Genomic DNA, 115,343 nt, shown 5'->3' on the forward strand with positions numbered 1-115,343 from the left:
TAATCCATCCTTGTGAATTGCTCATTCTCGATGAGCCCACGAACCATATCGATAACGATTCCGTCGTGTGGCTGGAGCAGTATTTGCAGAAACGCCGTGGCGCATTACTGATGATTACGCATGATCGCTACTTCCTGGATCGTGTGGCCAATGTCATGCTGGAACTTGATCACGGGCGTTTATTCCGATATGAGGCGAATTATACGCGGTTTCTGGAGCTGAAGGCTGAACGGGAAGAACGGGAGTCGGCTTCAGACCAAAAGCGGAAAAATCTGCTACGAACCGAACTTGCGTGGATTCGCCGCGGAGCTAAAGCGCGGACAACGAAACAAAAAGCGAGAATTGATCGTTTTGAACAGCTCAAGGAGCAACAGGGTGTTCAACGTTCGGGTTCCCTAGAAGTGTCTGTTGGTTCTACACGTCTGGGGAAAAAGATAATGGAGATTGAACATCTCTCCAAATCTGTCGATAGCCGCAAGTTGATCGACGATCTCAGCTATATTGCTGTACCTGGCGATCGCGTAGGTATTGTAGGCCCGAATGGTAGTGGTAAGTCTACTTTATTACAGATGATTTCAGGCCGATTGCAACCGGATGCTGGAGAAGTTGTTCTAGGGCCAACCGTGAATCTGGGTTATTTCACTCAAGAGCATCAGGAGATGGATGAAACGCTGCGAGTTATCGAATACATCAAGGAAGTGGCTGAGAATATAAAAACAGCAGATGGTTCATTGATCACTGCTTCCCAGATGCTCGAGCGCTTTTTATTCAACCCCACCGCTCAATGGACACCGATTGCTAGGTTGTCTGGCGGAGAGAAACGTCGTTTGTATCTGCTTCGCATTTTGATGGCTGCTCCGAATGTACTGCTACTGGATGAGCCGACCAATGACTTGGATATTCAGACACTTGCTGTGCTTGAAGATTATCTGGATGATTTTCCGGGCGTTGTGTTCGTTGTATCCCATGATCGCTACTTCCTTGATCGTACAGTGGACAAAGTGATGGCATTTGAGGGGAATGGCTCGGTGCGTGTGCATGTGGGGGATTATAGTGAATATGCGGAATGGATGCTGAAAAATGCCTCTGGAAATCAAGAGAGCGGTGCGAGTGCAGCCAAGAAACAGGTCACTGAGAAAAGCTTTGAAGTTTCGACTCCCGCTACAACGCAGGCAAAACCTAAATTAAAATTCAGCTTCAAGGAACAGCGTGAATACGATCAAATTGACGAAAATATCGAAAAGGCTGAAGCAAACCTTGCCCGGATTAACAAGGAGATGGAAGAAGCCTTTAGCGATTCAGCGCGTCTGCAAGAGTTGATGGCAGAGCAGGCTGAGGCTGAGCGTCACTTGGATGAATTAATGGAACGCTGGACTGTGCTTAACGAGCTAGCGGAGCAGATTGAGCAAAACAAATCTTAACGGTTTTTGTAAGCAAACCATACCAATGCCTTTCTTCATAAGGCGGCGTAATGCCGCTTTGAAGGAGGGTATTTTTTGTTTAAATAATATTTATGCATTAGACGTCCAAGATAAAAGATGAAACGTTACCCTTGTTTATTGCGTTTTATTAGTAATGAATTCCATAGAAGGGAGAGAGCGTGAAATTGATCAATAATGTAATTAATGAACAACTCGCCATGCTTAAGGAAAAAGGAAGAATCTATGAAAAATGGACGAAACGACTTCATAAGCTTCAAGAGGAGGAGAAGCAGTGGGAAGCGAAGGTGGAACGTTGTACCTTAGCTCTTCAGAAGGAACAGAAGGACGTGGATCGGCTGAACGGCATGAGCTTGGCCTCATTTTTCTATGATCTGATCGGCAAGAAGACGGAACGTTTGGAGAAAGAAGAGCTTGAACTGCTGGAAAGCAAGTCAGCTTATGATACGGCATACCGAATGTTACAGGATGTACAAGAGCAACGGATTCAAGTTGAGCAAGAACTTCAAAGACAATCGCAATATAAGTTCTGGGAGAGTGACTATCAGGTTTTATGGGGGAAAAAAGAGCAAGGCTTGCTTAAGCAGGATGAAGAACTGCAACAATTGGCCGAAGATCAGGAACATCTGGCGAGCGAACTTCAGGAGCTTAACGAAGCTCTCAGAGAAGGAGATTATCTGGTATATGCACTTGAACGTGCAGAGAAAGCTTTAGAATCAGCAGGAAATTGGGGGATCTATGACATGATGGGGGGAGGTACTATCTCTACGCATATCAAGCGCAGCCGTATGGATGATGCACAAGTGGCTATAATGGATGCAGGCAAACGTCTGCGTCGTTTTCAGAAGGAATTAGAAGATGTGGAGATGGCAGTAAACGCCGATTTGAATTTGGGTGGTCTACTGTCCTTTGCGGACTATTTCTTTGATAACTTCTTTGTGGATTGGATGATTCAGGATAAAATTCGCAGCGCCGAAAAACAGGTGAAACATGGACTAAGCATGGTCCGACAGACAATACAGGTTTTACAGAGGGAAATTAAGGATCACGAAGCCCGGCTTCAAGTTCAGGAACGTCGATATCGCGAGTATGTGGAACAGGCCTAATCATGATCTTATCTATGTGGCTATATGGTTCCAATAATAAAGGACACAACTTTCACACGCTGTTGATGCGTTGAGAGAATGTGTCCTTTTTAATATTGAGCATGACTTCATTAATAAACTGATTGAACTGAATCAAAGCAATAAACAAAGCGAATGTGAATGAAGAAGTAAGAAGTAAGTTACCTTCATTCCATCCTTACTTCGTAGTAATATATGCAGCAAGTAGCTTGGCTGTATTGATAACCGCGCTTTTGTGCGTGCGTTCCATAGAGTGAGAAGCGTGAACGCCAGGGCCAATCAGGGCAGCGCGAATATTGTTTCCTCCGCGCAAGGCAGCACTGCCATCAGAGCCATAGTGGGGATAAATGTCTACCGCGTAGTCCATACCATTTTGTTTGGCCAGCTCAATAAGGCGGCTTGTCATATCGTAGTCATAAGGACCGGAAGAGTCTTTTGCACATATGGACACATCCGTTTCTTTACAGCTAAGATCATCACCCATGGCACCCATATCCACAGCGATCATTTCGCTGATATCTGCTGGGATATATGCAGCTCCGTGTCCAACCTCTTCATAGTTTGATATCAACAGGGAAACGTTATGTACGGGCTTCCAGCCTTCACGATGAGCGGATTCAAGGATGCCGAACAGGGCAGCTACACTGGCTTTATCATCCAGATGGCGAGATTTGATGTAACCGCTTGGTGTAATGACAGCCCGGGCATCAAAGGAGATAAAGTCCCCTACACTAATACCTAGCTTTAATACATCTTCCTTGGAGGTTACGACCTCATCAATTCGAACTTCCATGTGATTTTCCGAGCGTTCAAACGTACGGGCATCAGGGTATACGTGCACGGATGGATGCAGAGAAAGAATCGTTCCCGTATAGACCTTGCCGTCTCTTGTGTGAATGGAGCAATATTCGTTCTCGATGCTATGCATCGTAAAACCGCCAACAGAGGTCAGTTTTAACGTGCCATAAGAGGTGATGGACCGCACCATGGCACCAAGCGTGTCTACATGCGCACTTAAAGCAATGGTTCTGGAAGGCTCTTCACCGGGCAAGGTGAGCATAGCCCCGCCTTTGTTGTTCAGTTCACAGGAAATGTTCAGGGAACCCGCTTCCTTGCGAATCATCTCGATAATGTGGTGGGTGTATCCGCTAGGGCTGGGTGTATCCAGTAATTTTTTCAAAAATGACAGAACGTAAGATTCATCAATAGTAAAACTCATCGTTGTTTTCCTCCTTTGTCTTACAGGTACAGGACAAATAGAATACAGCCTGTCTGGGAGAATGTATGTCCATTCCAATCTACCAGCAGGCTGTTTCTGATTTCTACAACGTACCTGTATTGTTACCTTTTGGCTGAGTCTGGATTGAATCGTTGTGCAGCTGGTGATCGTGTTCAGGTTCAGCTGAGCGGGTGGAATCCATGTTATCGTACGAAACGGATGTAGTAGCGCTGGCAGCAGAAGCTTCCAATTCAGCTACGCGCAGATGCAGGCGTTTATTCTCCCGTTGCAGTCGATACTGACGGTAAATCCCGTAAGAACCTACAATAATACCTCCAATTAAAGTACAGCCTAAAATAAGCAAAATCAATGGAACCCGAACCGTATTGAATAGCAGGTTAACCTGAACAGAATCTACATTGATGACTGCGAAAATCCCTGTCAGCAGTGCAAAAACAAGACCTGCGATAAGTGCCCATTGCATTTTCATGATGTTGCCTCCTTGTTGTGAACCGATTGCGAACTAGAATGCATTACCCTTTTTCAAGCGTACTGCATCTCGCTTGATTATAAAATCCCTTGCCCTTCCGGGGCAAGGGATATGAATTACAGGGGATAGCAACCTTATTTGGTTAACTGTTCCATCTGCTCGATCAATTCTTTGAATACACTCATCGCTTCGCGAATAGGCTGCGGTGTTGACATATCCACACCCGCTTTTTTCAAGATGTTGATGGAGAAGTCGCTACCGCCACTCTTGAGGAACCCGAGATAACGATCGACTGCAGGCTGGCCTTCTTCCAGAATTTGCTTCGAGAAGCTGGTTGCAGCCGAGAAACCTGTAGCGTATTTATATACATAGAAGCTGTTATAGAAGTGGGGAATACGTGCCCATTCCATCTCGATATCTTTGTCAACGACCATATTTTTGCCATGGTACTGTACATTGAGATCATAATAAATTTCTGACAGTAGCTGTGGTGTAAGAGCTTCGCCTTGTTCTGCGCGTTCATGAATAATTTTCTCAAACTCAGCAAACATGGTCTGACGGAATACCGTAGTCCGGAACTGATCTGCATAATACGTAAGTAAATACAGTTTTTCCTTCGGATCTGTGGATTTATTCAACATGTAATCCATCAGCAGTGCCTCGTTAGTCGTTGATGCTACTTCTGCAAGGAAAATCGTATACTGTGCATCACGATAAGGAAGGGTTGTATCCGAATAATGGGAATGAAGCGCATGACCCATCTCATGTGCCAATGTGAACATGCTGTTCAGATTGTCCTTATGGTTGAGCAGTACATATGGGTGAGTGCCGTAAGCACCCCACGCGTATGCTCCTGAGCGTTTGTTCTCATTTTCGTACACATCAATCCAACGATTATCATACCCAGCCTGAAGAGCCTCTGCATACTCCTTGCCAAGCGGCGCCAGACCTTCCTTGACTGTCTTTTTAGCTTCGTCGTATGTGATGTCCATCTTGTATTCATCCACGAGTGGAGCGAATAGATCATACATATGCAGTTGATCCACACCAAGCAATTTTTTGCGGAGATCCATATAACGGTGCAAGAGTGGAAGACTTTCATGGATCGTATCTACCAGATTGTTATAAACATCCGTCGGGATGTTGTCACCATACAGGTTCATTTCCATTACTGAAGGATACTTACGCACGTTGGCATAAAACATATTTTTGGTTACGTTGGCATTCAGAGCTGCGGCAATCGTATTTTTCTGTTTGGCATAGGTTTCATATACTGCTTTGAAAGCACGTTCCCGAACTTCGCGGTTTGGATTCTCCAGAAACTGAATGTAGCTGCCATGTGTTAGTTCAACTTCTTTTCCATTCTCATCCTGAATACGTGGAAACTTGAGATCCGCATTGTTCAGCATGCTGAAAATGGTCTGCGGTGCTTGAGACAGATTGCCAACCTGAGCAAGCAGTGCTTCTTCCGCCTGGCTTAACACATGAGCCTTTTCCCGTTTCATCTCTTTCAAGGTAAAGGTATATGCGGAGAGCTTCTCATTCTTAATAAGGGCGTCAAGCTCTGAATCCGGTAAAGAAAGAATCTCAGGTGTGACAAAGGAAAGAGCTTCGCCTACCCGTACTCCGAGTTTCTGAGCTTTTTGCGACAGGCTTTGATATGTAGGGTTTGCTGTGTCTTCATCCTGATGCATGCGGGCGTATACGAAAAGTCGTTCAAGCTTGAGTCCGATTTCGTCTTCAAATTCAAAGCTGGCTTTTAGCACGTCAGGCTGATTCAATTTACCTTGAAATTCGGAGGCTTTTTTCATCATAGAAGATACTTCTTCATACTCCTGATCCCAAGCCTTCTGATCGGCATATAAATCTTCAAGTTTCCATGTATGCTCTGCTGGCACCTCGGAACGTTTCAATAGTTTACTCATGGGAATCCTCCTTTGATTATGTGCTGAAAATACGGGCATAGCCGCCTTCGTCTCCTGTGCTAGCGCAACAGGAGACGAAGGGATAAGACTAAGAGCCAGAAGAACAGATAACGATTTCTGATATTTCAACGGCCTTCCTCCTTACCATACGAATAATTCAGAAAAATGAATTCCCAATTACTTCGTATAGTATGACCTGAGCACAGCCGAAATATTTGAGAGCCTTGATCTGTTTACAGACACGTTGAGTGTTTGTATCAGGCTCCCATGTTATAGAGGTAATATACGATTAGAAAAAAGGCGAAGCAGACGAGCAACGTAGCGATTAGAGCCATTCCCCTTCTTAGACGATCCGGAACGGAATTACGTCCCAGGATCAGCGCAAGCCCGAGTGCGAAGGCAAGAATAATAAAGATAACAACATTGCCTGAATCAAGCTGCATCGATTAAACTCCCTTGAAGGCAGCCATTAACGCACGCCATTCCTCTTCGCGATTTTCAAAATCCTCTTTCGGGAAACGACGCTCAGCCCAATGCATTAATGCAGGACGGCTGAGGAATGTGTGGCATTCTTCGCCCCATTCTTCAGAAATTTCCCGGAGAACGAGATATTTGCCTTGTACTTCTACAGTCATCATATTCCACTTATCTGTTTTGTATATTTCGTGTTTTTTTATCATAGGTAGTCTCCAAACTAACGGTTTTGGTAAAATGATACCGTACCCTACGATGCAAAGCAAATTTTTTCATCAAATATGGAAAAGATAAATTGCAAAATGGAAGCCCATACAGTATAATGAGGTTATTCGCCATAGATGGCGATATTTTTAGGAGGTTGTTCATTTGAAAGGTACAGTTAAATGGTTTAACGCAGAAAAAGGCTATGGCTTTATTTCAGTTGAAGGCGGCGAGGACGTATTCGTACATTTCTCCGCAATCCAAGGCGACGGCTTTAAAACATTGGAAGAAGGTCAAGCGGTAGAATTCGAAATCACTGATGGAAACCGTGGTCCTCAAGCAGCTAACGTAACTAAATTGTAAGATTTTTCCGTCATACACGGACTTCTTATAAATGATCGATTATAGCTGAACATCACAAACACAAGCACAGTCCCCATTTGGAGACTGTGCTTTTTTTGGTTTTGCAACGATCATGTGGAACGATGTGTTGTTGTGCGTAACAATTGAAAGCCGAAACCAATCAAGGCGGCCAAAGCAAAACTCATCGCAGTAAGATAGAACGTCTGACGTCCTGTAAGCTCTAATAACAAGCCACCCAAGGTGCCGCTTAGAAGTCCAGAAGCGCTAGACCACACAATCGTAAATAAAGCCATGCCCGTTGCTCGAAAATCATCGGGAACAAGTCGGGTTATATAACGAACCGCGGTGACATAAAAAATACCGAAAGTAACGCTGTGCATCGTTTGAATAAGAACAACGGCTGCCGGTGTATGCGAGACAGACATGAATAGTAAGCGAATGGTATACATCAAGGCCGCTAAGGTGAGAAGTGGGAGTTCCTTATATTTGTTACCATATTTGCTCAGTAGCAAAAATATCGGGATTTCACTCACGGAAGAGATGAGCAGGGACCAGCCGATCAATCCTTCGCTGGCACCCAAATCTTTGAGAGTGATCGTCAGAAAGGCTTCGTTCATCCGATGGCCCATAGCCAGCAGAAACACACAGCCGAAAAATGCAAGAACATCTCGTCGTTTCAGGATGGCCCACAACCCGGATAAATCCATTCTGCTACTGCCACCAGAAGGCTGGTCCCGTAATTGAAAGCTGATCAGTAATGTTACAGCTGCAAGGCTGATGCAGATCCACATCGTCCATTCGGAACCAAAAGAGCCAAGGACATAACCGATGCTAAGGGCGAAAAAGGCATATCCTATGGAACCGAACACTCGAATAGACGTGAAATTTCGACCATATTTATTGGCCGTTGTAATAGCCATCGTATCCGACAGTGGGTAGACCGGATAATAGAAAAAGTAAAATAGAGTTACAAGCACAAACACTTCGCCAAAACTTGATGCATTGGCAAGCAGGATTCCAGTAATTAACTGGCCACCAAGCAATAGGATCATAACTTTCCGTACGGTCTTGTATTTGTCACTCGCCATGCTCCAGAACATATTGGAGAAAACAGAGATGAGCGGTCCGATGCCATACAGGTAACCGATCTCGGCAGGACTGAAGCCAAGGTGGCTGAAGTAAAGCTGGAAGTACGATACTACCAGTGCGGTAGAACCAAAGATGGTGAACATCAGAGCCCGAAGCCAGTTCTGATCTGGCCGGGCCGTATGACTTAATTTCATGATGAGAGACTCCATTCTTAAATCTGATTCAGGTTATTCGTTAATTTCAATAACTCGATAATTTGTTTCATAAAACGCATAATAGTGTTTCGAAGTGGATCAGCCTTTCAAGGATGAAGAGCCGCGAGATGGCGGTATGGACATCGTTGGTTCTTTTTGCGTGCGCCGGATAACAAGCCATACAATAACAAGTTCTGCAAGCAAACCAAGGGATTGGGCGGCTGCTCCGATCATGCCATTCCATGCGGGGAACAAGCTGACCAAAATAAGCAATACTATTATCGTGCAAATGGCATTGGCGCTTTGTGAGCGAAACATCGTTTTGGTCTGTCCACGAAGTAGAATCAAACCATTGCTGAAATCCAAAAAAGGAGAGATCAGCGGGAAGAGCACAAACGCGCGAAGTGTCCAGAGACTTTGTTCCAGCAGCTGACCCTGAACACTCATAATGTTTTCAAATACCCATGGTCCCAGAGGCGTATACGCAATGGACACAGTCATCGCGAACGGAATAAAACCTGTAACAAGCGCGAACTTCTTAACGAGTTTAGCATCAATCAGATAGAAGTTAAGCACGATCTGATGGATATAGGTAAAAAAGCTTAACATGAGCTGCATCAGACTGCTTGCTACGGCAAACGAAGAGATAGCCAGCGCGATTCCGGTTGTTTTACCGAGCACAATGTTAATGACAGGACCTATAAACAGGGCTACAAAACTGGATAAAAGCAGTGGTTTGTAAAAACGATACACATCTCCCTTGCTCTCAACGGGATGATCCTCAAGCTTGGCAGGCATTTTTCGCATAATGTTTCTGCCTTCCAAGAAGCTAACCAGGGCTTCAATCATCATTCCCGCAGCAAAGATGATAGCGCCTACACGACCACTGTTGATGGAGTCTGTATAGATGAAGTACAGGGATAACCCATACATACCTGCTAACCTGAATACCATGCCGATCGTGAGCCATTTGGTTCGATTGTTTGTGATGATGATGCCTTGATAGATATTACGGATGACAGAAAAGATACTGACATACATCAGGATCTCGTACACATCGATCACTTTGCCTAGCAGATCGGGGCTGACGCCAAACAGATACTTGAATACACCGGTACCAATGGGTGAGTACACAATAAGAAATCCGATTAGTAGCACACAGGCCAGAAATATTTTGGTCACAAACGTAAGAGCCTGAAAAGAGAGGCGGTCACGCACCAGCGCGGAACAGGTTTGGCGCAGCAAAGTGGAGGGACGCTCCGTAAGGGTCAGCAAACTTCCCGCAATGGCATAACTTGCAATAACGGTCTCTGGATGAGCAGAGCGTGCAAGCGTGCTGTTAATGATGACGTGTGATATCGTGACTAAAGAGGCGGAGATGCCAAGAGGCACAAAAAAAGAAAATAACCGTCTCCACGAAAGTGGTTCACCTGACGACATGTCAACGACTCCTTTGATGGATAGAAATATGGATAGTATATCATAAAGCTTTGGAAGGGGATGCGATTTTTTACGCGGTTTATGCGGTAGATCATTTGTACAATTAAGGGGATCATATTATAATAGGAATGGTTAAAATCGCTCTAATACGTATTCAACCAAAGTGGAGGCACATTTATTTTGAGCCAATCAAATCGAAAACGTCATCAGTACCCGCGAGGACCGCTGGCATTGATGAGAGGGGTGTACAAATACACCATTCCGGAAACGCGTAAGGCATTGAATGGATGGCGTGCTCAGGCAGAGACAATTCCCAATGAGGAATTACGTACACAAGCACTTGCCAGTCTAAGGGATAAGCAATTTCACTGTGAAGGTGGAACGGTCTATGCTTTAGCGGATATGTCCAATAGACATATTCTCATTCCGCTAATCGTTTCGTATCAAACCATAAGTGATTATTTGGACAATCTGTGTGACCGCAGCACCTCGATGGACCCGGATGATTTTCGTTTGCTCCATCAATCTATGCTTGATGCGGTAGATCCCGAGGCAACACCTGTCAATTATTATGCGCTCCGTGAGGATCAGGATGACGGTGGATACCTACGGAATCTGGTGACGACATGCCAGGAGCTCACTCGTCAGCTACCGGGATATGCGTCAGCCAAGCCCCAAATACAGGATCTGGCAGGCCTATACACGGACCTGCAGGTATATAAGCACATCAAACCGGAACTGAGAGAAACGGCTTTGCTCGAATGGTGGTCGGAGCATCGCCACCGCACACCTCAGTTTCGCTGGAACGAATTTGCCGCTGCTACGGGCTCTACTCTGGGTGTATTTATGCTGTTTCTCGCTGCAAGTGACGATCAGCTGACCGAAGAGCAGGCGGTATCGATCCACACTGCCTATTTCCCGCACGTATGTGCATTACACATCATGCTCGATTATTTAATCGATCAGGATGAGGATCGTGCTGGAGGGGATCTCAACTTCTGCAATTATTATGAGAATGTAGAGATGATGCTGGATCGAATTGCTTTTATTGTGGAGATGGCTCGCAGCGATGTGCAGAAGATTCCGGGAACTTCTTTTCACCGGATGATTATTGAAGGACTGATAGCCATTTACCTGTCTGATCCCAAAGTCAGCGAACAGCATGAAGTTCGCGTCGTGTCCAAACGCTTGATGAAGAACAGTCCAATTACACGTGTGTTTTTCTTCATTTTCAGTCGGTGGATACGAAAGCATATGTAAGTCAGGTGTATTGTTGCGGAGCCTGAAGTGAAACTAGAGGAGGAAGAAACATCATGACAGCAGTAAAGAAAATCGCAGTGCTAACGAGCGGTGGCGATTCACAGGGGATGAACGCGGCTGTTCGTGCGGTTGTTCGCAGCGGACTATTTCACGGATTGGAAGTGTTCGGTATTCAGCGCGGATACCAAGGGCTTTTGAACAATGACATTTTCCCGATGGATTTGCGTAGCGTGGGGGATATTATCCAGCGTGGGGGAACGGTTCTGCAATCAGCGCGTTGTAAAGAGTTTTATACCGCTGAAGGCCAGCAAAAAGGAGCAGATATTTTGCGTGCACGCGGTATTGATGGTCTCATTGTAATCGGCGGGGACGGTTCATATCATGGCGCGAACAAACTGAGCAAGCTAGGTATTAACACGATGGGCTTGCCAGGGACGATTGATAATGACATCTCATTTACAGATTACACGATCGGATTTGATACATCCGTAAGCGTCGTAGTGGATGCGGTAAACAAATTGCGTGACACGATGTCTTCCCATGAACGTTCTTCAATCGTTGAGGTTATGGGCCGTCACTGCGGTGATATTGCGCTTCATGCAGGTCTTGCTTCCGGAGCGGAGACGATCCTGGTACCGGAAGTACCTTTTGATATGGACGAAGTAGCGGAGCGTATGAAAGCTAACTTTGCACATGGCAAGCGTCACAGTATCATTATTGTGGCTGAGGGTGTAGGTAAAGGCGAAGACGTAGCTAAGGAACTAATGGAACGCTGCCCGACGTATGAGCCGCGTGTTACCGTTCTTGGACACATCCAGCGCGGTGGTACGCCAACGCCGTTTGACCGCAACCTCGCTAGCCGTCTTGGTGATTTCGCCGTTCGTAGCTTGATTGCGGGCGAGACGGATAAAGGCTGCGGACTTGTCAAAGGTGAGCTGGTTCTGACCGATATTGATAAAGTGGTAAACACTAAAAAAGCATTTGATATGGAAACGTATGAGCTTGCACAACGCTTGTCTCAATAATTCCTTTCAACAAAAAAGAGCACACTCCGTATGATTCGGAGCTGTGCTCTTTTTTATTTGATATGCTCTCCTTCTTCTACATAAAGAAATTATGCGAGGAGGAACACTGTTTGCTTATGGGCGAAGGGAAGCTTGCTTTTGGACCCGGAACAGTCTCCACAACAGCGCAGTGGCTCCCACTGCGAGCCCGGCAATGAGACCAATCCAATATCCAAATGCGCCAAGTGAAGTATAAGTTGCTGTGAAATAACCAACGGGCAGACCGATAATCCAATACGCGACAAAGGTAATGATCAACGCAGGATTGACATCCTTGTATCCTCGCAATGCCCCTTGTGTAGGGGTAGCAATGGCATCTGAAATTTGGAAGAAAATCGCATAGATCAGAAAATGCTGCGTTAATGTAATTACTTCCTGTTCATTCGAGTAAATTCTCGCAATCGGCTCTCCGAACACCAGCAAAATAATCGCTGTAATCAAGGAAAGGCCAATAGCTCCCCCGATCCCGAGCAGACTGTACTGTTTGGCGTCTTTCAGCCGGCCTGCACCATTCTCAAAGCCAACCAGAATAGTGAGTGCCATACAGATGCTCACAGGTAACATATAGAGCGTGGAAGCAAAGTTCAGTGCTGCCTGATGGGCGGCTATAGTAACCGTATCGAATCGGCTCATCAGCAAGGTAACTGCAGCGAAGATAGACGTTTCAAAAAAAGTTGCAAACCCGATCGGGACCCCAATGACGAGGAGTTCCTTCCATTTGCTAAGCGAGATCGGTGACCATTGACGGAAAATAGAATACTGGGCGAATGGCTCCATACGATGCGCGAAAAACAGGCTGATCAGAAAAATAAGCCAATATGTACATGCTGTGGCCACACCAGCACCAACACCGCCTAATTGAGGAAAACCCCATCGACCAAAAATGAGCAGATAGTTCAGCAAAATATTAACGGGCAGCGAAACGAGTGTGATGAGCATGGTAATACGTGTCTGTCCAAGCGCATCCATAAAACTGCGTAACACCGTATATCCGAACAGGGGCATAATGCCAAAAGCAAGCGCACACAGAAAATAAAATGCTACATTTGCAACATGCGGCTCCAAAGGCATCGCGTTTAATATGGAACTTAGAAGCAACACGCCTGCCCCTAACACGATAAGGCCTACAGCAATGCCCAAGTAAAGAGCCTGAATGACGCTCCGTCCTATCTGATCATGCTGCCTAGAGCCGAGCAGGTGAGAAACAACAGGGGTTATTCCCATCAATATCCCGCTAAGTCCGGTTTGGACGGGCATCCATAAGCTTGTACCTATAGCGACACCTGCGAGGTCAGCTGGTGAAAACTTACCGGACATGTTGGTATCAAAAAACGACATGGCCGAAAGCGCGATCTGAGTGGTAAAGATGGGCAAAAATATGATCAGGAACTGTTTGATTTTTTGTGGAAAACTCGATGTGTTCATATTCACTGAAGAGGCCTCACGATCTATATAGTTATCATGCTGATGTCACATCAGACAGCTATTAATTGTAGAGGATTTTTACGAATTTGAATAGTGCAACAGGAGAAAGAGTCTTGAGCATGAACATAGTGCCTTATCAAGACCAGGATATTAAAATATAAAAAAACCTCGCTCCCGTTATAAACGGGATGAGGCTTGGAATTATGGAGTTTGTGATCTGATCTGCGGTTAGATGAACTCAAACGAAGAAGATTTTATAAGTGCACGATATTATTTGTATTGCACGCCAGGCGTGTAACGGTTAGATGCATTCCATAACAGATATTCATCCACATTCATTTCTTTCATCGCTTTAATCTGATCTTCGACCTGTTTCTTGCCGTATTTGATATAATGTCCCCTACCCAGCCAGCTTGCCGTAAAGTCTTGAATCCATGGACGAATGATTGGTTTAAGTTCTTTGGTAGGGTCCAGCTTCTTATGCGTATCCTTCATGGAACCTTTAATTGTCGTGTAGGGGTCTTTGTCAGGGTCTTTCACGCCATACCAGCCGGTAGAATAATGACTTGGATAGACCATAGGCGAGATGACATCCACATTTTCTGATATTTTTACAAAATCCTGACCAATGCCTTCGGCTGCCGGTACAGAGGCTGCATATCCAAAAATATCTACCGAAACTCGAACACCAAGAGGAGCGAGCTCTTTACGTGCATATTGCACAAATTCAGCGACAACGTCAACGCGTGATTGTTTGGTTTGTGTGTACTTCAATTTATCTGCACGTGTTTCAAATCCCTCGGGAAAGCGAACGTAGTCAAACTGAATTTCTTTGAAACCGAGCTTTGCCGCTTCTTTGGCGATTTCAATATTATATTCCCATACCTCTTTGCTGTAAGGGTTCACGAAACTGTCTCCTTTACCGTTGGCCCACACCGAGCCGTCCTTATTCCGAAAGGATAGTTCGGGATTCTTCTTCGCTAGAATGGTGTCTTTGAAAACAACGACCCGTGCGATAGGATACACCTTATGTTTCTCTAATCGTTTCATCAAGGCATTGATATCTTGAATAAAAGCCTTTGCTTCACCCATGTTGTTCACTGCTTTGTTTTTCGTGGGATACGTGATATATCCGAGATCATCCTTGATATCAATGACCATAGCATTAAGCTCTGTCTGATCGGTCAGTTCGAGCAATTGTGCCATTCTTGCACCACCAGCGCTGTACGCGGTGACATATATTCCTTTAACAACAGGAGCATCAGGTTGCGGGTCGACTTTGGCAGGGGGATTGTCGGCATCAACGACGACTTGTTCTTTTTGTGATTGGATAATGGCAGAGTTAAAACTGTTGCTTAACGAGGATAGTTGACTATTGTTGCTATGACCCAGATCCGGAGCTACCGACGACGTTCCTCCGAAACTTCCCAAGGCCATTGCGAACAAGGCCCATAGTATGTTCATCCTTTTCCACTCCCTTTATGTACATTCCATACTTGAATTATACAGCAAAGCCTCCGTGCTTTTAACCATATTAATCCTTTTATGAAACATGTGGGGAAAATGAAAACCGCTCCCTGACTGAGGAATACCTCGTCAAGAAGCGGCGTAAACGATCTGAAAAAATTATTGAATATACACATCATTCTGATGCTCACAAATACTGTACTGAATGATTTCCATTGCATCTCCCTGTTCCAGGATGCCCAGCCCATCCCGGAGAACAATCAGTGAGTCGAGTTCATTCGGTTTTAAGAAAGGGAGCATTTCCGGGCACCATTTGTTGACAATTTCAAACAGTTTTACCGTTTCCATATCCACAATAATCACCCTTTCCTACTCGAAATCCAAAATGGTAAGTCATTCGGCGCGAATCGGGAAAGCATATGGCTTTGTGAAAAGTAAAGGTCGGAACCTGCTTACAACATATTTAAGAGCGGTGCACCATTATTATACCACAAACTTGCAACTTGTTAACGGGCAGATAACTAACTGCGGCGGAATGAACCCATCACGCCTACGGTTTCCACGATGTTAACAAATGCTTTTGGATCGGTTTCTTTGATAATGCGTTTGATCTCAACCAGTTCGTAACGGGTAGTCACAGTCATTAACATATCCTTTTCAATGTCAGTATATGCCCCTTGCGTTTTAATTTTTGTAACACCACGTGGACGGGTCAATAGTTTTTTCAGCATCGCTTCGGTTTCATTGGTGATGATATAGAGCGTAACCTTGACGTGACTTATATGGATTAGATCCAGCACTTTACCTGTAACATAAATCGAAACCATGGAGGCAAGAGCGATATTCCAGTTGTTGTTCAGGTAACCCGCAAGCAAAATGATCGCTCCGTTCATACCCGCCATAACAGTACCAATCGGGAAATCACGATTTCTAGTGAAAATGGAACCGACAATATCCAGACCTCCAGTAGAGCCACCGACTCTAAAGGAGACCCCTGTACCGATTCCTACCAGCACACCGCCAAATACACAGCTGAGAAGTGGATCGGTCGCTACAGCAGAAACAGGCAGCAGTCCAATAAACCAGGAAGTGGCCGCTACCGATACAATGCTCAATATAATGAAACGTCGTCCAAGAATAAACCAACCTGCAACGAGCAGAGGGATGTTAAGAACAAAATACATTATACTAAGATTCAAATTGGTAAAATAACCTAAAAGCATTGAAATACCGGATACTCCACCGCTCAGAAGCTGATGGGGAACCAAAAACCAGTTGAAGCCGCAAGCAATTGCTGCAGCACCCAAAATGATCACCAAAGAGTGCCAAATTATTTTGGGCAATTTAATCACCTCATTTTTATTTAAAACCAGATTGCTGGTAATCTTGAATAGTTTTATGATATAATGATTTGTGGATATTCTTGAGTAGGAAACTTTTCCCAAATCGAAAGCTAAAATTTGAAATGTTTCAAACACATGATTGTAGTTTTAGTCTTATCTTGGGGACCCATTCATGGAATTATGTTCGTTCATGAAAATAATTCGTCCCGTTGGGATACCCTATAAATATTAACGCTACTTAAGAATACAGACAACAAAGTGGATTGTCCACCATGTCCACCATATAAAAGGAGTATGAATAATTTTGACAAATTTAAATTTCACAGATTTCAATCTTGAACCACTGGTGCTGCAAGCCATCACTGAGCTCGGGTTTGAAGAAGCAACACCGATTCAATCCAAATCAATTCCTTTTGCGCTTGAAGGCAGAGATTTGATCGGTCAAGCTCAAACAGGTACGGGTAAAACCGCAGCATTCGGTATTCCGTTGATTAGCAAAATCTCCAAAACGGATGATAAAATCCGCGCCCTCATTATGGCACCTACACGTGAACTTGCGATCCAAGTCGCTGAAGAGATCGAAAAACTTACTCGCTTCAAAGGTCTACGCTCCCTGCCAATCTACGGCGGACAAGATATCGTACGCCAGATTCGTGCATTGAAAAGAAAACCACAGATTATCATCGGTACACCAGGACGTCTCCTTGACCACATCAACCGCAAAACAATCAAACTTGATGATGTACAAACTGTTGTATTGGACGAAGCAGATGAAATGCTCGACATGGGTTTCATGGAGGATATTCAATCTATCCTGAAACAAGTTCCAGACGACCGTCAAACGATGCTGTTCTCTGCAACAATGCCTCCTAACATTCAAAAATTGGCTCAACAATTCTTGACTAATCCAGAACACGTTTCTGTTATTCCTAAACAAGTCAGCGCTCCGTTGATTGATCAAGCTTATATTGAAGTGCCTGAGCGTCAAAAATTCGAAGCGCTTAGCCGTTTGCTGGACATGGAATCCCCAGAACTGGCAATCGTGTTCGGACGTACAAAGCGTCGTGTTGACGAATTGGCTGAAGCTTTGCAAAAACGTGGATATTCCGCGGACGGTTTGCATGGTGACTTGTCTCAAAACCAACGTGATACGGTAATGCGTAAGTTCCGTGATGGCAGCATCGATGTACTCGTTGCAACAGACGTAGCAGCGCGTGGTCTCGATGTATCTGGCGTAACACACGTTGTGAACTTCGACCTTCCGCAAGATCCAGAAAGTTATGTTCACCGTATTGGCCGTACAGGTCGTGCGGGTAAAGAGGGTGCGGCATGGTCCTTTGTAACTCCGCGTGAGATTGATCACTTGCACTTCATCGAGCGTGTGACACGTCACCGTATTCCGCGTAAACCGTTGCCTACGATGGCAGAAGCGGTTGAAGGAAAACAACGTGTAACGGCTGAACGTCTCCTGGAGATTGTACAATCCGGTGAATTGAACGAATACAAGGGTATTGCCATTCAAATGCTGGAGCAATATGATTCCGTACAATTGTTGTCCGCAGCTTTGAAACTTCTGACAGGCGACAAAAAAGATGCTCAGGTTGATCTGACTCCTGAAGATCCAATTCGTGCTAAACGTCGTAGACCAGATGTTCGTTCTGGCGGACGCAAGCCATCAGGTTACAGCGGTAACCGTAGCAGTGGTGGCGGTGGCGGTGGTTACAACCGTGATCGCAACAGCAGTGGTGGTGGGCGTGGCGGTTATAATCGTGATCGCAACAGCAGTGGTGGAAGCGGAAGCAGAGAAGGCGGCTACAACCGTGATCGCAAACCGCGTCCAAGTAACAATGAAGGACGCCGTCCGGCTAGAGACAACTCTTTCGAATAAATGTAACATTTAATGAGGATGGAGCAGGAAGCTGCTCCATCTTTTTTTACTTTGTAAAAGTTAATTAACTTTCCATTTATTAGAACGATCAGGCTTGCCTGAGGTGATCTTCTTTCGGGAAGTGCTGGCTTTTCCTATATATAATAAGGTATATTAATATTAGAATTTAGGTTAGACGCAAGGTGTGGAGGAGGAGAAATGTTTGGAATTTAAAGGAGCTATGGGCGGGCTTTACCGACTGACAGAATGGATTACAAGACTGGCTGCAAGCAATCTCTTGTGGGCGATCTGTTCATCACCGTTCTTGTTTTTCATGATCATGAAACTGCTCGTCATGCAGCAAAATCTCGCGAACGAATCATTACAAATGAACTGGGCTATTGCCATTGTGGCACCGCTTACACTGTTTCCGGCGACCTCAGCTTTGTTCACGGTTGTTCGTAAATGGAATATGGGAGATACGGATGTGCCGATCTTCCGTACATTTTTTACAGGTTACAAGGAAAACTACAAACAAAGCTTAATCGGGGGTATTTTCTACACATTGCTGTTTGCGATCATGTATCTGGACTATACCGTTTATATGACGCAGTTCCGTAACATGCAACTGGTTGGCATTATTATGCTTGTGCTGTTGCTACTATTGTTTGTGTCTCTGTTTAACTTCTTCTCAATGGTTGTACATTACCATATGTCGATTGGTCTCATTATCAAAAATGCAGTTCTCTTAACGCTGATTCGACCTTTCCGTGTGTTCTCCACATTATTGGGGAGTGGGTTGCTGTTCTATATCGGATTGCGTTATCCGGTGCTGTTTATCTTTTTCATTATGAGCATCGTGGCCTGGTTTGCGTTCTTTAACTTCTATGCAACCTACAACAAAATGCAGGAGCAGATGCAAAAGATTCAATTGCAGAAAGAGGAAGAAGAGGCTGCAGCTTTGGCTGAAAAATCGGGAGAACAGGACGAAGCACAGAGTTCTGAATCTGCTGACAATAAAGACTTTACACAGCAAAAATAAAACATGTCTGTCTGGCATTTACTTTTTACACAGTTAGGGATATAATAAGTGTACATCCTGCGATGTACGTTTCGGTTATTCGTTGTTTTGAACCAATGATGATGTCTTCGGGAGATTAATACAAAATGTTGCTGAAAAGCCCTGTCTATACGACATGGGGACTTCAAATGCATTTTTGCAGTCACCCACCTGCCAAGCAGGTTCATAAGACAATGTAGCCGGACGGCATAGGCGGGTTTCTAATTTTACTATGTACAGCACCCTGACTTTTCCTTTTCATAGAGGAAGCCAGGGTGTTTTTATGTTGATTTTTGGGTGGAACTGATGAATGCTTTAATTCGGGTTATTGTTGATCCTAGTATTTTTGTTAAATATGAGGCTTACCCTTTTGTTACTACTTGAACAATGTTACACTAGAATACATAATGGAACGGTTACACTCAAAGGAGGAAGGGTCTTGACCTTAAAGAGAACGCTCGTCGGTATCATCCGAAGTATGGAGGGGACCAGCGATCGAGCCAAGGATCCCAAATTAAAAACGCGCTATTACAATTTATCCAAAGAAAAAGCCTGGGAAGAGGTGTCTTCTACACTTAAAAAAATTCCGGGGTATAAAGTACTTCATGAAGTGCACTCGGTAGGCGAGATTATACTGGAGAAACGCACAACGTTTGGGCGTACGATGGATATTACAGTTTCCATTATTTCGGTAAGCCCTGTGCGAAGCGCAGTGGATATGTATTCTGCTTCCCGCGGTTCACTGGGAGATCTCGGTTCCAACTATCGTACGATTATGCACTTGTTCTCCGTACTTGATAAAAAACTTAGCAAGTATAAGGTGAATGAGTGAAATAAATGATGAAATAATAAAAAGCGAGAGAAGGATGACCTTCCTCGCTTTTATTCTGCAATTATGAAACTTGTTTTACAGCAAAGCTTTAACTGCAGCAATGGCTTGCTCGAAGTTAGGGGAGTCTGTCATTTCAGGCAGGTACTCCACATATGTAATTTTGTCTTCGGCATCCAGAACAAAGATAGAGCGCATATCAAGTTGGAATTCTTTGATCAGAACACCATAGTTTTCGCCGAAAGAGCGTGTTTTGTAGTCAGAAAGGGTAACCACGCGGTCTACACCAGCCGCACCGCACCAACGTTCCTGAGCGAATGGGAGGTCTACGCTGACGGTCAGAACTACAACGTTCTCACCCAGTTCAGCTGCCTCAACATTGAAGCGGCGAGTCTGCGCATCACATACGCCAGTGTCCAGAGAAGGAACAACGCTGATTAATTTAATCTTGCCTGCGAAGTCTTTCAGAGATGCATCTTCAATCAAGTTTTTGCTCACAGTGAAGTCAGGTGCTTGATCGCCCACTTTCAATTCAGGTCCGATCAATGTGATAGGGTTGCCTTTAAATGTGGCTGCGCCTTTACGTTCTTGTGTCATAAATAATGTTCCTCCTTATAAATTGGTGATCCGTGCCAAAATCCATTATAATCTTTTATGAAAGACATTGTCCAATCTGGGCATGTATCATTGTGATGGATTCAAGAGAAGGTCTGATATTAACAGGGTGGAGTGAAAGTGAAAATCTATGATATTTATCCGTTATGAAAATTGGAAAGATTATTTGAAATACTTCCCTTTGACGTCAATTCTTTTAATTGCGAATGTCGCTATGTTTATTGTGTTAACGCTTAATGGAGGGTCAACGAACAGTATGGTGCTGCTTAAATTTGGGGCACTGACGAATTATGAATTGTTTGCCCAGGATTGGTGGCGTTATGTGACTTCCATGTTTTTGCATGCAGGGTTCGGGCACCTTTTGTTTAACAGTTTTGCATTAATCGTATTTGCTCCGCCGATGGAACGTTTGCTTGGATCGTTGAGATACGGTGTCTTGTATCTTGGAGGAGGAATAGTAGGTAATATTCTTGCTGTTGCCTGGTACAATTCAGTTGGCGATATTACGATTTCGGTAGGGGCGTCTGGTGCAATTTATGCTGTTTATGGGGCATTTCTCTACGTGGCACTGTTCCAGCGAACCATAATGGATGAGACATCCCGCAAGACTTTGTATACGTTGTTACTGTTCGGGATTATTTTCTCCTTTGCAGTTTCAAACGTGAACTGGATGGCGCATTTAGGTGGTTTGCTCGGAGGATTCTTTATTTATGGTTTGATTATTCGTTTATGGAAACCTCGGATTTTCAGGAAATAGTTAGAACGTTCTCAAGATGGACTGTACGGTGAACGATATAGTAGGGTATAACAGATTGGAGCGATCAGGCAAGTGGAATTAAGACAGTTGCATTATTTTCTAAAAGTGGCTCAAAAGGAACATGTTACACAAGCGGCGGAAGAGTTGCACGTGGCACAGTCTGCGGTCAGCAGGCAGATTCATCAGCTTGAAGAGGAGCTTGGTGTAGATCTTTTTATGCAAAAAGGGCGGAATCTGCAGTTGACCGCGGTAGGACAGCTTTTTTGCAAACGGGTCGAAGGTATCTTGAAGGATCTCGACAAAGCTGTTGGTGAAGTGCATGAGTTTCTTGACCCAGAGCATGGGGAGATTCGGATCGGCTTCCCCCATAGTCTGGGGATTCATCTCATTCCTTCTGTAGTGGCGGCTTTTCGTCAGAAGTATCCGAATGTGAAATTCAGATTCAAGCAGGGGATGTACCCGACATTGATTCGGGATGTGTTGTCGGCGGAAGTCGATCTTGCTTTTATTTCACCATTTCCAGAAAAGCATGATCAGGTTGCTGGTGATATTGTGCTGACTGAGGAATTACATGCCATTTTACCGCCAAATCATCCGCTTGCGGGAGAAGAGACTATTGCACTGGAACAACTGAAAGATGAAAAGTTTGTCTTGTTTAGCAAAGGATACTCTTTGCGGCCAATCGTATGGCACGCCTGTCTGGAAGCCGGATTCACGCCGAAAATTGCCTTTGAAGGTGAGGAAACGGATACGATCCGTGGTTTGGTAGCGGCGGGTATGGGAGTCAGTCTGTTGCCGGAAATGGCATTATTCCAGACCAACCCCCTGCAGCCTGCGCATGTAGCGATCTCCCAGCCGAAAGTAACCAGAACGATTGGATTGATTCACCGTGCAGATGATAAGCTGCCGCTCGTTGCTCAGTCGTTTCGCTCGTTCTTGCTTCATTATTTTGGTTTACAACAACAAAACAATACCCCATCCGAATAACGGTGGGGTATTGTTTTTGTTTATTCAACTTTTCATGTAGGAGCTGAAACAATTAGTCCCGGCTGTTAAAGATCCCGATGTAACGAATCAGTTCAAGCAGAGAGATCAATGCAGCGGCAACATAAGTCAAAGCTGCGGCGTTTAACACTTTGGCTACGCCTTTTTCTTCTTCGTTACGGATATAACCTTCAGATACCATAATTTCACGTGCTCGATTGCTGGCATTGAATTCGACCGGCAATGTGATCAACTGAAATGCAACAGTAACAGAGAAGAAGATAATACCGATTCCGACCAGATTCATCGCGTTAAAGATAAAACCTGCAATCAACAGGAACGGTGCGAGTCCGGAAGCGAAGTTTACAATCGGAAAAATCCGGTGACGCAATGCGAGCATAGGGTAACTTTCCTTGTGTTGAATGGCATGACCTACTTCGTGACAGGCAACGGATAGTGCCGAGATGGACTTTTCGTAGTACACAGGTTCTGACAAACGTACAACCCGATTGATCGGATCGTAGTGGTCAGAGAGTGAGCCGCGAACCGGTTCAATCGGTACATCGTGCAGGCCGTTGGCGTCGAGCATATGACGGGCTGCGTCGTAACCGGTCATTCCGTTCTGGTTGGGTACTTCTGACCAACGTCTAAAGGTGCCTTTAACGCGAAATTGCGCCCATAACGAGAGCAAAAAGGCGATGATAATCAATACGAACATACCGTTATTAAAACTCATATCCATTCCTCCGCTTTCATAATAAGCTACATCATGGTGTTTTCAAGCAAGATTTTTAATGCCTCCATTGTACCGGCGCTTTTGGTGAGGAGTCCTGCCATCATCTTGCGTGCTTGTACAGGTTTCATCTCTCCAAGCAATGGTTTGAGTTCATTGACCTCTCGCTCAAGTTGCTGCACATGAAGTTCAAGTGTTGTCAGTTTGCTGGCTACTTGTTCTTCTGTACTGACCAGACGCCACTTTTCAAGAGATTGTTTAATCTCTTCGAGACTATACTTCTCTTGTTTCATCTGTACAATACGTTCAAGTCTGGTTAAGGTTTCATGACTATAAAGACGATAATTTTTTTGGGTGCGTTCTTCGGGAGAGATCAACCCGAGCTTTGTGTAATAGTCAATTGTCCGTTCGCTTACACCAGCCGTTTTGGCGAGTTCGCCAATCCGAAAAAGTTTCATATCCCCAATGATATTCACCTCGCTTGCAAGTTCAAATGTAGGGAAATGTGGTTTCCTCAAGCGCTTCAGATAGAACGCGCCTAATTTTTCTTACTAATAAGTATGATACATGATCATGAACCATACAGTCAAACGTTATGCTTTGATTGATAGCTTGCTTCATTTCTATATCTATGTACTCAAAGCGTATGAATATGTACTTAAGTGCAAGAAAAAGACGTAAGACTTTATTCCCATAAAATATTTTTGAAAATGATGAAAATACTCTTGTCAACTTTCCTTACTTCTGCTTATAATGACATTAAGAGTTTCACGATATGTTAATAAACATAACATAAGAGGGAGTGGGGTACATGAGAAAGAAATGGTTGGTTTCAATGTTAGCAATGCTTACTTTACTGGCTTTTCCAATGAGTGCATTTGCAGCAGCAGCGGAGGGCCCAAGTAATATTGAACTTCAAAGTGGTCTGAACTCGGCCTTTACGTTTCTGGCTGTAGTGCTGGTGTTCTTTATGCAAGGGGGATTTGCACTCCTTGAAGCGGGTTCGACACGAATGAAAAATGCAGGACACATTGCGGGTAAGACAATCCTGACATTGGGCATTTCAGTTATTGCATTCTGGGGACTTGGTTTTGGTCTCGGGTTTGGTAACGGTAACGGATTCTTTGGAACAACCGGTTTCTTCATGAGTGGAGACAACATGGCAGCTTCCTTTGAATCACTTGCTTTCTCCGATGTTCCACTAACGATTAAATTTGTATTCCACCTTGCATTTGCTGCTGTATCTCTGGCTATTGCCTGCGGTGGTATGGCAGAACGTGCAAAGATGAGTGTATATATCGTGTTTGGTACACTGTATACCATTATTATGTATCCAGTTGTTGCTCACTGGGTATGGGGCGGAGGCTGGCTCGCAGAGCTGGGCATGCAAGACTTCGCGGGTTCAACAGTAGTTCACCTGACGGGTGCAACAGCAGCATTGGTGGCTACCATCTTGCTGAAACCTCGTATCGGTAAATACAACAAAGACGGTAAACCTAACATCATTCCAGGTCACAACCAAGTATATTCCGTACTCGGGGTCATTATCCTCTGGATCGGTTGGTTCGGTTTCAACCCAGGTAGTACGTTGTCTGCAATGGGTGAAGGATTCTTCGGGTATGTGGCATTGACTACAAACGTAGCTGCTGCTGCTGGTGGAGTTGCCGCACTGTTGATCTCATGGGCAGTTCTTGGTAAATCAGATATCCCTAGTATGTTGAACGGTGTACTAGCAGCACTCGTAGCAATTACTGGAGCTTGTGCTTTCGTTGAACCTTGGGCAGCTCTGGTCATTGGTGCAATCGCAGGTATCATTACATTCTTCACGGCTCAATATTTTGATCGCAAAGGTATTGATGATCCAATCTATGCGTTCTCAGTACACGGTATTGCTGGTATGTGGGGAGCTATCTCCACGGGTTTGTTCGCAACACCAGAACTTGCTGAAAAGGTAGGCGTTGGCCAAGCGGGTCTGTTCTATGGAGGTGGATTCCACCAACTGGGTGTGCAGTTGCTAGGTCTTGCCGGTGCATTTGCCTTTGTACTTGTTATGTCCTTCATCATTCTCGGCGGTATGAAAGCTGTAATGGGTATCCGTGTTACGGAAGAAGAAGAGACAATGGGGCTTGATCTTAGTGAACACGGGACGTATGGATATCCTGAACAAATGAAACATGCAGAATCCAAATCAGGTGGTACGTTCAGCTCCTGAGGTAAATCCAGATTGAAATTGCTTCAAGGAGGCCGGATATGATGGAACCTATCTCAATAACAAACCCTTCCTGGTCTTATCAAGGGATCGATGGTGCAACTTCTGCATATGAACTGCGCCAGGCACGTGTTATTTTACAGAGAGAACTCCAGAAATCAATGTCCGCTTCCTTGTCGCTGGTTGAATGGTACGAGACGGTAAATGAACTGCATGACCGCATTGCACGGAAAGCAGTAGAGTTATGCATTCAGGGGATGGTAGAGGAGGGCTTCGGCCAACCTCCCGTCCCCTATGCCTTTATCGTATTTGGAAGCTCCGGCAGGGAAGAAGCGACATTATGGAGTGATCAGGATAATGGCATGATTATCAGCGATGCTCCGCATGCAACAAAAGAAGAATATTTCAAGGAACTGGGAAAACGTATTGCGGATCTATTGGAAGGTCTGGGTTATGCCAAATGCGAGGGTAAGGTGATGTGCTCGGAATCGCTCTGGCGAAAAACACTGGCGGATTGGAATAAGCAATTGTTCGAATGGAGTTCCGACTTAAACTGGGAGCCGGTGCGTAACCTGATCATCGCTTCCGATATGCGTTTTATTGCAGGGGAAGCTAGTCTGGCAGACGCTTGGCTCGCGAGCTTTTATGAACAGTTTCGCCGAGTTCCAGAGCTCTCTGATGCGGTGCTGCGTAATACGGTGAAACATAAGGCGACATTAAATATACTGGGTCGCGTCGTTACAGAGCGATTTGGTGAACATGCAGGCGGCTTTGATGTCAAATATGGCGTATATATTCCGCTGGTTAACAGTGCCAGATTTCTGGCTTTGCAGCATGGAATTCAGGAATCATCCACGTTAAAACGAATGGAGAGATTGAATTCGCTTGAGGCCATTCCTTTTCAGTTAACGGACACATGCCAGCGTGCGTTTAGGTCTGCTTTGAAGCTGCGTCGAAATACACCAGTTGTTATACGTGAGGATTTGCAGCAGAGCAGTGGTTTTTTGGATGAGAAACAGATGAAGCAGAAGCAAGTTCATTATGAACTGAGGGAGACACTGGGACTGGTTAAGCGAGTGCATCGTGCTTTGCAAAGACAGTTGCGTTTTGCAGAAAGGAGACGTCCATGAGAGAGCCGGCAAGGGGCAGTACAGGGTTTTGGAATTCGCTGCGTCAGGGAGGGGTTCCTTCCGCGATCGCTTCCATTATGGGAGCCCCTACGGCGCAACATATGGCGTTTATCCGTTCCATAATGAGGGAGCAACGCAGACCAGAAGTGTTGCATACACCTCTGGGGGAATTGGATGCTGTTGTGTTTGATCTGGAAACGACGGGTTTTTCCCCTCAACATGGAGATGAGATTTTATCCTTTGGTGCAGTGCGTCTTCGAGGTGGTGTTGTACTGGAAGAGGAACAGTTCTATACACTGGTTCAGTCAAAAACAGCGGTGCCGAAGCATATTACTGAACTCACCGGGATTACGCAACAGATGACCGAAAAGGCACCTACACTGCTTCAAGGATTGCATGATTTCATGTCCTTTGTGGGTGGGAATGTACTGGTGGCTCATGCGAGCGCGCATGACCGGGCTTTTCTCAATGCAGCGTTGTGGCGAACCTCCAAAGTTAGGCTGACCCATCGTTTAATTGATACGATGATGCTTGCTCGCTGGCTTGAACCGACGAGGACAGGATACGGGCTCGATGAATTGCTTGAAGCCAGGGGCATTCCGATCTATGGGCGGCACCATGCGCTTGAAGATGCTAAAATGACGGCGCAATTATGGTCTTGTTATCTTGAGGATATGCAACGCAAAAATATAGAGACCTTGGGTGACCTGTACACCCAATTAAGTCATGCGTAACGTTAATGGTATTAAGCTGTAGGGATGTAGCGGAAACGATGCCCCACTAGGTTCTTGTTCCTCATTCGATATAATCTGATAAGCGTTCAGGAGCATGGGTGATTCGAAGTCTTCTGGAGCTGAAACCGAAAGATCGGGTGCACCAATCAGATAGGTGTGTATCAATCCCGCAAAGTTCGGGAGGGCTTGAAGGTCCTCTTGCGAAGGAATGGGCAATGAACACGGGTGGGTGTGGAATACGCCAACGATCGTAACGTCGGAGAAAAGACATTGAATCCATTCCGATTGATCCAGCGAGAAGTGATGCAGCGGGTCAGGCGCTACGTTACGAATGGGCTGAAACCGACTGATTCGTATGCCGCCCGCTGCGGATTCACCCAGCACAACCCCGCAGGCTTCTTGCGGCAGTGAAAGATGCATGTGCCTGGACATTTCACGTTCCACCGAGCGAGGAAGGGTTAAGGTATTTTGCTGCCCGTGAAGTGCTGCCATTTGTATTCACCCCTCTCTCTTTTGGCTCCTGCTTGATGCAGGAGTCCTTTTTTATTTTATTTTGTTCAGTGCGGATTGTAAAATTTTAAGGGAAAAGGGTACAATATGAGAAAGGATTGATGTAATTCCATTGGATACACATTGAATGAACAAGAGGGTGACGAGTGATGAAACGTAACATATACATACTGCTTGGAGCTGTCCTGCTTGTTGGTATAGCCCTTGCTCAGAATACGGATAGTGGTATTGCCGCTGTTTTTAAACAGGAACAGCCTATGCCAACGGAGACGGGGCCGAAGGCAGGGTTGCTGGCACCGCCGTTTTCGCTGACTGGACTTGATGGCAAGACGTATAGCGTAGGCGGGGCGAAAGAGAAAGCAACCTTTGTCAGTTTCTGGGCGTCATGGTGTGACCCTTGTAAACAAGAAGCACCTGAACTGAACCATCTGGCTGAAAAATACCAAGATAAGCTGGATCTTTACGGTGTGAATGTTACTTCATACGATAAATTGAAGGATGCCAAAGCATTTGTGGACGAGTACAAGTTAAAATTCCCGATTCCTTTGGACGAAAAAGGAACCGTCTATGCCCAGTATAACGGCGTTGCATTTCCAACGAATGTTCTTATTGACTCCCGGGGAGTAATCCAAGAGATTGTTCTTGGTATTTTGCCGGAAAAAGAACTGGAGAAAAAAATTAAAAAGCTGATTTCAAACTAGGGCGTGTCTGAAAACGCTGAAGAAAGCAGATTTTGCCGAATTTTCGTTCCAAGCCAGGAAGTTTCCCGCAGGCGTGCCGGGGCACGTCAAGGGGAAGTGACGTAGCAGGGGGCGGGGGTGAAAGATGCACTTCAGTAGGTTTCAAGACACGCCCTAAAGAAAAGATTTTTTGTTTATCGTATTGCATTGAAAAAGCTTCTGCCACCATCGTTAATGGTTGCAGAAGCTTTGTTTATTTTCCGGGAAATATGAAGTCGGATTGTGTTTTAGTGGTTGATTTAGATTTTTAGTGATTGATTAGACCTGGCGTTGGAATCGAAAGGGATTCCGGTTCATCCAAGATGTTTTCCTGGAGTAGAGCATACCGGAAGCTGTGTACAAGGGCTTCCCAGCTGGCTTCGATGACGTTCTCGGACACACCGACCGTGTTCCACGTGTTCTCTGTATTTTTGGATTCGATCAATACACGAACCTTTGCAGCGGTCGCATCCTTTTCATCCAGTACACGAACTTTGTAGTCCGACAGGTGCATATGAGCAAGAGAAGGGAAGTACTGCACAAGTGCTTTCCGAAGTGCATTATCCAGTGCATTCACTGGGCCGTTTCCTTCTGCTGCGGTATAGACACTTGTTCCGGCAACATTCAGTTTGACAAAAGCTTCAGATACAACGGATTTACCAGCCGTTTTCTCCACTAGCATTTTGAACGATTCAAAGGTGAACAGTTCTTTCATATCTCCGTTCGCTTCACGAATCAACAATTCCAGTGATGCATCCGCGCCTTCGAATTGATAACCTTGATGCTCCAAGTCTTTGATTTTTTCAATGATTTGACGGGAGTTCGCACTGCTTGGATCAAACTCCAACCCCATTTCCTGTGCTTTGGACACGATGTTGCTCTGTCCAGCCAGTTCGGAGACCAGCACACGTTGCTTGTTGCCGACCAGTTCAGGAACGATATGCTCATAAGTCCGGGAATCCCGCAAGATGGCGGATACATGGATTCCGCCTTTATGAGCGAATGCAGCATTACCCACATAAGGTTGGTTAATAGGCATATTCACATTCGCAATCTCGCTGATATAACGGGCAACATTCGTGAGTTGTTTCATGGAATCCTCAGAGACACATTCGTAACCCAGTTTCAGCTGCAAGTTCGGGATAATGGAAGCGAGGTTAGCGTTACCGCAGCGCTCCCCATAACCGTTCATTGTACCTTGCACCTGACGAGCCCCGGCTTGTACAGCACTAAGCGTGTTTGCAACCGCTAGCTCACAGTCATTATGGGTGTGAATGCCAAGATGTGCTTGAGGCAACGTCCGGTGCAGGGTGGATACGATCTCGTGAACTTCGTGCGGCATCGTTCCTCCGTTGGTATCACACATGACGAGCCAGTCCGCCCCAGCTTCGTGGGCTTTGGTCATGACAGCTTGTGCATACTCTGGGTTGTGTTTGAATCCATCAAAGAAATGCTCGGCATCAAAGATTACTTCCAGGCCATTTTGTTTCAAATATGCGATGGAATCATAGATCATGGACAGATTTTCTTCAAGCGTGGTCTGCAAGGCGGTATGTACATGGAAGTCCCATGATTTTCCGACCAGCGTTGCTGCCTGTGCCCCGGATTCAATCATACGTTTCAAATTGGCGTCTTCGCTGGCGATGCTGCCTTTGCGGCGAGTGCTTCCGAATGCAACAACCTTAGCGTTCAGCTTCAATTCCTTGACTCTTTTGAAAAACTCAATGTCTTTGGTATTGCTACCGGGAATTCCGCCTTCAATATAGTGAGCACCCAGGTCATCCAGCTTTTTGGCAATCTTGAGTTTGTCATCTGCCGATAAGCTGACACCCTCTCCTTGTGTGCCGTCGCGTAAAGTCGTATCGAAGATGGAAATGGCCTTTGACATGAAGATCCTCCTTTAAGGTAAAGCGCTTTTTTATAAGTTTTGATGGTGTGGCTGAAAAACAGGCAAGAACGTTATTGGATAATTCCTTCGATGTAGCAACGCTACACTGTGTTAAACTAGTTTGATGGATTTGTCCCAAACTCGTGAATTTGTATAATTAATTATTATAGCATCATTATAGCCAAATGCTACATAGAATTCGCAGGTTAACGTAAACAATTGCGATTTAATGTGAAAAAGGGTCCGGGATATCGAAAGGCTACCTATGTTATAATTTTAACAACGAAAATAAAGCGAACTCCCGGCTGGGAGGAGAGAAAGGATGGGGGGCGTGAAGTCTTCAGACAACAATCCTCCAATGAATGTAAGCGAGTATTATCCAGCGGCTGGCAGAGTGATTCTGCATGTCGATATGAATGCTTTCTATTGCTCAGTACATGAAGCAGAGGAGCCGGGGTTATATAGAGGAAAAGCGACTGCTGTTGCTGGCAGCAGTGAGTTGCGTAAGGGTGTTATTGTCACTTGTTCTTATACAGCTCGAAGTAGAGGAATTTCAACCGGCATGGTTGTGCATCAGGCGATGAAAAAATGTCCTGATCTGATTGTCATTCGTCCAGATTTCCATCTGTATCGTCAATACTCCAGGGCGTTTATGCAGATTGCGTATAGTTATACACCTTTACTGGAAGCGACCTCAATTGATGAGTGTTATCTCGATATTACGGGTTCCAAACAATTCGGTACACCTATTGAAATCGCTGAACAGATTCAGCAGAGAATCATGGAGGAACTCGGCCTGCCCTGTTCCATTGGGATTGCGCCGAACAAGCTGCTTGCCAAAATGGCTTCGGATCTGAAAAAACCGAACGGCATATCGATTTTGCGGATGAGGGACGTGCCGCGCATTTTATGGCATAGACCGTGTAACGAGATGTTTGGTATTGGGAAAAAGACGGCCGAGAAACTGAAAAAGCTGGGCATCGATACGATCGGTCAGCTGGCTAAATCGGACGAAAAAATGCTGATAGACCTGTTTGGTGTGAATGGTACATGGCTCAAAAATTCGGCTAATGGCATTCACCACTCTCCTGTCGTTGCTGAGCGGGAAGCGAATAAATCGATTGGGCATACAACGACACTGCCAGCCGATGTTTCTGAGATAGGGGATATCCACCGGGTGTTTCTCAACATCAGCGATCAGGTAGCTCGAAGATTACGCAAACACGAAATGCTGAGTCAAGGTATTCAGATTACAATACGTACTCCTGACATGAAAACGATCACCAGATCACGTATGATGGATATACCTACAGAGGATGCGGCGGTCATCTATCGTGAGGCCTGCCAGCTTTTTGCAAAACACTGGGGAAATGGGAAGCCTGTACGAATGCTTGGTATCACGTTGCAGACATTGATTCCGCGAGAAGAGTCGGCTGTGCAGATGGATTTGTTCGAATATGAAGAAAAGCCAAAAAAGGAAAGTTTAATTCGGATTATGGATCAGCTTCGGGACAAATTTGGTGAGAATGCGGTGGTGACTGCAGGTATGCTGGGGGATGACCCTTCCGTATTGCTTCGTAACCATAAAGTAAGGGGAACGTCACTGCAAAAAGATAACTTGCAAAGTTTTGACTAAACAGGGATAATATAAAGTTGTGGTTGTTGCAAATTGATTTGTAATTATTCAAACTTTGGTTTAATATGTTTTTAGATAAAAACACGGTTCGTGGTGAATCTTAGGAGGAGAGATTGTATAATGAGTAAATATACTTGGGTTGAAAAAGACACATGTATCGCATGTGGCGCTTGTGGAGCAACGGCTCCAGATATCTATGATTATGATGATGAAGGTTTGGCTGAAGTTATTTTTGATGGTGATGCCAACCAAGGAGTTAAGGCGATCCCTGAAGATTTGTTCGACGATATGCAGGATGCATGCGATGGCTGCCCTACAGATTCCATTAAAGTAGCGGACGAGCCTTTTAATAAAGAAGGTTAAGTTTTTTATTTCATGTACATCAAAGCACATTTTTTGTCTTAGAGACAGAAGGTGTGCTTTTTTGTATGTGTTAAATTAAAATGGCTAGTACCAAGTACTGAAGTCCTATGCATATTTGGAGGCTGGATACCGATATATAACTCTATAAGCTAACCGCGGAATAGTGGAGGATTAGATGCAAAACACGGATCTAAGGTCATATGTCAAGAAACATCCAGATAATAAAATGGCTTGGTATTTGCTAGGCAAAGAGTACCTTGGCGAAGGGCAAGAAGGGAAGGCCAATTATTGTTTTCAACAAGCGGGCGAAGTGTATGAAGCTTTTGAACGGAGTAAAGCCCCTGCTGACATATGGATGGACTACCAGGAAAAGCTGGTAGAGATGTCTGAGCTCAAGGAGAAAAAGAAGCGCAGACGCAAAATGTGGCTGACACTGTTAATGCTGCTACTGTTAGCGGGTCTACCGCCTGCCGATGCTCCTGGTGCCCATGAAGGGGCGGCGGATGCCCTGTCTGCAGCCTTAGAATCAGAGGAAGATATACCTTCTGCAGAGCCTGCCAAAGATCAGCAAGGGGCGAGGTCAGCGGCCATAGCGCAGAGCAATGTGTTCACTGCGGCCGGATTTGGTAACGGAAATGATGGAGGAGAACCCCTTGCTGCTGTCTGGTCTGAATCAGGTGCCGGGGTTAAAACGACGGCTGTTCTTGGCATGCAGAGATCGGAGAAGTGGTCTGTCTGGAAGCGGGATATGCCCGTCAAATACATTATACAGACCAATCATAAAGGCAAACTCACGGCCCAGAGTTATGATGCAAAACAATGTAACTGTAAACCTCCTGAAGTATCCTCCAAAATCAAACGGATGGCTCTCGCATGGACAGCCAAACAGGAGACAGCCGCGGTCTTGTCAAGTGCAATCGTTGCATATCATAAACAACACAAAGCATGGCCAAAGAACGTTACAGCAATGGCTCAGCCGTTTCCTAACAATATATTGGGAGAAACTTCAGCTGAAATGAGTGAGATGTTTCCGCAGCTGTTAGCCATTCATCAAGCCAAGGCTCAAGAGGGGAGTTCTAACGGTGATGGTAAACCGCAGGCTTCTGAGTCGTCCAAGAAGGCAAAGGCTACGTTTGCTGATACGTTAGGGGGACAATCTTTTTTTGAGAAGCCGCTTGAGATTGTTATTGACAAGAGTAACCACAGGCTGGCACTCATCAGCGGGGATAAGATCGTGCGGATGTATGAAGTGGGTCTGGGTGGAGAACGGACGCCTGAGGGGTCGTATGTCATTACGGATAAGGTTGTTAATCCGAATGGTCGCTCCAATGGAGAGTTTGGAAGTCGAGGCATGCAGCTCTCGAATACGAATTATGCCATCCATGGGACTAATGAGCCTGAAAGTATCGGCCTTGACGAGTCCCTTGGATGTGTGAGAATGAGTAAAGCAGATGTAGAGGAGTTGTTCGCTCTTGCTCCGCAAGGAACTCCGGTACGTATTGGTCAGGATATCCTGCCAGAGCTTACGTCTGTGCCAAAAGCCGAACAACGTTATACGTACAACCTTGTTCCCCAGCAGAACAATCCAAATAAAACATATCACTGGCTAAATTGATCCTGCAGTTCTCTGATACAATCGTAAAGTTGCCGTTGATCTCAGAGATCTCTATATGTAAGTCCGGTTAGAGCATGCTGAATCAACTACATATTGGCAATAATAATCAGAGCACCAATGATAACGATCAAACCGCCAACACTGGCTGCTGTCCATATGATGGCTTTGCGATTAACCTCTTCTTTTTTTTGCTGCAATGCAGGTGGTTTACGTTTCTGAGCCATGGCTTTTTCCTCCTTATTAGGTATCCAACTGGTCTAGAGTAACCATGCTCTCATTGTAAAGAATTTGGCTCGCTATTTCCAGTAGGTGGGTTGATTTCTTCTGCATGGATCATCTGATTTGAAATTTGTTTGTCTATGCGTAAATGACTTTCTTTTTGAGGAAGAAACGGCTAGACTTGTGTGTAGAGTTTTTTACATATAAGAGACGGAGATTGGCCATTTGGCGTACCGAATCAGAACGGAGTGAGTGATTTGTTATACAAAAGTCTTGCTAAACCTTTATTGTTCAAAATGGACCCTGAACAGGCCCATCATCTGATTATTGGTGGCCTAAGTGGTGTAGGCAGTGTTCGTCCGGTTCCGTCCGGACTCCGTGTCATGTACGGCGTGCGTGAAACCCCGGATCTGGCAGTGGATATGTTCGGTTGTCATTTTCCTACACCGGTTGGTTTAGCCGCAGGTCTGGATAAAAATGGACAGGCTGTAACCGGCTTCTCTTCCATTGGATTCGGATTTATGGAAGTGGGAACAGTGACGCCGCTTGCACAGTCCGGCAATGATCAGCCCCGTCTATTCCGTTTACCCCCGGATGAAGCGCTGGTGAACCGGATGGGCTTTAACAATCTGGGTGCAGAAGCGATGGCAGGCGAGCTTGCGCGTCTTCAAGAACGCCGTATCCCTGTAGCGGTCAATATCGGTAAAAATAAAGCAACTCCAAACGAGGAAGCTCATCTGGATTATGCGAAATGTATACAGGCGTTATATACTTATGCAGATTTGTTTGTGGTTAATATCAGTTCACCAAATACACCGGATTTGCGTAATCTGCAACATGGGAATGAATTGAAAGAATTGCTCGCTGCGGTCATGGAAGAGATGAACCGCCAACAGGTTAAGGTTGGTGGAGCAGCCAAATCCGTGCTTGTCAAAATAGCGCCTGACGTGAATGAACAGGAACTAGAGTATATGGTCAGTACAATTGCGGCGAGTGGGGTGTCGGGTATTATTGCGACGAATACAACGATTAGCCGTGAAGGACTCTCACATCAGCATGCGAAGGAAACGGGAGGGCTTAGTGGTAAGCCGCTGCGTGAACGTTCAACAGAAATCATTCGTCAGGTATACAGACAGACGGAAGGCAAGCTTCCCATCATCGGTTCGGGTGGCATTTTTACCAGTGAGGATGCGTATGAGAAAATTAAAGCCGGGGCAAGTCTGGTGGAAATTTATACTGCATTAATCTATGAAGGGCCTGAAGTAAACCGCCAAATCCACGCTGGATTGCGCGAATTACTTCGTAAGGACGGATATCATCATATTTCAGAGGCGGTTGGTGCAGACCACCGTTAAGAAGCGATATACCCCCAGAATACGAATAATAGAAGCGTGGGAGAGTGTATATTGGATCGGGACTCTTCCCCCCGGCAAACATCATGTATAATGGATAAGAACAGGGGATGCTATAGAGACAGGAGGCTTTAACCATGGACGGTAGAGACTGGGGTACATTTTTACTTCCTTATGAACAAGCGGTAGAGGAATTGAAGGTCAAATTCAAAACGATGCGGGCCGAATTGAAGAAACGGGAAGAATATGCCCCGATTGAATTCGTTACGGGCCGTGTTAAAAAAATCTCCAGCATTCTGGAAAAATCAAGACGTCTGAATGTGGCACTGGACGATGTGGAGACTGGCATAGAGGATATTGCAGGTATTCGGATTATGTGTCAGTTCGTAGACGATATTCGGCGGGTGGCCGAATACATCAGAGCACGGAAAGACTTAACGGTATTGATTGAAAAAGACTATATAACCAACTTCAAAGAAAGCGGTTATCGCAGTTTTCATATGATTATTGAGTATCCTGTTCAAACAGCCTTGGGGCAGAAAAAAGTTCTCGCTGAAATTCAGATTCGGACGCTTGCCATGAATTTCTGGGCAACAATAGAACATTCTCTGAGCTATAAATACCGGGAAAGTCTGCCGGAAGATATGCGAGCTAGACTCAAGAAAACAGCAGAAGCAGCCTTCGTTCTCGATAATGAGATGTCAGCGATCCGTCTGCAGATTCTAGAGGCACAAAAGGCGTTCGAGGATGACTCCAATATCGTGTCAAGAACGCTCAGCATCATTCAACAGCTGTACTTCTATCATCTTGTTCATGAGGCGATTGAAGCCCAAAGGCGATTTAATGATTGTTGGGAACGGAATGATATGGAGGGACTCAAAGTACTTCTGGACGATGTGAAGGAACTTTTGAACAACGCCAGAAAGGGCGAAAACCCAGATGAGCAGCTATGAACCGCTCTACATTGATTATCTGATTTATTTTAATCGGGATCAGGATTATTTCGAATGTCATGAAGTGCTTGAGGAACTGTGGCTGGAACGGAACCGTGATCCGCTGTACAAAGGTTTGCTGCAAATCGCGGTGGGGCTGTATCATTACAGAAACCGTAATCTTCGCGGCGGACGAATGATGCTACAAAGTTCACTCGAATTGCTGGAATCGTATCCTGACATTATTCTCGGTATCCATCTGGGAGAATTGAAAGCGGACGTTCGCAGCATTGTAAACGAGTTACAAGATCATGATCCTGAAACACTTGAGTATCGTGATTTGTCTATCCTTATTGAGGATCAGGAACTTATTGAGCAGATGCAGAACAGGTCGCTGGAGTTGAAACCTAATGTTCCGCAACGGCGAAGTCCAACACGAGGACGAATTTACGAAGAGAAAATGAAGGCACTACAGCAGACGGAGTTACATGAGCACGACGAGAACGCTAATCATCATGCAAATAATTAGGACCATACATCCTATGTCTTGTATAACAAGACACCCCGACGATTCCGGTACAGGAATGATCGGGGTGTTTTTGGGTTATTGAAGTTAGTTTTACTTCGTGCTTATTAAATTTAGTTTTCCTTAGAGTTCATTGAAGTTAGCTTTTACTTGGAGTTGCGTTGCCTTTATACTTATCAAAAAATTGCTTGTAGTCGTCCAGTGTGTAACCGTTGTCGCTTCCATTTTCTTTCAAACCGCCAACCATGCGGTCTTTCTCAACGCCATCTTGGTAATAGACAAGTGTAGGTGTGAATTCAATGTTGTAATCTGTCCAGCCAGATTCGAACTCACGCAGGTTAAACTGTGGAAGCTTAATTCCTTCACTGTCTACCAGCGGCATCAATTGTGGTGTCGTTGCACGGCAGTGTGAGCAGTCGGAAGCAAAGAAATAAACAAAGAAGCTATCCTTGTTATCCATTCTGGCCTTCAGATCAGCCGGCAGAATGATCTGTTGATAGTTGGGATCATTGAGCAACTCCCGTGTAGCCGGATTAAGCTTGGAGGCTGCAATGCCATAAGCATTTTCTACAGCATCCATCTGTTTCTTGGATTGTTGGTTCACGAGAACTAGCGCAGCAATCATGACGACTAGTATGCCGAGGAAGATCAGGATTGTGGCGCTTTTCTTTTTCTTCTTGGAATTCATTGTTCATCCCCCATTATTCATATCGAGATAAAATTGCAACAAAAATATAGGCTGGGATAATATGCATAAACAACCGAATTTTTGCTGATAAAACAATCTATTAGCATTATACTACATTACACGTTGTAGTGGAATACACATGATAGGATAGGCAAGCAAAATCAGGATATGATAACATAGAGCAATATGTCATTTTAACAGGATAGGATGAGTGGAACTATGGCCGTACAGCTACCTTTGGACTTTGCCGAGCGAATGCAACGTTTGCTTGGCGATGAATTTGAATCTTTTATGAAATCGTATGAACAATCTCCGCATGCCGGACTTCGCGTAAATACGCTTAAAATATCGATGGAACAATTTAAAGAGATTGCCCCCTTTGACTTAAGACCTATTCCATGGTGCAAAACGGGTTTTTACGTGCCTCATGGGGTGAAGCCAGGCTTACATCCTTATTATCACGCGGGTCTCTATTATATTCAGGAACCGAGTGCAATGGCTCCCGTGGAGCAACTGAACGTACAACCTGGAGATCGCGTGCTCGATTTGTGTGCTGCTCCTGGGGGGAAATCAACCCAGATTGCTGCCAAGCTGCAAGGTAAGGGGGTGCTTGTCACGAATGACATTCATGCAGAGCGCACCAAAGCACTTGCCAAAAACGTGGAGCTGTACGGCGTAAGAAATGCCGTTGTGCTAAATGAGTCACCTGAGCGCATTGCAGATGCGTTTCCCCATTATTTTGATAAAGTGTTGATCGATGCACCGTGCTCAGGCGAAGGCATGTTCCGTAAGGATGAAGACATGGTGAAATCCTGGGAACATCATTCTGTGGAGAAGTGCGTGCTGATGCAGCGCGATATTCTCGAAACGGCGGCTCGGTTACTGGCTCCGGGAGGTACCATTGTATATTCGACCTGTACCTTTGCTCCAGAGGAAAACGAAGCGATGATCGCAGAGTTTTTGAACATGAATTGTGATTTTTCAGTAGTTCATATTGCTGATACCGCTGGATTTGCCCCTGGACGTCCGGATTGGGTGCGTGAGATGTTGCCAGAGCAGGCAACTAAGACCGAAGAAGTGCTGGACCAAACACGCGGTACAGCCCGATTGTGGCCTCACTTGTTAGAAGGAGAGGGACATTATGTTGCTGTGTTAAAACACTCTGATGAATCTAATCTAGAGTTAGATCAAGAATTACATGAAGAAAAACGTGGTGCTGGACAACGTGTTACTGAGTCCGGATTGTTGCATGAACCGAGTGAGGATCGTTCCTTTTTACGATCGGCTTCGCTTCCTATGACCAAAGCCGATCGTAAAAAGGAACGTTTGTTACGGGTTGAATCCAGAGAAAGCAACGACAAAAGCACACGAGGTGGTAAACACACTGCGAAACCCGGCAAGAAAGAGAAAGAGGCTGGTGGTCGCAAATCTGAGCGAGGGCAAGGACGAGGTGCTGATTCCAGCTCCGTTGATCCAGTAGCGGTCTACACTCAGTTTGTACATGAAAATTTGGAACTGTCGCTTGAAGGTGAAACAGTATGTTACGGGGATCGTGTATATCAGTCGGCGGTAGGTGCTGCCCGGTTGGAAGGGTTGAAAGTGATTCGCCCCGGATGGTTTATGGGCACGGTTAAAAATGGGAGATTCGTGCCGTCCCATCCCCTAGCGTGCGCTTTGCGTGCATCGGAGGCACATCGAAGTGTTCATCTGTCTTCTGAAGATGGAGAAGCAGTAAGGTACCTGAAAGGAGAAACGCTGAATGTAGAGCAAAGACGTCTTAACCTTCTGGAAGGAACAGCGGCTAAGGGTTATGTGCTCGTGTGCGTGGATGGATATGCGGCCGGTTGGGGCAAATGGTTAGATGGTGTGCTGAAGAATGAATACCCTGCAGGTTGGAGGTGGACATCGGTATGAGTGGGAAAGGCAAACAAACGCAGCGATTGGATAAAATTTTAAGCCATATGGGTGTAGGTACACGCAGCGAGCTTAAAAAAATGGTGAAACAGGGACGTATTCATGTGGATGGTAAAACAGTAAAGGACAGTGGTGTTCAGGTCGATCCGGCAATCAACATCATTGAAGCAGATGGTGAGCGGGTTGTCTACCGTGAAATGATCTATTTAATGCTTCATAAACCGCCGGGTGTTGTATCTGCGACGGAAGATGCTCGGGATAAAACGGTGCTCGATTTGCTGCGCAAGGAAGATCGTGTCTTTCAACCGTTCCCGGTAGGAAGGCTGGACAAAGATACGGAGGGACTTCTTATTTTGACAAATGATGGCCCTCTTGCCCATGATCTGTTATCCCCTCGAAAACATGTACCCAAAACATACGAAGCACGGGTGCTTGGGAAAGTGGATGAAGAGGATGTGCAGCGTTTCGCAGCTGGCGTTCAACTCGATGACGGGTATGAGACCATGCCGGCTGAGCTGACTGTACTGGGATATGAAGAAACAGAGGAAGGCATCGTATCGCTTATTTCGCTAATTATCCATGAAGGCAAGTTTCATCAGGTCAAACGCATGTTCCAGGCTGTGGATAAACGTGTCATCTACCTGAAACGTGTAGCCATGGGCGAACTGAAGCTGGCTTCCGATCTGGCGATCGGAAGTTACCGCGAGTTAACCGCCGAAGAGCTGATCTGTTTACGAAATAATAATGCAGCCAACTAAACACAGATGGGATGAGGAGCATATGACGTACAAATTGATTGCACTGGATGTTGACGGAACTTTATTGAATGATGATCATGAATTGACTGAATGGACACAAGAAACACTCATTCAGGCCTCGCGTCAAGGGGCAGAGATTGTGCTTTGTTCAGGCCGGGGCCCGGCCAACACGATTCCTTTTATGAAACAGATGGGGCTGGATGGTTATGTTATCACGCATAACGGTGCCGTTACTGCGCAAGTGGAAACGCGTGAAGTCATTCATCAGTTTGCTCTGGATACCCAGGGGTTGGAGCCTATTATGACATATTGCCGTGAAAATGGTGTACATTTCGACATCAATACCGCCTTTGGACTATATGTAGATCAACCCGAAGGTTTGGAATTGCAGGTAAGGCAGATGTATTATAATTTCCTGACTGAGCCGCTTAAGCTTCCTCGGTGGGCGGATATGACTGAACCTCTGGCGAAGTTTACAGCTTTTGGCCCTATCGAGCAGATGGATGCGGTCCAGCGCGAGTGGACGTCTTGGAATCTGCCATATTACATGACACGCAGCGGTGACTTTTTCATTGATCTGATGCATCCCGAAGCTTCCAAAGGAGCGGCGCTTAAAAGGCTGGCTGATTCCAAAGGCATTGTGCCATCCGAGATCATGGCGATTGGCAACTATTTTAATGATATTACAATGCTCACGTTCGCTGGCAAAGGGATTGCGATGGATAACTCTCCTGAAGAGGTGAAAGCTGCATCCGATGAAGTGACCTTGTCCAACAATGATGAAGGGGTTGCACACGCGATTCACAAGTATATTTTGTCGGTATAAATCTTTCGTTGCCTGTTTACTTGACCTGTGAAAATGGCTCCAATCGTCGTTCGAAAATGTACAGTGCCTCATAAACTACTGTCTCTAGGGGCATCCTAAGAGAATACGTTAGGAATGAGGAGGACTGGCAATGGTACAGATTGATTTAACGATGGATCTGCGAACAGCAAGTGGTGAAGTGCAGGATATTATGGTGGCTGGCAGATATACAGGCTCGCTTTTACTGATCTACAGAGAAGGAGAGCGACTGTCAGGCAGCCTTCAACTGGAACAGGAGTCTATAGAAGAGGCAGTAGAGCAGCTCATTATTGAAAAGGTACATGCTTATGTTCGTGTGCTTGCAGATGCGGTGGCGGCATCCTACTATGAAGTTTTGGTGAGCTGTGGCACGTTGCATTCTGTACTGCAACCAGCGGAACGAAGTGAGGAGGCGTTATGGCCTTCTGGCGGAACAGCGGCTGTGGAAGACGGACTGAATGATGAAGAGAGTCGTTATGGCGATGATTTGCCGGGCGAGGTGAATATCATTCCCGCATCTCGGGACGAGTCGTTTACATATGAAGACCACGAACATCTGCTGGAAATGGAGATGATCAGTGCTGGTCGTAACTTATCTAGCTATGTATTCAATGATGTTGAAGGGGAAGAGGTAGCAGAGGCTACGTTGAAACAGTATGGAGCCGATGCACAGGGGGAGATTCACTGGTACGAAGAACCTGATGAAACGGTACAGGAAGCTGCGGCAGAATTGCTTGTACGGGAATTGGATGAGGAGATTATCGATACGATTACCATTCGGATATGGCATCAGGGGAACGAATTGCAGACGCTTGAATGGGTACATCGTGATTTTTCCGAGGAGCTGGAGGAAGATGAAGATAACTCCTTTGATTCGACCGGAGATATGATTGAGCCGGAAGAGGCGGAAGAAGCATGTTATGTAATGCTCAGGAACAGGGATCGGGAGTTCAGAATCTATGATCTTTTCGTTCAGGAGCGCGGAGGTCTGCCAGTGGGAACAGCGACCATCGATACGGCACATTCCGATCTGACAGGTTATATGGATTATGATGTACCAGGCACGAGTGTGCAGCGTAAAACGTTGGTAGAAGTGCTAATGAGGGAGCTGAACAAAGAGATCGAATTCGACTCACTACATCTCACGATGCTCTACCGTAATCAGATTATTGATGAAGCCAGAATGGAGGGGTAAGAGGCGAAAGCCTTTTATCCTTTTTTTTGAGCATTTTTAATTAATTTTTGACGAAAAAAACTTTTCTCGGTATATTACGACTAGTTATGTGCAGTTGCGATAGTATCGAATGGGACCCACTTTTGGCTTTGGACATAGTCCAAACCAAGGGAAGCGAGCAGTCGAAACCGGAGCATATAAGTATGAACAATGGAGGGGCATGATGACACACACATTCACCATTCGCAGTCAGTTCATTAATGATGGCTTTCAAGCTGTTCAAGCACAGCCAGAGGACACGGAAGAGGTGCTTTCATTGCTTACAGAGACGGCATCCTGGTTGAAAAGTAAAGGATCTTCCCAATGGCATGCATTGCTGCAAGGGGAGGATTCTCATAATACACCTTCGGCCATTCGGCGAGGGGACGTCTTTGTTTTCAAAAAAGAAGCACAGATCGCTGGAATGGTCATTCTCATGCAGAAGCCAAGTCCATGGGATCTTAAGCTCTGGGGGGATCAGGCCCATGCAGAAGATGAGGCACTCTATCTGCATCGGCTCGCTATACGAAGAAAATATGCTCGAACAGGTCTGGGGAAATCCATATTGGAATGGTCAATCCGTGGCATACAATTCGAAAATAAGTCTCTCGTACGATTGGATTGCGGGGCTGACAATGTCACTTTAAACACCTTTTATGCAAGAAATGGATTTCACTATGCAGGGGCTCACGACGGATTCAGCATTTACGAAAAACCGGTTGAGATGTAGAGAATTCGTGGCGGCATTGTTAAGGATATCACGTGGAAGGAGCTGGAAGCTGTCAAGCTTGTCCGTCAAGTTTTCTGTAAATAGCTTATTCCTTTGATGAAGAGATAAAGAGATGAATGTAAAACATAAGCTTCTGCATGTTGTGTTGACTGAATATGTTGTATATACGACTCCATAATTTAGTTATCAAAATGGTAGAAGTTCAAGTTTTTCTATGTCATAATAGAAAGTGATGATATGCAATAAAGTGCATGAAAATACATTTCTCGTGTGAAGAACGGAGTTGGGGGCTCAATAGCCGCTTTACTGAACATATGTTCTAATATATCATAAATGAATGTGGAAAAAGAGAAATGAAGCTGGAGAGGGGGATAACGTTGAAATTGCTACAGGCTCTATTTTTTCCTCCGGAGCAGCCCGGAGGTGTATCCTCTATGATTCCATACATGCAGGAGAGGTTTGCAAGCCCAAGATGGGAGATGGACCTGTTCTCCTTGCCCAAACGTATTCGTAACAAAGGGAGAGAGGAAGTACAGTTTGATACGTTTGACTGGACCGTCTATCAGGATAGTCCTGTGGTACAAAAATATATTCAGACGTATCGTGATTATCTATGGTGGACCAAGCTCCGCATTCAGAAGCCCTATGATCTGATTCATGCGCATCATCCTATTGCAGGGCTTGCCATGAAGTCGGTGTTTCCTGAGGTTCCTCTCATTCAAACCATTCACTCCAGTTACGAGAGAGAGCTTATTCTGAATGGCCGTATAGAGCCGGATGGGTTGGAACACCAATTCCTGCAGGCCATCTATGGAGAGCTTGAGTATCGTGCAGAGCGTTTGCTAACGGTATCCGATTCATTCCGTCGATATTTGAGCCCGTATGTGAAAAATCCAGACCGCATCGGCATTATTCCGAATGGTTTTGATGAGAAGCGGTTCAAGCCGATTCCCCATGATAATGCGGTCCCGCAACTGGTAACGGTTTGCCGCCTTGTTCCCGCCAAAGGGCTAGATATTTTGTTTAAAGCTTGTGCGGAGTTAAAGGATAGGGGACATGATTATGTACTTCACATTATTGGAGACGGACCGATTCGTCCCGATCTGGAAGAGCTGGCACAGCGTCTGGGAATTTATAATGAAACGATTTTTTATGGATATACGCTGCATCCTGAAGAGTTTATGCCGTTTTTTGATGTGTTTGTACTGCCATCGCGTGCAGAAGCCTTCGGTTCGGTATTCGCTGAAGCGGCGCTTAGCTGTCTGGCGCTTGTAGGCACCGATGTGGGGGGGATTCCCGAACAGATTGAAGATGGAGTGAACGGACTGCTCGTACCGCCTGAAGATCCATCTGCGCTCGCTGATGCCTTGGAAAAGGTCATGCTGGACCCGGCATATCGCTATGAACTGGCTCGTTCCGCTTGTGAAAAAGCCAAAACATTTTACTCACTGGGAAGATCGGTGAATGATTTGAAAAAAATGTACTTGCAATTCCAGACGTAACACTGGGAAAGCATATATATGAAACAAGCCGCTGTATGACTACAGCGGCTTTTGTGTATATAACGGATTTTTACAACAGCCAATCCTCTGGAGTGCCTGCTAATTCCTGAACAGCATTCATGAACAATCCGGCATGGTAACCATCACAAACCGAATGATGAACCTGTAACGATAATGGCAAAAATATTGAATTCTCTTTATGGATGAATCCCCCTGCCGTAATGATGGGAAGAAGGTAACGACTATTATTGTTGATATTTAAGTTGAATCCAGTAAAAGATGTCCAAGGAATCATTGAAAGAGAAAACACATTTTCAGGTACGGGGGTCTTGGGAAACAACTTGCCTGAACGTTTATATTTTTCTACATCCGAAATGTAGGTGTCTTGAAACGTGTTGAAATCAACTGGAACATGAGTCCAAATGGCAGAGAACGACTCAGATGGTTGATCAAATATGGTATAAAGTGGTTCCACCGTATCCCAATAACCCAAATCTCCATCTTTATTGTAACCCGTTCTAAAAGAGGGATGTGAATTGATCACACGCGTGATCATAAAGATAAACGCAGGATAGAATCGATATTCTTTTTGTTTGATGAACTGATATAAAGCAGTTATATCCATTTCATTGGTTAGGCTGAATGAAGTATTTTGATTCATATAGTGATGAAATATGTCTGTTCTCTGCCAACTGTTAAAATCAATTTTATTAAAATTCATTAGATGTGCCTCCTAAATTTTATATGAAACGAATTTAGGAGGCTACATTGTCTGCTTTTTTCATCAGAACCCATCCTTAAATTTAGATTTACTTTAAATTGTACCACAACTTTATCTATCTAAAACGACTTCAACCTCGTATCTACGAACTCAATTAACATTATTCCGGCCACGAAATGTGCCCCAGCGATCCCTAATCAGTTTACCCGCCCAAAAGAGTGCCATACATCCGAAAATGGGATAAAGAACGGAAAGAAGGGAGCTGAAGCCAAATTGGCTGAACGAGTAACACAGCATCATGATGATCAGTGTAATTAACCGGGGATGAACATCGACATGTTGTCGAAGCTGCAAAGTCATGCCGTAGATGTCGGCAACAAACGTTGTGAATATTTCCATGAAAATGAGTGTGACATATACAGACTGTACAATCCATCCTAGTTGAAAAGCGATACTGCCCATCGGGATTTCAAACTGTATGATGCCTGGCATCTGGGCCGACATTGCAAAATGGGCTGCCATCAGCATAAAACCTACGCCAATCCCGCCTAGAATTCCGCCCCATTTTAATGTATTGCGATGACGAATTTGATTGCCTACAGGGACAAGTACCGCTTGAGCGAGCGCAAGATTAAATGCGGTGTAAAGCAACGGGGAAATCCATATCTGAAAGGGATTGCTGTCTGTTGTCAGTGTAACAAAACGATAGACACCCGGATGATGCAGCGTACTGAAAATCATAAGCAGGGACAGCAGTAACATCATGGGTACTACAATACTGTTCATTTGCAAAATAGCCTGCATTCCGCGTCCGAGAAGAAGGTATGTACCAATCAAAGTAATGATCAAACCTGTTTGGTAATGTAAACCCAGATGTTCCATAAACACAGAACCTGCCCCGGCGAGCATGACGCTGTTTACACCGATCAGAACAATAAGTGTTATCCATGTAATCCATCTGCCAGCCCTGTGGCCAAACAGATGTTTGTTCAGATCCTCATAGGAACGCGAACGGGTATCATGAGCAATAAGCATCATTTTGGTTCCGAGCCAGACAAATAGCATGGTGGATAAAACGATGGTGATTGTGGCCCACTTGCCATACTGGGTAAAAAACTGCAATATTTCCTGTCCTGTGGCGAAGCCGGCCCCTACGACGGTTCCGATGTATGTGAATGCAATCTGCAGCACCCGGAATACCTGTTTCATGTGTTTCCCCTTTCAGGTCCCGGAATTGGTTGGACATGCGGGTACCATAGTACAGGTTATGCTTGACCCATAAAAGTCATGACTGCAGGGTGAGCTAACGACGCTGAATGGTCAGGTTATCCGGACTTAGGGGGATTTTGCTTGAACTTGCAGCTGTATATATGATACTTTATACCTCATAGGATAGGCTTGGGAGGTCAAATCATGGACGTATTAAAACAACGAATTTTACAAGAAGGTGTCGTCATCTCGGATCAGGTATTGAAACTGGATGGTCTTCTGAATCATCAGATTGATCCTGCATTAACGATGGAGATGGGACGGGAGTTTGCTGCTCGTTTTCGCGAGAGTGGAGTAACTCGGGTGATTACTGTTGAATCATCAGGGATTCCGGTTGCTTTTGCCGCAGCGCATGAACTGGGGGTGCCTTTGGTATTTGCCCGCCGCAAAAAAACGCTTCTGGCCGATCCTGATGCCTACTGCGAACGTGTACCATCCTTTACGAAAGGGATCGTAACGGATATTATGGTATCTCGCGAATACATTCATGAGAATGACCGCATTTTGTTCATTGATGACATTATTGCAAACGGAGATGCCGCCCGCGGCGTAATTAAAATTATTGAGCGTTCCGGCGCAGAGCTTGTGGGATTTGGTGTTGTGGTTGAGAAGAGCTTCCAGGCTGGTGCCCGCACCATCCGTGAGCAAGGAATTCCAGTAGAAGCTCTTGTGCGCATTCGTTCACTAAATAATGGCACCGTGCAATTCGACGATAATGAAATGTGACTTTTTGAAGGAAATTGGGCCTAATTTTTGAACTATCACTTTGCATGGCCTTAGATTTCCTTTATAATGGGGTTATGTTAGGGAGAGGAGGCAACACCATGGGGAACCAACCGGCAACAGATCAATTTTTTATGAATAAGCTGGCGGAATCGAAAGTTCATTTTGAACGTGCCCTGGATTGTAAACATACGGAATTCGATGACCTTTATCCCTATATGATTGAACATCCTCAATTTTTCTGGTACAAACGCTATGTTGCCTGGTCAGAATTACTGACGATTGTAGGCTTGTGTGAAGAGTTGTCCTTCTCTTGGAAAGAACAATTTACACCGCACCAAGTGGAGTACCTTGAAGAACGTGTGATGTCCGCCAAAGTGCTTGATTTTTGGTTCGAGAAGAACGACAGCAAAGAGCACGCTCAGCGGTAACTCTCAGTCGGGATATTTTTCGAATGACATGACAGTCCAATACAGTCACGTGAGACCTAAATGACCTTTCATTTAGGTCTCTTTTTGTAAAGAAATTTGAATATAGGAGTCTAAATATGATTAGTGATACAGAGTTGGATGCCCTGCGATTGTCAGGGGAAAAGGTAAGAGTGGTGCGGGATGAGCTCGAGTCTAACGATGTAACTGGCATCGTGGTAGCCTGGGATGATGAACAAGTGCTAATTCGCAGACAGAATCGCCGTGTCGTGAAGCTGGACCGTCGTTACCGCTATCAGTTGTTCAGTGAGCCTCGTCAAAGTGATCTTAGCATTTAATGGTGGGGTACTTCGCATGACGGATCTGAATTTGATAAAAACAATAAAATCATGCAAAGAGAATTTTTCGATAACAAAATGTTTGGAATTACCATCAAGATCAGGCATATTTGCGACACACGCGAGAGAAGATAGGTACAGTGGAACAATTCGCTGTATTTACAGCCGAAAGGGTGTGCTGCAAGCCATGACATTAATGAATGATAAAGTTCATGCTTATAAGGATCAGATTGGCGCGTTAAGTGATGTTCTCCCGGAAGTGGTGAAATCGTACCATGAATTTACGGGCGAATGCTTCCAGCCGGGTGTGCTTGATGCCAAAACGAAGCAGTTAATTGCGCTAGGTATCGGTTTGTTCGCCAATAACGAAGTCTGCACGTTCTATCATGTAGAGGAAGCAAGGTCAAAGGGAGCGACCGATCAGGAGATCATGGAGACGGTAGCTGTCGCAGGAGCTGTAGGGGGCGGACATGCCTTGTCACAAGGGGCAATGCGTGTGCAAAAGGCGTTGCATTAGATTCTGATTTTAACATCAAAAAGGAGGTCTCGGGTTAAACCGGAACCTCCTTTTTATTGTTGCTGCTTATGTCGGTGTGAAATGGACTTGCTAGAAGTCTGCTTAGATTTTACCCAACATTTTATTATACATAAATTGGCCTGTCACCCGTCTTGCGGTTACATAACGATCACTGAAATACGGATTGGACAACTTGGTGACGCTGACACCTTTGCTGCTGGAAGCATGTGCGAATTGACCTCCGCCGATGTATACTCCTGTATGTGAGATGCCTCTACCTGTTGTGTTGAAAAATACCAAATCTCCTGTTCGAATATTTGCTTTGGAGACAGGTGTTCCGGCTTTGGCTTGTTGTTGCGATGTGCGTGGCAATTCAATGCTGTATTTGTTAAAAAGATATCTCATAAACCCGGAACAATCGAAGCCAGCCATGGTTGTGCCGCCCCATTTGTACGGGATACCTGTCATATTGTTAACCACCGTATTAATTGTGCTTGCCTCTGTGCTTGTTGCCCCGGATGTAAATAGTACAGCAGCTCCAAAAATAGAAATGATCAGTTTTTTCAAAATCAATGTTCTCCCTTCGATGCCTACGGAGTTAGCTAAGGGTTCGGTAGAAGGTTCCCTATATTTCCTATGTATAAGAATAATTCACCCAAAATGGTTCCCCCGTTTTCAATCCTGAAACTCGGCAAATGAATAATTAAGTTTTTGTAACTATTTGAAACTATATTGCATAAATGCGTAATTGTCAAACCCATTTAAAACACTTCATTTAGCCTCAATGTTAGCGGAATTCTCGATTTTATAGAGAAATAAGTCGACTTTAACGGGAATATTGTTTACAAAAAAGTAACTATTTTTTCGTCCTTTTTTTGAAAAGATCAGGAAATGGATTTTGGTCTGAATTTATATTGCAATATAAGTAATTTATTCTATTATTATGATTTTATTATAACTAGATTTGCAACAAATAAAAGTCAGATGAGAAGGAGGAATATCCATGTCTGCCTCGTTTGCAAATGCAAAACCTGAAATTGAAAGCGCTACTAATATTATTGAGAAATTGTATAGGGAAAACTATCTCAGTATGAAGCAAAAAGCATATTACATGACTCACGATGCATCTACTGCAGAGGACTTAGTTCAAGAATCTTTCGTCAGACTTTTCGATAAAAAGCAAACCTTGCTTATGCTTGCCGCGGATCAACAATATTGTTATATGGTGCGAACCGTCCACAATGTAACTCTCAATTATGTAGAAAAACAAAAAAAGAAAAGGCGATGGATACATATTTTTAACAACGAGAACGACATGGATAACATATTAGACGTATCACCAATTCCTGAACAATGCTATGAACGAAAAGAACAATCTAAATGGATGGAACAATTGCTGAAGTCATTACCCAGACGTGATCAACAACTTCTGCGTAACAAATATTTACTTGGTTTGGCTGATAAGGAAAGCGCACATCTTTTAGGCTTAGCCGAAGCTAACATATCAACTTCAGCTAACTACTCATTTACATCTGGTCCAATCGGGATCACAAATCCAATTGTTGATAATCCGAATAATCCTAAAAATGTAACGATTAAATTATCTTATAAAGGCGCTGGGATAGGAGTAACGTTCCCGTTAGGTTCTAACAATTCAATATCTAATGGTTCCAACGCCTCCTGGAGATTAAATAGACAATATACGGACTTCCTAAACAAAAATGGTTCAGAGTTGGATGCTTATTATTTGTAAGGCACAACGAATATCACTGGAGCAGGAAAGACAACTTCAGTTTCCAGTAGTGCCACGGTGAAGATCGGTGCACTGTACTATTTCGGTGATATTCCTGCCCAAGATGTCGTATTTACGGATTCGTTCTCGATTCCCTCATTTACGGCTTCTGTAGTCAGTGAATAAAACATATATTGCAAGAATAAAAATGAATAAGTGTTTAGAATGAGAAGTTCAAGAGGCTGCTGGAGAGCAGCCTCTAAAGCTTGTGAGTTAATGTATTAAATATGACTTGGCTATTTCGAGGAGGTTATTCACGATGAGAAAAGCGCTAATTATTATCTTGGTCGTCTTTACGGCTGTAATGACAGCGAGCTGTTCAACTGATAACAAAGAAGCAGCAATGAACGAATTACGTTCGCAGCAACAGGGAACATATAGTGGCTATGTATTTTGGAACGTGGATTCAGACTTGACTACGTTGAACAAACAGTTATTAGGAATTGTAAATACAGATGAAGTGATGTCTTCCCTTCGTTTCAGCAAGCTGAATTTTATAAGTATGGGGGATACGTCGCAAAAGTATAATTATGTAAAAATGTTCGATATTGATAAAAGTCCAACATTACTGATCTTTGACACAGAGAAAATGATTCTTAAAACCAATAACTTCGAGGATATTTATACATTAGCAAATAAATTAAAACAAAAATAAAAAAAGAGTTTATTTAATGAATAATCTATATAGTCCTGTTGCAAATATTGACAAAAATTATTTTTTCGCATAAATTGATTTTGTGACCATATTTTGGTTTTGAATCATTTTTATTGTTCTATATGTAAATTAATGATTTATGGGAGGTGGAAGAGCTACAATTGAATCGCTCATAGTGAACATAAAACAAGATAAAAGATATGACTATATAGTAGGGAGGAGCGTGTTGGTTAGTGAAAGCCAAAAAATTAGTAACATTTGTACTGGCGTGTTCTATGGTATTCTCCGTAGCAGGAATGGCGGCACTTCCTGTACCAACGGTATCGGCAGCTGATGCATCTGGCACAACGGCGAGTATGTCCGATATCTTAAAAAATCAGCGCCCGGATGGAGGCTGGAGAAAAGATTACAGTCAGACGTCAGGTGAATGGGCCAAATCAACGATCGATAACAAAGCTACATACTCAGAAATCAGAAGACTAGCAAGTGAATTCAAAAAAACAAATGATCCGCGATACTCTGCTGCAGCGATCAAAGGAATCAACTTTTTGCTTAATATGCAGTACTCCAATGGCGGCTGGCCTCAAGTCTATCAAAGTTCCGGCTATCATAAACATATTACCTATAATGATGATGCGATGATTAATGTAATGTACATGCTTGATGAAGTCGCAGGACGTAAGGGGAACTTCTCCTTTATCGACAGTTCTCTGGCGAATCGCTGTAAAAATGCGGTTTCCAAAGGAGTCGATGCCATCCTGAATACCCAGGTGGTATCCGGTGGGAAGTTAACGGCTTGGGGACAACAACATGATTCCAGTTCACTTAGACCAGCGGGAGCAAGAATCTATGAAGTGCCTTCATTAACGGCGGGTGAGAGCGTAAACATTGTGAAGTTTCTAAAGACCAGACCGGCTAGTTCAAGAATCACTGCATCCATCAAAGGTGCCGAAGCCTGGTTTAACAAAGTCAAAATTACAGGATATCGGTATGAGAGAGCAAATGGGGATAGCCGAATTATTGCCGATTCCAGTGCATCACCGATCTGGGCGCGTTTTTACGAACTCGGCACGGACAAACCTATTTTTGTTGGACGTGACGGAGTAGTGAAATATAAGTTAAGTGATATTGAGAAGGAAAGAAGAGGCGGTTATGCATGGTACGGTAACTGGCCGTCCAAGCTATAGTAAACTTTTTATTTAACCGAATCTTCTAGTAAGTCACTGCTGACTGGTATATAAGTTTGTTTGAAGCAGGACTAATGGGTGCGAATCGGACACATATCTGATTCGCACTTGTTTGGTGATGAATAGATGTGTGTGTTGACATGTTAAACTACGCGTGGTATATTATTTCTTGTCGCCGATAATAATTGGAAAGACCATTATATGCGGTCGTGGCGGAATTGGCAGACGCGCACGGTTCAGGTCCGTGTGGGCTAACCCCCCGTGGAGGTTCGAGTCCTCTCGACCGCATTAAATAGAAAAAGACTCCTTAGGCTATTGCTTAAGGGGTCTTTTTCTATTTAATGCTATAAAGGAAAATCAATAGTCTTAAATTACAGTACTGCTCTTAAAAGAGTCGAGCAACTTAGGTTTGCTACAACCTGGGAGCTTGGCTACTTTTTGCCCGCTAAAAAAGAAAAAATGGGTTAAAATCAGATAACTTATGAAGCTGCAGTTACCGTAATGTTATCAATGTTGGGTCCCTCTGTGCCTGTTGTTACGATTCGGAGTGTATTCGTACCTGAATTCATGGGCACTTGAATTGTTTTTTCACCCCAGGTTGACCAGCTTCCTGTTCCAGTAAATGGCTCATTACTGATTACTTTTGTTCCATTAACATAAATATCTAAGGTCCGCGTACCACTTTCCAAAGCATAACGAAACTTTACATTTTTGGTGCCTGTTATTGTGTTATTGATATCATTCCATTGAATTGCTGAGCCTGTATAAGCGTTGAAGTTAACATATCCAGAACCGGTAAAACCCGGATAAAGTGTTTCTATGACTGCATCAGTAAGTGTTGTTCCTGTTTCGGCCTCATATGTGGTGCCTGTGCCTACATTACCGCCACCGTTGCCCCCAGTAATATTAGCAACAAAAGTTGTTACACTCTGTGCTGGGAGTTGAGCAGTGAACGCGCCATTGGAAACGTTAATTGGTGCAAGACTTGCCAGATTACGACTGCTGTCTGTTACATACGAAGATACAGTGGATGCATTGCCATTTTGCAACACAAAGCGTTGACTTTTTGCCGAAGTACTGCGGTTAATGGCTACGATAACGACCTTGTTATCTCCTTTGTAAGCAGAAACGAAAGTGTTTGTATCCGGGTTTTTCGAAGCATCTACTCTGACATAGCCTGGGCGAACGAATTTGGAGAAATGAGCCATATTGTATCCACGCTTACTGATCGTACCATCTTCCTTCATTGGTCCATAGGATCTGCGGATATACCACCATACATAGGCTTGGAAGTCGCCTTCAACCATTGCATTGTGCATGTGGTAGGAGATGTCGAGCGCTTCTGGCCACCGGTCAGCGGAATTATTATCACTGTTCGGATAATACACTTCGGTCATCCAGAGCTCTTTGCCGGCTCCCTTTTGTTTGAACAGAGGATAGGCAAAATTGCTGAACTGCGTTCCATACAAATGTGCTCCCAGAATGTCCATGTTAGCAAGAGCTTGCGGATCATTCAGAATAGGATCAGATATGTTTTTCAGGTATTGGAAGGATTCTGGAGCCATGACTTTGGTGCCTTGAATGCTGCCTGCATTTTCTTTCATGAAACGGAGGATTTCCTGTGGTGTCCACCAAGTCCAGTCATGGGCATAATCCGGTTCGTTTTGCACGGAAATGGCATACAGGTTTACGCCGTTGTTTTTCATAAATGTTACAAAATCGTTCAGATGTTGCGCGTAAGCAGCGTATTTATCATACCGTAAACGCTTTGCATTGGTATCACCGTTTCGATTAAACGTCTCAACCATACTGCTTGGTGGGTTCCAAGGTGATGCAAAAACGATAGCTCCTTTTTCAATCGCACGTTTGGCTGTAGGAATTTCAAGAGCCCAATTATTGGGGTTTGGGTCCACCCAGATTCGGAGTACAGAGAATCCTAGCTGATTCTGATCATTCCCGAAAGCGGTTTCACGTTGTGCTGCAGTTAAATCACCAACCCAAACCGGGTGGTTGATGCCACCAAAGCCACGAATTACTTGTTTTTCTGAGGATAAGTTGATGTTGGCATCACTTGCTGCAGATACGTTGGTTGGAGTTAACATGAGCGGTAGAGCAGTTAAGCATGCTAACAAAAGATTGACTGATTTTTTAAATTTAAACCTCATCTTCAATGTGTTCACTCTCCTCAATATAAGTGACTTGCGAAAGCTTGGACAAGAAAAATAAATTCCTCGGCTGAACTTCGAAAAAGGGAGGCATCACATCCTCTCAGGAACATTCTTAATAGATCTTTTGACGAAAAAAAGTTTTGTTTTGTAAATTCTACTATATTATTCCTTTGAAAAATACCCGATATATTGCAGTTGTTTGTAATTTTTTATATTTTTATGACAAGAATTCTATTGTCAAAGCAGAACAACTCTCTTTAAAACTTATGTCAACCGGTTGACATATTGGATTCTCACCGTTTATGATAAAGCTGTATTCAAAATGTAAACGCATTCATAACAAACACCAGGGGGGAAGTTAAGAAATGAAAAAGACATGGGTACCGTTTGTTGGCGTATTGATACTGATGTTGGTCATCACTGCCTGTTCCTCGGATAAAACAACAAATTCTTCAGCACAGGGTTCTGACAAACCGGCTGGAGAGGCTTCAAAAGAGGTGAAATTGACCTTTTTTAACACATCCGCTGAAGTCAACGGTGTTTTTGAGAAATTGTTTAAAACATATCATGAGCTGCATCCTGAGGTAACCATCGAGCTCATTCCAACCCCGATTGGTGGAGCGCAGCTAGAGAAGTTCCAATCACTGCTTGCTTCAGGAAACCCGGCTACAATTGCCAATCTGGATGCAGGTACAATCCTGCAGTATAAAGACAAATTCCTCAATCTGGATTCGGAAAAGTCGACGTATGAAGGGTTAACGAAGCCTGGTGCGGTAGATGGAGCCCTGCTGGATGGTCAGTTTTTGGGTATTCCTTGGACAGCACAAGGGTATGGGCTCTTATACAATAAACGGGTAGTCGAAGAGGCGACGGGAGGCTCCTTTGATCCGAACAGCATCAAAACCCGCGATGATCTAGAGGCTGTTTTTAAGAAAATAGAGGCTGCAGGCAAGGCGCCTGTCATGCTCCATGGTGCTGACTGGTCTCTCGGAGCACATTATCTGGGACTGACATATTCCCTTCAATCCAAGAACGTGGAAGATAACCGCAAATTCGTTGAAGATTTGGAAAAAGGAACCGTTTCTCTTGCCGATAATGCGGCTTTCAATGGATTAATGGATACCTTCGACCTGCTAAAAAAATACAATGCACGTGCCAAAGACCCACTGGTGGCAGATTACACCAAGGATAGTACAGATTTTGCCAAAGGAGATGCAGCCTTTTATTTTATGGGTGACTGGACATGGGCTGTTATTGGTAACTTGGAAGGCCGCGACAAAGAGTTTGGCATGATCCCTGTTCCGATCAGCAACAATCCTGAAGATTACGGAAATACACAAGTGGCTTACAGCGAACCAAAACTCTTTGCTATTGATAATTCAGGTTCCACGGAAGCGCAGCAGGCTGCAGCCAAGGCATTTATTCAGTGGATGGTAACCAGTGATGAGGGACAGGATGCGATTGTAGCGCAAATGGGGCTGGCACTGCCATACAAAGACGTCAAAGTGAAAAGCAGTAACATTTTATCTGAAGCAGTGAATAGTTACGTAGATCAAGGTAAAGTGCTGAATATCAGTGTAATTAACTATTTACCGCAGGATTACTGGGCGAAAACGGGTGCGTCGATGCAAAAATATTTGGCCGATGTAATTGATCGAAAAGGGCTTATAGATGAAGTGCAAGCATACTGGGCAAGTCAGGCAGGAAAATAGAATCTTTAAATATCTGAAAGAGGATGTGCCTCGATACAGGGCGCGCATCCTCCATTCATCGAGTTGTTCTTTAGATCATTTATCAAACCGTTACCAAGGGAACCACAGGAGGTCAACATGGATAGAAAAATACGGATGAGAAATGCAGGAACCTTCCTACTCTTTGGAGGCCCTTCCGTCATCGCTTTTCTCGCAGTGGTTGTGATCCCGTTCGTTGTTGGTTTGTATCTTACATTCACCAATTGGGATGTGCGCACCGGGGATAACACGTTTATCGGTCTATCCAATTATATTGCGGTTTGGCAGGATAAAGTGTTCTGGACTCAATTATGGTTTACCCTTAAATATGTATTTTTCACCGTCATTATCGCAAACGCTGCTGCTTTTTTTATCGCCCTGACGCTGACGGGTGGCGGAAGAGGCGAGCAATGGCTTCGTACTGGTTTTTTCACTCCCAATCTGATTGGGGGCATTATTCTCGGATATCTTTGGCAGACTTTGTTCTCACAAGTACTTCCTTATTTAGGGCAGAAGTATGGCTGGTCCTGGTTTGAAACATCTTGGTTAACCAGTACAGACACAGCTTTCTGGGCGCTCGTTATCACAACGTCATGGCAGTTGATTGGTTATCTCATGATCATCTATATTGCCGGCTTTGCCGGGGTTCCTAACGATGTACTCGAAGCTGCCAGCATCGATGGGGCAAGCCGCATGGCGACGATTCGCCGGATCATGCTGCCGCTAACCATTCCAGCTATTGTGATCTGTGTATTTATTTCGATTTCTCGCTCGTTTCTGACCTACGATATCAACCTTGCGTTGACCAAAGGGGGGCCGTTTAATTCTACGGAGCTGGCAACCTATCATATCGTGCAAAAGGCATTTTTGTCTAACCAGTACGGGGTCGGTCAAGCGGAGGCTGTGGTGCTCTTCGCCGTAGTCGCCATTATTGCGTTGACACAATCGTATCTGCTCAAGAGATTGGAGGTCGAGTCCTGATGTCGATCCGCCAATTTCTTCCTTCGTTGAAAAAAATACTGCTATACGTGCTGCTCTTTCTTTTTCTCACGCCGTTTTTGATGATTATTATGAACTCATTCAAATCGACCCAGCAGTTCGTGGAAAATCCGTTATCGCTGCCAACAGGAATTCAACTGGATAACTACGTCAGTGCATTTGACAATATGAATTTTCTGGACGGATTTCTGAACTCGTTGCTGATTACCGTGGGCTCCGTATTGCTGATTCTTTTTTTCTCATCCATGACGGGTTATCTGTTTGTTCGTTTCAAATGGCGCGTGAACGGCATTCTTTTCTATGCGATGCTGGCTTCACTAGCTCTACCGTTTCAGGTATTAATGATCCCGCTAGTGATGCTGTACGGGAATATGAGTCTGCTCGACTCGAAACTAACCTTGCTGTTTATGTACCTGGGTTTTGGTGTTCCTTTTGGCGTATTTACGTTCCACGGATTTATCAAGGGTATCCCGTATGAACTCGAAGAATCGGCTTTTATTGAGGGTAGCTCGCGTATGCGGACGTTCTTCCAGATTGTGCTTCCCCTGTTAAGGCCGGTATTTGTGACGTTGATCGTGCTGGATGTCTTATGGATCTGGAATGACTATTTGCTGCCAAGCCTGGTGCTGTTATCGCCGGAGCACAAAACATTACCACTATCTACGTACAATTTCTTCTCGTCCTATTCAGTGGATTATGCACCGCTTATGGCCGGGTTGATTATGACGATAGTTCCGGTATTGATCATGTATTTGCTTCTGCAAAAACAGATTATCAAGGGAATAACAGAGGGGGCATTGAAGTAGCATTGAAGTTCAACATGTGAACTGGAGTGAAATGGAAAACGATTAAGCTTATAATGGATTAAAAAGAGCAAGGTGGTTAACGGTTATGCCCAAGATTGATGATGTTGCCAAAAAAGCAGGAGTATCGGTTACAACCGTGTCCCGTGTATTAAATAATAGAGGATACATTAGCGAAGAAACGCGCGAAAAGGTCTATCGGGTAATGAAAGAGCTCGATTACCAACCCAACGAGATGGCCAGAGCTTTGTTTCGTAAAAAATCCAATATGATTGGTCTGATCATTCCAGATGTATCCCATCCTTTTTTCAGTGAGATGACTTATTATCTGGAATATTATGCGGACAAATCCGGATATAAGCTTTTATTATGCAATTCTAATCGAGATGTTGGCAAAGAAAGCAAATACATTGATATGTTGAAAAAAAACAAGGTGGACGCGATCATTACAGGAAGCTCTCTCCTTGAAGTAGAGCATTACCTGAATCTGAATCTTCCGATTGTTTCATTGGATCGTGAAGTGGCCGACAACATTCCGGTCGTTTCTTCGGATAACGAGATGGGGGGCAGGCTGGCTACACAGCTACTCCTTGATAAGAATTGCAAACAGCCAGCCTTTCTCTATCGAGGGATTGGAGGGCCACACCATGTCGCTTTGCTTGCAAACGGCAGGGCACAAGGATATGAAGAAGTGATGCGGAATGCTGGACTTGACCCGATTCACCTGCAACTGGACGCTTCAGCCCGGGATGAACAGGAGATCCAAGAAGAGATTATGCGTTTTCTGGCGCAGTATCCCGCGGTTGATGGTATATTTGCGAGCAGTGATGTCATTGCTGCCGAAGCTGTGCAGGCTTCCCGTCAGGCGGGAAAACGGATCCCTGAGGACATGCGAATTATCGGTTATGATGACGTAAAGATTGCTTCTCTGCTCAGTCCACGTCTGAGTAGTATACGGCAGCCGATAGAGGAGATGGCTGAACGAATCATCGGCTTGGTTGTAAAACAGATTCAAGGAGAAGAAATTCCGAGTACAAACCTGTTTCCAGTCCAGCTGATTGAGCGGGAAACGACATAGAAGGGGTGCTTTCGAGAAAGCACACTTTCTGTTTGCTATGTATGTCAACCGGTTGACATACAGGGTGTAAGCATATCTTTCACCCATTATAAACTTCGTAATAATGTTCGTGTAAATATCTATTATTTAACTTATATCGTTCATTGCTGTAGTTTCAACAATTAAACATTGGATTAAGACAGGGGGATACAGGATGGATTTTATGAGCAGGGTTGCACCGGAGCTACGAGCGGGTTTGTTGGGACTTGAAGTTATACAGTTGCCAGAAGACCTGATGAAAGCACGTACAAATGCAGATATGAATACATCACAAGTTGATCTGACTTCAAATGCAGTTGAAATCGCAAATGAGTATATTCAAGGAACGGATGGAAATGAATTGCAGCTTCGCATCTATACCCCGGCACATCGGGATACAACCGAAAGACCGGCGCTATTGTGGATTCATGGGGGTGGAATGATTCTCGGAAGCCCCGAGGGGGATGATCAGCTTTGTACGGATTTTGCGATTCGAGCGGATTGCATCGTTGTCTCTCCGAATTATCGATTGGCACCGGAACATCCTTATCCTGCAGGGCTTGAGGACTGTTATAGCACACTTCAATGGATGTCAGAAGAAACCTTTGCACGAGGAATAGATATGAAGCGTATCGCCGTTGGGGGAGCCAGTGCAGGCGGGGGATTGGTAGCAGCACTTACCCTGTTGACAAGAGATCGGAAGGGGCCCGAACTTTGCTTTCAGCTACCGCTTTATCCGATGCTGGATCATCGGAATGGCACATCGTCCAGCTATGAGATGACGCATCCTTCGATATGGAATCGGGCGCATAATGTAGCGGCTTGGAAGATGTATCTCGGACACCAATTCAACGGTGATGTTCCTGTATATGCTTCTCCCAGCCTTGCTACCGATCTTGCAGGTCTGCCGCCCGCATATATTTGCGTGGGTGAGCTGGATCTTTTCCGGGATGAGATCATAGAGTATGTGGCTCGTCTGGCCAGAGCAGGAGTTAAGGTTGAATTTCATCTGTATCCGGGTTGTTATCATGCTTCAGAGCATGTTGCTCCCGAAGCGGAGAGCAGTCAGCTGATTCGAGCTGAGTATATTGAGCGTTTGGTTCAAGCATTAAAACATGAACCGGAGAGGGGAACCTCTGATTTTTGAAAAAAGTGATCGTCTTACTGAAAGCATTGTACAGCACGGAGCCCTACAATAAAGGAGTCATGTCAGTCAGGTAACAACCTTTTTAATGAATACGGTGATTGGTTCGGGGAGGAATCAGGATGATTGGGCTGGATGAATGCATGAAACTGGAGGAACGCTCCAATGATCTTTTGGCCATAGGGGAACTGTTAGTAGATATGATATCGAATGAATATGGTGATTATCTTTCTGACGGGTATACACGTTTTTTTGGAGGAGCGCCCTCCAACATTGCCATTAATGTCAATCGAATGGGCATCCGTTCGCGTATCGTCTCAGCTGTAGGGGAGGACGGATTCGGCACTTTTCTGCTGAATCGTCTGGATGAAGCAGGCATGGATACTCGCGGGGTTCGGCGCGTTAATGAAGCGACAAGCATGGTTGTTGTTAGCAAAAGCAAGGGTACACCCGTCCCGATTTTCTATCGGGCGGCTGATTTTCAGCTATCATTTGATGCAACGCTCGCGGAATGGCTTCACAATTCCAAAATCGTTCATTTCTCTTGCTGGCCGTTGTCTCGCCAACCTGCGAGAGAAACCCTTGAAAAGGTTATTGTTGAAGCAAGGAAGCATGGTGTATTGATCGGTTTTGATCCCAATTTCCATAAGATGATCTGGCAGCCGGGAGAAGATGGTGCGGCCTATGTACAATCGATCATTCCGCAGGTGGATTTCATTAAACCTTCCAAGGATGATGCAGATCGTCTTTTTGGCGAAGCATCTGCTGAAGAACACCTCCAGCACTTTTTAGCGTTAGGGGCACGACTGGTCATTCTGACGTTAGGTGAAGAGGGAGCGCTGGTTTCGAATGGCCAAGAAACAGTGAGATTTGCGACCTGTGCAACAAAGGTTGTAGATACGACAGGGGCAGGTGACGCGTTCTGGTCGGGGTTCTATACAGGTCTGGTGAAAGGATACACGCTTCGGGAAGCAATAAAATCAGGTTTTGCCGTAAGCGCGTACAAATTGAAATATCACGGTGCGATTGTAGAACTGCCAGCTCTGGGGGCGATCAGAGAACAGTATGGGTTGGAAGAGGGTGAGCGTTTTGCTTAAAAATCAGGTTCAATTAATTACCTATCCGGATTCGCTCGGTGGCAATCTGAGTACACTGAATCATTTGCTCCTGAACGAACTGGCTGGTCTTTTTACAGGGGGTGTGCACATTCTGCCGCCTTTTCCTTCATCAGGAGATCGTGGATTCGCTCCATTAACTTATCTGGAGATTGATCCTGTCTTCGGCACGTGGGAAGACATTCGATGCATAGGCGAACATACGGATATACTAGTTGACCTGATGGTTAACCATATTTCACAGCAATCGCCCTATTTTCAGGATTTCCTCCGGAAAGGGCGATCTTCCGAGTATGCCGATCTTTTCTTAACCCTGGATAAGGTGTGGGCTGACGGAGTGCCAGTACAGAAGGACATTGACCATATGTTTTTGCGTCGCGAAGTGCCCTACTCTACGTTTAGAATACATGAGAGCGGCGAAGAGGAGAAGGTATGGACAACGTTTGGCAAAACAGATCCCTCAGAACAGATTGATCTGGATATACGTGCGGCGATTACACAGCAACTGCTACGTTCATTTTTTGAGAACTTCAAGAAAAACAATGTCAAAATTGTGAGACTGGATGCTGTTGGCTATGTTATAAAAAAGCTGGGGACCAGTTGTTTCTTTGTTGAACCGGATATTTACATTTTCCTTGACTGGGTGAAGTCACTAGCGGACGAATTGGAGATCGAGTTGTTGCCTGAGGTTCATGCCCATTACAGTGTACAGTACAAACTGGCCGATTTTGGTTGCTGGATTTACGATTTCATATTACCATACCGGGTGCTGGAGACGTTAATCAACCGCTCAAGCGGAGAATTGCGTCGTTATCTGGCGAACAGACCTGCCAATCAGTTCACCATGCTGGACTGTCATGACGGTATTCCGGTCAAACCCGATCTTGATGGACTGATACGCACAGATGAGGCGCAGCAACTGGTGGACATCTGTCTGGAGCGGGGAGCCAACCTTAGCCTGATTCTGTCAGATAAACATAAGTCAGAGGATGGTTTCAATGTGCATCAGATCCGGTGCACATATTACAGTGCTTTGAACGAGGATGATGATGCTTATCTGGCAGCGCGAGCCATTCAGTTTTTTGTACCGGGCATTCCCCAGGTCTATTATGTCGGACTGTTCGCTGGGGAGAATGATCTGGAGCGGGTAGCCGAAACGGGGGAAGGTCGAGAAATCAATCGTCAGAATTACACAATGGAGGATATCGAGCAGCAGTTGGACAAAAAAGTGGTGCAGCGTCTTATGGAGTTGATCCGCTTCCGCAACAGCCATCAGGCTTTTCAAGGCGAATTCAACGTTCTGGATTCGCCGGATAATCAGCTCTGTCTGAACTGGAAGCTGGATAATCAGCAGTGCAGTCTGACGGTTGACCTCCAAACGTATCAATCCGTCATACATTACTCGGACCCGTCCGGGTGCCTCGTAGCATATCGGATTTAATCCATAATCAGGAGGTTGCTAACATGGCTACAGTACAGGTAAACTTTTTCTCAAAAAGCATGCGCAGAGAGGTATCGTTCAATGCTCTGTTGCCTGTAGACTTGCCCGTCATTCCGGGTCACTCCGAAGTAGTGAACGAACAGGAACCACTGAAGTCTATATACCTGCTGAACGGATACTCTGGTAGCCAGTGGGACTGGATCACCTTCTCGCGTATTCGCGAGCTTGCTGACCGACATCGGTTCGCTGTGTTTATGCCGGCAGGTGAAAATCATTTTTATCTGGATGATGAAGATAAGGGTGATCTGTACGGACAATATGTAGGCAAGGAATTGGTAGAATTCACACGCGGATTATTTCCTCTCTCTGTGCGCCGTGAGGACACATATATCGGTGGTTTGTCTATGGGGGGGTATGGTGCGATCCGGAATGGTCTGGAATATGCGGAGCATTTCGGTGGCATCATTGCGCTGTCCTCGGCGATTCTGCCTTACAAAATAGCGAATGCGCAGCGGGGTTACTCTGACGGAGTAGCGGATTATAAATACTTCAGCCGGGTTTTCGGGGATCTGAGCCAGCTGGAAGGTAGTAATAAAGATCCGGAGGCTTTGGTGATGCAATTGAAGGAAAAGAGCGCGTCGATCCCTGACATCTATATGGCCTGCGGCACCGAGGACTTTTTATTGGATGTGAATCAACGTTTTCGGGATTTCCTGCAACGTGAGCATGTTCCTGTGACCTACACGGAGAGTCCGGGGGGGCATAACTGGGATTTTTGGAATGAATATATCGCCCTTGCACTGGAATGGGCAGGACAGGGCAGACAGTCTAACGAATAAGCACCTTATCATAGATTGTACCAAGCCTCTGGGGGGTCGTGTGTCAACAGCGACTGTTCAGGGGCTGGTTGATTATCCGGTTAGCACGGAAGACAAGAGAAGAGGGAACGCATGAAGAGAAAACACTTACTCCGTAACAGAAGCATCGTATTCAGACTATACACCCAGATCACGGTTATTTTGGTTATTCTCTTCGCGGCTCTTCTTTTGAGCAATATTTATTCGCTTCAAGTGGTTCAGAATCACATCGTTAGCAATTCGGAACACACACTGGCGATCTATACTGAATCTATTCATAATAATCTGGATATCTACGCCAAGGATCTGATGGAGGTATTCGAAAATCAAGCCGATTTCGCCAGGGACTATGGGGAGCAATATATACGTTCTGGTCACGAAGGGGACTACTTTAAAGAAGTGAGGCTGATCAACGCGCTCAAGTCTAAGATGACGAATAATTATGCGAGCGATGGCATGTTTGTTCAGATTACACGTGATGAAAGACTGCTGACCCTGTTTGGCAATCGGATCAATTCCTCGAATAAACTGGCTTTATCAGACTTTTTGAAGCACCAGAACTGGCGGGACATTCAGGTACAGGATAATAAGGAAGGTCACTGGAGCATTGTACAAGTGAACGATATGTTTTATTTGTTCAAATGCATCACGTACGGGGAAGTGACCTTCGGGACGTTTGTTCAGGCTGATAATTTACTTTCACGGACAAGTCGGGAAGCAGATTCAGCCAGCCAATTTGTACTAAGTGGTCAAGATGGTCGTATTCTGACAACGGTCAGCGGTAATGTCATAACAATCACGAAGGACTTGGCAACGACCGAGCAGGAATTGGGTAGTCGTTACCTTTTCGTGAGCAAATCGATTGCCGAATTCGGTCAAATGACTAATATCGTTACGAAACAAAGTGTATTTTCCGGACTGAAATTAATTCAATGGCTGATCATCGTGCTTGGTGTCGTCTCCATGGTTGTCGTGCCGCTTCTCATGAGATTTATCACCAAAGAGATGCTTCGTCCGATTCTGGAATTGGTTAGGGCAGCCAAAGAGGTTGAAAAAGGGCAGACGTTCTTCCCGCCCCCTTCCAGAGAGTATTCGCTTGAATTTATGAAACTGTTCCATGCATTCCAATCGATGGTTCATGAGATTACACATCTGAAGATTCAATCCTATGAAGAGAAAATTGAGAAGAGCCGTGCAGAATTAAAAGTGTTACAGATGCAAATTAGACCTCATTTTTATCTGAATGCCATATCTACCATCTCCAGTCTCACCTATCAAAATCGGAATGAAGAAATTCGGCGTATGATCCAGATGTTATCCCAGCATCTCCGTTATATGTTCAAGGCGGAACAGATGCTTGTCAGCATTGATGAAGAGATGGGTCATGTTGAGAATTACATTCGCATGCAGGAAATTCGCTACCCGGATCAGATCTTTTATATGACGGACCTGGAACCGGCAGCGGGTGATATTCGTATTCCGCAACTGCTGATTCAGACATTTGTGGAAAATTGCTTCAAACATGCCCTTACGTATGGAGAGATGTTATCTATTTTTATCCGAGTGCACATGGAGAGGACAGCAGATGATGGCGCTTATGTTCAGATCGTGATCGAGGACAACGGTGAAGGATTCCCGCAAGCGTGGCTTCAACAATTCCAAACAGCCGTAAGGGCAGGGGATGAAGGTGAGCACGTAGGCATCGCAACCATGCACAAAACGTTGCAGTTATTATACAAACAGGATAATTTGCTGGTGCTGTCGAGCGGCGTGGCATCTTCAGGAGCCAAGATCGAAATACGGATACCTGTTTCAAACGAAACGATTCCGGTGTCCATTTCTGAGTCTAGCATGGGAGTGGGGGGAGCTTGATGAAATGCATGTTGATTGACGACGATATCCCTACGGTTCAGGTGTTGACAGAACTTATCCCTTGGACAGCATATGGTTTTAACGAAGTGTCACAGGCTCACTGTGTTCAGGATGCACAGACGTTGTTTGCCGCAGGTATTCCCGATTTGGTCATTTGTGACATTGAGATGCCCAGGGGCTCCGGAATTGAGATGATTCAGTGGATCAGAGAACAAGGATATGACTGTGCTTTTATATTTTTTACATGTCATGAGAGTTTTGACTTTGCTTCCACTGCGATTTCATTTCATGCGGACTCTTACTTACTCAAGCCCTTGAATCAGGAAAAGCTCGAAGCGGCTGTCATGAAGGCTGTTGGAGGATTGAAGTGGAGAAGGCAGATGGGAGAGTATCACAAATTTGGTATGGCGTGGCTGAAAAATAAAGGACTGGTCGAGGCCAGCTTCTGGACCGATATTTTGATGGCTACCATCTCGCCCCGGCTCGATCTGATTCAGGGAGAGATTCTTAAACGCGAGCTGACGATCAAGACAGAAAAATCTTATGTGCTGGTGCTTGCAAGTGTGTTTTTATCCGAAATCGATGAAAGATGGAATGAAAGTACATTCCGATATGCATTTGCCAATCTCAGTTCGGAAATCATGTTGCTGCGACTTCAGTATGACCGGATTGTTTCTTATCAGAAGAATAGTATGTTGTATGTTGCAGTTATATTGGACGAAGATCATACTAGTCAGATCCAGCTGGAAGAACGTGCTACAATGCTGATTCAATTGATGAATGAATACTTGAAATGTATGGGAACCTGTTATATTAGCAAGGCGAAACCTATAAACGAGTTGTCCGGGGTGAAGGCAGAACTGGAGCGCATGGATCATTCAAATGTGATGTTTCGAGGCAAGGTTCATGGACAGCTTACCGTATTTCAACGAGAACAACCGGAACGATATGATCTGGATACTCAGATGTATACCAGCTTGTTTATCGAGCGGGAGAAAGCCCAGATTGTGAACCGGTTGAAAAAAGATTTGGAACAACTCGTTGCCAAAAATCAGCTGCATGCTGAAACGCTGCAAGTGATACGTGAGGATTTCCTTCAAGTGGTTTATGCGATTTTGGCTAAGAAAAACGTACAGGCACATCAGCTTTTTACGGATCAGCTTGCGCAACAGTTGTATGTTAAATCGGAGCACAGCATTTTTGATTTTATGAAATGGGCTCACCTTGTCACAGAACGTACAGTCGAAACGATTAAGGAAAGTCAGCGTTCGGAAGGCATTGTCGATAAAGCGATGCGTTATATACACGACAACTACACCAAGGATCTAAATCGTGAGGAGGTGGCTGCTAGTGTATTTCTAACGCCGGACTATCTTGCCAAGGTTTTTAAACAAGAAACGGGACTAACGATGAAGGAATACCTGAATGACTATCGAATCAAAGCAGCAAAACTTATGTTAATTGAAAGCCGCTTGAGTATCGGACAGATTGCGATGGAAACCGGATACGAAACGATTTCATACTTTTCTACCGTTTTCAAAAAGCTTACAGGAGAAACGCCCAACGCCTACAGATCCAGACATAGTTATGACCGGGGGAAGAATGAAGTTTAACGTTTGGAATTCAGGGACATTTGCCCATAATGTACGACTCTGCTTTATTTTGAAGCAGGGTTTTTGTTTTGACTGAACTGATGCAAAATTCAAACCGTTTTTACGAAAAAACAGACCGTTTTTGTTAAAGCTGTAATCGCTTCAATTTTATAAAATGAGAACGAATAGAAGCACGACATAAGGAGGTCATGAAGCAAGATGAAAACAAAGAGATTATGGGGTTCCCTGCTGTCACTTGTGCTTTGCGGTTCTCTTCTGGCGGGATGCGGGACGGAATCTTCCTCTTCCACTGCACAAGAGGGGAACGCTTCACAGAAGGTGGACAAAGTGGTGTTCGCCATGCCTTCATTCAACCGTATTCCCGATGATATCAGTAAGGTTACAGCCGCAATCAATGCCATAACCGTTCCGAAAATCGGGGTTGAAGTGGATTTCAGACTATATGGTCCGGCTGATTATGCACAAAAAGTAAATCTTGCATTGCAAAGCGGTGAGCAAATGGATGTGTTCACAACGTTAGGACAATTCACGAACTATGCATCCAAAAACCAGTTATACCCACTGGAGGAGCTACTGCCGCAATATGGTAAAGAGTTGACACAGATTTTGGAAAAGGACTTTGGTCCGAATCTGCTTGATGCAACCACGATGGACGGACATATCTACGGTGTTCCGGTAAATAAAGGCATGTCACTGCCAACCAACATCGTGTACAACGCCGACATGCTGAAGGAATCCGGTCTTACAGCGGATCAAATGACGTCACTGGATGATCTGCCAGCTGTATTTGAGGCAGTCAAACAAAAACATCCAGACGTGATTCCCTTTGGTCCAGTCAATGTGAATCCAAGTGATACCAATCTCGTTCTGGCGCTGAAAGGGATGCACAAGATCGATTTCCTGTCAGATACTACCGGTATTGGTGTAGTTGTAGGAAACGACGGGAAAGTTCAAAATTTCTATGATACAGATGCATTCAAACAGGGCGCCAAGATGATGAGAGATTGGTTTGAAAAAGGGTTTCTGGAGAAAGATGCCGCGACGACATCCATTTCTTTCTCCGATACGATCGCTTCAGGGCGCGGTTTTTCCTTTCTGGGTGGATACAGCGGGATGGAAGCAGCCAAAGCGCTGAGTGCACAAACGGGCAAAAACCTCGAAATGAAACGTCTGGTGCCGTACTACTTCGATACCGGTGCAGTTAATCTGGTGAGCTGGATGGTGTCAAGTACAACCAAAGTTCCCGAAGGCTCCGTTAAGTTTCTGAACATGTTGTATACCGATCAGCAGTTGATTAATACGATTCTTTACGGTATTGAAGGCGAGGATTATGTCAAAGTAGATGAGCATCATGTGAAGTTCCCGGATGGCATGGATGCATCCACCGTCCCGTATACAGCCATGCTGAGCACGGGGATTGTAGGCTCCGAATCTTTGCAATACCAGCTGGAGGGCGTGAACTGGTCGGATGTGGAGTTGAAACTGAAGGAGAACAAGGAGACAGAGCGCTCACCGTACTTCGGATTTATCTTTGATCCTAGTGAAGTGAAGACGCAAATGAGTGCAGTTACCAATGTGGTCAATCAATTTTTACCTGCTCTTGTAACGGGTGTTCTTGATCCTGATGCGACGATTCCTCAATTCGTAAAAGCATTAAATGATGCGGGAGCTGCGGATATTATTGCGAGCAAACAGAAACAGCTGGATGAGTGGATCGTGCAGCAGAAGAAATAAAACGTGGATGAACGTTTAATGTGGGGCGCTGTATGGCTAAGAAGCAATGCAGCCGCTTTACATTAAGGATGAGAATGGAGCGATGACTGTGAAAACCAAATCCGGAGGGCTCAGAAAAACATTGCCGCTACTGCTGCTCGCTGCTCCTGGTCTGTTATATTTTCTAATCAATAATTATTTGCCAATGGCCGGTATCTTTATCGCGTTCAAGGATGTGAACTATGCCAAAGGCATATTCGGAAGTGACTGGGTAGGCTTTGATAATTTCAAATTTTTGTTTCAGACGAGTGATGCCTGGATTATGACTCGCAACACCTTGTTATACAATTTGGCGTTTATCGTACTGGGGACGATGCTGTCGATCTTAATAGCAATTCTAATGTCCGAATTGATAAAAAGCGCATGGTCTAAGCTGTTCCAGTCGGGGCTTGTTTTACCTAACCTGATTTCGATGGTGGTTCTGTCCTATATCGTGTTTGCCTTCCTGAATGCAGACAGCGGTTTTATTAACAATTCAATTCTGAAACCCCTTGGTATTCCAGAGATTAACTGGTATTCCGAGGCGAAGTATTGGCCTTATCTGCTCGTGTTTATACAATTGTGGAAAACAGCCGGTTACGGTTCCATCGTGTATATCGCTTTTATCTCCGGGATTGACAAAAGCATCTATGAAGCTGCCAAGATCGACGGGGCAGGCAAACTCAAGCAGATTTGTATGATTACGCTACCTTTATTGAAGCCAACTATCATTATACTGACCCTGATGTCTATCGGTCGTATATTCAACTCCGATTTCGGCTTGTTCTATCAAGTGCCGATGAATGCTGGGGCGCTTTATAGCACAACGCAGACCATCGATACGTATGTGTACCGGGCACTCATGCAGGTCAATGATATTGGAATGTCAGCCGCTGCGGGGTTGTATCAATCGGTTGTGGGATTCATTTTGGTCATGGCTGCGAATGCGATTGTCAAAAAAGTGAATCCTGAAAATGCATTATTTTAGGGGGAGACACAGGTGATACAAACTAAAGGTGAACGCGCTTTTCATGTGTTTTCCATCGTCGCTATGGTTATATTTACGTTACTGGCATTTCTGCCATTTATGCTGATCATTATGGCATCCTTTACGGAGGAGTCTTCGTTAATTCGTAACGGTTACAGTTTCTTTCCTGAAAAAATGAGCATGGATGCTTATGTATACATGTGGTCTTCTGCTTCTACTTTTGTGCGGGCGTATGGTGTATCTTTTCTTGTTACTGCATTGGGAACGGCACTTGGATTGTTAATTACAAGCATGCTGGCTTACCCGATGTCTCGACAGGATTTCAAATATCGCAATATGCTGGCGTTCATCGTGTTTTTCACGATGTTGTTCAGCGGGGGAATTGTACCTTCCTACATTCTGTGGACGAAGTACTTTCAGATCAAGGATACACTGGCCGCCCTTATTATCCCGAATCTATTAACGAATGGATTTTATGTACTGCTTATTCGAAATTTTTATAAAAATAATGTACCTGTTGAACTGATCGAATCAGCTCAGATTGATGGAGCTTCAGAGCTCCGTATTTTCTACCGCATGATGCTGCCTCTGTCCGTACCCGTACTGGCAACAGTCGGACTGTTTATGGGACTGGCGTATTGGAATGACTGGATTAACGCCCTTTATTTTATTACGAAGCCCCAGTACTATGGTATACAAAACATGTTGATTCGTCTGATGAATAACATTCAGTTTCTCAAGTCAGGTCAGGCCAGCAGTATGCTTGGGGCCAATGCTGCTGAGTTGCCAAGTACGGCAGTCCGCATGGCGATGGCGATTATCGGCATATTACCTATTCTGGTCGTATTTCCTTTCCTTCAGAAGTACCTAACCAAAGGTATCATTGTGGGTGCAGTTAAAGGTTAATAACCACTTAAAAAAACTAGGGGGAATCCACGTGAATGTACAGCAAGTGATGGGGACGGTTATGCAGGATTCCTGTGGAGATCAGCGTCTATCACCAACGGGCGATGTTCTTGTCACAGGAGAAGGAGACACTGTAGTGACAGGCATTGTGACGACGTATATGGCAACGGTTGAGGTTATTCGGCAGGCTCATGCAATCGGAGCTAATCTGATTATTACACATGAGCCCACCTTTTATACCGGGGCAGATCAGCTCGACTGGATACAGCAAGATCCGGTATATGAAGCCAAACGCAAGCTTATTGAGGATTACGGTATGGCGATCTGGAGATATCATGATTATATGCACATGGCGAAGCCAGATCGAATCTACACCGGTCTGATTCGAGAACTAGGCTGGGAGTCAAGGCAGGTTGATTATGCTTTTCCGTGGATTTATGAGGTTGAACCCGTGCGGCTTGTTGATTTGGCGGAGGAGTTAAAGCTAAAGCTAAAGATGGATGTGCTACAGGTAGTGGGTAGCACAGATATGACATGTTCCCGCATTGGAATTCTTGTTGGAGGTGGAAGCCTCGGATTAGGCAAGGAATCGATGCCGATGGAACTGATGAAAGAGCAGAAACTTGACGTCATGATCTGCGGCGAGATTACGGAGTGGACGTTGTGTGCGTATGTCAATGATGCATCGATGCTTGGATTAAACAAGGCTATGTTAGTCATCGGTCATGAGCGAAGCGAAGAATGGGGAATGAAACATATGGCGGAATGGTTACAGCCGCTTGTAGGGGATATTCCGGTTCATTTTATCGATGCAAAAGAGCCGTTCCTCTATTTTTAACTCAATCAAAAATCATTTAGTGATTCCTTGCAGAAAATTTGTGCATAAGTCCACATGATAAGCTTGCTCTGATGCAGGCTTTTTTTATGTTCAGAAAGTCCTAGAATGAATTGGGAAAGAGAGCTTACATAGAACTGTGGCTGAAATCAAACAATGAGAACACCACGTTTAAAGGAGGCTGCAGAGCATGATACGTAATCAAGAGAAACATGGCTACTCGGTTAAATTGAAGTTTTCATTTTGGATTTTCCTGTGTGTCATAATAAGTGTCATTGGATCAGGAGGAACTGGAGTTTCTGCCATGCCTGCGACGTTACCGGAGCCGGCTTTATCATCATCTTCTCAGCCGAATCGAATGGCTATCATTATTGATGATGTGGGCAACGATATGAGGGGCACGGCAGAGATTCTCGATATGCCTGTGAAGCTGACGGTGGCTGTGATGCCCTTTTTACAAACGACAAAGAAAGATGCGATCGCTGCTCACGAAAACGGGATGGATGTGATTGTTCACATGCCGATGGAACCCAAGAAGGGCAAGCCCGAGTGGCTTGGACCAGGGGCCATTACATCCAATCTGACGGATGAGCAGGTTCGCGAACGGGTTGAAAAGGCCATTGATAATGTGCCTTATGCCATCGGCATGAACAATCATATGGGTTCTAAAATTACTTCGGATAAACGCATTATGTCCATTATACTGGATGTATGCCTGGAACGTGGTCTCTTCTTTGTGGACAGCCGTACGAATTTTCGTTCTGTGGTTGGTGATCTCGCGATAGCCAAAAACATGCCGCCTGTGGGCAATGACATTTTTTTGGATGACCATAATTCAAAGGCGCACATCCGCAAGCAGCTTGATCTGGCTGCTCAGCGTGCAGTTGAGAAGAAAAGCTGCGTTGTCATTGGTCATGTCGGTCATACAGGCATGAATACTTCTGCAGTGATAAGGGAGTCAGTCTCTAGGTTGCAGAATCAAGTTCAATTTGTAGGCATCGGTGATATGGTGCGGGATGTATGGCATTGGCAGGCAGCACCTACACTACCGACAGATAATAAATAATCCCTTCCGCAATCGACTGGGCAATTCGCTTTTGTTCTGCGGGATCACTGATTCTTGCCCGGTCAGCTGAATTGCTTAAAAAACCTGTTTCCACAATTACAGCCGGATGCTTCACATAATTTAGCATGTAAAATGGCTTGCCCCAGACGACTTCCCGATGTGTACCACATAAGCGATTCATGGCATCCTGGATCGATTGAGCCAGCAGATAGCTGCGCCCCTCTTTCTGATGAAGCACTACAGGGCCGTGAGTAGCTGAACGTGGGCTCCAGTTCGCATGAATGCTAACAACGATATCGGTGCTGACTTCCTCACTGAGGCTTTTACGCTGTGCGAGATCCCTGATGTGACGTGAGCGGCTGTTTAACCAACGGTTTTCATCACTAAGTGCGTAATCACCAAGACGGTTAATCATGACTGTGTAACCTTTGCCGCGAAGCAGTAAGTATATCTTTTGACTGATCGCTAAATTGATGTCTTTTTCCAGAACACCTGCTTCAGTTGTTCCTCCGTCAATCCCTCCGTGGCCAACATCCAGCAGGATAACGGGTGCCGCAAAAGCATGGTGGCTTGAGCGATAGGAATCTCCGTCCGTGATTGGCAAGATGGATGGCTGGTTGGCAGATGGATCAGGGCGAATCAGCGCGGAAGCGGAAGAGAGACCGGAAAGGGAAAAAACACTGATCAGAATAGCTGTAGAAATCGTCAGCAGCAACTTAAACATCGAATTACACACTCCTTCAAGATATTGGTATTGAAGCACAAAGAGAGGCAAGATGGATACCTTTGGCATTAGACTGCGCATTTTAGATCATTTCATACGCTACTTGCATAAAAAAATGTTTAGTTCAATCACGTCTTGCGCACAATAGGGATAACGTTAGATCACGAATGTGCGGATGAAGAGGAGGCTCTATGATGGCTAAAAGTGATGAACTGGTTAAATACATTACACAGCGTGTGGTCCGTTATATCGACACACCGAAGGATGAGCGAAAGGAACGGAGAACACAAAAGAGAAGGAAAGAGCCCTGGTCCATGAAATGGTTTGGCATGATTCCATTTGCAGTATCCTTATGGGTAGACAAGAAGAAAAAAAGATCAGAGAAGAGTTAACCGAGTCGTAAAAAAATACGAACACAAATGCCAATTCAAGAAGACGCAATCCTTTATAAGGATGCGTCTTTTTATGAACCATTTTGGGTTTTAAGTGAGGTTAGTCGTGTGCTAAGGATTAATCTTGTAAAAATGTCCATCATTCAAGAGCTTATTCAAGGGGATGAAGCGTTGAGTGGAGTTAAAGCCACCAAGACCAACATAAAGATCAGACTCTGAACCTGCAATACTCCATAACTGGTATGCACTTACTGGCAACGGACCACCGTAGAACAGATTCCATTCTTCTGCTGAGAAGACAAGGGCTTCTCTATAATTCTGCTGGAGCTGTTGCTTGATTTGAGAGGGCTGCAGCGGTTCAGATGTCAACCAGGTCAGTTGAAATGAAGGGTCAAAAGCAGGCTGTATAATAACTGGGCTCGTTTGCAACATTGCAGTATCAGGTATGGCTATCTGTTGTTGCAGTTCCTTCAAGTCGAAAGATTTCATTTCAGAGCCAGTCTCTACATACTCTAACCGATCGGCTGGCAACAAGTCTCCATTGGATGCATCAATGTACAAAGCGGGATGATTCACACGTTCCACTTTCCAATAAGCCAATAAAGGAGGAGCATATCCACGTGTGAGCTTCCCGCCAGCAGTTTGTAATGTTTTTATATCCAAACCTTGTCGTTCCAGAGCCTGTCCTAGCAGCTCGTTATGATACAGGGATTGTTCTCCCTGACCATATTCGCTGAGAAGGAGCTGTCCTTGGGGATTTATGGATATAATCATAATCATGTATCCAATGGGCTTGTCCTGAATGCTGGCATGCACAAACCAGCCGTGGTTACCTGGCCCTAATGGATAATATTCAAGCTTAGCTACCAGCCAATCTGAATTGGAGGTACCGAGTGCGTTCACTTGCTGTTGTGCAAATTGCTCTACTGATGCGGGCGCCAGCCTGTTCGTTGGTGCGGCTGCATGAGTCGTCGGCCAGATGGAGAGAAGAGTAAAGCAGATGATCATGCTCATGAAGATCGATAGGCAATGCCTGATATTTCGGCGGTTTGGCCGGAGCCGTTTTTTCATCATAAACACCTTCTTCCTGACTTCATTGTAGAGGATAGGAGATGCAAAGGGTGCTGCAACCTGTCGGTTCAACGGTTATGAATAAACACTACTTTTGCCAGCATTTGCAGGAAAAGTAGTGTACTCGTCTTATCTTAAGTGAAACATGCCGCTGCTTATGGCAGTGACCTTCACCTTCGGCTCATATTGCCAGATCATCTCGGTTCGCCTGTTCTCATACTGCAGTTTCATCGCTTCACGATCTATGACTGCCTGTTTTGCTTTTTCTTGCTCGGGGTCTACATCATCTTGCGTCTGTTGTATGGTAGATTCGGCAGCCAGTTCCACGTCAGCCGGGAGCGGTTCTAATATGCCGCGAACCCGATTAATAACAGGATGAGCAGAAGCAGAAATGCTCGTTTTTGACAGGTTTGCTACAGGTTTAGTTTGAGCCGTTTCGACTTCAGTGACCTCAGGCATATCTTCTCGCAGCACGGCTTCATAGTAGGCATCCACCACATCGAGTTCGAGTTGTAGTCGTTCTTTCGCTTTTTCCGCCCAGCTATAATCCAGCCTGCTTAAGTGATTGGTGAGATGTGACTCGAGAGCAGCCCCTGCATCAGCAAGTGAAATTTTTGGTGCCTGGGCATGCATATTTTCAGCCAGTCTTGGACTGAGATCACGCCGGCTCAGCTTGCTACCAAACTTTTCGATGATTTCACCTGATCGTAGTGAAATGCCGAGGAAATGTAATTCCTCCCGTTTCAGGTCACAAGCAAACTCGACTTTAAAACAAACCCCTAGCCAAGGTTCATACACAGCCGGGGATGTAGCCCTGATCTGGCGTTTGGCGGCTTGTTCAAACAGGTTCACGAAGGCGCCACCTTCGCGGGCTGCGGCAAAAATCTGCTGTAATCTGCGGCTGCCATATACAACATCTTCTCGCAGAATACGTCCGGGGCCGAGCTGCGGCATGGAAGGTGTGATACCAAAATAACGTCCGAGTATCGTTTCTTTCGGCGCGGCAGGGTTCGTTTCAGGAGATGCTTGAGCAGGCTGAGACGCTTTGGCCTTGGCTTCCGCCGCTTCAATGATTTGCTGATAAGCTTCCGGGTCAAAAACAAATGTAAATGACATGGTCTCAGGCTGGGCCCCTACACGCTCTACAAATCCCCAGTAATACGGACGGTTCGTTAATGCCTTGTCTGCTTCAGGTGATAGTTTAACCGTCACATGAGCAGGTGACCGTTCCATGATCTGACAATCCAGAGCTTCCAGATAGGTCAAAACGTAAGCCTGGATCTCATGCGGTGACATCGTCATGGATATCAGCGTCCCCCTTTGTGAAGACCAAGTTTGGTGATTAAAGGCACCTCGTCAGCAACTTCGCGCTGAATCGTGTTCAGCGACTGTCCGAGGGTGTCCATTTTGCGGCGAATATCCTCTTCGTTTTGCGATTCCAGCATAATTTTGTAGAGACTTTTTTCGATGGATTCTTTTTTCTCCAGCCGTTCGAGAATGACATCAAGTCCACCGATAACCATCTCAAACATATTAATCTTCTCATGCAACAGATTCAGAATATGTTCCTCAATCGTACCTTTGGTAGAAAGGTTGAAAATGTTAACGTCATTTTGCTGACCGAGCCGATGAACCCGGCCAATCCGCTGTTCAACCCGCATCGGGTTCCAGGGTAGATCAAAGTTAATCATGTGGTGACAGAATTGCAGGTTGATGCCCTCACCACCGGCTTCCGTTGCGATCATCGCCTGTACACGGCCGCGGAAAAGATCCATCATCCAATCTTTTTTGCCGCGGTTCATTCCGCCCCGATAGGGAACAGCCGTCAGTCCGTTGTTACGAAAATAGTTCAGCAGGTATTCCTGCGTCGCCCGGTATTCCGTGAAAATAATGACTTTCTCATTCATATCTCGAATCAGTTCCATCGTTTTTTCGGCTTTTGTATTTTCTTTAATCGCCTTGATATGAGCAACCAGTTCCCAAATTTTATCCCGCAGTGGAGAATCCAGCGGCAACTTTTTGGACAGATTCACGAGCGTTACAAACACAGCGTCCCGGCTGCTACAGACTTCCCGTTGCAACGTGACGAGCGAAAGCATGCTGCTAAGGTTACCGCCCGCTTCCTGGTATTGATCTTTGACAAACGAGGTTACACCGTCATAGAGCGCTTGCTCTTCAGGTGAAAGTTGCAGATCCACGTTAGAGACGTTGCGTTTCGTAAATTGCACGGGGCCTTCGCCACGCCTGTTGCGGATCATGACTTTGGATAGCTCATCTTTGAGCTGCTCCTGATTTTTGGGCACACGTTTATCGACGACAAAGTTGGCGGCAAAATCGCCCTGACGACCAAGCTGACCGGGCTTCAGCAGGTTGATTAGATTGAAAAGCTCGCTCATGTCGTTCTGTACAGGCGTAGCAGTGAGTAACAGGCAGTATTTTTTGCGTAATTGCAGCATGAATTGATAATTGGTTGTTTTTTTGTTTTTAAGTTTATGTGCTTCATCAATGATGATCATGTCATAGTCCATACTCAGCAGCATATCTTTGTGCGGGTCTCGCTTGGCAGTGTCCATGGAAGCCACAACGACGTCATTTTGCCAGGAATAAGCCTTTTTCTGCGCAACTGCAGGGATGCCAAATTTGGAATTCAGTTCACGTACCCATTGCAATACAAGCGAGGCGGGTACAAGAATTAACACTTTCGATACAAGACCACGAACCATATATTCTTTCAAAATCAGACCGGCTTCAATCGTTTTGCCCAGACCTACTTCGTCGGCGAGAATGGCTCGGCCTGACATTTCAAATAATACTTTGCGTGCCGTATCCATCTGGTGAGGAAGTGGAGTCAGATCCTGCAAATGTTTCAGACATTGAATTTCGTCAAAGTTCGGGATGAGATTCGTTTCTTCTGCCTGAATACCGAGCTGAAAGAGTCGGTAATCCCCCCAAGGCCCGCCTTTGTCTAAACGAGATTCAAGCTGATCCAGCCAGCTTCGATCAAACTCAAGAGGAACAGGTAACTCAGCTACAGGTTGATTCTGATGATGCGGATGTTTCCGGTTCATGATGCTTCCTCTCCGTTCTTGTGTAAAATAAATCATTCAAAAATATAGACGACGTGTTATTCGTAGGTAATAGTATGGACGAAGGAAGGCAAGTTCATAACCTGTTTCAGAACATCTATGAAATAAATCACATAGAAAATCAATATATAGTGTAATATAATAGTTATAAATCACTACATGTAGTATATGGGCATGGATTATTTTCAGGGACAGCATATGATTTGAAATGAATGGTTTATTCGGGGAGGTTGATTGCAGAGATGGCATCCAACAATACAGGAACGAACCAACAAGTGAAGCATCATGAGAACAAGCACAAGCTGGAAGGGCTCAGCGAGAAAATATTTCTGGATCGGTACGCATGGAAAGACGCCGATTCAAATCATGCAAAAGTCGGCGATGTCGTACTTGTATTAACAAAGGATGATCCCAAGTTTCCGGTGAAGGAAGTCGGCGAGATTGTTGAACGACAGGGACAACAGGTTAAAGTACGGACACGTAGCGATATCATCATAGAGACCAATGTAGAGAAATTGACACTGACGATAGAGAAAACGCCGGAAGAGATGTGGGATCGTCTTGCCCAAGCGATGGCATCTGTTGAATCGACACCTGAACAACAGGCTGTTTGGGAGATGAAGTTTCGCTCGGTGCTGGATGACTGGAAACTGGTTCCCGGTGGCCGCATTGCTGCTGGTGCTGGGGCCAGTGATGAGTTGACGCTGTTTAACTGTTATGTCATTCCTTCTCCGCAAGACAGCCGGGCCGGCATCATGAAGACGTTGACCGAAATGACCGAAATTATGGCTCGCGGCGGTGGCGTGGGCATCAATCTGTCTTCCCTTCGTCCGCGGCGTGCGGTGGTGAAAGGTGTGAACGGCTCGTCCAGCGGGTCGGTATCCTGGGGCGGTTTGTTCAGTTATACGACGGGGCTTATCGAACAAGGCGGCAGCCGACGTGGCGCGCTGATGCTAATGATGAATGATTGGCATCCGGATGTGCTGGATTTTATTACGGTTAAACAAACGATGGGGCAGGTGACTAATGCCAATCTGTCCGTTTGCGTGAGCAATGCATTCATGGAGGCTGTTAAGCAGGACGGTGATTGGGAGCTTGTTTTTCCCGATACCAGTGACCCGGACTATGATACGCAGTGGGATGGTGATCTGACCAAATGGAAAGGGGCAGGCCATAACGTTATTCCATATCGTACCGTCAAAGCACGTGATATATGGCATACGATTATTGAATCTGCTTGGAAATCAGCCGAACCTGGTGTGGTTTTTATGGAGTACTACAACCAGATGTCGAACAGCTGGTATTTTAATCCGATTATCTGTACAAATCCTTGCGGGGAACAGGGCCTTCCAGGCTGGGGAGTATGTAACTTGTCGGCGATCAATCTATCCAAATTTTATGATGAAACAAACGACGATGTGGCATGGGAAGAGCTGGCGAAAACGACGCGAATTTCAGCAAGATTTCTGGACAATGTGATTGATGCGACGCCGTATCATTTTGAAGAAAATCGATTAAACCAGCAGCGTGAACGCCGGGTGGGGCTGGGCACAATGGGACTTGCTGAACTGATGATCAAGTTACGTATCCGATATGGCAGTCTGGAATCGCTCGATTTTCTCGATAAACTGTATGGATTTGTGGCAAAGGAAGCCTATCTGGCTTCAGCGGAGATTGCCGCGGAGAAAGGTGCGTTCCCGGCGTTTGAGGTAGAACCCTACTTACAGAGTGGATTTATGAGACAGATGACGGCAACGTACCCGGAGGTTGGAGAGGCGATCCGTGAAAAAGGAATTCGTAACGTGACGCTGATTACTCAGGCGCCTACGGGAAGTACCGGAACGATGGTGGGCACATCGACTGGCATTGAGCCCTATTTTGCTTTTAAGTATTTTCGCCAGAGTCGTCTTGGGTATGATGAACAATTTGTGCCGATTGCGGAAGAGTGGCTGGAGCAACATCCTGGTGAATCCTTACCGGATTATTATGTGACGGCGATGGATCTTTCGGCCGAAAATCATATTCGCGTGCAAGCTGCCATTCAGAAGTGGGTGGACAGTTCGATCTCGAAAACGGCAAATTGTCCTTCTGATTTTACCGTACAGGACACGGCAGAACTGTATGAGTTAGCTTTTGATCTCGGTTGTAAAGGAGTAACGATTTATCGGGACGGCAGCAGAGATGTTCAAGTACTTTCTACTTCGAAGAAAAAAGACACCTCGGCTAATGAGGAGCAGAATGCGGAAGCCTTTGAGCAAAAACAAGCGGTGCTGCCTGATGATACAACAAGTCAGATTGGTGCGGATAAAGAGGAATTTAACAGCCCGTTGGCTGAGTCCGTTTCGGTAGCAATTTCGGCGTATGCAGAGCGGGAGACCAGCTTGCCAGCCTTGGGGAAACAGATAACGGATGTGGTGGATAAACAGTATAAACGCCGCCCGCAAGTATTGCGCGGGGCAACGTATAAAATCAATACGCCGTTCGGCATGGCTTATATTACGATTAATGATCTGGATGGAACACCCGGCGAAATATTCCTCAATGTGGGCAAGGCAGGTTCGGATGTATTTGCGATGGCTGAGGCACTGGGACGGGTATGCTCTCTATTCCTGCGATATGGCGATCATGGCCATAAGGTGGAGTTGCTTATCAAACATCTGAAAGGCATCGGAGGTTCAGGGGCTATTGGTTTTGGAGCTAACCGTGTGGAATCCATTGCGGATGCCGTCGCGAAAGCGCTGGAAAGCCATGTTCAGATGAATGAGCACGTGAATGAGGTTGATACGCTTGAAGCACAGAGTGAAAAGAAGAATGAGGGCATTGGAGTGAAGAAGTCGAACAGTGCTAACAGTCAGAACAGCACCAACAATACAAAGGGAGCTCTGCTGAACACGCAGGCACCGACCCCGAATCCGAATGACGCGGGAGGCGATGGGCAAAAGACTTTTATCCAATCTATCGACTTATGTCCCTCATGCGGCTCGGCGTCACTGATTAATGTTGAAGGTTGCAAAACATGCAGTAACTGCGGATACAGCAGGTGTAATTAAGCTATTCCAGAACAAATCTGGAATAGAGTATTGATCCAATGAACCTCAATAGGAATGTTTTTTCTACTGAAACAAATTTACAGAACGAAGTGCTGACTTACCGGCACTTCGTTTTTTTGTGTGGACGCAAGTAATCCATTGAAGTGGTGGCCCAGCGCTAACGATCCCAGAAGACACTATTTAGACTAATTTGTACTCGCTAGACTTCAATTGAACTGCCTAACCCCCGATGGGTTTCATTAGTCATCGGTGTGTATCGAATCTAGTTTCAACTGAATTATTTAATCATTAGAAATCCCTTTAATCTTAAATATGTTAAAATAAGGACGTTGCGCTGACAAATCCGGTTAAACGCAGCACATATTCTGTTCAAGTTCTTGTTCATCAACAGATCCTAAACGAAGAAAGGAGGCAGCAACTATCATGAATAAACATTGGAAAAAGTACTTGTTTTTGTTTGCTGTGATCGTGCCGATCTCAATAGTTAACATTTTTACGCTCCCATATCACCATCGTTATATTGCAGTAGCTATATTTCCAGCGCTATTCTGGGTACTCTACTATTCATGGATCGTGTTAGAAAGAAAACGGGATCGTCAGTGAGATTAAGCTGCTACGATGGTCGAGTAGATTTTGAAGTGAAAGAGTGAGGCGGTGAGAAAGTGACAATGAAGGTATTGTTAACATTAAACGAAGCTTCTAAGAAATATGAGGGGCGAGAAATTTTAACAGACGTTTCGCTTACAATTAGTCAAGGAGATTGCATTATTATAAGAGGAAACAATGGTTCTGGGAAAAGTACGATGCTCCGAATGGTGAGTGGATTAATTCCATTAACGTCGGGTCAAAGACTACTTGAGCATACGAATCTAGTGATTGGATATACCCCTGATCGATTATCTAAACTAAGGATGACTTCAACGGAGTATTTGACACACATGGGGAGAATATCAGGTATGACCAGGAAAGAATTGAAAGAACGTATCAGGGAGCTGCATGATTTGTTTTGTCTTGAACAAAGTGATCAATTGAAGATGAGTCATTTCTCAAAAGGAATGCTGCAAAAGACAAATGTAATGCAGGCTATGATTAAAACGCCGGATCTCCTGGTACTAGATGAACCTTTCTCAGGGTTGGATAAAGAATCAACGGGGCATTTGCTTCATTCTCTGAAGAAGATTAAGGATGAAGGTACATCGATTTTGGCAGCCGTGCACGATCCATTATTAGCAAGTCAATTGGAAAGCAACACGTACTGGATTCATCAAGGAAGACTAAGTAAAGAGAGTATGCATACGTCGTCTGAAAAGAAGGTTGTGTATTTTGAACTGGAAGGCAGTATAGATTTAGACGTTGTTGATTATCTTCTTGATTTTTATCCCGATATTACATATAAAAGAAGCCAAATTGGTTATATGCTCATCACTTTTATGTATAAAGATTATAGTAGCTTTTTACCCGAATTTATAAATAAAGGCGGAGAGATTGTTAGCTTAACCAGAAAGGAGCTAGGCTCATGATCTCATTACTGTCATATTTACATACCTGTTTCATGCGTTCTTATCGTTATGGTCCAGCTACTTTTGTATTTTTTATGGGGATCATTTTCGTATATAGTGTCGTTCCGAATCCAGTAATGGCTAGTTATGCATTTTCAACAACATTTATTTTTATTATTTCTGCTGTCATTTGTTATACGTTGATTGATATGGAAACGACAAATCAGGAATCGGTGACGGTATTGCATAGTGGCAGTTTAGTAAAACTTTATGTTGCGAAATTGTTGTATTGCTGGATTTTTACCATTCCACTAGCTCTGTATGCCGTTTCTTTCCCAGCCATTTTTCAAAAGTTTGATCGAAATCCGAGTATTGAAGAGCTAGGCATGGCCCTGATCTATCATATGGTTTCATCTTGGCTGGGAGTCGCTTTAGCCTGTTGGTTTAGTTCTAAGTTTATTCGTTCCCGCGTGATGTCTTTTTTAATGCTGAGTGTGCTCATTGTTATTACACTTTCTGTACAAGGTATAGAAAATGTATTGCCAGACGGATTTAAACCCATGATTTTTCTGTTGCCGCCTCTAGGTAGTACTATAGATGTGTTAGTTCATTATGATGCTCAAAATCTACTCCAGAAGCTATGGGTAACAATGATATCCCTCGTATATGGTGCGGTTACAACAGGATTATTTGTTTTAATGATTCATAGACGCAAGCTGGATTCCATGCATTGATACTCCCGTTCCACCTCTAGAGTCCTAGGAAGGAAGAAGCAATTATAAGCAAAACTTTCAATCCACTCTGAGATCGGTTTATAATGGATAGTGGCTGCTGAGCAAGTCGGCAGCCTTTTTCTATTGAACAAGCTCAGGTAATTATGTCCAGTCGATGAAAAGCACTATATTAAACGTTGAATATAGAGTATGATTTTACAGCTGATTATGCTGGCAGAAAAGGTTACATCGCTTAAATGGGTTTGTAACTATTCTTGTAAATTATGAAGTTGTTCTCAGGCGTATAATGCTAAACGTGATCGTGAATGCACGAGAAAATATATAAGTCTGATTGACAATCAATACAACTAAATCTATAGGCAAATCGTCTTCTTTATGTTGTAAATGAAAGATGGAAGGTGCAATACGTATGTTAATAACAACCAGAATGACCCAGTGCAACAGAATGCCCCGATCTCGATGGATGTGGACTCGCAGTAACAAGGGGGGGCGCGCATGTCACAATCAGTGAAAAAAAAGAGGCATATGAACGGACTGGATGGCTTACGAGCCATCGCGGTATTTGGTGTAATTGCTTATCATTTAAATTTGGATTTCATTCCGGGCGGACTGCTCGGTGTAGGTATATTTTTTGTTTTGTCAGGCTATCTGATTACCGATATTTTGTTATCCCAGTGGCGGGAACATGGGCGCATTGCGCTTCGAGATTTCTGGGCAAGGCGGTTTAGGCGATTATTGCCTGGCATGCTAACCATGACAGCGGTTGTGATGCTCTGGCTGTTATGCACAGACTCGTCCCGGCTTGCTTCACTCAAAGGGGATATCTTATCCGGAGTAACGTACATAAGTAATTGGTGGTATATCTTTCACCATGTTTCGTATTTTGAAAGTTTCGGTCCGCCATCACCTTTTGGACATTTCTGGTCACTGGCTGTTGAGGAGCAGTTTTATCTGCTCTGGCCGCTTCTGTTAATTGCAGGGATCGTGTTGTTCAAAAGAAAAGGATGGCTGGTCGTCTCCATTGTTGTTGCAGCTGAACTTTCAGCTGGCGCCATGGCCATCATGTATAACCCGGATTTGGACCCAAGCCGTGTATATTATGGAACAGATACCCGTGCATTTGCCCTGCTTGCCGGGGCAGCGTTAGCTGTAGTCTGGCCAAGCCGGAAGCTGTCCGGCACACTGCCTGCGATGAATCGGCTTGTATTGGACGCATCGGGAGTTGCTGCCCTAGCGGTGCTGATCTATATGATGCTGAATACGAGCGAATACGACTCGTTCCTGTATCAGGGAGGCATGGTGATACAAGCGATTGCCGCGACCTTACTAGTGGCTGTGCTTGCCCATCCTTCGTCTTTGCTGGGACGGATCATTGGGGCAAAACCATTGCGCTGGATCGGTGAGCGTTCGTATGGAATGTATTTGTGGCATTATCCGATCATTGTTCTGACCAGTCCTGTTGTAGATACGGGCGGTGCACATCCTGTACGTATGTTGCTGCAAGTCATTGCAACGGTCGTACTTGCATCGATGTCGCTAAAATATATTGAAAACCCGATTCGCTATAACGGATTTCGTGATTCCTTGTCGAAACTATGGGGAAGAGGCCGCACATCCATCGTTCCCCGTCAGGTGTGGTGGAAACGAACAGGCCTGCTGATGACGCTGCTGTTATTATGTTATGCCGTGTCACAGATGGTGCTGCCTGTGGCCGCCAATTCAGATTCGCATTCGGTATCCATTTCTACCGTATTTAACGGCGAGAAGTCGGCTGAAGAAAAGGGTCAGGATGTTGTCCCCGTTACAACCAAACCTTCGGAGTCCGGGCAAAAGAATCCATCTGTTCAGCCAGGCACGGAGTCAGCGTCAGACGGGAAAACGGATGGGAGTCACAAGCCTGGAGCGGCATCTGCGGAAGGGTCTAAATCGGGCAAGCCGGACAATTCGTCCAGTGATAGCGGGGATGAGGACAACTCGCTCGACAATAATGCTGCTTCCAATTCATCGGATTCAAGCAACAAAGAAACCGATCCATCGGGTTCGACACCCGCTGAAGGTACAACCGATGCAACGGATTCAGGAGCAACAGATAAACCTACGGCACCAGTCACCAAGAATGGGAAAATCCAATATACCATTATCGGAGATTCCGTTATTCTGGATGCCAAGCCTTATCTGGAAGAGAATATTTCTGGTGTATATGTAGATGGTCATGTCGGTCGTCAGATGTGGCAGGCCGGAGATGTACTGAGAGATCTGAAGCGTAACAAGCAAATGGGCAATCAGGTTGTGCTGGAACTTGGAACGAACGGTTCCTTTAATTCCAAAAATTTAAAGGCTGTGCTTGACGGCTTGAAGGATAAAAGCCGGGTGTACCTTGTCACTGTACGTGTGCCGCGTCCTTGGGAACGAACGGTGAACAAGGCTCTGACGGATGCATCCTCCAGTTACAGTAATGTTTCTCTTATTGATTGGAATCAAGCAAGTGAAGGGCATGACGAATATTTTGAAAAAGATGGAGTGCATTTGACCGCCGAAGGTTCTGAAGCTTTTGCAGCATTGGTGAAAAACAGTCTTCAATAACCGAACGATTAACATGAAGAATCCTCTAATATGAACTCATTCTGGTTATATCTTTGAACTATACGATACACGTTCAGCGTATGGAGTGTATATCCACCTTTAAAGTCTCTCCCTGTGAGCAATGGGATTGAAGTTATTTTGACTTCAATCCCATTGTCATGGGGAGGTCTTTTTTTTGATATGTAAACAGGAAACCGATATTATTCACCCCTGCATCCGTGGATCGTCACCTTACGTTATGATAGCGTTACCATTTACAATACAGATATTAAGTGCTCAAGGGGGAGTAGAAACAATGAGGAAAAAATGGTTCTCAGGCATAGTGGCATTAACCTTATTCGCCGTTATTTTGGCAGGGTGCACAAGCGGTGATTCTTCCGAAGCTGGCAGCGGCAGTGACAAAGTCACCGTGACCATCTGGCATAACTGGACAGGACAAGACGCCAAAGCGGTGGCGATGCGCAAAATTATTGAAGATTTCCGAACAGCACATCCAGACATCGAGGTGGTGGATGAAGGTTTGCCTACGGATGGACTTAAAACAAGACTGCGCACGGTTGCGGCAGCCAACGAGATGCCTGATCTCTTCGTGATGTGGCCGGATGCGATGACCAAGGAGTTCGTCAAAGGAGATCTGCTGCAGCCGATCAACGCAGAACTGGATGCGAAGCCGGAATGGAAAGACAATTTTATTCCAAATGCACTGGATGGATATACAGTTGAAGGCAATATTTATTCTGTTCCGATGAATCTGGCGCCCAGCTCTTTTATTTATTACAACGAGGCACTTTTCAAAGAGAACAACGTAAAGGTTCCTGAAACATGGGCTGAATTGGAACAGGCAGTTGCTTCGTTTAACGAAAAAGGGATTATTCCGATGGCTCTCGGTAACAAAACGAACTGGGTTGCCCAGTCTACCATTTTCAGTACGCTGGCTGATCGGGTGACGGGTACAGACTGGTTTCTGAAAGCCGTAGCTCAGGATGGTGCAAGTTTCACGGATCCGCAATTTGTTGAAGCGTTGAAGAAAATGCAGGAACTTGGAAACATAAAGGCTTTTCAGGACGGATTCAACAGTATTGATGAAACCCAGATGATGCAGCTTTATTTCCAAGGGAAAACAGCGATGGTCATGAACGGCGGGTGGGCGCTCGCCAACCTCGTTAACAATGCACCGGAAGAAGTGCTGAAAAATACACATATTACAATTTTGCCCCCTGTAGATGGCGGCAAAGGTGAACCAAGAACGACATCAGGGGTCGTCGGAACGGGGCTCGGTGTTAGTAAAAAGTTAAGCGGTGCTCAAAAAGACGCCGCGATGGAGCTGTTCTACGCACTGGCTGGTCCGGACGGTCAAAAAGCTACGCTGGATAGCAGTACACTGGTCAGCTACAAGATTGATCTGGATAAGTCCAAAGCTCATCCGTTGTTTGTGGAATTGTACGATCTGATGCAGGAAGTAAAGATTACGCCGGTATACGATTCCAAGCTGGGATCGGCTACGGTTGAAGTGATTAATAACGGGCTACAGGAGCTGCTGATGGGCGGCAAAGCGGAAGATATTGCGGGCCGAATTCAAGCAGCACAAGCGAATGCAATGAAACAATAGGTTGCTTCCTGCTTCGGGAGGCTGATTAACCTAAGCACAGTTCATTCCCCTTCCCGGCAGGGGAGGGGTTTTTAATTAAGAGGAGAAGTCCGATACCGGACAGATTAGAAAGGCAATACAAGGGGAGTGAAGCCATTGAACGCATTACAAAGTCGGCGTTTTATTATGCTGGGGCTTGCACCGGCAGTTATTATCTATGCATTGTTTGTGTTTGTGCCTGTTGTATGGTCAGCATATTACGGCTTTTTTAACTGGTCTGGCATTGGCGCATCGACGTATATTGGCCTGAGCAACTATGTGGAGATCTGGAATGACGCGATCTTTTGGCGGGCTTTGAAAAATAATGTCATTTTTGTGCTCGCTTCGGTGTTCGGTCAGATTCCATTAGCACTCATGCTGGCAGTTATGTTACACAAAAGCAACCCGCTCCAGCGCTTTCTGCGCTCGGCCGTATTTTTGCCTATGGTATTGTCAACCGTTGTCATCGGCATGATCTGGCAGTATATCTATCATCCACAGATCGGTATCTTGAATTTTCTGCTGGATGAAATAGGGCTAGAGAGCTGGAAGCTGCAATGGCTGTCCGATGCAAAGATCGCGATATTTTCTCTAGTGCCACCCTTGCTCTGGAGTTTTGTTGGACTGTATCTGATTATTTTTATCTCTGCTTTGCAGAACATCCCGGGTGAAATCCATGACGCAGCTAAAATAGACGGCGCATCTGGAATCCGTAAACTGGTTTCCATTTCACTGCCGATGATTTGGGGAACGGTACAAGTTGCAATTATCTTATGTATTTCAGGCAGTCTGAAGTCCTTTGATCTGGTCTACATCATGACAAAGGGAGGGCCGGCTCACGCAACGGAGTTGCTCGCTACGTATATGTATAACTCTACGTTTACAACGTACCGATATGGTTTCGGTAGTGCGATCTCTACAACGATTGTTCTGATTTCCCTGTTACTCATCGGAACAAGCCAGTGGGTGACCAGTCGGAAGCGGAAAGAAAAAAGGTAGAAAGGAGGCGAGTTCATGCGAACAACACCTGTGACCATACCAACACCACGAGGCCATGCAGGGCATTCCATTCGGCAGATCCGCAAAGGAATCGTTTGGACGCTTCTTACGGTCTATGGTATTTTAACATTGTATCCGTTTTATTGGCTTGTGATTAGTGCGTTCAAAACGAATGAGGATTTCTACAGCAGACCTTTTGGTCTACCGGCACACTGGAATGTGGCCAATTTTACACATGCCTGGGAAAGCTCGAAGCTCGGAACGGCCTTTGGCAATTCACTAACCGTAGCGATTGGCTCGCTGATCCTGACGCTGTTTATCGCGGCGCTGGCTTCATTCATTCTGGCACGATTCCAGTTTCGCTGGAAAGGGCTGGTTATGACTTTTTTCGTTGTAGGCATGCTCATCCCGATTCATAGTACACTCGTTCCGTTGTTTATTTTGATGAAACAGATGTCCTTGCTCAACACGTATTGGGCTTTGATTCTGCCGTATACTGCGTTTGCTTTGCCAACGGCAATCTTTGTGTTGACAGCTTATCTGGTTAGCATTCCGCGTGATATTGAAGAGGCAGCTTTTATGGATGGAACCGGACTTTGGGGACTTTTTACCCGTATCATGCTTCCCATGTCGCTTCCTGCACTGTCTACGGTGACCATTTTGAGTTTTTTACATGCGTGGAACGATTTTTCCTTCGCCCTTGTATTTATTAATAAAACGGGATTGAAAACGTTACCGCTTGCCATTGCGAACTTTGCAGATGGGTATCAGACCGATTATGGTCTTACGCTTGCTGCCATGACCCTGTCCGTTATTCCCACCATCATAGTCTATTTAATCTTTCAGGAACAGGTGATGAAGGGCATGACAGCAGGTGCAGTCAAAGGGTAAGCGAGGGGCGCATCCAAAGGAGGAACAGAGTTGGTTCGCTGGCTTACATCTTCACTGCAACGAAAGCTGTCCGTCGTTGTCACAGCCTCGATGATTGTGCCACTTGTAGCGCTTGGACTATTTGCTTTCCTGTTCGCCTCACGCATCACGGAGGAAAAAACGAAGCTGTCCGGGATGGATACACTGAAACAAGTGGAAGCGAATCTTCGTTATATGCTCCAGGATGCGGAGAATTTATCCATTTTCCTGATTGGCGAAAGAGATATTCAGCAGTACCTAAGCCGGGATGAGGATCATGAACCCGATCGCTTGGACATTGTGGGCCGAATGACCAATCTGGCTGCATCCAAAAAGTACATTGCGAACATCGCCATCTATCCCGGGCGTTTTGATGCTTCGTTGTCCACAGCCACTTGGTATGAACCGGACGGAGAGGGCCTGTTCTATCCGTCTCTCCCTAGTGGAAACGCGGATAAAAGGTGGACGGGTGTATATCCCGTTCGCAATTATGCTGGAATTCAAAATGTCATTACGTTGATCAGGCCAATCCGCAGCATCCACAATTATCGTCCCATCGGCTGGCTTAGCATCAGTTTAAATGAAAATGCGATCTCTAAAGGGTGGCCAGCGTTTGGACTGGGTAGAGGGGAAGGTAGCCTTGAACTGATCGGCAACACAGGGGAGGTTCTGTCCTCTATGGATAAATCCCGGCTTGGGTTACATGTATCTGATCTCGAACCGGGACTGATTACGCGCATCCAGAAGGGGCACAGTGGGACGACTACGTATGGTGAGCAAGAACGAAAACGTACGGTCCTGTATTACCCTGAGGAACTGACGGGGTGGACGCTGGTTGGTATGGTTCCTTACGAGCAATACCGATCAGAGAATAGTTACATTATTATTTTGACAGCCATTGCGGTTGCCTTATCAGCGTTAATCAGCGGTGGTTTGGTCTGGTTTACGGTTCGCAGGGTTACGAGGCCGCTGCTTGTATTAACCCGGCATTTGTCTCGGATTGACCCGAAGCGCCCCTTGCCGTTATTTCGAGCAGAAAGCGATGACGAGATTGGCAAGCTGGGCGAAAGTTACAATCTGCTTGGTGCACATATTGAATGGCTTAAGGAAGAGATCATTCGTGGGGAAGCTCGCAAAAAAGAAGCAGATCTGCGCGTGCTCCAGGCTCAGATTAATCCTCATTTTCTGTATAACACGCTCTCCTCTATTCATTGGATCGCGCTGATGTCCAAAGAAAACCGGATTGCAGATATGGTAGAGGGACTGAGTGATTTTCTGCGAATCAGTTTGAATAAGGGGCAGGACTATTGCCCGGTTGCCCAAGAGATTGCACATATCCGTCATTATGTACGGGTACAGTCGATTCGTTTTCCGGATCAATTCGTGCTGCATTATATTGTTGATCCTGCATTGGAGCAGCGAATGATGTTAAAGCTTCTGTTGCAGCCACTCGTGGAGAATGCCATGATTCACGGGATTCAACAGGCAGAAGGCCAAGGTACGATAACGATTATGATTCAGAAGGATGCTGTAGTTGAGCGAATGAACATTTTAGTGCTGGACGACGGTGCGGGCATGGAACTGGAGCAATTGGAGCAATTGAGGGCCAGTATTATACCCGCGGATGAGAGTAACATGTTGCCGCAAGGCAGTCGTTCCCAAGGGAAGCAACCGGAGCAGTCGTTATCCGATGGAGGGTATGGTCTCCGTAATGTGAACGAACGCCTGTTTCTTCATTATGGAACGGATGCGTTGCTTGAAATACACAGCAAAAAGGGCGGAGGCACACGAATTTCGTTCTCCATTCCAATTCTGGAGGAATCGCCATGAGATTATTGATTGTGGATGACGAAGTCATTATTCGCACAGGGCTCGCGAGTGTGATCGCCTGGCATGAACTTGGCATTGACATCCTTCCGCCAGCTGCTTCTGCCGAGGAAGCTTTAACTCGACTAGCAGAGGAACGCCCGCATATTTTGATGACCGATATTCGAATGAATGGCAAGTCGGGGCTGGAGCTGGCGGAAGAAGCGCAGCATCTGCTTCCAGAGCTGGAGGTCATTATTTTATCAGGTTACGATGATTTCTCCTACGCCCAGCAAGCGATCCGTAATGGTGTCACAGACTATCTCCTGAAAACGAGCAAACCGGAAGAGATCATCAAAACGGTGTTGCAGGCCAAAGGGAGAATTACAGAACGGTGGGCAGAGAAGTCCCGTGAGGGACAATTCCTACGTGAGAACCGGGAGAGGAAGTTTGCCGGCTGGGTGATCGAAGGTAATATGAATTCGGGGAGTTGCCCGTCCTTCCTCGCATTTCATGAGGAACATGCGCCCAACGTTCAATCCATAGAGCAAGTTAGCGGCAGTGAGCGGCCAGTGAGCAGGCAAGTTGTAGTTATTGAGGCAGAGGGTTGGGGCCGTTCTTCCGATGCGTTGCTTCGGTTTGCTGTGCAAAATATGATGGAAGAAGTGCTCCCAGGAACGATTGCCCAGGTTGACAAACAATATGTTGTCTGTGTTCTGCCTGTGGCTTCTGAAAACGAAGTAAGCGTATACAGGATAGAGGAAGGCATAGATCGTATGGAGTCATGGTTGAAATGTTCTCTTCGTGCTGTGCTTGGTAAACCTGTTCACCACGCTTCTGAATTGCACCATAGTTATCAAACGGCGTTAGTAGCTTTACAGTATCGTGGACTGCTGGATACCAAAGTGTGGCGGTATGAAGAGATCAACGTCAGGCGAGGTGGCAAAACGGTGTTGACACATGAGGAGGAAACCACCCTCGGTACGTTGCTAATGGACAATGATCCAGTCATGCTTACAACGTGGATACGTGAATTGATTATCAGGTTGATTGCAGAACCTGATGTCACACCAGGATCTTATGTAGCTTGTCTACATTCGGTGGTCATTGCAGGACACCGCTGGCTGGCGCGAACACTTCAAGCGATTGGAAGGGAACAACCCTCCAGGCTTGAGCCTTGGACGCCTGAATCTGATAAGAAACCAGCAGAGATCGGGGATGAATTGTTCCACCATTTATATGATGTGATGCATGCATATCACAGTCGCATGGGACAGGGGCAGGCCGCACATGTGCAGAAAGCGATAGGTTATATTGAAAATGCACTGGCACAGGATATTAGCTTGCAACAGGTAGCCGGGCAGGTTCATTTGCATCCAGGCCATCTTAGTGAATTGTTTAAAAAAGAAATGGGTGTAACCTTTGGTGACTTTGTTACAGATATGAGGATCAGACGGGCAATGGATATGCTCGTTGTGTCTCCGGCAAAGGTCAGTGAAATCGCAGCAATTAGCGGTTATGAGGATGTGAAGTATTTTAGCAGACTGTTCAAAAAGCATACGGGCAAAACACCGAGTGAGTACCGGGAGCAGGCACTTGCATTCAAATCTTCAGGCAGCTAGACGGGAGGAGCAGGAGTACAATGGTCAACGTTTGTCGTACAAGTCAGGATTTATCAGGACAGTGGAGGATACAACATTACGAAGTTGGAGAAAAGCGAGCAATGGATGTTGCCGCTGCAGCGCTGGATGACCGATTCTGGATCGGGGCAGCCGTACCTGGTGATGTTCATGGGGCACTTGAAGAGCGTGGAATTATTGATCCGATTTATTTTGGACATAACGATGCGAAAAGTCGCTGGATCGAGCAGAAGGAGTGGTGGTATCGCACCACCTTTAATCTAGAACGGGGTGCATCTTCAGAGGAACATATTGAACTCGTATTTGAAGGTTTGGATACGTTTGCAACGGTATACGTCAATGGACATGAGGCCGGAAAAACAGCTAATATGCTGATGTCTCATACATTTGATGTGACCCGTTTGGTGCGAAGCGGCTGGAATGCGATTGCGGTGCGCTTTGACCCGCTTCATCTTCATCATCGTGATAAGGAGACGTTTGACTGGTCTTCCTATACGAAGGAACGCCCGTGGCTGCGTAAAGCGGCTATGAATTTTGGCTGGGACTGGGGGCCGCGTATCGTTACGGTAGGGATCTGGGGAGCTGTCCGTCTGGAGCGCAGCACGGTGGCCAAACTGAAACATGTTTACGCCCGAACCAACGCTGTAAGCAAGGAACAGGCTCAAGTACAAGTCACTGCAGAAGTACAATCTGTTTTATCTCTGCGAAGCAAGCAAAAACGGACACAGCCTGTCGTGACCACTTGTGATATTCGTCTTCTGGATCAGCAAGGAGAGCTTGTAGCAAGCGTTATTTCTTCATCTGTAGAACAGGGAAGAGCAGATGTAACCTTAGATGTGGATCATCCCTGCTTGTGGTGGACTCATGATCTGGGTGAACCCTATCTGTATACCATTGAGGTTACACTCTATGCAGGTGGCCTAGCTTTGGATCGTTATTGTCAGCCGTATGGCATACGGACGATTGAGCTAGCTCTGGAGAATGAGCAGGGAGAGAGCCGGTTTGCTTTTATCCTGAACGGAGTCAAAATTTACGCCAAAGGAGCAAACTGGATACCTGCCGATCAACGGATTGGAATGATTCCGAGTTCACGGTACCGCGAACTTGTGGAACTGTCTGTAGAAGCACATATGAATATGCTGCGTGTATGGGCAGGCGGTATCTATGAGAAAGAAGTTTTTTATGACGAATGTGATCGGCAAGGGGTGCTCGTCTGGCAGGATTTTGCCTTTGCCAACGCGTTATTTCCGGATTTCAATCGTGACTTCATGCAAAATGTACAGCAAGAGGTTGAAAATAACATACTTCGCTTACGTAATCGTGCTTCACTTGCGATCTGGTGCGGCAACAATGAAATCGACTGGCTGTATGATATGAAAACGGCAAGTGGTGATATCACAAGTCCGTTCTACGGGGAGCATATCTACCATGAGCTGATTCCGGAGGCATTGGAGCGGCTAGATCCGTCCAGGCCGTACTGGCCTTCTTCACCTTATGGTGGAGAGCATGGACAGGATGCGAATGACCCGGATACCGGAGATCGGCACAACTGGCAGGTGTGGCACGGTTCTGTATACCCGAGGAAACAGGGAGAAGTACCTGTTCTGGATTATAGCATTGAGGGGGTCACGTTCAAAAATTATAAAAAGGATCAAGCGCTGTTCAGCAGTGAATTTGGCATGCATGCTTCAGCTAATCGGTATACGCTGGAGAAAAATACACCTACTGGCCAGTTTTACTGGGGGAGTCCCGAAATGGCCTATCGTAATAAGGATACGAATCATCAGAAAGGGATTTTGCTGATGGAAGGGTACACGGGCATTCCGCAGAATATAGAGGAATACATGAACTTCTCCATGCTGACACAAGCAGAGGGTCTACGCTATGGGATAGAACATTTCAGGCGGATCAATGACCGCAATAGCGGCGCGCTGGTGTGGCAACTGAATGATAGCTGGCCCGGAACAAGCTGGTCGATGATCGATTATGAACTGCTGCCGAAGGCTTCCTTTTATTATGCCAAAACGTTCTTTCATCCTGTACTATTGTCGCTCGAGCACGAACCAGAACACTCGCTTAATTTATGGGTAGTTAACGATACACAGGATGAAGTGGGAGGACAACTTCGGCTGAATGTTTATGACCTGCACGGAGAGTTGCTATATACCTCAACATATGTAGTAAAGGTACAAGCTCAGACATCTATGCAGATTGCTGCAGTGGAGGAAGCCGAAGTGCTTGGGACCAAACAGGCGGAAGAAGTGATGGTGGAACTGCAACCCCAAGGGTTTATTGCACCCGTAAATCGTTACTTTTTGCGTGATCCCAAAGATGTGGTGTTGCCGCAGTCTCAGCTCAGCGTTCATGTCAACGAAGAAGAACAATCCGTAACCGTTAATGTGAGTGGTGCCATTGCACGTATGGTGAAACTGGAGTTGCCGGTTGGCCGGGTTCGATTCAGTGATAACTATTTTGATCTATTGCCCGGAGAGAGCCGTACAGTAAGGTTGCAGCATCCAGAGATGCAAGCTTTGCCACTTCAAGAGTTGCGAGTAAGTGCAATGAATGCAAGTGAAGCTTGATTTAACCAGAACCTCAGTGTGAACAAGTATGAGCTGACTCACACCTATGATTCAAAAGGCTATTATCAGCCCATTTTTTGATTCGAAGGAGAACTGAATGGAGAGAATTGGGATGCTATGATCCCAGCAGTGAAGAATCGATTTCAGATTTGATGTTGTTCCTGATCAGTGCTCAGAGCAAAGAAAACCTCGTTAACGAGTTAAAAGCCATGTTTTCCCGTATGGGCAAGACATGGCTTCTGCACTTATTTTGAACATATGTTGTTGCGCATCCCGATTACAATTAGCGAAAGGATTCATACCGCTGCTGAAAAGAGGACTCCATTTCCACTTGGCGTGCCAGTTGTTGCTGTACTTTGGAGCCACGGATGACCTGCAGCTGCTGCAGCACATCGGAAGATGTGAAATCATTCTGTGCCATCTGTATAAGCAGTCCGGCAAGAACGTCGGCATCCTCGAGCGCGGCATTCAAGCCAAATGCCCCTGTAGGTGTCATCGTATGAGCAGCATCACCAATGAGTACGACATTATCCTCTGCCCACCGGGAACTATAACTGCTCTCTACAGACAGCAGCACAAAGTCACTCCAATCTTTGATATGCATAGCGACAGAATCCGCAAGACAAGGAAAGGCCGCTACCAGCTTGCTTACAAAAGGAGCAAAGGGCTGTTCACGCAGCTTAGCATATCCGCCTTCGGGAATATTCCATCCAATCTGTACATAACCACCGTATTGTGAAAATAACGCGAGCTGTTGACCATCCATACTTGCCATACGAACGGCGGGTTCCCATCCTGGAGGGGCGGGAATACGTGCCCATAACAGATCGTAGCCGTGTTTGCGAATCTCGGGTACAAGGCCGGCATGTTTGCGTACCGCCGAATATCTACCGTCAGCACCGATAACGACAGATGCTCTAATAGAGGCAGGAACACCATTTTGACGCACGTTAATGCCAGCAACATGGCCACTTTTGTCCCGAAGCAACCCGGTCATGACTGTATTAAAGCGAACCTGATGCATTGGCATTAGCGCTTCAATCTGAGCAGTGATCGCTTCGAGAAGATGATCTTGTGGAACGTGCACGCCAACGTGGTGCTCTCCTTTGGTTGGATCGGGGTTAATCGTGTGAATGATATTGCCTTCTTCCCAATATTGAATCTGTTCTAGTAGCAGTACCCCGCGCTCTTGGATGTGCGAATATAACCCATGCTTGTGTAGAATGCGTTCCCCGTCAGCGTTCAGCAGTTCTCCGCGAAACGATTTATGCAGATGTGGCTGTCGCTCAATGAGTAATGTAGAGATACCTTTCTGGTTAAGCAAATACGAAAGCAAGGCGCCTCCAGGCCCTGCCCCGACAATGCAGACATCCGTGTAAAGGGGATCGTTTGTTTGAGATTTCATCAATTTCATATACATTATTCCCTTACTATATAATGGTAAAAATCTAGTGATGGACAAATGTTTACTTTATGATAACAAATTTATTTAAATTATTAAGTAACTAAAAGTAACCAAATGGACATACGTTATTATAAACAAAGTATTCTTTATATACAATAGGCCAAATTCAAATTTTTTATCACATAAAGGGAAGCACCCGTTTGCCCGCCAGGCAACCTTATTTTTTTCACAACCAAATGTGTGTAAATATGTTACAATATAAGGCAGGTTACAATGAAAGGCAGGAGGAACGGATATGAGCCCGAATACGGAGCGAAACTCGCAATTGGCAAACGTTGATCAATTGTTGGAGGCCTTCTTCAGATATAAAAATAAAGTATTGGATCAACAGCAAAAGTCAGAAACAAACTGTAAGTTGAACCCAACAAAAAGCCATATATTGGGCATGATTTTACGTGAAAAACGCTGCATGGCTGTTGATGTTGCGCGTCAGCTTAGTCTGTCCTCTGGAGCTACGACGATTGTACTTAATCAACTTGAAAGTGAAAATTTGATTCAACGGGAACGCAGCGAGGAAGATCGCAGAATTGTTTGGCTGTCCTTAACGGATGAAGGGGAGCAATTAGCCAGAACGTTGAATGCTAATCGTGGCCGCATGACATGGGAGTTGTTACAAGCGCTTACGGAGGAAGAACAACAGTTAATGCTGGGCATGCTCAAAAAAATAGAAATGAAGCTGCTGGAAAATATGAAATCTTTTGAGCAGACCTATCGTTAATTCATATGACACCTGAAGACGTCAGTCCTCATGCATTCGTGCCCGGTACCGGGTATGAATATGTGAAGACTGGCGTTTTGCGTGTTATAACAGAGCTATAGATGAAAGCGAGATACATGATCATCCAGGCCTTCCTGTATAAGAATATCTTTCTGCCGGCTGCCCATTAAGTCAAAATGGGGGAAGGGCTGTCTCCGGTGAATATAACGCGGGTCTAACCCGTGTTCACGACACCATTGTTCCAGGCGATGCAGGTCTGCACAGCCCACTTTGGTGACACTGGTTATGCCGGGAAATCTGGAATCAATCCAGAAATGAGTGAGATAGGCGATCTCACTGCGAGCGACTCGTTCTTTCCAAGCTGCAAGTTCTTGCCGTTTAATGCCAAAAGCCATAGTTGAACGTTCCTTTCTGACAGAGTATGTCCTTAACATATTGTACATCTTATATATGACATCAATCAAAAATGTTTCGGATTGATGTGTATCAGCATGTTTGAAGTGGGTAAATGAATATGAAAACTTTGTTATAAACGTCTATGTTTTTGTTAAAATAAAGGCATCACAAACGATTCATGACTTATGTAGCGGAAAGGGATGTCATCATGGAACTATTCATTGCGGTACTTGCATTGCTTGGACTGATCGGTCTATCTAACGTGTTGAACCGGTTCGTCCCTTTTATTCCCGTTCCGCTTATTCAGATTGCACTAGGTGTAGCGGTAGCACTGCTGCCAGCGGGTGTACATCTACCATTGAATCCGGAATTGTTTTTTGTGCTTTTTATTGCTCCCTTACTGTATAACGATGGAAAAAGAACACCAAGAAACGAACTGTGGAATCTGCGTGCGCCGATTCTCTTGCTTGCACTGGGGCTGGTGTTCGTTACGGTTGCTGTTGCCGGATATGCCATACACTGGCTAATTCCGACTATTCCACTTCCTGCTGCATTTGCGCTCGCGGCCATTCTTTCCCCGACAGATGCAGTGGCTGTAGGTGCCATGGCCGGACGTGTACATCTGCCCAAAAGCATACATAGACTTCTTGAAGGAGAAGCATTAATGAATGACGCTTCGGGCCTGGTCGCATTTAAATTTGCCATCGCAGCGACGGTTACGGGTGTTTTTTCACTCGCCCAAGCGACGGTCAGTTTCATTATCATTGCCGTGGGAGGCCTGCTCGCTGGCGCGCTCATGTCTTTTTTGTTTATTCGTCTTGGGGTATGGATTCGCAGACTGGGCATGGAGGATGTAACGATTCATATGCTGCTTCAGATTCTGACTCCATTCGTCATCTATCTGGTGAGTGAAGAGATCGGAGTTTCCGGCATTCTGGCTGTGGTTGCCGGCGGGATTATTCATGCGATTGAGCGTGACCGGGCGGAATCGGTTCAGATTAAGATGCAAGTGGTATCTGCGAGCACGTGGTCTGTTATTTTATTTATATTGAATGGCCTGGTGTTTGTCATTCTCGGCGTGCAGGTTCCCGATGTGCTTAGTAAGATCTTTGTTAACGTGTCATTCAATAACTTCGAGGTACTCGGTTATGTACTGATCATCTCCGTGCTGCTTGTGCTGTTACGGTTCTTGTGGATTTATTTGTTCTGGCAAGTCAATGAATGGCTACGTGCGAAGTCCACTATTGGTAAACCGCGCTTTAAGGAGATTACCATCCTCTCCTTATCGGGAGTAAGAGGTGCAGTGACGCTGGCTGGAGCATTTTCGATTCCATTTGTGCTTCAGGACGGGTCACCTTTTCCCGAGCGTGATTTAATTATTTTTCTGGCGGCTGGTGTTATTCTGTTCTCTCTGATTGCTGCGAGTGCATTGTTACCTGTGTTAGCCAAGGAAGAGGGGAAATCCTCCGATGAAAATACAGCACAGAAATCTGAACGCAGAGCACAGGACATTATGCTGAATGCCGCTATTCGAGCGGTCAAGTCTGAAATGAACGATGAAAATAAAGCTGCCGCACTGGCCGTTGTGTCTGACCTGTCCAAATATATTAAACAGGTGACAGGGCAGTTTACAGCAGATAATCGTAAAACATTGCAGAAGCAGGAAACAGCGATTAATCTAATTGCTACCCGGGCGGAGCGCAAAGAGATTGAAGCGATGATGGATGAAAATGCCCTTGGGCCAGAAGCGGCTTTCAAATGTGACAACTGGCTGGATCGCAAGGAGATGATGCTCTCGAACCGGATAAATACTCAGCTACTGGCGTCACTTCATGAAATCGGAAGAATGCTGGGCCAACTCTTTACAAGCCGCTCCAGCAAACAAGACCAGCCCTTTATGCTTGAAAATGCGGAACTGTTTCGAAAGGTTAAGCTACGCACCTCTCAGGCAGCAATCAAAGCAATCCGGGCACAGATGAATGACTCCAATCGTGTGGCGGCTCTCGCGGTTATTTCCAAATATGAACGGGTGATCGCAAAGTTACGTGCGTGGAATCAGGATAAGACGACTGAAGATCCGTTTAATCAGGATAAACTGGAACTTCAGATGGTAGCCATCCAGGAGCAGCGCAATACAATACAACAACTGTATGAGAATGGAGAGATTACACGCGATATTGCAGCCAGATTACGTCGTTATATCAATGATGTAGAAGCAACAGCTCTTAAAAACGATTAATCGATTATTCATGAGTTCGCGCGAATCGGGCAATGCTAACGGAGAGTTTGACGTATGAAATTCAAAGTGAGGATACGACATGAAGCTGAAAGCTACCCGATTCATCGCATTGTTCATGCTGACTGGAATAATCTTTGGCAGTTCGACATGTTCAGCGTATGCCAAGCCAGTGCAGAAGAACCGTCAGTATTATGAAGAACGGGGAGAGATCGTGTGGGAAGTTCCCACGCAGGACAAACTGATCGCCCTGACTTTTGATGATGGACCAGACCCTGTGCAGACACCGCAAATTTTAGCTTTGCTCAAACAGTATCATGCAAAGGGGACTTTTTTTGTACTCGGCAAATGGGCAGAAAAATTTCCGGACATCGTCAGGCAGGAACAGCTCGAAGGACATGAGATCGCAAATCATACATTTGCACACACGTATGCCGTTCGCTCAACAGCAGCGGACAAATACATGAAAGACATGGAGGCAGCGGAGGATTCCATTGTAAGTGCAGGTGCGCAGCGCCCGCTGTTGTTTAGACCTCCTGGGGGGTATTACAACGATATGGTGATTCAGGCTGCTAAGCAAAAAGGGTACACCATCGTATTATGGTCTTGGCATCAGGATACTCGAGACTGGGCCCTGCCTGGTGTATCAGCGATCACAAACAAAGTGTTAAATAATGCTCGTAATGGAGACATCGTTTTGTTTCATGACAAAGTGGAGAGCAAATCCCATACGATCGATGCCCTGCGAACGATTTTGCCCAAATTGCAGGAACAGGGGTATCAATTTGTTACGGTATCCGAACTTCTTGCGGTGAAAGCTCGTGAAGCTGCCAAGGGTGGAGTGTCGTCCTCATTACCACGAAAGCAGCCTTAATGCAGGAGCGTTAACGATTGTAAGCAAAGCCTGCTGGATCTAGACAGTGATGAAAAAAAGCAAGAATATATTTTTTTTTATGTCTATACTAATCACAGCCGCAATCAAGCTGAACTAATGATGCTTTGCGGCTGTTTGTCATGTAGTTATTCATTTAACCTCGTTTGGCGGGATGTCGCAAAATGTTCGGAAACAAGTCCTGCGCTTTTGTTTTACAATCGAAACGTCTACAATAGATAAAGTCTTTATATATCAGACACTATTATGTTAATAGAGTAGGTGAACAAGTTGAATGGACAAAAGAGAGCGGACATCAGACCTGGTCTAGAGGTAGATATCGTGCTGAAACAGGATCAATCCAGTGGCAAACTGACAAGAGGCATCGTCAAGGATTTGTTAACCAAGTCTCCTTCACATCCCCACGGGATCAAAGTGAGATTGACAAACGGTCAAGTGGGGCGAGTGAAACAAGTGATTTCTGCAGGTAATCATCCGCAATGAGTGTGAACGGGAGGCTGGATACGACCAAAAAAGTGATGACACACCTGTCGGTTGGCAATCAACGCCAACAAGATGCTTACCGTGTTTTGCACGAGAGCGGACTACTTTTCATGCTTTCTGCCCACGCTGCGTACCCTGCGGGCACGGTACCGATTGACGTGGATCTTCCTGATAGTGATCTGGACATCCTGTGTTATTCAGAAGATCTGAACGCTTTCCAAGTCGAGATGGCTAGGCAACTAGAGGGCATCGCGGTGAACGGAAGAACAGAGTGGACGTACGAAAATCATGTCTTAAATCAGAAAGCATATGTCACATGTAAACTGAGCTTGGGGTTATGGCCTATTGAAATATTTGCCCAAGCGACTCCTGTGTATCAGCAGCACGCTTACTTACATATGCAGGTCGAATGGAGTTTGTTGCAGTTATGGGGAGAAGCAGGGCACCGCGAGATTCGCAGACTGAAGCAATCAGGGTGGAAAACAGAGCCTGCCTTCGCCCATGTGCTTGGGTTAGAGGGTGATCCTTACATAGCCATGCGTGATCTAGCCAGCCTGCAGGAGCCAGAGCTATGGGACTTTGCCAGGTCACGCGTCACATTTAAATGAGGAAGATCGCTACAATCGTAGTTACTGTTAATCCGATGATAACCGGTTTCAGATTACGCCTCGCAAGTTCAAACGGGCTGACCCCGCAAATGGCGGCAGCCGGAATTAACGCCCACGGAATCAACGTTCCGCCGCCAACCCAGATTGCGGCTACTTGGCCCAGTGCGGTAAGTACCGGAGCCGCGTTTGTCGTACCTGCAAACATGGCAGCAATCGAACCCACGAGGGAAATTCCCGAAAAGCCAGAACCATCCAGACCGGTTACAGCCCCAGTGACGGTCATCGTAATCGCCCCAACAGTTCCATTCATAGGCACAATCCCCGCAAGTGCAACGCCAAGATCATTGACGATCCCGTGTGACCCCTCAGGAAGTGGATTCACAAATAACTCTGTTATAGCAGCATCACCGAGATAAAAGAATGCAGCAATCGGAATAACTGGACCAAATACTTTGAACCCGAACTGGAATCCTTCAATTAAATAATGGGTTGTTTCTTCTGATCCACTGTGACCGTGTGCTGCAAGAGAAACGGCAATCAGAATAACAACTGCGGTTCCGCCAATTAACGCTGTTGCATCTCCGCCCTGCAGGTTCAGAATAAACATGAGTACAACATCTAGTGCGAACAACAACGGAATAAGCAGGGCGAAGGTTTTTCTCAGACGGAGAGGCAATGTCGGAACCGGTGCAGACTGATTTGGTTCTGACGGTGACTCAGACGCTGACTGTTGTGGGTGAGTAAACTCTTGTACCTTCCATTTGATGGTGTTCATCTCTTTGCGAAGCATCCAGAAGGCGGTAAGAGTAGATACCATGCCCATGACTACGACGAGAGGAACACTGGCAACCATCACTGACGTAACAGGAAGACCTGCTGCGTCTGCAGTAAGTTTGGGAGCGCCTTGAATAATGTAATCCCCTGACAAGGCAATGCCATGTCCAAACAGGTTCATCGCGATTGCAGCTCCAATCGGAGGTAAACCTACGCGAACCGCTACCGGTAAAAGTACTGCTCCAATCAAGGCTACTGCAGGAGATGGCCAAAAAAATAAAGATACGACCATCATAATGAGTCCAATGCCCCAGTATGCAGCTTGAGGCGTGCGAATAAATCGGGTGAGCGGCGTGACCATGATTTCATTAATACCTGTTCGGATTAAAACACGGCTCATCGCCACAATAATTGAGATGATAAAGATTGTACTTAGCAATTCCTTCGTTGCGTAGATAAAACTGTTAAAAACCCCGGTAACGGAACCGCTTAATGTTTCAGTTGCCAGCAGTCCAATGGTCATAATGCCTGCGACACAGATCATCGTTGTATCTTTGCGGCGAACCAAGACAGCAATAATGAGGACAATAAACGCCAAATACACATAATGCAATGGTACAAGTTGAATATTCACCATGATGACAGCCTCCCTGCATCCCCGGTCATCGATCCTGGGAGTGCTATATCCTATGCATGTCAAGCCTAGGTGTTCGTGGAGGGAGGCAGCAGGATTTTTTTTACATTCAGAGAATTATATGAGTGCAACGAGCAAACACACGACAGGGGACTATGACTATAACAAGTCACGATAACACACATTCGAGGGTCACCGAACCTGATAGACAACGTCAAACTGAGGTGATTACAATATACATGCCATCTTTAGGTAGAAATTAGAAAAAATTCAGCCCAGCCTGAATCAAAAGGACGTTAATGTATGAACTTGATCCGTTCATTACGCTTTAAATTTATTGTTGGACTAACGCTAATCATGCTGCCGCTTTTTATGCTGCTGTACTATAACAATGTCTACGCCATGAAGGTCGTACGTGATAAGGTATCCCTTACGAATATGAACCATTTGGCCAAAAACGTGGAACAAAATGAGCGTGTATTACAGGAAACAAATCGATATCTATACAGTTTGGGCGAGCGTGACCCGGATATTATCTCGCTGTTTTTTCTGGAATACGGAAGTGGAGATTATATCATTGCCAAGCAGCGAATCATGAACAAGTTTATGACCGATATCGGTTTCTATAATCTTATCGATTCTTTTTATTTGTATGACGCGGTGAATGATGACCTGTTGCTGGCAACCGCTGGCAATTATGATATTAAAAAATCGGTGGTACAGCGCAATATGCCTGCACAGATGCGGCAGCTCGAAGGTGATATCCAAAGGCCGGAATGGAGCATCGTCCGCGGAGGATCATTTAATGCACTTGTGAAAACGGTGCGTATTAATCAGCAGTTCTATGCTGGCGCACTGGTCGATATGAATGCGCTGAATGACACACAACAGTTTGCTGAGTCGGGTGACAGAGGTGGAGCGGTTATCGTTACACCTGATGGCAGACCATTATCCGATTCTACGTTAAATAAGGAGCAGATCAAGTTGGTCGGCGATCATTTGACCGATTTGGAAAGTCCGTATCAGGTCATCTCGGAGCCGGGTAGCGCAACTCGTCAGTATTTAATGGTAGGCATTCCCTCCGCCATGTCGGAGATGAACTACATCGTCTTGTTGCCGGAGGAAGACATGATGCGTAACTTGCCGTTTTTTCAGCAGATCATCAGGTTACTTCCGATCGGAGCGGCCGTTATATTGATCACAGCACTTTTCTTCCTAAGACAGCTTCTGTTCCGTCCGATGAATGCGCTAATTCGGGGAATGAGAAGAGTCAGTCGGGGGGAACTCGATGTAACGCTGGAGGCACCGTCTTCGTCTGAACTGGAATTCGTGACACGCAGCTTTAATCAGATGATTCAGGAAATTCAGCATTTGAAGATTGATGTGTATGAGGAGCAACTGCGTACGCGAGAGGCGGAATTCAAGCAATTGCAAATGCAGATTAATCCTCACTTTTATCTGAACTCCTTGAATATTATTCATAGCCTGGCTTCCCTTCAAAAACATGAACTGGTGCAACAGATGGCTGGTCATCTGGCTGATTATTTCAGATCCAGCTTAAGGGCTGGCAAACGTGTGATCACACTGCATGAAGAGATAGAGCACATTCGGCATTATCTTGAGATTCAGAAGTTAAGATTCCCGAGTAAACTGGATTTTGAACTGGATATTGATCCGGAGGTGGGACATGTTGTGCTTCCGCCGCTGACGATTCAGCCTTTTGTAGAGAATGCGATTATCCATGGCTTCCAACGCAGAATGCAGTCGTTTGTGATTCGAATTACTGCATGCCTGACGGAAGCGTCCAGTAGTCAGGGCGGAGATAGTATGCTTCAATTACAAATTGTGGACAACGGGGTTGGGTTCGAACCAGTGCTGCTAGAGCAACTGCAACGGGGAGAATATGCCAAAGATCCCGGAGGACAGCACATCGGGATATGGAATGTTGCACATCGGTTGCTGGTGAAGTATGGTCCAGAGGCCGGGTTAACGTTTGAAAATAGGATAGACGGAGGCGCTGCAGTAAGCATTTATTTGCCTGCTCAGACCGAGGAGCAAGAAGGAGGAACTCATGCGGAACCTGTTGATCGTGGATGATGAAGTGTATGCCCTGCAAGCCATGCTGGAGGGAGTGGACTGGAATGCAGCCGGAATTGACCAGGTATTCGGTGCTTGTGATGTTGAGGAAGCAAGGCAGGTCATCCGAACCCGTGCTATCGACATTCTGATTTGCGACATCGAGATGCCTGGGGAAACCGGGCTCGACCTGCAGAGCTGGGTATTGAAGCATGACCCTGGTATCCTGACCATTTTTCTGACAGGTCATGCGTTATTCGATTATGCACAGACGGCCATCAAACTGAACAGCTTTGATTATCTGTTGAAACCTGCTCCCGCAGACCAACTGCTTAAAGTCGTTACACGAGCATTGGAGAAGATTAGAGACGGAGAGCAGCGTACCCGAACGAACGAAGTTTACGAAACCGTATACAAACGCTGGAAAACCCATAAACCACTCCTGACGGAACGTTTCTGGAAGGACGCTGTGTCTCAGCGAAGTGCACTTACTCCACAACGGCTGCAGCAGCTTGCTGAACTGTACGGTGCAGAGATTGATCCCGAGGTGCGTGTTCTGCCCATCGTGATCTCCGTTGAAGAGTGGGTACGTGAATTTAATCTGCGCGATGAAGAGGTACTGGAATACGCTCTACGTAACGCAGCCAGAGAAATATTGCTCGGAGACAAACTGGGTGAAGTGTTCCAAGATCACAGTGGCTTAAATATTGTGCTAGCCTACGAACAAGATGATGTCATCCTTGCCGCCAGTGAAGCGCAGCAGCGTTGTCAGCGTTACATTCAGGAGTGCGGCACATACTTCTACTGCCGGTTATCCTGTTATGTAGGCGCACCGGTAGCTGTAACCGAATTGCAAGGCATGTTGAATGAACTCATGGACATGGAGCGCCGCAACATTAAAGAGCTTGAAGAGGTTTTTGTGTATGATGAGCGGGATCGAGATCAGGAGGATCGGTTTTTGCCTATCCCGTGGTTCTCGGAGCTGTCCATCCTTTTTGAAACCGGCAAGGTAGAAGATTTGCGTGAACGTGTGGATGAAATCTTCGATTTACTTGCTGCTCAGGAAGGGTTATCTCCAGAGATGTTACGGCTTTATTATCATGCGATGTTGCACGTTGTCTATCCGCTTCTGCATCAGAATAATGTATCCATTCGCAGCTTGTATCCCGGAGAACGGGAGCCGGAAGAAGCCGTAGTCACGAGGTCATTGCCGCAGTTGAAACAATGGACACTTGATCTCATTGATCGTGTCATTCCCGTATTGTATCCGGACGATCAGAACCCGATGTCGATTGTGGATCAGTTATGTATCTATATTGAAAATCACATTGGAGAAGAACTGATGCGGGAGGAACTGGCTGCTTTTGCAGGATTTAATCCGGCATATTTGTCCCGTTTGTTCCGTAAAGAAAAGGGAATGTCTCTGTCCGAGTTTATCCTTCAGCGCAGAGTGGCCATGGCGAAAACATTGTTATCTCAATCCACCGTCAAGGTAACGGATATTGCAGGTAAAGTCGGATACTATAACTACTCCCATTTTACGAAAATGTTCAAAAAATGCACCGGCATTACGCCGCAAGAGTTTCGCAAACAATCCAGAACCATGTAATCAGGCGCAGCATGCTGCGCTTTTTGTATGTTTTTTATGGAATGAAAGTCATAATTTGATAACTGAATAGGTCACCACAGCAGATAGAGGACTTGATCGCCCCGCCGTATACTTGAACCACAGGAGGCGCACGGAGCTTCATCCTGAGGAAGAATTCAAGAGGAGTGAGGGAGAACACGTTATGAAGACACAACCCCAAGCGGGTAAGGGCGTACGGATATCGGAGATACCGGAAGGCACGGTTCGAAAGCGCAAGTCCGTGTTGTACAATCTTGGCAAGTACAAGGTACTTTACCTGATGTTTCTGCCAGGCATTCTGTTTCTGCTGGTAAACAATTATATGCCGATGTTCGGCGTTCTGATCGCATTCAAAAATGTAAACTACGCGGATGGAATCTGGGGAAGCCCGTGGAGCGGGTGGGACAATTTTAAATACCTGTTCTCAACCAGCGATGCATGGGAAATTACACGAAACACCCTTGCATACAACACCGTGTTTATTGCACTTAATCTGATTGTCGGTGTAGGTCTCGCCATTTTACTCAACGAAGTCAAAAACAAAGCGATGTCCAAACTGTATCAGTCTCTGATGTTGTTGCCTTATTTTCTATCGATGATCGTGGTCAGTTATCTCGTTTTGGCTTTCCTCGGCAAGGACTCGGGATTTATGAACTCAACCATACTGCAAATGTTTGGAGGCCAGCCGATTGACTGGTACTCGGAACCGAAGTATTGGCCGTATATCCTGCCGCTCGTGAATACGTGGAAAAATATCGGTTATTATGCCGTCATTTATCTGGCCGCTGTTGTGGGCATTGACGAAGAATATTATGAAGCGGCTGTGCTGGATGGTGCATCGAAGTGGCATCAGATTCGTTTTATCACCATTCCGTTTTTGATCCCGCTGATTGTCATTATGACATTGCTTCAGATTGGCCGGATCTTCTATGCAGACTTCAGCTTGTTCTATCAGGTTCCGCTGGAATCAGGCGCGCTGTTCCCTGTAACCAACGTTCTTGATACGTATGTATATAGGACATTCCTCATTGGTGGAGACATCGGGATGTCATCTGCGGCAGGTCTATATCAAGCGATTGTCGGATTTGTACTGGTGCTGGTGTCCAACACCATCGTCAGACGGATTGACAAAGATAATGCACTATTTTGAGAGGAGGCAAGTCAGTTGTGAAAACACGTGATCCATTAGCTGTATCCAAGCGTTCTGCTGCTGTCATTCATTTCATGTTTTTATTCTACGCCATTGCCTGTATCGTGCCGATCATACTGGTCTTCGCCATCTCTTTCTCGGACGAGACAACCGTTGTTGCGAATGGCTACAAGCTAATACCGGAGCAATTCAGCCTAACGGCCTATGAATTCCTCTTTAAAGATATGGATCAGATCATCCACTCGTATGGAGTTTCTATTATTGTAACGGTCGTTGGTACGATTACGAGTGTTGCGCTGACCGCATTATATGCCTATCCGCTCTCACGAAGAGACTTGCCATACCGGGGCTGGTTCGCCTTTTTCATCTTCTTCACGATGTTATTTAACGGGGGCTTGGTTCCTTGGTATCTGGTTTACGTCAACGTCCTGGATTTGAAAAACTCGATCTTTGCCTTGATCCTGCCGTTGCTCCTATCACCGTTTTTTGTACTTGTCATGCGTACGTTCTTTGCGAACTCCATTCCGGTATCCATTCTGGAATCAGCTCGTATTGATGGAGCAGGTGAATTGAAAACGTTTTTGCGAATTGTACTGCCGCTTTCCTTGCCCGTTATGGCAACCGTCGCGCTGTTCAGTACGCTGAACTACTGGAATGACTGGTATCTTAGTATGATTTTCATTTCGGATAATCGGACGATCAGCCTTCAGTACCTTATGTACCGGACGCTGCTCGATATTCAATATTTAACAACCAACTCTAACGTTTCTTCACAGATCTCATCGCAGGGCGGACTTCTGAATCTACCAAACAAAACGCTGCAAATGGCGATGGCTGTCGTCGGTATCGGTCCAATCGTACTGGCGTATCCATTCTTCCAGCGTTACTTCATCAAAGGTCTGACGGTAGGTGCTGTGAAAGGTTAACTCCGGCCGGTTAGGAGTGAGTATGGTCAACCGAAGATAGACGAAAGGGCATATACAGAAAGCTTGCCGTTTATGAGGAATTGGGGAAGAACGGTAAGGGTGTGGAAGACAAGGGTCCATTATATGAACAGGAGGGGTTCAATTGGTTCAATCGTTAAAAGGTTGGTCACGTATGACGGCAGCGGCCATGGCACTGGCACTGGTGCTCGCGGGCTGTTCGTCAGATAAGGGAAACTCTGCAACACCTGGTGCTGAAGGCAGTACGCCGAACACAAACAATGAAAAGCCCTATGAGGTATCGTTGTTCTATCCGGGCACACCTCAGAAAGATGTCGCTCTTGTGGAAGCAGAAATTAACAAAAAGATGGAGCCAAAGATTGGAGCAACCATCAAAATTAATGCTGTGGACTGGGGACAGTGGGATAACAAGCTGAACCTGATGATCTCCTCTGGGGAAAAGGCAGACATTATCTTTACCGCTGCTTGGCAGAACTACACGGTAAACGTGGCGAAGGGTGCATTCTTGCCGCTGAATGAACTGCTGGATAAATACGGTCAGGATATTAAGAAAAATCTGGACCCTGCCTTCCTGGAAGGTTCCCAGGTAGATGGCGTCAACTATGGTGTACCAACGAACAAGGAACTTGCTGCCACACGTGGCGTGCTGGTGCGCAAGGATCTTGCTGATAAATACAAACTGGACCTGACAGCAGTTAAAACATGGGCCGATCTGGAACCACTGCTCAAAACGATTAAGGAAAATGAACCGTCCGTTACTCCGTTCTATATGTCCAATACAAATGGTAACGGATTGCTTGAAAATCTCGACTGGGATTACCTCGGTGATGCCTCTGTACCTGGCGTGATCTCCAAAACAGCAGGTGGGACTACTGTGCTGAATGAGGTGGAAACACCGGAATTCAAAGAAGCAGCCGAACTTGCACGTAAATGGTATCAAGCGGGTTACATCAACAGTGATGCAGCTACATCTAATGTATTCCCGAAAGATCAGGCGAAAGCCGGCAAAGCTTTTATGTGGACGGATGGTATGAAGCCAGGTAAAGATAAGGAAGAGGAAGGTTATGTAGGACATCCGCTCACACAAATTGAGATGACTAGTCCAACGATTACAACCGGTGATGCCTCTGGTGCGATGCTTGCAATCTCCCGTTCTTCTGAACAGCCGGAGAAAGCAATGCAAGTCATTAACTTGTTGCACTCCGACAAAGAAATTAACAATTTGCTCAATTTCGGTATCGAAGGTAAACACTATGTAAAAGTAGAAGGTCAAGAGAATATCATTAAGCTGCCTGACGGCGTAGATGCGAACAGTCGTACCTACAATCCAGGTGCACAATGGCAACTGGGTAACCAGTTCCTGAACTATCTGTGGGATAACGAAGATCCGCAGAAATGGGAAAAATTCAAGGAGTTTAATGCTAAAGGCGTAAAATCTCCTGCCCTTGGTTTCACATTTAACAGCCAGTCGGTTAAAAATGAAATTGCGGCTGTAAATAACGTCAATAAACAGTTTAAGCCGGGCATGACCTCGGGTGCTGTTGACCCGAATGAAATGATTCCGAAGTATTTGGAAAAATTAAAAGCAGCAGGCATCGATAAAATTATCGCGGCGAAACAAGAACAACTGGACGCATTTTTGGCTCAAAAATAATACAGCGCTATCCTGAGAGATCGCATGTTTCCATCATCTTATGCATCTCATCTTGGAGAGTTCCAAAGAGGACGTTATCGGTAAAAACCGATAACTCCTTTTTTTGTGTCTGGATCGTTAATCAAAAACAGGAAAAATATGATATAATATGGTGGATTATTAGGAGGTGTTTGCGTGTCGAGAACCAGGCTTGTGTTCTCAGGGGGATTATTACTGTTTGCCATCATCTTTACCTTTAAACATCATCTCGGTTTCTCAGTAGGGGATTCGCTGTTATTATTCATTGGTATTTCTCCGTATACCACATCCTATTTAAGTGGTGTACACATCACGATGTACTTTGGACTTGGCATGCTAGCCTGCGGATATTATCTTACGCGTAAAGAGATCATGTGTAAGTTTCCACTTGTGGCAAAAACGTTATGGATTGCTGTTCTGTCGATCATATTCTGTTATTCATTTATGACAGACAAGTTGATGTACGTGGTAAAATGGGGAGCGACAGGCATGAATAGCATATCTTACATGCAGAATGACAGCTCATGCACCTATGATGTGTCATCCAATGGATATGCCTTGGCAACCTGTGAATTGACGCTGAAAAATTACAGTAACTCTGCGGTGGCTGTAATGATTAAACCTGATTTGTATGGAAGCTATTCAAATCAGGATGATCCGCTGTCCGAATCTTTACAGTCGGTTCATTTAGAGGCGAAACCAATTCGGATTGAGCCAAGGAAAACATTCACGGGTACACTTGAATTTTCGGGGGTGGCAGAAAGCCCGCTCGAAGTGAGGGGCAATTTGAAGGATATTGTATTAGATGTGGCAGTCGATGGGAGAAATACGGTTTTCGATTATGACATTCCTTAGTTCGTGATATACGGAATTTAGATCCAAGTACATAACACATATAATGAATCACTTGCACAAGGAAAATATAAAAGCAAGCTTTGCTTATACGGACGGAACCGGCAGGTATGCCGGTTTTTTTATGTGCGGAAGTTGAATTTAGTGCTGATAAATTGGGTTTATCTCCTTTTCCACAAGAGAGACAATGTTTAGGATAGATAGTGGGGCACTCTCTTGATTGGATTTGCCTGCGTGCAAGAAATAGATTGTAATTACAACCAATTTGACTACAATTAATGTCACGATATAAGTTAAACTACAGATTTTACACAGCCCACTCCGATGACAGAATAACCTTTCAATCGCTGTTATCCCCAGATTTTTTTGAATTCCCTTTTCCAAAGGGGAAATCCGGTGATAAGCGTATGCTTCCGATGCAGCTTTCTTGCAGAAAGCTTTTAGGCGAACGCTTCGCTTTTCCAGGTTTTTTCTATCCTTTCCGTTAATGTGTAAAAAAAGAGTTAACTTATAATTTAAGTAAAAAAATAAAAAAGCGAGATGAAACTTCCATGTCATACCGGACAAATCTGTTTTCCAAGATGGTCATTTTAATTCTGATCATGCTTATTCCCGTTGTACTCCTGTACTGGTATTCGAATCATAAAACAACAGCTGTACTAAGGGCTGAGCTTAACCGTTCAAATAGCAATCAGCTTGAGTTTTTTCAAAATCAGGTCAACACAAATATTGAGTTGTTATCGTCCTGGCCCAACTTGCTGATTCATGACCCCGATATTGCGAGTTTTCGGCGGATATTTGCGGAGAGTCGTTATTTTGATTTGGATACTATTAATCTCGTCAAGCGAATCCAGAACAAGCTGAGTATTCAGGAGAGCTCCTCTAACTGGGAGACCAAATTATATCTGTACTCTCCCTCCCTTGGCAGGGTGATCTCGGAGCGAGATGCTGGTACTTACGACAAGCAGGCTTTAAAAGAAAATATTATCTCTGGCTGGGATGTGCACAAGATTAACGATGGGCAAAATGATCGGTTCAAATTTAGCTGGATCACGGTATCCCCTTATGGCATCGAGAATCCTGCGGAGAATGCAGAAACGATAATCAAGCTTGAGTTCGACAGTGATAATATTCGGGATATGCTCGACAAATTCAAAGGCGACGGCAGACATGATCCGTTCTATTTTCGTGAAGGAACAGGGGTGATCTATAATCGGACATCGGACCGCACGCTGACCGATCAATTGATCCATGAATTATCCAGCCACACGTTACAAGATGTGGAAAATCGTACGATTGTTATTGGAGATGAGCCATACATGGTCAATTCCGTAAAATCGAGCACAACCGGCTGGTATTTGGTCGATTATATGCCACTGTCGGATATTTTGAAACCGATTCACCAGTCGAATCAGCTGTTTTATTCTGCGATGATCTGTCTGCTACTGATGAGTTGTATTGCGGCGTACTTGTTATATGTGCAAGTTCAAGTACCAGTGAAGCAATTGATTCGCGGTTTCCAGCGATTGAAGCAAGAAGATTATTCGGTTCGTATTGAGCCCAAAGGTCGTAATGAGTTCAGTTATCTGTCTGAACGTTTTAATTCGATGGTGGAAAAGATTCAACAGTTGTTTGAGCACGTATATCTCGAGCAGATCCATGTCCGGGAAGCACGTTTAAAGCAATTGCAGTCACAGATTAACCCGCATTTCTTCTATAACTGTTTCTCGTTCATTACGAGTATGGCGAAGCTGAAGCGAGTCGATGCTGTGGTGGCTATGTCGCACAACCTGTCGAGGTATTACAGGTACACCACAAGACAGGAGCGGGATGTCGTTCCGTTATCTGAAGAGATTGAATTTGTGACTAACTATCTTGAAATTCAGCGTATGCGTATGGAACGTATCCACTACACGCTGGATCTGCCAGAAGACATGTTGCGGATTGAAGTGCCTCCGCTAATCGTACAGCCTCTGGTTGAAAATGCGGTCATCCATGGTATTGAGGCGGATGCAGAAGCTGGTGAGATTCGAGTATCTGGTGAGCAACGGGACGGTACACTTTTTTTAATTGTCGAAGATGATGGACAAGGGATGACACAAGAAGAACGCGAAGCGATGCTGATCAAACTTGCAGGTACGATGGATCAGGAGATGGGCTGCGGATTGTGGAACGTGAATCAAAGGCTGCAACTCAGGTATGGAGGGAAAGGCGGCATCAAGCTCACGGAATCAGAGCTCGGGGGAGTTCGTGTGACCTTGTCATGGCCAGTAGAACAACAACCACTACTGAAAGACACAGAGTGAATTTAAGTGACTAGGGAGTGACTACAGTGATTGATATATTGCTTGTGGATGATGAAACATATGTAACGGAAAGTTTGGAATTAACGATTCCTTGGGGGGAACTTGGAGTCTCAACGGTGTTGCGTGCGGCATCGGGCAAGGAAGCACTGGAGATTATGGAAGATAATGCAGTCGACATCGTCGTTACAGATATTCGCATGCCGGGTATGACAGGCCTTGATTTGATTTCGGAAGTAAATCGGCGCTGGCCTCATGTTCGCTGTATTCTGCTGACAGGTCACAGTGACTTTGATTATGCCAAAAAGGCAATTCAATTACAGGCGGCTGATTATATTTTAAAGCCTGTCAACGATGATGAGTTTATGAGTTCGGTATCAGCGGCGATTACCTCACTGCGGGATGAATGGGATGAGTTCGACAAATATCATCGTCTCCTTTACAGTCGTAAATCTGATTACAAGATTCTAAGAGAGAATCTGATGCATGATTTGTTGCTTGGCCGAGAGATTTCATCGAAAGCGCTACGTGAGCAGTTAGAGCAGTATGAACTTCATATGGAGCCGGAACAGCCTGCTGCTATGATGCTGATTCGTCTTGCAGGACGTTTTGTATCCATGGATCAGCAGTCCCTTGATTTGATGGATTTTGCTGTTGGAAACATCGCCGAGGAAGTGCTTGGGGAGACATATCATGTCTGGTTCAGCCGAGGGCCACATGATTGCCTGGTGATGTTTCTGCAGCATAGGGAAGAGGGGGAAGATTCCCCGCTGGTCAACAGTAGATTACGTAATGCTGCCGAGACCTTCCGGGAACATGTGGTGCGTTACCTACAGGGGGATTTGTCGATCGTTGTGATCCCGCCGTTTTCTTTTAAAGAACTTACCAACGTTTATCGTAAAAGTCTAGGTTCTCTTGTTCTTTCGGGACCGGAAGAACACAAAATCAT

102 protein-coding genes, 1 tRNA gene, 1 other RNA gene and 1 riboswitch (2 of these 105 running past the window's edge) are annotated in these 115,343 nt (G+C 45.3%); of the genes, 75 read left to right on the plus strand and 29 right to left on the minus strand.

The features are described from left to right. A protein-coding gene (locus EC604_RS11295; RefSeq protein WP_123064279.1) for an ABC-F family ATP-binding cassette domain-containing protein crosses the window boundary here: on the plus strand, nucleotides 1-1,421 show its 3' portion. It extends 517 nt beyond the left edge of the window; only the last 1,421 of its 1,938 coding nucleotides appear in the window; the start codon falls outside the window, past its left edge; it ends in the stop codon at nucleotides 1,419-1,421. Nucleotides 1,422-1,600: 179 nt separating this feature from the next. Continuing rightward, complete coding sequence (locus EC604_RS11300; protein ID WP_123064280.1) at nucleotides 1,601-2,545, plus strand: hypothetical protein; 945 nt, start codon at nucleotides 1,601-1,603, stop codon at nucleotides 2,543-2,545. A 196-nt stretch (nucleotides 2,546-2,741) separates the two neighbouring features. Here the strand turns inward: EC604_RS11300 and EC604_RS11305 are convergent, their stop codons facing one another. The 5 genes from EC604_RS11305 to EC604_RS11325 all read right to left on the minus strand — a co-directional run bounded on the left by EC604_RS11305 (nucleotide 2,742) and on the right by EC604_RS11325 (nucleotide 6,877). Then, nucleotides 2,742-3,782, minus strand: a complete 1,041-nt coding sequence (locus EC604_RS11305; protein WP_123064281.1) for a M42 family metallopeptidase — start codon at nucleotides 3,780-3,782, stop codon at nucleotides 2,742-2,744. Between the two features lie 103 nt (nucleotides 3,783-3,885). Further along, nucleotides 3,886-4,272: a LapA family protein gene (locus tag EC604_RS11310; RefSeq protein WP_123064282.1), complete on the minus strand. Its 387-nt coding sequence runs from the start codon at nucleotides 4,270-4,272 to the stop codon at nucleotides 3,886-3,888. A gap of 134 nt (nucleotides 4,273-4,406) precedes the next feature. After that, the gene (gene pepF, locus EC604_RS11315) at nucleotides 4,407-6,197 is read right to left on the minus strand and encodes an oligoendopeptidase F (RefSeq protein WP_123064283.1); all 1,791 of its coding nucleotides are present in this window, start codon (nucleotides 6,195-6,197) and stop codon (nucleotides 4,407-4,409) included. Nucleotides 6,198-6,454: 257 nt separating this feature from the next. Further along, the gene (locus tag EC604_RS11320; RefSeq protein WP_123064284.1) at nucleotides 6,455-6,640 is read right to left on the minus strand and encodes a hypothetical protein; all 186 of its coding nucleotides are present in this window, start codon (nucleotides 6,638-6,640) and stop codon (nucleotides 6,455-6,457) included. 3 nt (nucleotides 6,641-6,643) lie between these two features. Then, nucleotides 6,644-6,877 carry a hypothetical protein gene (locus EC604_RS11325; protein ID WP_090924721.1) on the minus strand — a complete coding sequence of 78 codons (234 nt, stop codon included), beginning with the start codon at nucleotides 6,875-6,877 and terminating at the stop codon, nucleotides 6,644-6,646. A 163-nt stretch (nucleotides 6,878-7,040) separates the two neighbouring features. Here EC604_RS11325 and EC604_RS11330 point away from each other — a divergent pair, with 163 nt between their 5' ends. Further along, on the plus strand, nucleotides 7,041-7,238 hold the full coding sequence (locus EC604_RS11330; RefSeq protein ID WP_056700251.1) for a cold shock domain-containing protein: 198 nt from the start codon (nucleotides 7,041-7,043) through the stop codon (nucleotides 7,236-7,238). Nucleotides 7,239-7,348: 110 nt separating this feature from the next. Here EC604_RS11330 and EC604_RS11335 read toward each other — a convergent pair whose 3' ends face one another. Together EC604_RS11335 and EC604_RS11340 are read right to left on the minus strand one after the other, a co-directional pair. After that, nucleotides 7,349-8,521 carry an MFS transporter gene (locus EC604_RS11335; protein ID WP_123064285.1) on the minus strand — a complete coding sequence of 391 codons (1,173 nt, stop codon included), beginning with the start codon at nucleotides 8,519-8,521 and terminating at the stop codon, nucleotides 7,349-7,351. A gap of 99 nt (nucleotides 8,522-8,620) precedes the next feature. After that, entirely contained in the window at nucleotides 8,621-9,961 is a 1,341-nt protein-coding gene (locus EC604_RS11340; RefSeq protein WP_123064286.1) for a multi antimicrobial extrusion protein MatE, read from the minus strand. Nucleotides 9,962-10,141: 180 nt separating this feature from the next. On the opposite strand from EC604_RS11340, the gene EC604_RS11345 reads away from it, so the two are divergent. After that, nucleotides 10,142-11,221 carry a tetraprenyl-beta-curcumene synthase family protein gene (locus EC604_RS11345; protein ID WP_123064287.1) on the plus strand — a complete coding sequence of 360 codons (1,080 nt, stop codon included), beginning with the start codon at nucleotides 10,142-10,144 and terminating at the stop codon, nucleotides 11,219-11,221. Between the two features lie 53 nt (nucleotides 11,222-11,274). Further along, nucleotides 11,275-12,246 (plus strand): 6-phosphofructokinase, encoded by a 972-nt coding sequence (gene pfkA, locus EC604_RS11350; protein WP_123064288.1) that lies wholly within the window; start codon nucleotides 11,275-11,277, stop codon nucleotides 12,244-12,246. A gap of 114 nt (nucleotides 12,247-12,360) precedes the next feature. Here the strand turns inward: pfkA and EC604_RS11355 are convergent, their stop codons facing one another. From EC604_RS11355 to EC604_RS11370, 4 genes are all read right to left on the minus strand, one after another. Next, nucleotides 12,361-13,710 carry an MATE family efflux transporter gene (locus EC604_RS11355; RefSeq protein WP_123064512.1) on the minus strand — a complete coding sequence of 450 codons (1,350 nt, stop codon included), beginning with the start codon at nucleotides 13,708-13,710 and terminating at the stop codon, nucleotides 12,361-12,363. A gap of 270 nt (nucleotides 13,711-13,980) precedes the next feature. After that, on the minus strand, nucleotides 13,981-15,174 hold the full coding sequence (locus tag EC604_RS11360; protein WP_123064289.1) for a putative glycoside hydrolase: 1,194 nt from the start codon (nucleotides 15,172-15,174) through the stop codon (nucleotides 13,981-13,983). A 162-nt stretch (nucleotides 15,175-15,336) separates the two neighbouring features. Further along, nucleotides 15,337-15,525, minus strand: a complete 189-nt coding sequence (locus tag EC604_RS11365; protein WP_174812284.1) for a hypothetical protein — start codon at nucleotides 15,523-15,525, stop codon at nucleotides 15,337-15,339. A 173-nt stretch (nucleotides 15,526-15,698) separates the two neighbouring features. Continuing rightward, nucleotides 15,699-16,520 carry a YitT family protein gene (locus tag EC604_RS11370; protein ID WP_123064290.1) on the minus strand — a complete coding sequence of 274 codons (822 nt, stop codon included), beginning with the start codon at nucleotides 16,518-16,520 and terminating at the stop codon, nucleotides 15,699-15,701. Nucleotides 16,521-16,824: 304 nt separating this feature from the next. On the opposite strand from EC604_RS11370, the gene EC604_RS11375 reads away from it, so the two are divergent. The 4 genes from EC604_RS11375 to EC604_RS11390 all read left to right on the plus strand — a co-directional run bounded on the left by EC604_RS11375 (nucleotide 16,825) and on the right by EC604_RS11390 (nucleotide 20,279). Beyond that, a complete protein-coding gene (locus tag EC604_RS11375) occupies nucleotides 16,825-18,408 on the plus strand; it encodes a DEAD/DEAH box helicase (RefSeq protein WP_123064291.1) in 1,584 nt (527 codons plus the stop codon). A 202-nt stretch (nucleotides 18,409-18,610) separates the two neighbouring features. Then, nucleotides 18,611-19,429: a YesL family protein gene (locus EC604_RS11380; RefSeq protein WP_123064292.1), complete on the plus strand. Its 819-nt coding sequence runs from the start codon at nucleotides 18,611-18,613 to the stop codon at nucleotides 19,427-19,429. A gap of 51 nt (nucleotides 19,430-19,480) precedes the next feature. Continuing rightward, a non-coding RNA gene (ssrS, locus tag EC604_RS11385) (6S RNA) lies at nucleotides 19,481-19,671 on the plus strand. Nucleotides 19,672-19,886: 215 nt separating this feature from the next. After that, complete coding sequence (locus tag EC604_RS11390; protein ID WP_123064293.1) at nucleotides 19,887-20,279, plus strand: DUF1499 domain-containing protein; 393 nt, start codon at nucleotides 19,887-19,889, stop codon at nucleotides 20,277-20,279. 75 nt (nucleotides 20,280-20,354) lie between these two features. Here the strand turns inward: EC604_RS11390 and tpx are convergent, their stop codons facing one another. Further along, nucleotides 20,355-20,873, minus strand: a complete 519-nt coding sequence (gene tpx / locus EC604_RS11395; protein ID WP_090924731.1) for a thiol peroxidase — start codon at nucleotides 20,871-20,873, stop codon at nucleotides 20,355-20,357. Between the two features lie 148 nt (nucleotides 20,874-21,021). On the opposite strand from tpx, the gene EC604_RS11400 reads away from it, so the two are divergent. Further along, nucleotides 21,022-21,648: a rhomboid family intramembrane serine protease gene (locus tag EC604_RS11400; protein ID WP_123064294.1), complete on the plus strand. Its 627-nt coding sequence runs from the start codon at nucleotides 21,022-21,024 to the stop codon at nucleotides 21,646-21,648. Nucleotides 21,649-21,720: 72 nt separating this feature from the next. After that, nucleotides 21,721-22,635 (plus strand): LysR family transcriptional regulator, encoded by a 915-nt coding sequence (locus EC604_RS11405; RefSeq protein ID WP_123064295.1) that lies wholly within the window; start codon nucleotides 21,721-21,723, stop codon nucleotides 22,633-22,635. A 52-nt stretch (nucleotides 22,636-22,687) separates the two neighbouring features. On the opposite strand, the gene EC604_RS11410 is transcribed toward EC604_RS11405, so the two are convergent. Together EC604_RS11410 and EC604_RS11415 are read right to left on the minus strand one after the other, a co-directional pair. Next, the gene (locus EC604_RS11410) at nucleotides 22,688-23,368 is read right to left on the minus strand and encodes a zinc metallopeptidase (RefSeq protein ID WP_123064296.1); all 681 of its coding nucleotides are present in this window, start codon (nucleotides 23,366-23,368) and stop codon (nucleotides 22,688-22,690) included. Nucleotides 23,369-23,394: 26 nt separating this feature from the next. Beyond that, nucleotides 23,395-23,823, minus strand: coding sequence for a MerR family transcriptional regulator (locus EC604_RS11415; RefSeq protein WP_123064513.1), 429 nt, complete (start codon nucleotides 23,821-23,823; stop codon nucleotides 23,395-23,397). Between the two features lie 353 nt (nucleotides 23,824-24,176). On the opposite strand from EC604_RS11415, the gene EC604_RS11425 reads away from it, so the two are divergent. From EC604_RS11425 to EC604_RS11435, 3 genes are read left to right on the plus strand one after another with little or no spacing between them, the layout of a single operon-like run. After that, nucleotides 24,177-25,577 (plus strand): ammonium transporter, encoded by a 1,401-nt coding sequence (locus EC604_RS11425; protein ID WP_123064297.1) that lies wholly within the window; start codon nucleotides 24,177-24,179, stop codon nucleotides 25,575-25,577. 41 nt (nucleotides 25,578-25,618) lie between these two features. Continuing rightward, nucleotides 25,619-26,704, plus strand: a complete 1,086-nt coding sequence (locus EC604_RS11430) for a DUF294 nucleotidyltransferase-like domain-containing protein (protein WP_429350596.1) — start codon at nucleotides 25,619-25,621, stop codon at nucleotides 26,702-26,704. After that, nucleotides 26,701-27,438, plus strand: a complete 738-nt coding sequence (locus EC604_RS11435) for an exonuclease domain-containing protein (RefSeq protein WP_123064299.1) — start codon at nucleotides 26,701-26,703, stop codon at nucleotides 27,436-27,438. The genes EC604_RS11430 and EC604_RS11435 overlap by 4 nt, the downstream gene beginning before the upstream one ends. Here the strand turns inward: EC604_RS11435 and EC604_RS11440 are convergent. Next, on the minus strand, nucleotides 27,424-27,930 hold the full coding sequence (locus EC604_RS11440) for a Mov34/MPN/PAD-1 family protein (protein WP_123064300.1): 507 nt from the start codon (nucleotides 27,928-27,930) through the stop codon (nucleotides 27,424-27,426). The genes EC604_RS11435 and EC604_RS11440 overlap by 15 nt on opposite strands. A gap of 167 nt (nucleotides 27,931-28,097) precedes the next feature. Here EC604_RS11440 and EC604_RS11445 point away from each other — a divergent pair, with 167 nt between their 5' ends. After that, on the plus strand, nucleotides 28,098-28,649 hold the full coding sequence (locus EC604_RS11445; RefSeq protein WP_123064301.1) for a TlpA disulfide reductase family protein: 552 nt from the start codon (nucleotides 28,098-28,100) through the stop codon (nucleotides 28,647-28,649). Nucleotides 28,650-28,935: 286 nt separating this feature from the next. Here EC604_RS11445 and cimA read toward each other — a convergent pair whose 3' ends face one another. Continuing rightward, entirely contained in the window at nucleotides 28,936-30,555 is a 1,620-nt protein-coding gene (gene cimA, locus EC604_RS11450) for a citramalate synthase (protein WP_123064302.1), read from the minus strand. Between the two features lie 322 nt (nucleotides 30,556-30,877). Between cimA and EC604_RS11455 the strand changes: the two genes are divergently transcribed. The 3 genes from EC604_RS11455 (at nucleotide 30,878) to EC604_RS11465 (ending at nucleotide 34,169) form a co-directional block, all read left to right on the plus strand. Continuing rightward, nucleotides 30,878-32,191, plus strand: a complete 1,314-nt coding sequence (locus tag EC604_RS11455; RefSeq protein WP_240036816.1) for a DNA polymerase IV — start codon at nucleotides 30,878-30,880, stop codon at nucleotides 32,189-32,191. 120 nt (nucleotides 32,192-32,311) lie between these two features. Then, nucleotides 32,312-32,554 carry a ferredoxin gene (locus tag EC604_RS11460; RefSeq protein WP_123064303.1) on the plus strand — a complete coding sequence of 81 codons (243 nt, stop codon included), beginning with the start codon at nucleotides 32,312-32,314 and terminating at the stop codon, nucleotides 32,552-32,554. Between the two features lie 175 nt (nucleotides 32,555-32,729). Beyond that, nucleotides 32,730-34,169 (plus strand): L,D-transpeptidase, encoded by a 1,440-nt coding sequence (locus EC604_RS11465; protein ID WP_123064304.1) that lies wholly within the window; start codon nucleotides 32,730-32,732, stop codon nucleotides 34,167-34,169. An 86-nt stretch (nucleotides 34,170-34,255) separates the two neighbouring features. Here the strand turns inward: EC604_RS11465 and EC604_RS30140 are convergent, their stop codons facing one another. Continuing rightward, nucleotides 34,256-34,393, minus strand: coding sequence for a hypothetical protein (locus EC604_RS30140; protein WP_192895092.1), 138 nt, complete (start codon nucleotides 34,391-34,393; stop codon nucleotides 34,256-34,258). A gap of 252 nt (nucleotides 34,394-34,645) precedes the next feature. On the opposite strand from EC604_RS30140, the gene EC604_RS11470 reads away from it, so the two are divergent. The 3 genes from EC604_RS11470 (at nucleotide 34,646) to EC604_RS11480 (ending at nucleotide 37,201) form a co-directional block, all read left to right on the plus strand. Next, on the plus strand, nucleotides 34,646-35,743 hold the full coding sequence (locus EC604_RS11470) for a quinone-dependent dihydroorotate dehydrogenase (RefSeq protein WP_123064305.1): 1,098 nt from the start codon (nucleotides 34,646-34,648) through the stop codon (nucleotides 35,741-35,743). A gap of 134 nt (nucleotides 35,744-35,877) precedes the next feature. Beyond that, the gene (locus tag EC604_RS11475; protein WP_090924744.1) at nucleotides 35,878-36,693 is read left to right on the plus strand and encodes a GTP pyrophosphokinase; all 816 of its coding nucleotides are present in this window, start codon (nucleotides 35,878-35,880) and stop codon (nucleotides 36,691-36,693) included. Beyond that, nucleotides 36,680-37,201: a DUF309 domain-containing protein gene (locus EC604_RS11480; RefSeq protein ID WP_123064306.1), complete on the plus strand. Its 522-nt coding sequence runs from the start codon at nucleotides 36,680-36,682 to the stop codon at nucleotides 37,199-37,201. Before EC604_RS11475 ends, EC604_RS11480 begins: the two co-directional genes overlap by 14 nt. Nucleotides 37,202-37,337: 136 nt before the next feature. Here the strand turns inward: EC604_RS11480 and EC604_RS11485 are convergent, their stop codons facing one another. Then, the gene (locus EC604_RS11485; RefSeq protein WP_123064307.1) at nucleotides 37,338-37,886 is read right to left on the minus strand and encodes a thioredoxin family protein; all 549 of its coding nucleotides are present in this window, start codon (nucleotides 37,884-37,886) and stop codon (nucleotides 37,338-37,340) included. A gap of 219 nt (nucleotides 37,887-38,105) precedes the next feature. Here EC604_RS11485 and EC604_RS11490 point away from each other — a divergent pair, with 219 nt between their 5' ends. The 6 genes from EC604_RS11490 to EC604_RS11515 all read left to right on the plus strand — a co-directional run bounded on the left by EC604_RS11490 (nucleotide 38,106) and on the right by EC604_RS11515 (nucleotide 44,847). Next, nucleotides 38,106-39,800: an RsmB/NOP family class I SAM-dependent RNA methyltransferase gene (locus tag EC604_RS11490; protein ID WP_123064308.1), complete on the plus strand. Its 1,695-nt coding sequence runs from the start codon at nucleotides 38,106-38,108 to the stop codon at nucleotides 39,798-39,800. Then, nucleotides 39,797-40,558: a pseudouridine synthase gene (locus tag EC604_RS11495; protein ID WP_123064309.1), complete on the plus strand. Its 762-nt coding sequence runs from the start codon at nucleotides 39,797-39,799 to the stop codon at nucleotides 40,556-40,558. The genes EC604_RS11490 and EC604_RS11495 overlap by 4 nt, the downstream gene beginning before the upstream one ends. A gap of 22 nt (nucleotides 40,559-40,580) precedes the next feature. Then, complete coding sequence (locus EC604_RS11500; RefSeq protein ID WP_123064310.1) at nucleotides 40,581-41,384, plus strand: Cof-type HAD-IIB family hydrolase; 804 nt, start codon at nucleotides 40,581-40,583, stop codon at nucleotides 41,382-41,384. Nucleotides 41,385-41,514: 130 nt separating this feature from the next. Further along, nucleotides 41,515-42,597 carry a hypothetical protein gene (locus EC604_RS11505; RefSeq protein WP_123064311.1) on the plus strand — a complete coding sequence of 361 codons (1,083 nt, stop codon included), beginning with the start codon at nucleotides 41,515-41,517 and terminating at the stop codon, nucleotides 42,595-42,597. A gap of 202 nt (nucleotides 42,598-42,799) precedes the next feature. After that, on the plus strand, nucleotides 42,800-43,345 hold the full coding sequence (locus tag EC604_RS11510; protein ID WP_123064312.1) for a GNAT family N-acetyltransferase: 546 nt from the start codon (nucleotides 42,800-42,802) through the stop codon (nucleotides 43,343-43,345). 377 nt (nucleotides 43,346-43,722) lie between these two features. After that, on the plus strand, nucleotides 43,723-44,847 hold the full coding sequence (locus EC604_RS11515) for a glycosyltransferase family 4 protein (protein WP_123064313.1): 1,125 nt from the start codon (nucleotides 43,723-43,725) through the stop codon (nucleotides 44,845-44,847). Nucleotides 44,848-44,917: 70 nt separating this feature from the next. Here the strand turns inward: EC604_RS11515 and catA are convergent, their stop codons facing one another. Together catA and EC604_RS11525 are read right to left on the minus strand one after the other, a co-directional pair. Continuing rightward, entirely contained in the window at nucleotides 44,918-45,568 is a 651-nt protein-coding gene (gene catA / locus EC604_RS11520; protein WP_123064314.1) for a type A chloramphenicol O-acetyltransferase, read from the minus strand. 150 nt (nucleotides 45,569-45,718) lie between these two features. Beyond that, nucleotides 45,719-46,777: a YkvI family membrane protein gene (locus EC604_RS11525; protein WP_123064315.1), complete on the minus strand. Its 1,059-nt coding sequence runs from the start codon at nucleotides 46,775-46,777 to the stop codon at nucleotides 45,719-45,721. Nucleotides 46,778-46,981: 204 nt separating this feature from the next. On the opposite strand from EC604_RS11525, the gene EC604_RS11530 reads away from it, so the two are divergent. The 4 genes from EC604_RS11530 to EC604_RS11545 all read left to right on the plus strand — a co-directional run bounded on the left by EC604_RS11530 (nucleotide 46,982) and on the right by EC604_RS11545 (nucleotide 48,843). Then, nucleotides 46,982-47,563 (plus strand): xanthine phosphoribosyltransferase, encoded by a 582-nt coding sequence (locus EC604_RS11530; protein ID WP_090924753.1) that lies wholly within the window; start codon nucleotides 46,982-46,984, stop codon nucleotides 47,561-47,563. Nucleotides 47,564-47,661: 98 nt separating this feature from the next. Continuing rightward, complete coding sequence (locus EC604_RS11535; RefSeq protein ID WP_123064316.1) at nucleotides 47,662-47,991, plus strand: hypothetical protein; 330 nt, start codon at nucleotides 47,662-47,664, stop codon at nucleotides 47,989-47,991. 116 nt (nucleotides 47,992-48,107) lie between these two features. Next, a complete protein-coding gene (locus EC604_RS11540) occupies nucleotides 48,108-48,326 on the plus strand; it encodes a hypothetical protein (RefSeq protein WP_123064317.1) in 219 nt (72 codons plus the stop codon). A gap of 187 nt (nucleotides 48,327-48,513) precedes the next feature. Next, complete coding sequence (locus EC604_RS11545; RefSeq protein ID WP_123064515.1) at nucleotides 48,514-48,843, plus strand: carboxymuconolactone decarboxylase family protein; 330 nt, start codon at nucleotides 48,514-48,516, stop codon at nucleotides 48,841-48,843. A gap of 102 nt (nucleotides 48,844-48,945) precedes the next feature. On the opposite strand, the gene EC604_RS11550 is transcribed toward EC604_RS11545, so the two are convergent. Next, entirely contained in the window at nucleotides 48,946-49,410 is a 465-nt protein-coding gene (locus EC604_RS11550; protein ID WP_123064318.1) for a C40 family peptidase, read from the minus strand. A gap of 5 nt (nucleotides 49,411-49,415) precedes the next feature. Then, nucleotides 49,416-49,547, minus strand: a riboswitch (cyclic di-AMP (ydaO/yuaA leader). Between the two features lie 299 nt (nucleotides 49,548-49,846). Here EC604_RS11550 and EC604_RS11555 point away from each other — a divergent pair. The 4 genes from EC604_RS11555 (at nucleotide 49,847) to EC604_RS11570 (ending at nucleotide 52,765) form a co-directional block, all read left to right on the plus strand. Continuing rightward, the gene (locus EC604_RS11555) at nucleotides 49,847-50,596 is read left to right on the plus strand and encodes an RNA polymerase sigma factor (protein ID WP_123064319.1); all 750 of its coding nucleotides are present in this window, start codon (nucleotides 49,847-49,849) and stop codon (nucleotides 50,594-50,596) included. A gap of 298 nt (nucleotides 50,597-50,894) precedes the next feature. Continuing rightward, nucleotides 50,895-51,290, plus strand: coding sequence for a hypothetical protein (locus EC604_RS11560; protein WP_123064320.1), 396 nt, complete (start codon nucleotides 50,895-50,897; stop codon nucleotides 51,288-51,290). A 233-nt stretch (nucleotides 51,291-51,523) separates the two neighbouring features. Further along, nucleotides 51,524-52,477: a pectate lyase gene (gene pelA / locus EC604_RS11565; protein ID WP_240036819.1), complete on the plus strand. Its 954-nt coding sequence runs from the start codon at nucleotides 51,524-51,526 to the stop codon at nucleotides 52,475-52,477. Between the two features lie 203 nt (nucleotides 52,478-52,680). Then, nucleotides 52,681-52,765 (plus strand) — tRNA-Leu (locus tag EC604_RS11570). A gap of 191 nt (nucleotides 52,766-52,956) precedes the next feature. Here the strand turns inward: EC604_RS11570 and EC604_RS11575 are convergent. Further along, on the minus strand, nucleotides 52,957-54,642 hold the full coding sequence (locus tag EC604_RS11575) for a carbohydrate-binding protein (protein ID WP_123064517.1): 1,686 nt from the start codon (nucleotides 54,640-54,642) through the stop codon (nucleotides 52,957-52,959). A gap of 368 nt (nucleotides 54,643-55,010) precedes the next feature. On the opposite strand from EC604_RS11575, the gene EC604_RS11580 reads away from it, so the two are divergent. From EC604_RS11580 to EC604_RS11650, 15 genes are all read left to right on the plus strand, one after another. Continuing rightward, a complete protein-coding gene (locus EC604_RS11580; protein ID WP_123064321.1) occupies nucleotides 55,011-56,357 on the plus strand; it encodes an ABC transporter substrate-binding protein in 1,347 nt (448 codons plus the stop codon). A 117-nt stretch (nucleotides 56,358-56,474) separates the two neighbouring features. Next, a complete protein-coding gene (locus EC604_RS11585; RefSeq protein ID WP_123064322.1) occupies nucleotides 56,475-57,356 on the plus strand; it encodes a carbohydrate ABC transporter permease in 882 nt (293 codons plus the stop codon). Next, nucleotides 57,356-58,180 (plus strand): carbohydrate ABC transporter permease, encoded by an 825-nt coding sequence (locus EC604_RS11590; RefSeq protein WP_123064323.1) that lies wholly within the window; start codon nucleotides 57,356-57,358, stop codon nucleotides 58,178-58,180. Before EC604_RS11585 ends, EC604_RS11590 begins: the two co-directional genes overlap by 1 nt. Nucleotides 58,181-58,265: 85 nt before the next feature. Continuing rightward, nucleotides 58,266-59,255 (plus strand): LacI family DNA-binding transcriptional regulator, encoded by a 990-nt coding sequence (locus EC604_RS11595; RefSeq protein ID WP_123064324.1) that lies wholly within the window; start codon nucleotides 58,266-58,268, stop codon nucleotides 59,253-59,255. 193 nt (nucleotides 59,256-59,448) lie between these two features. Beyond that, the gene (locus EC604_RS11600; protein ID WP_123064325.1) at nucleotides 59,449-60,420 is read left to right on the plus strand and encodes an alpha/beta hydrolase; all 972 of its coding nucleotides are present in this window, start codon (nucleotides 59,449-59,451) and stop codon (nucleotides 60,418-60,420) included. Between the two features lie 119 nt (nucleotides 60,421-60,539). Then, nucleotides 60,540-61,514: a carbohydrate kinase family protein gene (locus EC604_RS11605; RefSeq protein WP_123064326.1), complete on the plus strand. Its 975-nt coding sequence runs from the start codon at nucleotides 60,540-60,542 to the stop codon at nucleotides 61,512-61,514. Continuing rightward, nucleotides 61,483-62,973: a sucrose phosphorylase gene (gene gtfA / locus EC604_RS11610; RefSeq protein ID WP_123064327.1), complete on the plus strand. Its 1,491-nt coding sequence runs from the start codon at nucleotides 61,483-61,485 to the stop codon at nucleotides 62,971-62,973. Before EC604_RS11605 ends, gtfA begins: the two co-directional genes overlap by 32 nt. Before the next feature lie 23 nt (nucleotides 62,974-62,996). After that, complete coding sequence (locus EC604_RS11615) at nucleotides 62,997-63,812, plus strand: alpha/beta hydrolase (RefSeq protein WP_123064328.1); 816 nt, start codon at nucleotides 62,997-62,999, stop codon at nucleotides 63,810-63,812. Nucleotides 63,813-63,923: 111 nt separating this feature from the next. Further along, nucleotides 63,924-65,702: a sensor histidine kinase gene (locus EC604_RS11620; protein WP_123064329.1), complete on the plus strand. Its 1,779-nt coding sequence runs from the start codon at nucleotides 63,924-63,926 to the stop codon at nucleotides 65,700-65,702. Further along, entirely contained in the window at nucleotides 65,702-67,315 is a 1,614-nt protein-coding gene (locus EC604_RS11625; protein ID WP_123064330.1) for a response regulator transcription factor, read from the plus strand. The genes EC604_RS11620 and EC604_RS11625 overlap by 1 nt, the downstream gene beginning before the upstream one ends. Nucleotides 67,316-67,513: 198 nt before the next feature. After that, entirely contained in the window at nucleotides 67,514-69,049 is a 1,536-nt protein-coding gene (locus EC604_RS11630; RefSeq protein WP_123064331.1) for an ABC transporter substrate-binding protein, read from the plus strand. An 82-nt stretch (nucleotides 69,050-69,131) separates the two neighbouring features. Beyond that, nucleotides 69,132-70,055: an ABC transporter permease gene (locus EC604_RS11635; protein WP_123064332.1), complete on the plus strand. Its 924-nt coding sequence runs from the start codon at nucleotides 69,132-69,134 to the stop codon at nucleotides 70,053-70,055. Nucleotides 70,056-70,067: 12 nt separating this feature from the next. Then, nucleotides 70,068-70,961: a carbohydrate ABC transporter permease gene (locus EC604_RS11640; RefSeq protein ID WP_123064333.1), complete on the plus strand. Its 894-nt coding sequence runs from the start codon at nucleotides 70,068-70,070 to the stop codon at nucleotides 70,959-70,961. Nucleotides 70,962-70,992: 31 nt separating this feature from the next. Further along, nucleotides 70,993-71,799 (plus strand): Nif3-like dinuclear metal center hexameric protein, encoded by an 807-nt coding sequence (locus EC604_RS11645; protein WP_123064334.1) that lies wholly within the window; start codon nucleotides 70,993-70,995, stop codon nucleotides 71,797-71,799. Between the two features lie 187 nt (nucleotides 71,800-71,986). After that, on the plus strand, nucleotides 71,987-72,862 hold the full coding sequence (locus tag EC604_RS11650) for a divergent polysaccharide deacetylase family protein (RefSeq protein WP_123064335.1): 876 nt from the start codon (nucleotides 71,987-71,989) through the stop codon (nucleotides 72,860-72,862). Here the strand turns inward: EC604_RS11650 and EC604_RS11655 are convergent. Beyond that, the gene (locus EC604_RS11655; RefSeq protein ID WP_123064336.1) at nucleotides 72,837-73,586 is read right to left on the minus strand and encodes an N-acetylmuramoyl-L-alanine amidase family protein; all 750 of its coding nucleotides are present in this window, start codon (nucleotides 73,584-73,586) and stop codon (nucleotides 72,837-72,839) included. The two genes, EC604_RS11650 and EC604_RS11655, sit on opposite strands and share 26 nt — an antisense overlap. Nucleotides 73,587-73,780: 194 nt before the next feature. On the opposite strand from EC604_RS11655, the gene EC604_RS11660 reads away from it, so the two are divergent. Continuing rightward, complete coding sequence (locus EC604_RS11660) at nucleotides 73,781-73,978, plus strand: YqzE family protein (RefSeq protein ID WP_123064337.1); 198 nt, start codon at nucleotides 73,781-73,783, stop codon at nucleotides 73,976-73,978. Nucleotides 73,979-74,089: 111 nt separating this feature from the next. Here the strand turns inward: EC604_RS11660 and EC604_RS11665 are convergent, their stop codons facing one another. The 3 genes from EC604_RS11665 to EC604_RS11675 all read right to left on the minus strand — a co-directional run bounded on the left by EC604_RS11665 (nucleotide 74,090) and on the right by EC604_RS11675 (nucleotide 78,117). Continuing rightward, nucleotides 74,090-75,049, minus strand: a complete 960-nt coding sequence (locus EC604_RS11665; protein WP_151458070.1) for a hypothetical protein — start codon at nucleotides 75,047-75,049, stop codon at nucleotides 74,090-74,092. A 129-nt stretch (nucleotides 75,050-75,178) separates the two neighbouring features. Further along, on the minus strand, nucleotides 75,179-76,351 hold the full coding sequence (locus tag EC604_RS11670) for a YqhG family protein (RefSeq protein ID WP_240036821.1): 1,173 nt from the start codon (nucleotides 76,349-76,351) through the stop codon (nucleotides 75,179-75,181). A gap of 5 nt (nucleotides 76,352-76,356) precedes the next feature. Further along, nucleotides 76,357-78,117 (minus strand): DEAD/DEAH box helicase, encoded by a 1,761-nt coding sequence (locus EC604_RS11675; protein ID WP_123064339.1) that lies wholly within the window; start codon nucleotides 78,115-78,117, stop codon nucleotides 76,357-76,359. A 260-nt stretch (nucleotides 78,118-78,377) separates the two neighbouring features. On the opposite strand from EC604_RS11675, the gene EC604_RS11680 reads away from it, so the two are divergent. From EC604_RS11680 to EC604_RS11730, 11 genes are all read left to right on the plus strand, one after another. Beyond that, nucleotides 78,378-81,185, plus strand: a complete 2,808-nt coding sequence (locus EC604_RS11680) for an adenosylcobalamin-dependent ribonucleoside-diphosphate reductase (protein ID WP_123064340.1) — start codon at nucleotides 78,378-78,380, stop codon at nucleotides 81,183-81,185. A 423-nt stretch (nucleotides 81,186-81,608) separates the two neighbouring features. Next, nucleotides 81,609-81,788, plus strand: coding sequence for a hypothetical protein (locus EC604_RS11685; protein WP_123064341.1), 180 nt, complete (start codon nucleotides 81,609-81,611; stop codon nucleotides 81,786-81,788). A 65-nt stretch (nucleotides 81,789-81,853) separates the two neighbouring features. Next, complete coding sequence (locus EC604_RS11690; protein ID WP_123064342.1) at nucleotides 81,854-82,705, plus strand: ATP-binding cassette domain-containing protein; 852 nt, start codon at nucleotides 81,854-81,856, stop codon at nucleotides 82,703-82,705. After that, entirely contained in the window at nucleotides 82,702-83,418 is a 717-nt protein-coding gene (locus tag EC604_RS11695; protein ID WP_123064343.1) for a hypothetical protein, read from the plus strand. Before EC604_RS11690 ends, EC604_RS11695 begins: the two co-directional genes overlap by 4 nt. A gap of 495 nt (nucleotides 83,419-83,913) precedes the next feature. Then, a complete protein-coding gene (locus tag EC604_RS11700) occupies nucleotides 83,914-86,001 on the plus strand; it encodes an acyltransferase family protein (RefSeq protein ID WP_123064344.1) in 2,088 nt (695 codons plus the stop codon). 295 nt (nucleotides 86,002-86,296) lie between these two features. Continuing rightward, nucleotides 86,297-87,610 carry an extracellular solute-binding protein gene (locus EC604_RS11705; protein ID WP_123064345.1) on the plus strand — a complete coding sequence of 438 codons (1,314 nt, stop codon included), beginning with the start codon at nucleotides 86,297-86,299 and terminating at the stop codon, nucleotides 87,608-87,610. A 135-nt stretch (nucleotides 87,611-87,745) separates the two neighbouring features. After that, nucleotides 87,746-88,627, plus strand: a complete 882-nt coding sequence (locus EC604_RS11710) for a carbohydrate ABC transporter permease (protein ID WP_123064346.1) — start codon at nucleotides 87,746-87,748, stop codon at nucleotides 88,625-88,627. A 15-nt stretch (nucleotides 88,628-88,642) separates the two neighbouring features. Then, nucleotides 88,643-89,518, plus strand: coding sequence for a carbohydrate ABC transporter permease (locus tag EC604_RS11715; protein WP_123064347.1), 876 nt, complete (start codon nucleotides 88,643-88,645; stop codon nucleotides 89,516-89,518). A gap of 30 nt (nucleotides 89,519-89,548) precedes the next feature. Next, complete coding sequence (locus EC604_RS11720; RefSeq protein ID WP_123064348.1) at nucleotides 89,549-91,366, plus strand: sensor histidine kinase; 1,818 nt, start codon at nucleotides 89,549-89,551, stop codon at nucleotides 91,364-91,366. Continuing rightward, entirely contained in the window at nucleotides 91,363-92,964 is a 1,602-nt protein-coding gene (locus EC604_RS11725) for a helix-turn-helix domain-containing protein (protein ID WP_123064349.1), read from the plus strand. The genes EC604_RS11720 and EC604_RS11725 overlap by 4 nt, the downstream gene beginning before the upstream one ends. 20 nt (nucleotides 92,965-92,984) lie before the next feature. Continuing rightward, complete coding sequence (locus tag EC604_RS11730; RefSeq protein ID WP_123064350.1) at nucleotides 92,985-95,564, plus strand: beta-mannosidase; 2,580 nt, start codon at nucleotides 92,985-92,987, stop codon at nucleotides 95,562-95,564. 283 nt (nucleotides 95,565-95,847) lie between these two features. On the opposite strand, the gene EC604_RS11735 is transcribed toward EC604_RS11730, so the two are convergent. Beyond that, on the minus strand, nucleotides 95,848-96,978 hold the full coding sequence (locus EC604_RS11735) for an FAD-dependent monooxygenase (protein ID WP_240036823.1): 1,131 nt from the start codon (nucleotides 96,976-96,978) through the stop codon (nucleotides 95,848-95,850). 286 nt (nucleotides 96,979-97,264) lie between these two features. On the opposite strand from EC604_RS11735, the gene EC604_RS11740 reads away from it, so the two are divergent. Beyond that, nucleotides 97,265-97,747: a MarR family winged helix-turn-helix transcriptional regulator gene (locus tag EC604_RS11740; protein WP_090924395.1), complete on the plus strand. Its 483-nt coding sequence runs from the start codon at nucleotides 97,265-97,267 to the stop codon at nucleotides 97,745-97,747. Between the two features lie 95 nt (nucleotides 97,748-97,842). Here the strand turns inward: EC604_RS11740 and EC604_RS11745 are convergent, their stop codons facing one another. Continuing rightward, nucleotides 97,843-98,142 carry a hypothetical protein gene (locus EC604_RS11745; protein WP_123064351.1) on the minus strand — a complete coding sequence of 100 codons (300 nt, stop codon included), beginning with the start codon at nucleotides 98,140-98,142 and terminating at the stop codon, nucleotides 97,843-97,845. A gap of 209 nt (nucleotides 98,143-98,351) precedes the next feature. Here EC604_RS11745 and EC604_RS11750 point away from each other — a divergent pair, with 209 nt between their 5' ends. The 4 genes from EC604_RS11750 (at nucleotide 98,352) to EC604_RS11765 (ending at nucleotide 102,362) form a co-directional block, all read left to right on the plus strand. Further along, a complete protein-coding gene (locus EC604_RS11750; RefSeq protein ID WP_123064352.1) occupies nucleotides 98,352-100,382 on the plus strand; it encodes a Na+/H+ antiporter in 2,031 nt (676 codons plus the stop codon). Nucleotides 100,383-100,461: 79 nt separating this feature from the next. Further along, nucleotides 100,462-101,253 (plus strand): polysaccharide deacetylase family protein, encoded by a 792-nt coding sequence (locus EC604_RS11755; RefSeq protein ID WP_123064353.1) that lies wholly within the window; start codon nucleotides 100,462-100,464, stop codon nucleotides 101,251-101,253. Between the two features lie 288 nt (nucleotides 101,254-101,541). Beyond that, a complete protein-coding gene (locus tag EC604_RS11760; protein WP_090924399.1) occupies nucleotides 101,542-101,754 on the plus strand; it encodes a YwbE family protein in 213 nt (70 codons plus the stop codon). Beyond that, nucleotides 101,751-102,362, plus strand: a complete 612-nt coding sequence (locus tag EC604_RS11765) for a DUF4269 domain-containing protein (RefSeq protein ID WP_123064354.1) — start codon at nucleotides 101,751-101,753, stop codon at nucleotides 102,360-102,362. The genes EC604_RS11760 and EC604_RS11765 overlap by 4 nt, the downstream gene beginning before the upstream one ends. On the opposite strand, the gene EC604_RS11770 is transcribed toward EC604_RS11765, so the two are convergent. After that, nucleotides 102,355-103,770, minus strand: a complete 1,416-nt coding sequence (locus tag EC604_RS11770) for a hypothetical protein (protein ID WP_192895101.1) — start codon at nucleotides 103,768-103,770, stop codon at nucleotides 102,355-102,357. The genes EC604_RS11765 and EC604_RS11770 overlap by 8 nt on opposite strands. Nucleotides 103,771-104,073: 303 nt before the next feature. Between EC604_RS11770 and EC604_RS11775 the strand changes: the two genes are divergently transcribed. The 8 genes from EC604_RS11775 to EC604_RS11815 form a co-directional block, all read left to right on the plus strand. Next, nucleotides 104,074-105,867: a sensor histidine kinase gene (locus tag EC604_RS11775; protein WP_123064356.1), complete on the plus strand. Its 1,794-nt coding sequence runs from the start codon at nucleotides 104,074-104,076 to the stop codon at nucleotides 105,865-105,867. Next, entirely contained in the window at nucleotides 105,842-107,455 is a 1,614-nt protein-coding gene (locus EC604_RS11780; RefSeq protein WP_123064357.1) for a response regulator transcription factor, read from the plus strand. Before EC604_RS11775 ends, EC604_RS11780 begins: the two co-directional genes overlap by 26 nt. 181 nt (nucleotides 107,456-107,636) lie before the next feature. Continuing rightward, entirely contained in the window at nucleotides 107,637-108,623 is a 987-nt protein-coding gene (locus EC604_RS11785; protein ID WP_192895093.1) for an ABC transporter permease, read from the plus strand. 17 nt (nucleotides 108,624-108,640) lie between these two features. Beyond that, a complete protein-coding gene (locus EC604_RS11790; protein WP_123064358.1) occupies nucleotides 108,641-109,549 on the plus strand; it encodes a carbohydrate ABC transporter permease in 909 nt (302 codons plus the stop codon). A gap of 142 nt (nucleotides 109,550-109,691) precedes the next feature. Further along, nucleotides 109,692-111,221 carry an ABC transporter substrate-binding protein gene (locus EC604_RS11795; RefSeq protein ID WP_123064359.1) on the plus strand — a complete coding sequence of 510 codons (1,530 nt, stop codon included), beginning with the start codon at nucleotides 109,692-109,694 and terminating at the stop codon, nucleotides 111,219-111,221. A gap of 174 nt (nucleotides 111,222-111,395) precedes the next feature. Beyond that, complete coding sequence (locus EC604_RS11800; RefSeq protein WP_123064360.1) at nucleotides 111,396-112,094, plus strand: hypothetical protein; 699 nt, start codon at nucleotides 111,396-111,398, stop codon at nucleotides 112,092-112,094. 548 nt (nucleotides 112,095-112,642) lie between these two features. Beyond that, entirely contained in the window at nucleotides 112,643-114,397 is a 1,755-nt protein-coding gene (locus EC604_RS11810) for a sensor histidine kinase (protein WP_123064362.1), read from the plus strand. Between the two features lie 26 nt (nucleotides 114,398-114,423). Beyond that, nucleotides 114,424-115,343, plus strand: partial view of a response regulator gene (locus EC604_RS11815; protein WP_123064363.1) — the 5' portion only. The gene runs 709 nt beyond the window's last position; only the first 920 of its 1,629 coding nucleotides appear in the window; its start codon is at nucleotides 114,424-114,426; its stop codon lies beyond the right edge, outside the window.

This window comes from Paenibacillus amylolyticus (assembly GCF_003719335.1).
Lineage (GTDB): Bacteria > Bacillota > Bacilli > Paenibacillales > Paenibacillaceae > Paenibacillus > Paenibacillus amylolyticus_D.

Coding starts and splice junctions, on each gene's coding strand:
- EC604_RS11465 (WP_123064304.1), top strand. CDS start 32,730: ATGCAAAACACGGATCTAAGGTCATATGTCAAGAAACATCCAGATAAT.
- EC604_RS11600 (WP_123064325.1), top strand. CDS start 59,449: ATGGATTTTATGAGCAGGGTTGCACCGGAGCTACGAGCGGGTTTGTTG.
- EC604_RS11695 (WP_123064343.1), top strand. CDS start 82,702: ATGATCTCATTACTGTCATATTTACATACCTGTTTCATGCGTTCTTAT.
- EC604_RS11705 (WP_123064345.1), top strand. CDS start 86,297: ATGAGGAAAAAATGGTTCTCAGGCATAGTGGCATTAACCTTATTCGCC.
- EC604_RS11735 (WP_240036823.1), bottom strand. CDS start 96,978: ATGAAATTGATGAAATCTCAAACAAACGATCCCCTTTACACGGATGTC.
- EC604_RS11480 (WP_123064306.1), top strand. CDS start 36,680: ATGAGCAGCTATGAACCGCTCTACATTGATTATCTGATTTATTTTAAT.
- EC604_RS11510 (WP_123064312.1), top strand. CDS start 42,800: ATGACACACACATTCACCATTCGCAGTCAGTTCATTAATGATGGCTTT.
- EC604_RS11785 (WP_192895093.1), top strand. CDS start 107,637: ATGAAGACACAACCCCAAGCGGGTAAGGGCGTACGGATATCGGAGATA.
- EC604_RS11325 (WP_090924721.1), bottom strand. CDS start 6,877: ATGATAAAAAAACACGAAATATACAAAACAGATAAGTGGAATATGATG.
- EC604_RS11475 (WP_090924744.1), top strand. CDS start 35,878: ATGGACGGTAGAGACTGGGGTACATTTTTACTTCCTTATGAACAAGCG.
- EC604_RS11530 (WP_090924753.1), top strand. CDS start 46,982: ATGGACGTATTAAAACAACGAATTTTACAAGAAGGTGTCGTCATCTCG.
- EC604_RS11320 (WP_123064284.1), bottom strand. CDS start 6,640: ATGCAGCTTGATTCAGGCAATGTTGTTATCTTTATTATTCTTGCCTTC.
- EC604_RS11630 (WP_123064331.1), top strand. CDS start 67,514: ATGAAAACAAAGAGATTATGGGGTTCCCTGCTGTCACTTGTGCTTTGC.
- EC604_RS11335 (WP_123064285.1), bottom strand. CDS start 8,521: ATGAAATTAAGTCATACGGCCCGGCCAGATCAGAACTGGCTTCGGGCT.
- EC604_RS11655 (WP_123064336.1), bottom strand. CDS start 73,586: ATGTTTAAGTTGCTGCTGACGATTTCTACAGCTATTCTGATCAGTGTT.
- EC604_RS11435 (WP_123064299.1), top strand. CDS start 26,701: ATGAGAGAGCCGGCAAGGGGCAGTACAGGGTTTTGGAATTCGCTGCGT.
- EC604_RS11535 (WP_123064316.1), top strand. CDS start 47,662: ATGGGGAACCAACCGGCAACAGATCAATTTTTTATGAATAAGCTGGCG.
- EC604_RS30140 (WP_192895092.1), bottom strand. CDS start 34,393: ATGGCTCAGAAACGTAAACCACCTGCATTGCAGCAAAAAAAAGAAGAG.
- EC604_RS11525 (WP_123064315.1), bottom strand. CDS start 46,777: ATGAAACAGGTATTCCGGGTGCTGCAGATTGCATTCACATACATCGGA.
- EC604_RS11605 (WP_123064326.1), top strand. CDS start 60,540: ATGATTGGGCTGGATGAATGCATGAAACTGGAGGAACGCTCCAATGAT.
- catA (WP_123064314.1), bottom strand. CDS start 45,568: ATGAATTTTAATAAAATTGATTTTAACAGTTGGCAGAGAACAGACATA.
- EC604_RS11560 (WP_123064320.1), top strand. CDS start 50,895: ATGAGAAAAGCGCTAATTATTATCTTGGTCGTCTTTACGGCTGTAATG.
- EC604_RS11540 (WP_123064317.1), top strand. CDS start 48,108: ATGATTAGTGATACAGAGTTGGATGCCCTGCGATTGTCAGGGGAAAAG.
- EC604_RS11750 (WP_123064352.1), top strand. CDS start 98,352: ATGGAACTATTCATTGCGGTACTTGCATTGCTTGGACTGATCGGTCTA.
- EC604_RS11755 (WP_123064353.1), top strand. CDS start 100,462: ATGAAGCTGAAAGCTACCCGATTCATCGCATTGTTCATGCTGACTGGA.
- EC604_RS11690 (WP_123064342.1), top strand. CDS start 81,854: ATGAAGGTATTGTTAACATTAAACGAAGCTTCTAAGAAATATGAGGGG.
- EC604_RS11545 (WP_123064515.1), top strand. CDS start 48,514: ATGACATTAATGAATGATAAAGTTCATGCTTATAAGGATCAGATTGGC.
- EC604_RS11505 (WP_123064311.1), top strand. CDS start 41,515: ATGGTACAGATTGATTTAACGATGGATCTGCGAACAGCAAGTGGTGAA.
- gtfA (WP_123064327.1), top strand. CDS start 61,483: ATGGGTTGGAAGAGGGTGAGCGTTTTGCTTAAAAATCAGGTTCAATTA.
- EC604_RS11665 (WP_151458070.1), bottom strand. CDS start 75,049: ATGAAAAAACGGCTCCGGCCAAACCGCCGAAATATCAGGCATTGCCTA.
- EC604_RS11725 (WP_123064349.1), top strand. CDS start 91,363: ATGAGATTATTGATTGTGGATGACGAAGTCATTATTCGCACAGGGCTC.
- EC604_RS11635 (WP_123064332.1), top strand. CDS start 69,132: ATGACTGTGAAAACCAAATCCGGAGGGCTCAGAAAAACATTGCCGCTA.
- EC604_RS11360 (WP_123064289.1), bottom strand. CDS start 15,174: ATGAACATACTATGGGCCTTGTTCGCAATGGCCTTGGGAAGTTTCGGA.
- EC604_RS11365 (WP_174812284.1), bottom strand. CDS start 15,525: ATGGAAACGGTAAAACTGTTTGAAATTGTCAACAAATGGTGCCCGGAA.
- EC604_RS11765 (WP_123064354.1), top strand. CDS start 101,751: ATGAGTGTGAACGGGAGGCTGGATACGACCAAAAAAGTGATGACACAC.
- EC604_RS11555 (WP_123064319.1), top strand. CDS start 49,847: ATGTCTGCCTCGTTTGCAAATGCAAAACCTGAAATTGAAAGCGCTACT.
- tpx (WP_090924731.1), bottom strand. CDS start 20,873: ATGACACAAGAACGTAAAGGCGCAGCCACATTTAAAGGCAACCCTATC.
- EC604_RS11425 (WP_123064297.1), top strand. CDS start 24,177: ATGAGAAAGAAATGGTTGGTTTCAATGTTAGCAATGCTTACTTTACTG.
- EC604_RS11670 (WP_240036821.1), bottom strand. CDS start 76,351: ATGACGATGTCACCGCATGAGATCCAGGCTTACGTTTTGACCTATCTG.
- EC604_RS11625 (WP_123064330.1), top strand. CDS start 65,702: ATGAAATGCATGTTGATTGACGACGATATCCCTACGGTTCAGGTGTTG.
- EC604_RS11660 (WP_123064337.1), top strand. CDS start 73,781: ATGGCTAAAAGTGATGAACTGGTTAAATACATTACACAGCGTGTGGTC.
- EC604_RS11595 (WP_123064324.1), top strand. CDS start 58,266: ATGCCCAAGATTGATGATGTTGCCAAAAAAGCAGGAGTATCGGTTACA.
- EC604_RS11440 (WP_123064300.1), bottom strand. CDS start 27,930: ATGGCAGCACTTCACGGGCAGCAAAATACCTTAACCCTTCCTCGCTCG.
- EC604_RS11305 (WP_123064281.1), bottom strand. CDS start 3,782: ATGAGTTTTACTATTGATGAATCTTACGTTCTGTCATTTTTGAAAAAA.
- EC604_RS11580 (WP_123064321.1), top strand. CDS start 55,011: ATGAAAAAGACATGGGTACCGTTTGTTGGCGTATTGATACTGATGTTG.
- cimA (WP_123064302.1), bottom strand. CDS start 30,555: ATGTCAAAGGCCATTTCCATCTTCGATACGACTTTACGCGACGGCACA.
- EC604_RS11495 (WP_123064309.1), top strand. CDS start 39,797: ATGAGTGGGAAAGGCAAACAAACGCAGCGATTGGATAAAATTTTAAGC.
- EC604_RS11685 (WP_123064341.1), top strand. CDS start 81,609: ATGAATAAACATTGGAAAAAGTACTTGTTTTTGTTTGCTGTGATCGTG.
- EC604_RS11355 (WP_123064512.1), bottom strand. CDS start 13,710: ATGAACACATCGAGTTTTCCACAAAAAATCAAACAGTTCCTGATCATA.
- EC604_RS11585 (WP_123064322.1), top strand. CDS start 56,475: ATGGATAGAAAAATACGGATGAGAAATGCAGGAACCTTCCTACTCTTT.
- EC604_RS11460 (WP_123064303.1), top strand. CDS start 32,312: ATGAGTAAATATACTTGGGTTGAAAAAGACACATGTATCGCATGTGGC.
- EC604_RS11445 (WP_123064301.1), top strand. CDS start 28,098: ATGAAACGTAACATATACATACTGCTTGGAGCTGTCCTGCTTGTTGGT.
- EC604_RS11730 (WP_123064350.1), top strand. CDS start 92,985: ATGGTCAACGTTTGTCGTACAAGTCAGGATTTATCAGGACAGTGGAGG.
- EC604_RS11675 (WP_123064339.1), bottom strand. CDS start 78,117: ATGAACCGGAAACATCCGCATCATCAGAATCAACCTGTAGCTGAGTTA.
- EC604_RS11410 (WP_123064296.1), bottom strand. CDS start 23,368: ATGAGTTTTAATAACGGTATGTTCGTATTGATTATCATCGCCTTTTTG.
- pepF (WP_123064283.1), bottom strand. CDS start 6,197: ATGAGTAAACTATTGAAACGTTCCGAGGTGCCAGCAGAGCATACATGG.
- EC604_RS11680 (WP_123064340.1), top strand. CDS start 78,378: ATGGCATCCAACAATACAGGAACGAACCAACAAGTGAAGCATCATGAG.
- pfkA (WP_123064288.1), top strand. CDS start 11,275: ATGACAGCAGTAAAGAAAATCGCAGTGCTAACGAGCGGTGGCGATTCA.
- EC604_RS11490 (WP_123064308.1), top strand. CDS start 38,106: ATGGCCGTACAGCTACCTTTGGACTTTGCCGAGCGAATGCAACGTTTG.
- EC604_RS11810 (WP_123064362.1), top strand. CDS start 112,643: ATGTCATACCGGACAAATCTGTTTTCCAAGATGGTCATTTTAATTCTG.
- EC604_RS11745 (WP_123064351.1), bottom strand. CDS start 98,142: ATGGCTTTTGGCATTAAACGGCAAGAACTTGCAGCTTGGAAAGAACGA.
- EC604_RS11485 (WP_123064307.1), bottom strand. CDS start 37,886: ATGAATTCCAAGAAGAAAAAGAAAAGCGCCACAATCCTGATCTTCCTC.
- EC604_RS11400 (WP_123064294.1), top strand. CDS start 21,022: ATGATATTTATCCGTTATGAAAATTGGAAAGATTATTTGAAATACTTC.
- EC604_RS11740 (WP_090924395.1), top strand. CDS start 97,265: ATGAGCCCGAATACGGAGCGAAACTCGCAATTGGCAAACGTTGATCAA.
- EC604_RS11500 (WP_123064310.1), top strand. CDS start 40,581: ATGACGTACAAATTGATTGCACTGGATGTTGACGGAACTTTATTGAAT.
- EC604_RS11430 (WP_429350596.1), top strand. CDS start 25,619: ATGGAACCTATCTCAATAACAAACCCTTCCTGGTCTTATCAAGGGATC.
- EC604_RS11575 (WP_123064517.1), bottom strand. CDS start 54,642: ATGAGGTTTAAATTTAAAAAATCAGTCAATCTTTTGTTAGCATGCTTA.
- EC604_RS11700 (WP_123064344.1), top strand. CDS start 83,914: ATGTCACAATCAGTGAAAAAAAAGAGGCATATGAACGGACTGGATGGC.
- EC604_RS11310 (WP_123064282.1), bottom strand. CDS start 4,272: ATGAAAATGCAATGGGCACTTATCGCAGGTCTTGTTTTTGCACTGCTG.
- EC604_RS11615 (WP_123064328.1), top strand. CDS start 62,997: ATGGCTACAGTACAGGTAAACTTTTTCTCAAAAAGCATGCGCAGAGAG.
- EC604_RS11780 (WP_123064357.1), top strand. CDS start 105,842: ATGCGGAACCTGTTGATCGTGGATGATGAAGTGTATGCCCTGCAAGCC.
- EC604_RS11775 (WP_123064356.1), top strand. CDS start 104,074: ATGAACTTGATCCGTTCATTACGCTTTAAATTTATTGTTGGACTAACG.
- EC604_RS11620 (WP_123064329.1), top strand. CDS start 63,924: ATGAAGAGAAAACACTTACTCCGTAACAGAAGCATCGTATTCAGACTA.
- EC604_RS11340 (WP_123064286.1), bottom strand. CDS start 9,961: ATGTCGTCAGGTGAACCACTTTCGTGGAGACGGTTATTTTCTTTTTTT.
- EC604_RS11715 (WP_123064347.1), top strand. CDS start 88,643: ATGCGAACAACACCTGTGACCATACCAACACCACGAGGCCATGCAGGG.
- EC604_RS11415 (WP_123064513.1), bottom strand. CDS start 23,823: ATGAAACTTTTTCGGATTGGCGAACTCGCCAAAACGGCTGGTGTAAGC.
- EC604_RS11590 (WP_123064323.1), top strand. CDS start 57,356: ATGTCGATCCGCCAATTTCTTCCTTCGTTGAAAAAAATACTGCTATAC.
- EC604_RS11650 (WP_123064335.1), top strand. CDS start 71,987: ATGATACGTAATCAAGAGAAACATGGCTACTCGGTTAAATTGAAGTTT.
- EC604_RS11455 (WP_240036816.1), top strand. CDS start 30,878: ATGGGGGGCGTGAAGTCTTCAGACAACAATCCTCCAATGAATGTAAGC.